This is a genomic window from Pseudomonas tremae (assembly GCF_001401155.1).
GTDB lineage: Bacteria > Pseudomonadota > Gammaproteobacteria > Pseudomonadales > Pseudomonadaceae > Aquipseudomonas > Aquipseudomonas tremae.
Genome location: NZ_LJRO01000181.1, coordinates 1 through 111130 on the forward strand (window position 1 = coordinate 1; position 111130 = coordinate 111130).

Sequence of the window (111130 nt, forward strand, 5' to 3'; positions counted from 1 at the left end):
AGGGCGTGGGAGCGGACTTGTCCGCGAACTGTCGGGAACCGACAGTGAAACCGAGCAAGCTCGCCCCCACGCCCTGCGGGCAGAATCAAGAGCGGACTTGCGTACCGCGCACGAAGGTCCTCACGCTGCAGGCGCGCGCCTTGGGTCGGGTTGCTTCCAGGCGTCTGCCGCGCTTTCTTCGATGGCCTGCTGAATCGCACGCTTGCGGTTGTTTTCGGCGCGGCGGGTAAAGAACCAGACCAGAAACGTCGCCAGTGAAACGGCCAATAGGATCAGGCTCGCGACGGCATTTATTTCCGGCTTCACACCCAGACGCACAGCAGAGAACACTTCCATCGGCAGCGTCGTCGAACCAGGCCCGGAGACGAAGCTGGCGAGTACCAGATCGTCCAGCGACAGGGCAAAGGACATCATGCCCCCGGCTGCCAGCGACGGCGCGATCATCGGGATAGTGATCAGCAAGAACACCTTCCACGGACGCGCGCCCAGGTCCATCGCCGCTTCTTCGATCGACAGGTCCAGCTCACGCAACCGCGCCGAGACCACAACAGCCACGTAGGCCGCGCAGAACGTCGTGTGGGCGATCCAGATGGTCATGATGCCGCGCTCCTGCGGCCAGCCGATCATCTGCGCCATCGCCACGAACAACAGCAGCAGCGACAGACCAGTGATCACTTCCGGCATCACCAATGGCGCGGTAACCAGCCCGCCGAAGAATGTACGGCCCTTGAAGCGGCTGATCCGGGTCAGAACAAACGCAGCCATCGTCCCCAGCGCCACCGCTGCAACAGCTGTGTAACAGGCGATTTCCAGCGAGCGCATCACTGAACCCATCAGTTGCGAGTTGTCCAGCAGGCCGACGTACCATTTCACCGACCAGCCACCCCAGACCGTCACCAGTTGCGAGGCGTTGAACGAGTAGATGACCAGAATCACCATCGGCGCATAGATAAACAGCAAACCCAGGACCAGCATCAGGTTCGAGAATCGAAAGCGGTTCATGCCTTGCCCTCCAGTTCTTTGGCCTGACTGCGGTTGAACAGGATAATCGGCACGATGAGCACCAGCAGCATGATGACCGCCAGCGCCGAAGCCACCGGCCAGTCGCGGTTGTTGAAGAATTCCTGCCACAGCACACGGCCGATCATCAGGGTTTCCGGGCCACCCAGCAGCTCGGGAATCACGAATTCGCCCACCACCGGAATGAACACCAGCATGCAGCCAGCAATCACACCGTTCTTGGACAGCGGCACGGTGATTTTCCAGAAGCTGTTGAAAGTGCTGGAACCCAGGTCGGACGCAGCCTCCAGCAGGCTGGTGTCATGCTTCACGAGGTTGGCATACAGCGGCAAAATCATGAACGGCAGGTAGGAATAGACCACGCCGATGTACACCGCCAGGTTGGTGTTGAGAATCTGCAACGGCGAGTCGATCAGGCCCAGCCACATCAGGAAGGCATTGAGCAGGCCGTTGTTGCTGAGAATACCCATCCAGGCATAGACGCGAATCAGGATCGCCGTCCAGGTCGGCATCATGATCAGCAGCAACAGCACGGTTTGCAGGTCCTTGCGGGCGCTGGCAATGGCATAGGCCATCGGGTAACCGATCAGCAGGCACAGCAAGGTGCTGATGAAGGCCATTTTCAGCGAGCCAAGGTACGCTGAAACGTACAGGTCATCGCCACTGAGCAAGGTGTAGTTGGCGAAATTAAGGACCATCTGCAGCTTTTCGTCGGCGTAGCTGAAAATCTCGGTATACGGCGGGATCGCAACGTCTGCTTCGGCGAAGCTGATCTTCAGCACGATCAGGAACGGCAGCGCGAAGAACAGGAACAGCCAGAGGAACGGCACGCCGATGACCATCTGCCGCCCGTTGGGCTTTATGCGCTCGAAAGCGCGCTTGATCTTGCGGATTTTCATGAGCGCAGTACCACGCCGCTGTCGTCTTCCCACCAGACGTAGACTTCATCGCCCCAGGTAGGTCGCGCGCCCTGACGTTCGGCGTTGGCGACAAACGACTGCACCAGCTTGCCGCCCGGCAGCTCGACGTAGAAAACCGAATGGCCGCCCAGGTACGCGATGTCGTGAACCTTGCCGCGTGACCAGTTGTATTCGAAACCCGGCTGTTCCGTGGTGATCAGCAGTTTCTCCGGGCGTAGCGCGTAGGTGATGTGCTTGTCTTCCACCGACGTACTGACGCCGTGGCCGACATAGATATTGCGCTCCAGCTCGGGGCTGCGGATCAGCGCGTGTGCTTCCATGTCCTCGATCACGTCACCTTCGAACAGGTTGACGCTGCCGATGAATTCGCAGACCAGGCGGCTGGTCGGGGTTTCATAGATGTCGATCGGGCTGCCGATCTGCGCGATCCAGCCCAGGTGCATGATGGCGATGCGCTCGGCCATGGTCATGGCCTCTTCCTGATCGTGAGTCACCATCACGCAGGTCACGCCCACGCGCTCGATGATTTCCACCAGCTCCAGCTGCATCTGCGAGCGCAGTTTCTTGTCCAGCGCGCCCATCGGTTCGTCGAGCAGCAACAGCTTGGGCTTTTTGGCCAGCGAGCGGGCCAGAGCGACACGCTGGCGCTGCCCGCCCGAGAGCTGATGCGGCTTGCGCTTGGCGTACTGGGTCATCTGCACCAGCTTGAGCATCTCGGCCACGCGCGCATCGATTTCCGACTTGCCCAGTTTGTCCTGCTTGAGGCCGAAGGCAATGTTGTCCGCCACGGTCATGTGCGGGAACAGCGCGTAGGACTGGAACATCATGTTGATCGGGCGTTCATACGGCGGCATGTCGGTGATGTCGACGCCATCGAGGTAGATACGCCCCTCGGTCGGACGCTCGAAACCGGCCAGCATGCGCAGCAGCGTGGACTTGCCGGAGCCCGAGCCGCCGAGCAGGGCGAAGATTTCGCCCTTGTTGATCTGCAGGGACACGTCGTCCACTGCGATCGTCTCGTCGAACTTCTTGGTGACCCGATCGATCCGGACCAGCACCTCTTTGGGTTGCTGACCGCCTTCGATGGCTTTCTTGTAGGCGCCGGAGGCAACTGCCATGGGTGAAACTCCCAACAGGTAGGCAACCCGGCCAAAACGACCGGGTGCTGAATAGTTATTTGCCCGACTTGACCTTGGTCCAGCTGCGGGTCATGAGACGTTGCACCTTGGGCGGCAACTCGCTGTTCACGAACAGCCGGTCCAGCACTTCCTGAGGTGGATAGACCGCTTCGTCAGTACGGATACTCTGATCCATGAACTCGCCGGCGGCAGGATTGGGGTTGGCATAGCCGACTTCATCGCTGACCTTGGCGATCACCTTGGGGTCGAGCATGTAGTTGATGAAGGCACTGGCCGCCTTGACGTTCTGCGAGTCCGCGGGGATAGCGAGCATGTCGAACCACAGGTTGCCGCCTTCCTTCGGAATGCTGTAGGCGAGTTTCACGCCCTTGCCTGCCTCTTCGGCCCGCGCCTTGGCCTGGAACACATCCCCCGAGAAACCGGCTGCAACGCAGATATCGCCGTTGGCCAGGTCGGTGATGTATTTGGACGAGTGGAAATAGGTCACGTAAGGACGAATCGCCATCAGCTTGGCTTCGGCCTTCTTATAGTCGGCTTCCTTGGTGCTGTTGGGGTCCAGCCCGAGGTAATTGAGCATGGCTGGCAGCATCTCATCGGCGGAGTCGAGAAACGCTACGCCGCAGCTGGACAGCTTCTTGATGTTCTCGGGCTCGAACAGCACGGACCAGGAGTCGATCTTGTCGACGCCGAGCACTGCCTTGACCTTGTCGACGTTGTAACCGATGCCGTTGGTGCCCCACAGGTACGGCACAGCGTACTGGTTACCCGGATCGTTCTTCTCCAGACGCTTGAGCAAAGCAGGGTCGAGGTTTTTGTAGTTGGGCAACAGCGACTTGTCGAGCTTCTGGAACGCACCCGCCTTGATCTGCTTGCCGAGGAAGTGATTGGACGGCACGACCACGTCATAGCCGGTACGCCCTGCCAACAGCTTGGCTTCGAGGGTTTCATTGGAGTCGAACACGTCGTACATCGGCTTGATGCCGGTGGCGGCTTCGAAGTCCGCCAGGGTGGTCTTGCCGATGTAATCGGACCAGTTATAAATATGCACAGTGGATTCAGCCTGAGCACTGACCGTCAGTGTCAGCCCGACAGCCACCAGCAAGGCTTTGGACAAGATAGAAATAGACAAAGAACGCATCCTTTTAAACAGAGGTGCCTGAGCGCCGGAGGGCGATCGGAAAACAAAACCGGCGCGCAACTTACCGTCTATGAGCCAAACCAGCAAAGTGTCAGACAATATTCCTGTCTGCTGGATGCTGCGCAGCCAAAGCTACGCAGCATCCACAGGTTTCATGACAGGCTTATTTACCTGACTTTATCTTGGTCCAGCTGCGGGTCATGATGCGCTGGGTAGCCGCTGGCAAGTCGGCAATGGCATACAGCTTGGCCTGTACGTCGGCTGGCGGGTAAACGCCAGGATCGCTGGTGATTTCCTTGTCGACCAGCGCCGTGGCCGCCGCGTTACCGTTCGGGAAGCGCACCGCATTGGTGATTTCAGCCATGATTTCCGGCTTCATCAGGAAGGTCATGAACTTGTAGGCACCCTCGACGTTTTCGGCATCCTTGGGGATGGCGACCATATCATAGAAGCTGCCAGCGCCTTCTTTGGGAATGTTGTAAGCCACTTTGACCTTGCCACCGGCCTCGGCAGCGCGCGACTTGGCCTGATAGATATCACCCGAGTAGCCGACCGCGACGCATATGTTGCCGTTGGCCAGGTCCGAGATGTACTTGGACGAGTGGAAATAACCAATCGACGGACGAATCTTCATGAACAACGCTTCGGCTTCGGCGAGCTGCTTCTTGTCCTGAGAATCGGTCGGGTAACCGAGGTAATGCAGCGCAATTGGCAGCATCTCGGTTGGCGAATCGAGGAAGCTGATACCGCACGACTTCAGCTTGGCAGCGTTTTCCGGCTTGAACAGCAAGTCCCACGAGTTGACTGGCGCGTCAGCACCCAGCGCGGCCTTGACCTTGTCCGGGTTGATGCCGATACCGATCGAACCCCACATGTACGGGAAGGCGTGCTTGTTTTCCGGGTCGCTGACCGACACGGCCTTGAGTAGCGATTCGTTCAGGTTCTTCCAGTTCGGCAGTTTGGACTTGTCCAGTTCCTGATAGACGCCAGCCTTGATCTGCTTGGCGAGGAAGTTGTTGGACGGTACGACGATGTCATAACCGGACTTGCCGGCCAGCAATTTGGCTTCCAGCGTCTCGTTGCTGTCAAAAACGTCGTAGACCACCTTGATGCCCGATTCTTTCTCGAACTTGGCAACGGTGTCCGGCGCGATGTAATCGGACCAGTTGTAGACGTGCAGCACTTTGTCATCGGCCTGCGCAGCAGTGGCCACGACGCCCATCAGGGACAGCGCGAGAAGGGTCTTGCCAAATTTTTTCATGCGTAGCTCCAATGTGTTTTTTTATCACTGACCGTCGGTTAGCGGCTTGTAGCCATTAGTCTGGCAAGTTCGAGGGCAGGCTTTCAAGCTACCCTTGTTAAACAACGCACATCCCGCGCTTTTTTGCGGATTCAGCCCTGCAAGGCAGCCAGCGTCAGATCCAGGCATTTGCGAGCCTTGCTCACCAGTTCGTCGATTTCCGCAAAACTGATGACCAGCGGCGGCGCGATGATCATGGTGTCGCCTACAGCACGCATGATCAGGCCATTCTCGAAGCAGAAGGTTCGACAGATCATTCCCGCGCCCTTGTCGGTATAGCGCTCGCGGGTGGTCTTGTCCTTCACCAGTTCAATGGCACCCAGCAGCCCGACACCGCGGACTTCGCCCACCAGAGGATGGTCACTCAGCTCACGCAGACGCTTTTGCAAATACGGTGCCGTTTCCGACCGGACCCGCTCGACGATTCTTTCCTGACGCAGGATACGAATATTCTCCAGCGCGACCGCTGCAGCCACGGGATGCCCGGAATAGGTGAATCCGTGATTGAAATCGCCGCCCTCATTGAGCACAGCGACAATTTCATCACGCACGATCAGGCCACCCATCGGCACGTAACCGGAAGTCAGCCCTTTGGCGATGGTCATCATGTCGGGCTTGAGGCCATAGAAATCGCTACCGAACCACTCACCGGTACGCCCGAAACCACAGATCACCTCATCGGCGGCGAACAGGATGTCGTAGCGCGACAGAATCTCCCTGATTTTCGGCCAGTAGGAATCAGGCGGAACAATCACGCCACCAGCGCCCTGGATCGGCTCGGCAATGAACGCGCCGACGTTCTCGACACCCAGTTCGAGAATCTTCTTTTCCAGTTGCTCGGCAGCCCACACCCCGAATTCGTCGGGCGTCATGTCGCCGCCTTCACCAAACCAGTAAGGCTGCGGGATGTGCGCAATACCCGGAATCGGCAGGTCACCCTGCTCGTGCATATAGGTCATGCCGCCCAGGCTCGCGCCGGCGACAGTGGAGCCGTGATAGCCGTTGATGCGACTGATGATGGTTTTCTTGTTCGGCTGGCCTTTCAGTGCCCAGTAATGACGAACCATGCGCAGCATCGTGTCATTGCCTTCAGAGCCTGAACCGGTGAAGAACACGTGGTTCATGCCTTGGGGAGCGATCTCGGCAATGACCTTGGCCAACTCCAGTACTGGCGGGTGGGCGGTCTGGAAGAACAGGTTGTAGTAAGGCAGCTCGCGCATCTGCTTGCTGGCAGCATCGGCCAGCTCTTCGCGCCCGTAACCAATAGCCACACACCACAGGCCGGACATGCCATCGAGGATTTTATGGCCCTCGCTGTCCCACAGATAAACGCCCTCGGCGCGAGTAATGATGCGCGGGCCGTTTTCCTTGAGTTGCTTGTAGTCGCTGAACGGTGCCAGGTGGTGCTCGCTGCTCAAGGCCTGCCATTCGAGGGTTTGCGGGTTTTTGTCGGCACTCATGCAGCACTTCCTTGATTAAGGTCAGTTATCAGAGCGCCGCGCAACGACCTGCGGCGGCGCTCTGCGTAATCAGACGGCAAAGAGCAGGAATTCCCGCTCCCACGAGCTGATCACGCGCTTGAAGTTTTCATGCTCGGCACGCTTGACCGCGACGTAGCCGATGATGAACTTCTTGCCTAGGTACTTCTCGATGGTCTTGCTGTTTTCCATACGCTCCAGCGCGTCTTCGATGGTCAACGGCAAGCGCAGATTGCGGCGCTCGTAACCGCGTCCTACCACCGGCGCACTCGGGTTGATGCCTTCAACCATACCGATGAAACCGCACAGCAGGCTGGCGGCAATCGCCAGATAAGGGTTGGCATCTGCACCCGGCAGACGGTTTTCCACACGGCGGTTCTGCGGCACTGCATCCGGTACGCGCAGGCCGACGGTGCGGTTTTCTTCGCCCCATTCGACGTTAACGGGTGCCGAGGTGTCGGGCAGAAAACGGCGGAACGAGTTGACGTTGGGCGCGAACAGCGGCAACAGCTCGGGGATGAACTTCTGCAGACCACCAACGTGGTTCAGAAACAGCTCGCTCATGGTCCCGTCGTCGTTGGAGAAGATGTTCTTGCCGGTCTCGATGTCGATGATGCTCTGGTGCAAGTGCATGGCGCTGCCCGGCTCGCCGGTCATCGGTTTGGCCATGAAGGTGGCAGCAACGTCGTGCTTGAGAGCCGCCTCGCGCATGGTGCGCTTGAACACCAGAATCTGATCGGCCAGCGACAGGGCATCGCCGTGACGGAAGTTGATTTCCATCTGTGCCGTGCCGTCTTCGTGAATCAGCGTATCCAGGTCCAGATTCTGCAGTTCGCACCAGTCATAGACGTCTTCGAACAACGGATCGAATTCGTTGGCAGCCTCGATCGAGAACGATTGACGCCCGGTCTCCGGACGCCCGGAGCGACCGACTGGCGGTTGCAGCGGGTAATCCGGGTCGTCGCTGCGCTTGGTCAGGTAAAACTCCATCTCAGGCGCCACGATAGGCTGCCAGCCTTGATCGGCGTAGAGCTTGAGCACCTTCTTCAACACGTTGCGCGGCGACAGCTCGATGGGGTTGCCCTGCTTGTCGTAGGTGTCGTGGATCACCTGCGCAGTTGGCTCGACGGCCCAAGGCACCAGATACACCGCGTTCTGGTCGGGGCGGCAGATCATGTCGATGTCTGCCGGGTCGAGCAGCTCGTAGTAGATGTCATCCTCCACGTAGTCGCCGGTCACTGTCTGCAGCAACACGCTCTCGGGCAGACGCATGCCTTTTTCGGCAATGAACTTGTTGGTCGGCGAGATCTTGCCGCGGGTGATACCAGTGAGGTCGGATACCATGCATTCGACTTCGGTAATCTTGTGTTCTTTCAACCAATCGGTGAGCTGGTCGAGGTTGGTACTCATAAATACCTCAGGGTTTTCTTGTCCTGATCGTGATCAGGCGTTTTTTCGACGCATCCGCGTCATGGTGTACAACTCGTTTCGGCAGGCGCCGATTAGGGGTAAGGTGACACCTGTAGAGCCGGATTTCCAGACGGCGACGGTCACACTGGCGACGTCGTTAAAGTGGTAATGTCCGGCCTTGAGCGTAGGACAGTAGGGCCTTGATGGCCGTCGGAGGATGGCGCAATGTGCGTCAATCCACCACGAACACCGATATCACAGGCATGATGACCACCGTGCAGGCTCACTGACGGACGCCAGGCAAAAAGCGGTGAGGCGTTGAACACCCGCTGCTACTGTTTCCATATGGGTTGCGATCGAGCTTAGCCTCGTTCATTTTTTTATACAACAGCCCGTCATGTATAGAAGAAGGGCCGCTTTAGCCCATATTCGACATTGGCCAGAAACACGATAAAACGCCCTAAATAGCAGCAAAAAAGGCCATCTGGCGCAGTTTTAGGGCAAAAAAGGCTCTATTGACTTCATCATGGCTTTCGGATTGACTGAGATCCGCAATCATTGATGATTGATATTTTTAACAACAAAGGTGTTGCATCATGTCGGTACCCCCGCGTGCCGTTCAGCTTAACGAAGCGAACGCGTTCCTTAAGGAACATCCTGAGGTTCTGTACGTTGACCTTCTGATTGCAGATATGAATGGTGTGGTGCGTGGCAAACGCATCGAACGCACCAGCCTCCATAAGGTTTACGAGAAAGGCATCAACCTGCCGGCCTCTTTATTTGCTCTGGATATCAATGGCTCGACGGTGGAAAGCACCGGCCTGGGCCTGGACATCGGCGATGCTGACCGAATCTGCTATCCCATCCCCGACACCCTGTGCAACGAGCCCTGGCAGAAGCGCCCTACCGCGCAATTGCTGATGACCATGCACGAACTCGAAGGCGACCCGTTTTTCGCCGACCCGCGTGAAGTCCTGCGCCAGGTAGTCGCCAAATTCGATGAAATGGGCCTGACCATCTGCGCCGCATTCGAGCTTGAGTTCTACCTGATCGATCAGGAAAACGTGAACGGTCGGCCGCAACCGCCCCGCTCCCCGATCTCCGGCAAGCGCCCGCATTCGACTCAGGTCTACCTGATTGACGATCTCGACGAATACGTCGACTGCCTTCAGGACATTCTTGAAGGTGCCAAGGAGCAAGGCATTCCTGCTGACGCCATCGTCAAGGAAAGCGCCCCTGCGCAGTTCGAAGTCAACCTGCACCATGTCGCCGATGCCATCAAGGCGTGCGACTACGCCGTTCTGCTCAAGCGTCTGATCAAGAACATCGCCTACGACCATGAGATGGACACCACCTTCATGGCCAAGCCCTATCCGGGTCAGGCAGGTAACGGTCTGCACGTTCACATCTCGATTCTGGATCGCGATGGCAAGAACATCTTCACCAGCGAGGATCCCGAGCAGAACGCCGCATTGCGTCACGCGATCGGCGGTGTGCTCGAGACCCTACCGGCACAAATGGCGTTCCTGTGTCCGAACGTCAACTCGTACCGCCGGTTTGGTGCCCAGTTCTATGTACCCAATTCACCGACCTGGGGCCTTGATAACCGCACGGTCGCGGTTCGCGTCCCGACCGGGTCGGCTGATGCCGTACGTATCGAACACCGCGTTGCCGGTGCCGATGCCAACCCGTATCTGGTGATGGCCTCTGTTCTGGCGGGCGTGCATCACGGCCTGGTCAACAAGGTCGAGCCGGGCGCCCCGGTTGAAGGCAACTCCTACGAACAGCATGAACAGAGCCTGCCGAACAACCTGCGTGACGCCTTGCGCGAGCTGGACGACAACCCGGTCATGGCCAAGTACATCGATCCGAAATACATCGACATCTTTGTCGCCTGTAAAGAGAGCGAGCTGGAAGAATTCGAACACTCCATCTCCGACCTTGAGTACAACTGGTACCTGCATACGGTCTGATTGAGGCTGAGTAATACAAGACGCCGCAAAGCCTGGAGCTTTGCGGCGTTTTTGTTTGGCGTGCATTCCCGAACATCTATCGTTCCTCACTCCAGCGTGGGAGCCGTAAACGTGTGGGCGCACGCTCAAGAGCGACGACAGCGATTCCTCCAGTCAGAATCCCTTACAATGCCGCCAGCCCAATCAAGAGCCACGCCCATGACACGCGCCGCCGCCCCTCGCAAACCTCAAGCACGCAGCCAGGCCAGAATCGATTCGATTCTCGACGCCGCCCGTACGTTGCTTGCCGAACAAGGTGTGGCCAGCCTGTCGATCTATAGCGTTGCGGAGCGCGCTGGCATTCCGCCATCGTCGGTGTATCACTTCTTCGCCAGCGTACCGGCGCTGCTCGAAGCACTGACCGCCGACATCCACGCGACCTTCCGCGCATCGCTGCAAGCGCCCATTGATCACGATCAGCTCACGACCTGGCGCGACCTGTCACGCATCGTCGAACTGCGCATGCTGGCCATCTACAACGCCGACGCCGCCGCCCGCCAGTTGATACTCGCCCAGCATGGCCTGACTGAAATCAACCAGGCCGACCGCCAGCACGACATCGAACTGGGGCAACTGATGCTTGAAGTGTTTGATCGTCACTTCCAACTGCCTGCGCTGCCAGACGATGTAGACGTGTTTGCCTTGGCAATGGAACTGGGCGACCGGGTGTATGCGCGTTCGGTGCAGTTGCATGACGAGATTACACCGCGCATGGCTGAGGAAGGGATGCGAGTGTTTGATGCTTACTTGGGGTTGTATTTGCCGGTATTTTTGGGGAAGAGACTGGTCATCGCCAAAGCGTGATCTATCGTACTTATGTAGCTGACCCCGAATTAGGTGGGTCAGGGTTTCGTATGAAATTGGGATGACTGACATAAAGAGCTTCGCTGTAAGCTTTTAAATCATGCCTCTCGCGCTTTAAAACCTCTTTGAAGCGCTTAAAAATTTTAATGTCAGAGCCGCGGTAATATTCTTTTATTTTTTTAGCATCCGCCACTCTGTTCTGATGAATTGTTAAAGTATTTTTTGCAGTATGCTCACTGTCAGACACACCACCGACCAGACTATATCTCAGTCTAGCCCGAGTTTTCTTCAATTCCTGTTCGGATAATGACGCGCCCCTTGGAGAGCTTGCGCCCGCTCTGTATCTTGAGGTTGAAGCAATAGGAGAGTCAGGGCCTGCTGAGGTATGTGCTGTTGTCGCTGCCAGCTCATTTACTAATGGGCTTGGCGTATTTCGATTGAGCGCCTTGACGTTGCGCATGATCGGAGCGTTCCAAAATCTATAAAGTTCAATACTTCCTCCACGGGCCGTGGAATTGTGTGTCGCGAACTTTCGTAGGTTATTCGAGAGGTCAAACGGCATATGCCCCGTCTCATCTCCAAACCCGACCGGATCCCCACCCACATACCCATACGCATTCAACCCACCCTCACCAAACGGGCTCAAACTGTCCGGGCGGTTAAACCGCATCAACACCGGGTTATAAGCCCGATACCCATTCCCCAGCAGATAATGCCCCGTCACCGGATCGCGTCGCTCGCCATTGAACCCCAGCAAACTGGTCAAGCCGCTTTCAGCCGGATGGTGACCGTAGGGACTGTAAGCAATAGGCTGAGTGCCAGCCTTGTCCACAAGCTGCAAAACAGAACGCTGCTGATCGGTCGCCAGCAGCGTGGTTTCGATCACACCCTCAATACGCCGTTGCTGGGCCAATAACAGGTCGTCATGCTGAAAGACCGTGCGTCGTAACGCGCCCTGAATCTCGATCGTCAGGCGGCTCTTCTGATAGAAACGCAGAATGTCCGCCTGGCCAGTCGGCATGCTGGAAGCCAGTCGGTCCAGTGGGTCGTAGCGATACTTGCAAAATACCGTCTGATTTGAAGGAATCATGATAGAAATTTCAAAAGGAATATTGAGGGTTATTTATAACTTATCAAGATCCACCCACGGGGCCTCTGACAATTAATACGGAGTCCGCTAACGAATCATATTCACGCTGGTACCCATCAGCCAGTCCAGTATATTTGAAAAACTTGTCACGCATGCGCTCATTTTTTTTATAGTTCATCTGATAATGACCCTGCATAGCTCTCGCAGATTCAAATTTTTCCTTGTAAGCATTTTTTATACGTTGCGCTGATACAGGAAGCCCATGCTCATCGAACATATGTATAGGTTTTCCTTGCACATATCGATGGTGAACCAACCCTTTATTACTCAGAAGCTTTGAAGGCGAAGAATCAAGGACCGCGTGCCTTGCCCCAGATGTTGACGCAGTGGTTATTTCACCGCCTGACCAGCCAACAGATCCTGATTTATCAAAAGAGGGCTGTACACGCGTAACGGGGGGCAATGGGCGGGTGTAACTAAGTTCACTAATTGAAGGCATTGATGCGACGAGTTTTGGCGGACCTTTCATTATGGGTGTCCGCTTGATCACACGCTCCAGAGATCTGTTTGAATTACGCCTTGCAATATCAACTATAATGCGTAACTTTATATGCCCCGTCTCATCCCCAAACCCAACCGGATCCCCACCCACATACCCATACGCATTCAACCCACCCTCACCAAACGGGCTCAAACTGTCCGGGCTGTTAAACCGCATCAACACCGGGTTATAAGCCCGATACCCATTCCCCAGCAGATAATGTCCGGTCACCGGATCGCGTCGTTCGCCATTGAACCCCAATAGACTGGTCAGACCACTTTCTGCGGGATGATGGCCATAAGGGCTGTATGTCACGGGCTCGGCTCCAGCCTTATCCACAAGCTGCAGTACAGAGCGCTGCAGGTTGGTTGCCAATAGTGTTGTATCCACCACTCCATCAACCCGACGCTGCTGAGCCAACAACAGGTCTTCATGTTGAAAGACAGAACGTTGTACCGCACCCTGGATCTCGGTCGCCAGACGGTTTCTCTGATAGAAACGTTTAGTACCGTCCTGGCCGGCTGGCGTGCTGGATATCAGTCGGTCCAGTGGGTCATAGCGATAGCGGCACAGCACTGCTTTAGTGGAAGAGGTCATGGCTGGATGCATCAAAAGGAACCAGCGTTCAGCATCCGGCAAAACCGGAAAGCTGCCTACCTCGCAAAACTGCTAGGTAAAAAAGCAAAACACCCCGGAGGGCTGCAACCGTCCGGGGTGTTTTTGTACATTGTTTACAACTTGGCAATGGAGACTTCTGTCGACTTCACGAAAGCAATAACTTCGCTGCCGACGACCAGCTCCAGCTCTTTTACAGAGCGGGTGGTGATGACTGAAGTTACGACGCCCGATGCAGTCTGTACGTCGATTTCCGACAGTACGTCGCCGTGGACAATTTCCTTGATGGTGCCTTTGAACTGGTTGCGAACGTTGATGGCTTTGATAGTCATGGCGTGTCTTCCTTTGGGGATCAGGGTTAATTTGCCCAGCGCAGTTGCGTAGGCAGTGGCGAAAAAGGCTCAGGGTCGGGTGGCGAGCCGGGGATTGCCAGCACGCGGTTGAGGACTTCAGCTTCCAGCGCGGCAAGACGATGCGAGCCGCGGACACGTGGGCGAGGCAGATCGATGAGCAGATCGAGCCCGATCTGCCCCTCTTCGATCAGAATCACCCTGTCAGCAATGGCAACGGCCTCGCTGACATCGTGAGTAACCAGCAGAACCGTAAAGCCATACTGGCCCCACAGTTTCTCGATCAGTTGCTGCATTTCGATCCGGGTCAGGGCATCCAGCGCCCCCAGTGGCTCGTCGAGCAGCAACAGACGCGGCTTGTGAATCAGCGCGCGGGCCAGGGCAACGCGTTGCTTCTGGCCGCCGGACAAAGCAGCCGGCCATTCGTTGGCCCGCTCGGCAAGGCCCACAGCCTCAAGCGCTTCAAGTGCCTGCGCACGCCAGTCGCCACTCAGACCAAGACCGACATTGTCGATGATTTTCTTCCAGGGCAGCAGGCGCGCTTCCTGGAACATCAGTCGTGTATCTTCGCGGGCATCGTCCAGCGATGAAGAGCCCGCCAGAAGCTGGCCTTGCGTCGGCTTGTCGAGACCGGCGAGCAGCCGCAGCAAGGTGCTTTTGCCGCAGCCACTACGGCCGACAATGGCGACAAACTGGCCGGCAGGAACGTGCAGGTCGATGTCCTTGAGCACTTCGCGGGAGCCAAAGGCCTTTTTCAGGCTTTGCACCGCCAGCGGGATACCACGCAGTAAATGGGAAGGCTGCTGTTGTTTGAGACTGGTCATGCGGCACCGCCTTTACTCGTTTGATAGGCCGGATGCCAGCGCAGGCAGACGCGTTCCAGGCCTCGTGCTGCCAGATCGGCCAGCTTGCCGAGGACCGCATACAAGACGATGGCCAGTACCACGATGTCGGTTTGCAAAAACTCCCTTGCATTCATTGCCAGGTAGCCAATACCGGAGCTGGCCGAAATGGTTTCCGCCACGATCAGCGTCAACCACATGAAGCCCAGCGCGAATCGCACGCCGACCAGAATCGAAGGCATGGCGCCCGGCAGAATCACATGACGAAACAGGCTGAAGCCGGACAAGCCGTAGCTGCGGGACATTTCTACGAGTGCCGGATCGATGTTACGGATGCCATGGTAGGTGTTCAGGTAAATCGGGAACAGCGTGCCCAGCGCGACCAAAAATATTTTCGCGGTCTCGTCGATGCCGAACCACAGGATGACCAGTGGAATAAGCGCCAGGTGCGGAACGTTGCGGATCATCTGCACCGAACTGTCCAGCAGGCGCTCGCCCCATTTGCTCAGGCCGGTAATAAAACCCAGTGCCAGGCCAATGCCGCCACCGATGGCAAAGCCGATTCCGGCGCGCCAGCCGCTGATGGCCAGGTGAGTCCATATCTCGCCACTGGCGACCAGATTGATCCCGGCTTCAATGACTGCGCTGGGCGCTGGCAGGATGCGTGTGGACAGCCAGCCGGCGCTGACTGACAGTTGCCAGACCGTCAGCAGCAAAACTGGAAGTGCCCAGGGCGCCAGTCGGTGAACGATGCGTTGGGAAGCACTGAGGCTCATGGAGTGTTCTCCTCGAAGGGCCTGAAGATCACTGTGCTTGAGCAACAGTTGCTGGAGGCGTCCAGACCACATCAGCGATACTGAGCGGCTTGGGAATCAGTTTGAGCTGATAGAAGGTGTCAGCAATTTTTTGCTGCGCCGCAACAACCGGCGGTGTCATGAACAGTGCGCCGTAGCCTTGGCGTTTTACCGAAGTCAGCGTGATGTCGGCAGGCAGACCCAGCAACGGCGCGACCTGCGTGGTCACCTCACCGGGATGGGCCTTGGACCACTCGCCCACCGCACGGACCTCTTCGATCAGAGCCTGAATCACCTTCGGGTTCTTCTGCGCATATGGCTTGGTTGCCAGATAGAACTGGTGATTGTCGACGATACCGGTACCGTCTCTCAGCGTACGTGCCTGCAATTGTTTTTCAGCTGCGGCCTGATAGGGGTCCCAGATAACCCAGGCATCCACACTGCCGCGCTCGAATGCAGCACGTGCATCGGCTGGGGGCAGGAAGACTGTCTGGATATCGGTATATTTCAGGCCCGCATCTTCCAGCGCCTTGACCAGCAGGTAATGGACGTTTGAGCCCTTGTTGAGGACGACTTTTTTACCTTTCAGATCTTTTACAGACGTGATCGGCGAATCCTTGGGCACCAGGATAGCTTCACTGGTCGGTGCTGGCGGCTCGTAAGCCACGTACAACAGATCCGCGCCCGCTGCCTGCGCGAAGACCGGTGGTGTTTCGCCGGTGACGCCAAAGTCGATGGAGCCTACGTTCAAACCTTCAAGCAACTGCGGGCCACCGGGGAACTCAGTCCACTGAACCTTCACGCCCTGCTCGGCCAGACGCTTTTCCAGCGAGCCCTTGGCTTTGAGCAGCACCAGCGTGCCGTATTTCTGGTAACCGATGCGCAGGTCTTCAGCCTGGGCCTGCATGGCGGCACCGAGCGCAACCGCAGCAGCAACCAGCGCAACAAGGCCTCGACGCAAAATGACAGTGCGCATATGCGCTCCTTTACCTATTGGGGTGGCCCCATGCTCGACCGGTGACGATGGAACGAGGTGGGAATAGGCACGACATTAACAGCCCTTTTTTATATCCATAAATCTTATTTATTCATTTAGTTATTCCATAAATGAATATAAGTAAAGATTCGTCGATTGCATGCCACGGACCTGTGACGCCGGAGCGGTTGGCGGAGCAGGTGGCTATGGGCATAAAAAAGGGCCGATAAATCGGCCCGAATAACCCCACGCTTGGTAGATCGAAAATCAGCGGTTTGGCTGTGGTGTCAGGCGTAGATAGGGCGTGACTGCTTTGTAGCCCTTGGGAAAGCGCTCCTTGATTTCGGCTTCATCCTTTATTGACGGCACAATAACTACGTCGTCGCCGTCCACCCAGTTGGCGGGCGTGGCGACCTTGTAGTTGTCGGTCAATTGCAGCGAGTCGATAACACGCAGAATCTCGTGGAAATTACGTCCGGTACTGGCCGGATAGGTAATCGTCAAACGCACCTTCTTGTTCGGATCAATCACGAACAGCGAGCGCACAGTCAATGTGTCGTTGGCATTGGGGTGAATCAGGTCATACAGGTCAGAGACCTTACGATCAGCGTCGGCCAGGATCGGGAAGTTGACCAGCGTGTTTTGCGTCGTATTGATGTCGTCGATCCACTTGATGTGCGAATCAACCGGGTCCACCGACAGCGCAATAGCCTTCACGCCGCGCCTGGCAAACTCGTCTTTCAATTTGGCAGTGAAACCCAGCTCGGTGGTACACACCGGCGTGAAGTCAGCCGGATGAGAAAATAAGACACCCCAGCTGTCGCCGAGCCATTCATGAAAACGGATACGACCCTCGCTGGATTCCTGTTCGAAGTCAGGGGCGATGTCGCCAAGTCGCAGAGTCATGGTGTTACTCCTTGTCTGTATCGGGTAAGCCTTGGTATGGCAGTACTGTGCGCCCTGCCCAGAGAAGTTAAAAAGAATAAATAATATGGCTCATAGACCTGCCAGGAATATCAAAAAACGGGCAAAAGAAACCCCGCACAGGGCGGGGTTCCTTTAAGCTTCAGTACACTTACATGAAGTTGTAGGTGTAGTTAAAGATCACGCGAGCCTGGTCGGCGTTCGAAGAGTTGTTCAGACCGTCATCAGCACGGTAAGTACCGTAGCGGACGCTGGTACCGAAACCTTTCAACACACCGCTTTGAACGACGTAGTCAACACGCATGTCGCGTTCCCACTCGGAATACTCTTTACCGAACGAGGTGGTTCCACGTGCGCCTTTGATATCGTCAGCATGCAGGTAGGCAATAGCTGTTTTCAGGCCTGGAACGCCAAGCTTGGCGAAGTCATATGAATACTGACCGAACGTGGTGTTCTCGCCCGCACGGTTGAAGCTGTTGATCATCGAGTCAGTGAACAAGTAGAAGCTGGCGCCGCCGTTGCCTTCTGGACGATTGTTACCGTTACGCAAGGAGCCTTGGTTCAAGTTCACGAAACCACCGTCATCACCAACTTGCTGATGACCGACCATGAAGGCGTGACTGCCCAGAGAGTAGGTGAACATGGCAGACCAGGTTTGGTTGTCAACTTCACCAGGCGTCTTGGCATAGCCGCTGTTGTTGTTGAAGGCATAACCTGAAGCGCCGCTGCTGTTCTTGCCGTCAGAGCTGCTGTTGAAGTAACGCAGGTCAGTCTTGAAGGACTGGTTAGCGTCAATCTGATAAACGTGGACCAGACCAAGGAAGTGCTGCTTGTAGAAATCTTCCAGATTGGCGTAGTAGTACTGCAAGGTCAGGTCTTTGGTGACTTTCCAGTCAGCACCACCAAAGCGGAATTGATCACTGCCTTCGGTTGCGCCATTGACCGAGAGATCGCCCCAGTCCGACGACGCACGGCCGATAGATTTGTTCAATTGACCCGCGGTAAAGGTAACGTTATCCAGTTCCTTCGAGGTCACGATGCCGCCTGCAAACGCCTGAGGCAGCAAACGACCATCGTTGCTGACCAAAATCGGAAGGTTCGGGGCCAACGCGTTACCGAGTTTCAATTCGGTTTTGGAGAAGCGCACCTTTGCGTTGGCTCCGATACGGGACCAGTCGCTGACGGAAGAGCCATCGGTGTCGGTCGGAACAACGGTGTTAGCTGTGTTGGCATTATGGTGATCAATGCCGCCACCCAAGTGCAAGCCGATCAGGGCTTGTGCATCAAGACCGAAACCGACGGTGCCCTGAGTAAAGCCAGAGAGGTAGTCGAATTTCAGACCGGTAGCGGTTTCACGCTGGTCGGAAGCGCGAACGCCTTCACGAAGATCGTTGTTGAAATACAGAGTACGAGAACTAACGGACGCTTTGCTGTCTTCAAGGAAACCAGCTGCACCGGCCTGCTGGGCCAATACACCGACGGTTACGGCCAAGGCCAGGGTGGACTTCTTCATTAACTACGCTCCTCGTGAATCTAATTTTTTATGTCCTTGGTGCCGAGCGTTGCTCTGACCCAAGGATTTCGCGAAAGGCGACAGTCCCGACCTGGAGGTCAATGGATTCTGTCTACCCCGACTTTGACTAGACCGCGCATGTCGTAGGCCGCACCCGTGTGAAACCTTAATATCCATAAAGCCCGATGCGGCAGCTTTTTCAGAACATTCAGGTATATGTCACAACTCGTGTCAGCCCGGACGTCACGGAGTGTATCGACCTCACTGAGCATTTCCCAAAATTTATTTTGGTACCGTTCGTCAGATCTGTTGTTTTAATGCCTCAGATCGATCAAATGTCCCTCAACCGATCACAGTCACCCGCGACAGCGCGCAATTAGCCTGCCAGCAAAAGCCTTGTAAAACGGGCACTTCGGGGAGATTAGTGACTAAATGTGACAGTTGTCACCACTTTGACGCCAACCACTCCCTGGTCGTGAAAAAAATTCGGAATATCGCCTTTCAGACTGCTTTAAGGGCCTTTTTCAAGGGTTATAACGCCTCGTTGACTGTAGTCCATATGAACAAAAGTGCAATTCGGGTGTCGCCCTCGTTCTGCACAGGCGGATAACGCCTACAAGAAAGCTACCGACTCAAACAGTGCTGGCGCAAATTTCGACAATGGGGCCGACGTCATAACCACACCGTTGCGCTGGCACGGGCAGCCCATTAAATGCATCAGTATGGGTTTTGCATCGCCGCTGTGCGCAAATTGAGTGCACACACCAAGGCTGCGAGATCGGGAGAACACTGCCCTCCCCGAGAGGAGGCGGTGTGACAGCAGAAGTGCCGGGGGGACGTTGAAAAAGGCGAGCAAAGATAGTCTAGAAAAATAAAATCATATTAATCAAAAGCTTATGAAGCACAAGCCGACCGAACACAGGCAGTATTTAATCCGACATGGCTCAATACACGCGTTCTTTTTTCTTAATTGTCAAAACTGGCATGCCCTCTGCAATAGGTATTACATCACCAGTTTTGGGGACCTTGGTACAGGCAGGCCGGGGATTCCCCTCTTTTATTCCTCCCGGAGACTGACCTCCAGTCTCCAGCGCCCGTCCACTTTCTCAGTGCGCCAGTCGCCATGAAGCGGACGGGCTGCCAGGAGAGTCAGCACCAAGCCCCTCTCCCCTCGCTCCACCTTCCAGCGCGCCACCTTGTTGTCGAACCTCAGCTGACCGTTCCATGGTCGTCCGGACGCTGCGACGTTAAGCACCACCGTCCCATCGACTGTTGCGCCCTGATACATAGGTTCTTCGTTGAACCAGAGCGCAAGGCCCGCAGGCAACTCTTCAATCTGTTCGAGCTCGACAGGGTCCGGTTGCTGCAAGCGACCGATTATTGTGCCCACGGTAAAGCCGACAATCGCCATCGAACCCAGAACACGCGGCCATAGCTTCGGTCTCGGGTCCTCTTCGGGGGTAGAATGCCTCCCGTCCTTTCGTTCGGAGCCGTGCATGTTTCACGTCATCCTTTTTCAACCAGAAATTCCGCCGAATACCGGCAACGTCATCAGGTTATGCGCCAACAGTGGCTGCACCCTGCACTTGATCGAACCCTTGGGTTTCGAGCTGGACGACAAGCGCCTGCGGCGTGCCGGCCTCGATTACCACGAGTATGCCACGCTGCAGACGCACGCTGACCTGGCAACCTGCCTGGAGAAGATCAGCAACCCCAGGCTATTCGCGTTTACCACTAAAGGCTCGCGCCCTTTTCACGATGCGAGCTTCGAGCCGGGTGATGCGTTTTTGTTCGGCCCTGAAAGCCGTGGCCTGCCCGCCGATATTCTCGACTCGCTGAGCAGCGACCAGCGCCTGCGACTGCCCATGCGCGAAGGCTGCCGCAGCCTTAACCTGTCCAACACCGTTGCCGTCGCTGTTTACGAAGCCTGGCGCCAGCATGGGTTTGCCTGATAACGATCGCGCCTGCATCGGGTGATTTGGCAAACACAAAAAAGCGCCCCGAAAGGCGCTTTTTGCTTGCTGCGATAACGCTTACTGAACGGTCGGCGTTTCGCCAGCTTCCTGCATACGCTGAAGCTCTTGCGCATACAGTGCATCGAAGTTCACCGGAGCAAGCATCAACGCAGGGAACGAGCCACGTACCACGAGGTTATCGATGGCTTCGCGCGCATACGGGAACAGGATGTTCGGGCAGAACGCGCCCAGCGTGTGGCTCATCGCGCCGTCGTCCAGGCCCTTGATCAGGAAGATACCGGCCTGTTGCACTTCAACGATGAACGCAACTTCGTCGCCGTTGTTGACGGTCACGGACAGGGTCAGCACGACTTCGTAGAAATCGCCTTCCAGCTGCTTTTGACGGGTGTTGAGGTCAAGGCTGACGGTCGGGGTCCATTCCTGGCGGAAGATGGCCGGGCTTTTTGGCGCTTCGAACGACAGGTCGCGGACGTAGATACGCTGCAGAGAAAATTGTGGGCCGTTTTCTTCGTTTTCAACAGCGCCGGTGTTCGGTTGATCGGTCATCTCGGATCCTTGTCAGATAGGGCTGAAAGATTAAAGGGAATCAGGCCAGCAGCGCATCAAGCTTGCCGGCACGCTCCAGAGCAAACAGTTCATCGCAGCCGCCCACGTGGGTCGAACCGATCCAGATCTGCGGAACAGATGTGCGACCGGCCTTCTTCGTCATCTCGGCGCGAAGCTGCGGCTTGCCGTCGACCCTGATTTCCTCGAAGGCCACGCTTTTGCTCTGCAACAGCTGTTTGGCACGTATGCAATAGGGGCAGTAGTCGCTGGAATAGACGATGACTTGAGCCATTTTTACTTCACCAAAGGAAGGTTTTCGCCGCGCCAGCTGGAAATGCCGCCGGACAGTTTGGCGGCCTTGAAGCCGGATTTGAGCAGCTCACGGGCGGTAGTGCCCGCATGCTGCCCCATTGCATCAACGATGATCAACGTCTTGTCCTTGTATTTCTGCAGTTCAACGGTGCGCGTCAGCACCTTGTCCTGCGGAAAATTCAGGGAACCAACGATGTGGCCTGCAGTGAAGTCCTTTTTCGAGCGCACGTCGATGACCACAGCCTCATCGCGGTTGACCATCGCAGTCAGCTCGCGCGTACTCAGGCTGGCACCGCCTTTGCTCAGTTCGTAGGCAATCAGCAGTGCCAGCAGAATGACGAAGGCGCCGGTGATCAAATAGTGGTTAGTGGCGAATTCAAGCAGGTGAGCAACCATCAGTAGGTTCCAGGGCGTTAAAAAGTCGGCCAGTATACACAGCAGCCAAGGTCGGCCAAAGTCCGTACGGCAGTGACGCCGTTTGAACTTGTCCTTAAAATGCCGTTCCCTTGTACTTTATCCAACCAGCATCGAGTGGGTTCTATGACTGCCACGCCAAAACCTCTGGTTCTTATCATCCTGGATGGCTTCGGACACAGCGAAAGCCACGAAGGCAATGCCATCCTGGCGGCGAAGATGCCCGTCATGGATCGCCTCTACCAGACCATGCCCAACGGCCTGATTTCAGGGTCTGGCATGGATGTCGGTCTGCCGGACGGGCAAATGGGCAATTCCGAAGTCGGGCACATGAACCTCGGCGCTGGCCGTGTGGTGTATCAGGACTTCACTCGCGTGACCAAAGCGATTCGAGACGGCGAGTTTTTCGAGAACCCGACCATCTGCGCTGCGGTAGATAAAGCCGTGAGCGCCGGCAAGGCTGTTCATATCATGGGCCTGCTGTCGGATGGCGGCGTTCACAGCCACCAGGACCATCTGGTCGCCATGGCCGAACTGGCCGTCAAACGCGGCGCCGAAAAAATATACCTGCATGCGTTTCTCGACGGTCGCGACACGCCACCACGCAGTGCGAAAAAATCCCTAGAGCTGATGGATCAGACCTTTGCCCGCCTCGGCAAGGGCCGCACCGCCACGATCATCGGCCGCTATTTCGCCATGGACCGTGACAACCGTTGGGACCGGGTCTCCTCTGCCTATAACCTGATCGTCGACAGCACCGCTCAATTCCACGCAGACAGCGGCGTTGCCGGCCTTGAAGCGGCCTATGCACGCGACGAGAACGACGAGTTCGTCAAAGCCACGCGTCTTGGCGAACCTGCCCGGGTGGAAGATGGCGACGCTGTGGTGTTCATGAACTTCCGCGCCGACCGCGCCCGTGAACTGACCCGCGTATTCGTCGAAGATGACTTCAAGGACTTCGAGCGCGCTCGTCAGCCCAAGGTCAATTACGTCATGCTGACTCAGTACGCAGCGAGCATTCCGGCGCCCTCGGCATTTGCCGCTGGCAGTCTGAAAAACGTGCTGGGTGAGTACCTGGCAGACAATGGCAAGACGCAATTGCGCATTGCCGAAACCGAAAAATATGCGCACGTGACCTTCTTCTTCTCCGGTGGTCGTGAAGAACCGTTCCCGGGTGAGGAGCGCATTCTGATTCCATCGCCAAAAGTCGCCACCTACGACCTGCAGCCTGAAATGAGCGCGCCGGAAGTTACCGACAGGATCGTGGATGCCATCGAGCACCAGCGTTATGACATGATCGTCGTCAATTACGCCAACGGTGACATGGTCGGCCACAGCGGGATCATGGAAGCGGCGATCAAGGCTGTGGAATGCCTGGATGTCTGCGTTGGCCGTATTACCGCAGCGCTGGAAAAAGTCGGCGGCGAAGCACTGATAACGGCCGACCACGGCAACGTCGAGCAGATGACTGATGACTCCACAGGCCAGGCACATACCGCTCACACATCCGAGCCGGTGCCTTTTGTGTACGTTGGCAAACGTCCGCTGAAGGTCCGCGAAGGTGGCGTTCTGGCTGATGTGGCACCGACCATGCTGCACCTGCTGGGCATGGAGAAACCGCAAGAGATGACTGGCCACTCGATACTTGTGGCAGAGTAAACCGCTAAAAACCGGCCTATAGCCATCAGGCCAGGCCGGTTTTTTATGTTTCAAGCCCTAAAGCAATGGCTGCGGGGCGTTTTTTTTGCAGCGCATGGCGGGCATACTAGGCCTGACATTTTTTCTCACAATTCCTCGGTATCGCCCACCCACATGCTCCGCGCCTTGATTGCCCTTGCTCTGATCTGCCTGCTCAATCCGGCGTTTGCCGAAGATGAGCGTGTGCAAACCCAAAAACAGATAGATGCTGCGCGTCAGGATGTGACGGAGCTGCAAAAAGTCCTGGGCAAGCTTCAGGAAGAACGTACAGGCGTCCAGAAGGACCTGCGCACCACTGAAACCGAAATGGGCAAGTTGGAAAAGCAGGTCGAGGTCCTGCAAAAGGAACTAAAAAAGACGGAAACCGAGCTGCAAAAGCTCGACGGTGAGAAAAAAAAATTAAACAGCGCCCGCGTTGAACAGCAACGCCTGATTGCTATCCAGGCCCGCGCCGCCTACCAGAGTGGCCGCCAGGAATACCTAAAGCTGCTGCTCAATCAGCAGCACCCCGAGAAGTTCGCCCGCACCCTCACCTATTACGATTACCTGAGCCAGGCGCGTCTGGCGCAGTTACGCAACTTCAATGAAACCCTGCGCCAACTGGCCAATGTCGAAAAAGACATCGACCTGCAACAAGCCCAACTGCTGGTGCAGAAGAGCACTCTGGACAGCCAGAGCGAAGAACTGGCCAAGGTCCGTCAGGAACGCCAGCAAGCGCTGGCCAAGCTCAATCAGGATTACAAGGCCCGCGATCAAAAGCTTCAGGCCCGCCAGCAGGATCAAGCCGACCTCGCCAAAGTCCTCAAGACCATCGAAGAAACCCTTGCACGTCAGGCCCGCGAAGCCGAAGAAGCCCGCCAGAAGGCACTGGTCGCCGCTCGCGAGGCCGAAGAAAAACGTCAGCGCGAAGCGCAAGCCGTCGCCCGCAATAACAGCAAAAGCAATGACAGCACCAAAAGCGATGATGAACCCGCGCCGCGCCGCCCGGTCAAAGCCCCCGGCGCAGTCGTTTCCAGTGCAGGTGTTTCTTACGGCGGCCCGTTTGCCGAAGCCCGTGGAAAACTTCCATGGCCTGTCAATGGTCGACTGCTGGCACGCTTCGGTGAAGCCCGCGGTGATGACGAACGGACCAAATGGGACGGCGTCATGATCAGCGCAACAGCCGGAAGCCAGGTGCATGCAGTACACGGCGGACGAGTGGTGTTCGCTGACTGGTTGCGCGGCGCAGGGCTTCTGGTCATTCTCGATCATGGCAATGGCTATTTGACCCTATACGGGCACAACCAGAGCCTGCTCAAGTCGGCAGGTGACATTGTAAAAGCCGGTGAAGCGATTTCCACGGTCGGCAATAGTGGCGGTCAGGACACGGCAGCGTTGTACTTTGCTATTCGTCAGCAGGGTCGCCCCAGCGATCCGGCCCAATGGTGCCGCACTCAAGGATAAGTCGGCGTCAATATCTGTAGGAGTTCGTTAGACATGCTGCATTTGTCCCGCCTCACCTCGCTGGCCCTGGCGATTGCCATCGTTATCGGCGCGCCTCTGGCGCAAGCTGCCGAAAAGACCGCGCCAGCCACGCCTGCAGCAGTCACGCCCGCCAAAACCAATGCCACTGCCAAGCCGCCGCTGCCGCTGGACGAGCTGCGTACCTTTGCGGAGGTCATGGACAGGGTCAAGGCGGCCTATGTCGAGCCGGTGGACGACAAGACACTGCTGGAAAACGCTATCAAGGGCATGCTCAGCAACCTTGATCCGCACTCTGCCTACCTCGGCCCGGAAGATTTCCAGGAGCTGCAGGAAAGCACCAGCGGCGAATTCGGCGGCCTGGGCATCGAAGTGGGCGTCGAGGACGGTCTCGTCAAAGTGGTCTCGCCCATCGACGATACCCCTGCTTCCAAGGCTGGCATCGAGGCAGGCGACCTGATCGTGAAGATCAATGGCACGCCGACCCAAGGCCAGAACATGCAAGAAGCGGTAGACAAGATGCGCGGCAAGATCGGCGAAAAGATCACCCTGACGCTGGTGCGCGACGGCGGCACGCCGTTTGACGTGACGCTGGCGCGGGCGACCATTCAGGTCAAGAGCGTCAAGGCGCAGATGCTGGAGAACGGCTACGGGTACATCCGCATCACTCAGTTCCAGGTCAAGACCGGTGACGAAGTCGGCAAGGCGCTGGCCAAATTCCGCAAGGACAATGGCAAGAAGATGAGCGGCCTGATTCTCGACCTGCGCAATAACCCGGGCGGCGTGCTGCAGTCGGCGGTGCAAGTGGCGGATCACTTCCTCACCAAAGGTCTGATCGTCTACACCAAAGGCCGCATCGCCAACTCTGAGCTGCGTTTCTCGGCAGACCCGGCAGACGCCAGCGAAGGCGTGCCACTGGTGGTGCTGATCAACGGCGGCAGCGCCTCTGCATCGGAAATCGTCGCCGGCGCCCTGCAAGACCAGAAACGCGGCATCCTGATGGGCACCGACACGTTCGGCAAAGGCTCGGTGCAAACCGTGCTGCCGCTGAACAACGACCGCGCCTTGAAAATCACCACGGCGCTGTATTACACGCCGAACGGCCGCTCGATTCAGGCTCAAGGTATCAACCCGGACATCGTGGTACGTCGGGCCAAGGTCACCAGCGAAGCGGACGGCGAGAACTACAAGGAAGCCGACCTGCTGGGTCACCTGGGCAACGGCAATGGCGGTGCCGACAAGCCGACCGTTAAAGGCAGTGCAGCAGCCAAGGCGCGTCCGCAGGATGACGACTTCCAGCTCAGCCAGGCGCTCAGCCTGCTGAAGGGGCTGAGCATCACCCGCGGCAATTGACGGATGCGCTTACTCTGCTCTTTGTTGTTGGCACTCTCGATCACTGGCGCTGCCCACGCAGCGTCAGTCGCGCAGGCTGACAAACCCTCAAAAGCTTACCTCAGCCTGATCATCGATGACCTGGGGCAAAATGCAGATCGCGACAGCAGGACGCTGGCGCTTCCCGGCCCGGTAACGCTGGCGATCATGCCTGATACGCCGCACGCCACTGACTTTGCCCGCCAGGTACATCGCGCAGGCAAGACGGTGATGCTGCACATGCCGATGGACCCGGCCACCGGGCCATATGCCTGGCACCCGGAACTGCCATTGCCCGAACTGGAAAGCCGTCTCAATGCGGCGCTGCTGAAGGTGCCTTATGCTGCCGGCATCAATAACCACATGGGCAGCCGCATGACCGCCGAACCAGTCGCCATGGCCTGGTTGATGGCCGAGTTGCAGCGGCGTCATCTGTTTTTTGTGGACAGCCGCACCAGCGCAAAAACAGTAGCCGCCGCCGAAGCGCAGCGTATCGGTCTGGCCAGCGTGTCTCGCGACGTATTTCTGGACGATGAGCGCACGGCCGAAGCCATTACCCGGCAATTACAGACGGCAATCGAACTGGCTCACAAACAGGGCTCGGTCGTTGTGATTGGTCACCCCTACCCGGTCACGCTGGACGTACTCGAGCGCGAGCTGCCCAAACTCAAGGCCCAAGGCGTGGAATGGATCGATCTGCGCAGCATGATCGGCGAACGGGGCAATCACGCAAGTGCGGGGCATGGCAAGAACGGGGTGTATCGCTGATTCTGCGAATCATGAAACGCGTCTGTGCGTTTTCCTGATTGTCGTGAGCGTCAGGGCTAGGGGCTAAAAGACCCAACTAAGCAATCTGACGTTCCGCGCAAAGTCGCTGCCGATGAAAATATGCACCTACGCCCACGGCATCAACAGACAGCCTTCCGCTTTACGTGAAGATCTGGTGCCTGCCGCAGGCTGAGCGGTTACTGATAGCGCGCCTTGACGGCATTAACCCAGCCTTCGGCGCGCATCTGATCGAGGGCCTTTTGCAGCCGAGTGACGATTTCGTCAGGCGTGCTTTTGTTCACGGCCAGGTACAACTCGGCGCTGTTGAAACGCAACGCCGTCTTGAACCCGGTAACGCCTTCGAGCTTCGCCAGATAGCGCCCTACAGGATCGCCCACCGCCCACAGGTCGATTTGCCCGTTGGCCAGCTTCTTGACGTTGTCCCGGTCACGCAGCATAAGGATCGGATTCAGGCCCATGGCGTTCAGACGCTCGCCAATGGCGTCGCCCTTGTAGGCACCCACTTTGTAATCGCGGACCTGCTCCAGTGAAGTCAGGGTGATGGGGCTGTCGCCACGCGCAAGCATTATCCAGTCGTAGGAGCCCACCGGGCCGACCCATTTGAACAGCTTCTCCCGCTCGGGCAGGCGAGTGGTGGAAAATACGCCGTAGCCCGGCTTATCGCGAGCAAGCTTGTAAACGCGATCCCAGGGGAAGCGCAGGGTCATGCTGTAACCGATGTTCGCGCGCTTGAACATCTCGCGCACCACTTCGGCGGCGATACCGTCGATGTTGTTTTCCTGCGCGAAATTCTTGCCATCGATCGCCATGTTGAATGGCGGAAAGTTCTCGGTCAGCAGCACCATTGAATAAGGTGGTGACGGGTCGGCCCGAGCCCCCTCACTCAGCAAGGCGCCGACCCCGATCAGGGCAAGAAATAGACGTTTGAACATGTTCCGGCACTCGATCGTGAACGACGCATGCAGAGTGCCGGTAACCCGGCGCACTGTCTAGCCCGGTACTCTGCGATGTCGCTTGCAAGCAATAACCCGCGCCGCAAAGGACCGAAATGAAACGAGCGCCGAATCTTTCAAACAAGGTCTGAAACACGCGACGCTCGCTTTATGGCCGCAATTGCCTACCGCACGACGATACCGCGGCTGGCCATATAAGCCTTGGCCTCGGGAACGGTGTATTCGCCGAAGTGAAAAATACTGGCAGCCAGTACTGCACTGGCATGGCCTTCGATCACACCGGCAGCCAGATGCTCCAGGTTGCCGACACCGCCCGAAGCGATGACCGGTATCCCCAGCGCGTCGCTGATGGCGCGGGTAACACCCAGGTCGAAGCCGTTTTTCATGCCGTCCTGATCCATGCTGGTCAGCAGAATTTCGCCGGCGCCCAGCTCTTCCATCTTTTTCGCCCAAAGCACGGCATCGAGCCCGGTAGGCTTGCGTCCGCCGTGGGTGAAGATTTCCCAGCGCGGAGTTTCGCCCGGGCCGGAGACCTTCTTGGCATCGATGGCAACCACGATGCACTGCGAGCCGAAACGCGCGGCGGCCTCACCGACAAATTCGGGCGTGAACACGGCAGCGGTATTGATGGAGACTTTGTCCGCGCCTGCATTGAGCAGGTTGCGAATGTCCTGCACAGTACGCACGCCACCGCCCACGGTCAGCGGAATGAACACCTGACTGGCCATGCGCTCGACCGTATGCAGCGTGGTGTCACGACCATCGACGCTGGCAGTGATGTCGAGAAAGGTGATTTCGTCAGCACCCTGCTCGTCATAACGGCGAGCAATTTCCACCGGGTCACCAGCGTCGCGAATGTTCTCGAACTTGACGCCCTTGACCACTCGACCGTTGTCGACGTCCAGGCAAGGAATGATGCGTTTGGCTAGGGCCACAGGGTCAATCTCCAGCTATTCAGCGTTGTTCGCGGTCACAGAGCGCTTGCGCTTCGGCCACATCCAGCGTGCCTTCGTAAATCGCACGACCGGTGATGGCACCGATGATGCCCGGAGCCTTGGCGTTCAGCAGCGCCTGGATGTCGCCCAGGTTGTGAATGCCGCCCGACGCGATGACCGGGATTCTCGTGGCGGCTGCCAATGCAGCAGTGAACGGGATATTGCAGCCCTGCATCATGCCGTCTTTGGCGATGTCGGTGTACACGATCGCCGCTACACCATTGGCCTCAAAGCGCTTGGCCAGGTCGATGACCTGCACGGTGCTGACTTCAGCCCAGCCGTCGGTGGCGACGAAACCATCCTTGGCATCCAGACCGACAATCACCTTGCCGGGGAACGCACGGCAGGCTTCGGCCACGAACTCGGGCTCTTTGACGGCCTTGGTGCCGATGATGACGTAGCTCACGCCGGCCTTGATGTAATGCTCGATGGTTTCCAGCGAACGAATACCGCCGCCGATCTGGATCGGCAGGTTCGGGTAGCGTCTGGCGATGGCAGTAACCACATCGCCGTTGACCGGCTGACCTTCGAACGCACCGTTCAGGTCGACCAGATGCAGACGGCGGCNNNGCCGCCGTCGACCCACTTGGCAGCCATCGCCACCGGGTCATCGGAGAACACCGTGGAATCTTCCATACGGCCCTGACGCAAACGTACGCAGGCGCCATCTTTGAGGTCGATAGCAGGGATAATCAGCATGCTTTTTCCTTGGTCAAAAAGAGCGGCAAGCTGCAAGCGATTAGCTGCAAGTATGCGCACTCATTGATTCTTGCGGCCTGGGGCGGGAAGCTCGAAGCCGCTTCTATTCAATTTTTTTCGAGTGCCCAGAGATCACTTTCGATGCTCTCGAACCGCTCTTTAAGGTGCTGCTGAACTTCGAAAATGGCGCGATTGTAGTAATGCGGAGCGATCTCGCGCGTGAACAGCTCAAGCACTTCCGCCACTTCAAAAGAGCCGAGTTCCAGCTCGAAGCGATCGGCAAACAGGCGCTTGAGCTTGTCGATTGCCTGCTGCTCATGTTCAGGCGACAGGGTCAGGATCGGCGGCTTGCCCTTTGCTTTGTTCATACGCTTACCAGCGACCATCCCAGGCGGCGAAGTTCTGCAGCAATTGCAGGCCGTGGGTATGGCTCTTCTCAGGGTGGAACTGCACCGCGAAACGCGAACCATCGGCCAGTGCTGCGGCGAAATCGAGACCGTAGTGGCCGCGCCCGACCACTTGACGCTGGTTGGCGGCATCAATGTAAAAACTGTGTACGAAGTAGAAACGCGCCAGGTCCGGGATGTCGTGCCACAGCGGGTGATCCACGGCTTGCGCCACCTGGTTCCAGCCCATGTGCGGCACTTTCAGGTGTTCGCCCTCTTCATGCAGGTCCTTGCCGAAGAACTTCACCTGGCCGGGGAACAGGCCGATGCAGTCCACGCCACCACTCTCTTCGCTTCTGTCGAGCAACGCCTGCATACCTACGCAGATACCGAGAAACGGGCGGTCCTGGCTAACTTCCCTGACCAGAGAATCGAAGCCCAGACGGCGGATCTCGGCCATGCAGTCGCGAATCGCGCCGACTCCCGGAAATACGACACGGTCGGCTTCACGAATCACTTGGGCGTCACTGGTAATCAGCACACGACCGGCACCCACATGCTCCAGCGCCTTGGCGACAGAGTGCAGGTTGCCCATGCCGTAATCGATGACCGCAACCGTCTGCATCAGAGCACACCCTTGGTGGATGGCATTTGTCCGGCCATACGCTCATCCAGCTCGACCGCCATGCGCAGTGCACGGCCAAAGGCCTTGAACACGGTTTCGATCTGGTGATGGGTGTTGGTGCCGCGCAGGTTGTCGATGTGCAGCGTCACGTTGGCATGGTTGACGAAGCCCTGGAAGAACTCCTGAAACAGGTCCACATCAAAGCCGCCAACCGTGGCGCGGGTATACGGCACATGCATTTGCAGGCCCGGACGCCCGGAAAAGTCGATGACCACACGCGATAGCGCTTCATCGAGCGGCACGTAGGCGTGGCCATAACGACGAATGCCCTTCTTGTCGCCGACGGCCTGGCTGAAAGCCTGACCCACGGTGATCCCGACGTCTTCGACCGTGTGATGGTCATCGATTGCCAGGTCACCCTTGCACTCGATGTCCAGGTCGATCAGCCCGTGCCGGGCGATCTGGTCGAGCATGTGCTCAAGAAAAGGCACGCCGATATCGAATCGGGCCTTTCCGGTGCCATCCAGGTTGATCGAGGCTTTAATCTGGGTTTCCAGAGTATTGCGCTCGACGTACGCCTTACGTTCGACCATCACCAGCTCCGCAAAATCATTGGGCGAAAAAAGGCGAGCATTATAGGCCCAGAAGCGCTCGCCATGAAGCAAACAGACGACCAGCAGGGCATTTTAGTGAGTGAACAGGCTCGCGATGGCGTCACACACCTTGTCGACATTGCCTTCATTCAGACCCGCCATGCACACCCGGCCGCTGCGCAGCATGTAAATGCCGTGAACGTCTTTCAGCTCGTCGACCTGCTGCGGTGTCAACCCGGTGTAGCTGAACATCCCGCTCTGCCTGAGGATAAAGCTGAAATCACGCCCGGGGACTTTCTGCACCAGTGCCGAGACCAGCCGCGTGCGCATGTCGATGATACGCAGACGCATGGCTTCGACTTCGCTCAGCCATTGGTCACGCAAATGCGGTGTGTTGAGCACTTTGGAAGCCAGAAATGCGCCATGTGCAGGCGGGCTGGAATAGTTGCGGCGCACAGTCGCCTTGAGCTGGCCGAATACGTTGGCAGCCGACGAGGTGTCTTCGCAGACCACCGACAGCCCGCCGACACGCTCGCCATACAGCGAAAAGATTTTCGAGAACGAGTTGCTGACCAGCGTGGTGACACCCGCATCGGCCATTGCACGGATCGCATAGGCGTCTTCGTCCATGCCCTTGCCGAAGCCCTGATAGGCGATGTCCAGAAACGCGATGAGCTGACGCTCCTTGACTACTTCGATCAACTGATCCCACTGCGCAACCGACAGGTCGGCGCCGGTCGGGTTGTGGCAGCAGGGGTGCAGTAACAGGATGCTCTGCGCGGGCAGGCTTTGCACGGTGTCGAGCATGGCCTCGAACCTGACTCCGCCGGTCTGCGCGTCGAAGTACGGGTAGGTGTTGACCTTGAAGCCCGCCCCGCCGAACAGCGCCAAGTGGTTTTCCCAGGTCGGATCACTGACCCAGACTTGAGAGTTCGGGAACGCATACTTGAGGAAATCAGCCCCCACCTTCAACGCACCCGAACCACCCACGGTCTGGATAGTGGCCACACGGCCAGCCTGCACCAGCGGGTGATCAGCACCAAACAGCAGGGTTTGCACCGCCTGCCGATAAGCGGCCAGGCCTTCCATCGGCAGATACACCGAAGCCACCTGCTCGCCTTGGGCCAGTTGCTGTTGCGCCGCTGCTACACATGCCAACTGCGGGATACGACCCTGGGCGTCGTAATACAGACCGATGCTCAGATTGACCTTGTCCGCACGCGAATCCTTGCCAAAGGTTTCCATCAGCGAAAGGATCGGATCACCGGCGTATGACTCCACGTGGGCTAGCATGCAAACAACTCCTTCAGGCAATAAATCAGGGGTTGCTAATGTAGCAGCGTCTGCAAGGGAACGGGCAGAGCTTCGAGCACATTGAGCCGCAGATGGGTGACGCAGAGCGTCACGCAAGGCATTCCCACGCTGGAACGTGCGGAACGAGAGTCGTCAGTCAGATCACTATCGTGCCCATGCTCCGCGTGGGCATGCCGTTCTGGACGCTCTGCGTCCGCCAAAAAAAAAAGCGCCGGCACCGAGGTGCAAGCGCTTTTCTGTTACCTGCAGGCTTTTAGTGGAACAGCACTGCGGTCTTTTGCAGGGTGATCCAGACGCCCCACGCCAACGGGATACCGACGGCCAGCCAGGCCGCGATGACCAGTGGGTTGCTGCTGTCGGATGCTTTCCACTCCAGCGAAGTGCTGGCGTTGGCGCCCTTGTCGTGGCCGATGGCTTGTTCAACAGCCAGTTCGGCATCGGTCATGAAGTACTTGTCGGCAACCGGACGAATCAGCAGGTTGCAGATAAAGCCTAGCACCAGCAGACCCGAGAGGATGTACAGCGTGATGTCGTAAGCATCGGCACGCGCAACACCGTGGCTGAGTTGGTACTCACGCAGGTAGTTGACCAATACCGGACCCAGTACGCCCGCCGCCGCCCATGCAGTCAGCAGACGCCCGTGGATCGCGCCGACCATCTGCGTACCAAACAGGTCAGCCAGATACGCCGGAACAGTAGCGAAACCGCCGCCGTACATCGACAGCACCACACAGAAAGCCGCAACGAACAGCGCGATGCTGCCCATATGACCCAGGGTCGGAACCGACGCGTAAAGCAGGAAGCCCAGCGCGAAGAACACAAAGTAAGTTGCCTTGCGACCGATGTAGTCCGAGCACGAAGCCCAGAAGAAACGACCGCCAATGTTGAACAGACTCAACAGACCAGTGAAACCCGCAGCAATCGCAGCAATGGCTTTCAGTTGATCGGCATTGAGCTGGCTGAATGTCAGATCGTTGCCCAGCAGCTTACCGGCGAACACTTCCTGCAACAGCGGCGAAGCCATGCCCAGGATGCCGATACCGGCCGATACGTTCAGGCACAGCACCAGCCACACCAGACGGAACTGCGGAGTTTTCCAGGCCACGCTGACATGCACGTGACGGTTGGTGATCATCGAGTTCTTGGCCTTGGCGGCCGGAGCGGTCCAGCCTTCTGGTTTCCAGCCGGTAGGCGGAACGCGGTAGCCCAGAGCGCCACCGATCATGAAGACAAAGTAGATCGCCGCCATCACCACGAAGCTCTGCCAGACGCCCACACTTTCAGCCGATGCAAAGTGGCCCATCAGCGCAGTGGCCAGAGGAGCGCCCACCATCGCGCCACCACCAAAGCCCATGATCGCCATACCGGTAGCCATGCCACGCTTGTCCGGGAACCACTTGATCAGGGTCGATACCGGGGAGATATAACCCAACCCCAGACCAATACCGCCGATTACACCCGACCCCAGCCACATCAGCCAGATCTGGTGCGTGTAAATACCCAACGCAGAAATCAGCAGACCACCACACCAGCACAGTGCCGAAACAACACCGGCCTTGCGTGGACCTGCGTGCTCAAGCCAGCCACCCCAAATGGCAGCCGAGCAACCCAGGAAGATAAAGAACAGCGTGTAGATCCAGCCCAGCATGGATATCTGCCAGTCACAGGTCGACGCAAACATCTGCGCGAAGAAACCCATGTCCGGGGTGCAGGCAACAGGTGCGCTAACACCGACTGCTTTGGACAGCGGCAACCAGAACACCGAGAAGCCATAGGCCATACCGATGCAAAGATGGATTGCCAGTGCTGCTGGTGGAACAAGCCAACGGTTGAACCCGGGCTTGGCGATAATGCGCTCTTTGGACAAGAACGCAGGCTGAACGGCTTCGCCGCCCAAGGCTGTGCTTGTGCTCATTATAATTACCCCAATGTGTGAAGCTCGCAGATGGTCCGCTGGTCCGCCACAGACTCCATGCCGAGCGGCCATGTCTGTTTTATCGGCAGGTTATTCAGATACGTGACAAAAAGACGCACCCAACCCAACAAAAACGGAGACTATCACTCTCTGATGGCAAAAGAGCATCTTCTTACATGCTTTTTATCAACAATATCAGCACCTTAATCCATGCAGTCTATTACCCCATAGATGCCCTCAATTAACCGGTACAGATAGCCTGCTCAAACGTTAGTGGGGCAACTAACTTGCCGATCTGCCCGATACATGAAAAATACCCGGCAGATCCATCACGCGGCACCGCCCTCTTGGTTTTCCCGTACACCCAGTGCGTGCAGCAAGGGTGCGCCATTTTTCGAGCAGGGCGCTGAAGGGCAATAACGGCATCCGGGGCCCGGGATGCTCCCCGGAGCGGTATACTCTCGGGCTAATTTTTGAACATCGACACAAGGACTCGCCCATGAAAGCGTTCGGCAAAATCCTGGGGCTGTTTATTCTCGGGTTGTTGCTGATCATCGTGGCTCTCGGCTTCGCCCTGACCCACCTGTTTGATCCCAACGACTATAAAGACGAGATTCGACAACTGGCACGCGACAAGGCCAACGTCGAGCTGACGCTCAATGGCGATATCGGCTGGAGCCTGTTCCCCTGGCTCGGCCTGGAATTGAACGACGCCCATGTCGCGACCCTGACCGCTCCCGACCAGCCATTTGCCGATGTGCAGATGCTCGGCCTGTCGGTCCGAGTCCTGCCGTTGCTTCGCCGCCAGGTGCAGATGAGCGATATCCGTGTCGAAGGCCTGAACCTGATGCTGCACCGTGATGAAAACGGTCATGGCAACTGGGAAGACATCGGCAAGCCCGCTGTCGCAGCTACCGCAGCATCTGACGACTCGACACCCGCGCCAGCACCAGACGCACCTAAAACGGATCGCCCTGCCCAGCCAATCAGGCTCGACATCGACAGCCTGACGGTCAACAACGCACGCGTGGACTACAGCGATGCCAGAAAAGGCCGCACCTTCACAGCTGAAAGTATCCAACTGAGCACCGGCCCGATTCGTGAAGCCTCTGATATACCGATCAAACTCACCGCGTTCCTCAGCACCAACCAGCCCGTCGTGCGCACCAAGACCGAACTGGTCGGCCAACTGCGCATGGATCGCGTGCTCAAACGTTATCAATTCGAAGACATGCGCCTTTCCGGCGAAGTTGCAGGCGAGCCGCTGCAAGGCAAAACCGTCACCTTCTCTGCCCAAGGCCAGTTGCTGGTAGATCTTGCCGCGAACATTGCCGAATGGAACAGCCTCAAAGTGTCAGCCAACCAGCTGCGCGCGCTGGGCGAACTGCGCGCCCGCGATCTGGATAAAACCCCACAGATCAGTGGTGGCCTGTCCATTGCCCAGCTTGATCTGCGCACCTTCCTCGACAGCATCGGCCAGCCGCTTCCGGCCATGACCGACGGCGCACTGAGCAAGGTCGAGATGGTCACCAGGCTCGCTGGTACGCCTACCAGCCTTGCGCTGGAAAACCTCAACCTGAAAGTAGACGACAGCAGCTTCACCGGGCGCATCGCCGTCGATGACTTCGCCAAGCAGGCGCTGCGCGTCCAGCTCAAGGGCGATACCTTCAATGCCGACCGCTATCGCCCCGCCGAAAGCGAAGAAAGCAAAGGCACCAAGGCCGCCCGCAAAGCCGAAGTCCAGTCGGGCGAAGCTGCCGCCGTAGCTGGCGACTCGCCACTGCCGGAGCAACCGACCAAGACCGCCTGGAGCACCACAAAGCTGCTGCCACTGGAGCGTTTGCGCACGCTGGATGTCGAGGCTGAGCTGAGCTTCGGCAAGCTCACGCTGAACAAGCTGCCCATCGATAACGCCGCTTTCAAGACCCAGGCCAGCGGTGGCGTGATCAAGCTTGATACGTTGAGCGGCGATCTTTACAACGGCAACTTCGAGGTCAAAGGCAACCTGGACGCCCGGCCCGACATTCCCGTCGCCAGTGTGCAGACGCACATTGCCAAAGTGCCGGTCGAGCGGGTACTGGAAAGCCAGGGCCAGACGCCGCCGGTACGCGGCCTGCTGACCCTGGACAGCAACCTGACCGGCACGGGCAACAGTGAAAAAGCCCTGATCGACAGCCTGAACGGCACCGCCAGCTTTGCCCTCAACAATGGCGTGCTGGTCAATGCCAACCTCGAGCAGCAGCTGTGCAAGGGCATTTCGACCCTGAATCGCAAGCCACTGACCGGCGAACCGCGCGCCAAGGACACGCCCTTCCAGCAGCTCAACGGCAATCTGGTGGTGCGCAACGGCGTGGCCAGCAACCCTGACCTCAAGGTCCGGATTCCCGGCATGACCGTCAACGGCAATGGCGATGTGGACCTGCGCGTGCTGGGCATGAACTACCGCGTCGGCATCATCGTCGAAGGCGACAAGAGCGACATGCCGGACCCGGCTTGCGAGATCAACCCGCGCTTCGTCGGCATCGAATGGCCGGTGCAGTGCCGTGGCCCGCTGGAACTAGGCGCCAAGGCTTGCCGACTGGACAAGGACGGCGTCGGCCAGATCGCCGCAAAACTGGCCGGCGACCGGATCAGCGAAAAGCTTGAAGACAAGCTGAACGAGAAACTGGGCGACAAGGTCAGCCCGGAATTCAAGGACGCGCTCAAAGGATTGTTCAAACGCTGAGCCACAGCCAGCAGTGCAGGAGCGCCATCCTCTGGCGCTCCGCTGCATTGGCAACCCTCTTCACACCCCGACAACGAGAGCCAACCCGGCCATGCAACCCGAACAATTCTCCAGCGCCGTGCTGGACTGGTACGACCGCCATGGCCGGCATGACCTGCCCTGGCAACAAGCCATCACGCCCTATCGGGTATGGGTATCGGAAATCATGCTGCAGCAGACGCAGGTCAGCACCGTCCTGAACTACTTCGACCGTTTCATGGAGGCCTTGCCGACCGTGCAGGCGCTGGCCGAAGCCCCCGAGGACGAAGTACTGCACCTGTGGACCGGGCTGGGCTATTACACCCGCGCCCGTAACCTGCAGAAGACCGCAAAGATCGTGGTTGCCGATCACGAGGGCGAATTCCCCCGTGACGTTGAAAAACTGATCCTGCTTCCGGGTATCGGCCTGTCCACCGCAGGCGCCATCGCCAGCCTGAGCATGGGTATACGCGCGCCGATTCTCGACGGCAACGTGAAACGCGTGCTGGCGCGTTTCACTGCGCAAGAGGGCTACCCCGGCGAACCCAAGGTGGCCAAACAGCTCTGGGCCACCGCCGAACGCTTTACACCTCACAGCCGCGTCAACAACTACACCCAGGCAATGATGGACCTCGGCGCCACGCTGTGTACACGCAGCAAGCCCAGTTGCCTGCTCTGCCCGCTGGAGCGCAGTTGCGAGGCGCACATGCTCGGCCTGGAGACCCGCTACCCGATCCCCAAACCGCGCAAGACCGTCCCGCAGAAACGCACCCTCATGCCGATGCTCGCCAATGGCGACGGCGCGATTCTGCTCTATCGCCGCCCTTCCAGCGGCTTGTGGGGCGGCCTGTGGAGCCTGCCGGAGCTGGATGACTTCGCCGACCTGCAACATCTGGCCACGCAGCACGCCCTGGAGCTGGGAGAACATCACGCACTGCCGGAGCTGATCCACACCTTCAGCCATTTCCAGTTGAGCATCGAACCATGGCTGATCAATGTCCAGGAGTCGGCCCATCACGTGGCCGAGGCCGACTGGCTCTGGTATAACCTCGCCCCCCCGCCACGCCTGGGCCTTGCTGCCCCGGTGAAAAAGCTGCTCAAACGCGCAGCCGACGTATTGAACGCAGGAGAGTCGTCATGACCCGTACCGTAATGTGCCGCAAATACAAAGAAGAACTGCCCGGCCTGGAGCGCGCCCCGTACCCAGGCGCCAAAGGCGAAGATATATTCAACCACGTCTCGCAGAAAGCCTGGGCCGACTGGCAGAAACACCAGACCCTGCTGATCAACGAACGTCGTCTGAACATGATGAACGCCGAAGACCGCAAATTCCTCCAGACCGAGATGGACAAGTTTCTCTCGGGCGAAGAATACGCTCAGGCCGAAGGCTACGTACCCCCCGAAAAATAAAGCGTTTCACCCAGTGAAGGTCGTAAGCGTCGGTAATAATTCAAATTTTTTAAAAAACACGCTTGACGACCTCCTGAAAAACACGTCTAATGCGCCCCGTTGCCCAGATAGCTCAGTCGGTAGAGCAGGGGATTGAAAATCCCCGTGTCGGCGGTTCGATTCCGTCTCTGGGCACCACCTTCCGTTTTCGGGTGATGCCAAGCACACCTGAAAGCACACAAAAAGCCCGCCTCGTGCGGGCTTTTTGCTGTCTGGGGCTAAGCCCTGCAATCTTCTTTGACGCGACTGCCCCCAATCGATAAAGCATTGCCTAACCTTCGGATGTAACGCTCTTCACTTAGTCCACCTACTGGACCAAGATAAGCCCCTACGTAACGGGAGGCTATACCATGCAAACCCATAACATCCATGCAGCCAAAACCCACTTCTCGCAGCTGGTCGACGCAGCAGCGAGTGGCGAAACCATTATTATCGCCAAAGCAGGCATACCGGTTGCCAAGCTGGTGCCCATCTCTGCACCCAAGCGCAGAGGAATGTTAAGCCACGTGACGTTTGACGCAGAAGCCTCGGATGCCATGGACGCAGAAATTACAGAGCTTTTTAAGGGCAAGGAATGAAGCTGCTGCTCGATACGCACATTCTAATATGGGCTGCAACCGGCGATACCAAGCTCTCTGCGGCGGCCGCCCAACTTATTGACGATGAGGCCAACACCTTGTATTTCAGTGCAGCGAGCATATGGGAACTGACGATAAAAGGTGCAGAGCGCACAGGCGTGAACCCCGCGCTGCTGCGCAAAGAACTTATAGACGCAGGTTATCTGGAGCTACCCATCACCTCTACTCACGGGCTGGCCGTTGCCAGCCTGCCAAACCATCATCGCGATCCATTTGACCGAATTATGGTTGCTCAGGCACTTGCAGAGGGTATTACTCTGGTCACGCATGAGAGCGCCATGCACGCCTACCCTCACACCATCATCGTTTGAATCCACATGCTTTCCGAACAGCCATTAGGCCTCTGATCGAGACTAAATTCGGCACCGAGACGCGCCATCCAGAGCTGTGAGCACTTCCATCCCATTGAACTAATTTTCCCCGTCCGCCCTCGAAGCCATACATTTGCTTTCACAAGGAACACGACGTGCTCAAGTTAACTGCCTCTGCCCTCATCATCGCCGCCACTCTGAGTCTGGCTGCCTGCGACAGCAAGTCCGAGCAGAAAGCACAAGACGCTCAGGCCCATCAGGAAAAATCCCAGGAGAAGATGGAATCTGCTCAGGACAAGGTGAACGAGGCTGCCAAAGAGAATACCGAAGCTGCCAAGGACAAAGCTGCGTCCAAGGAAGCTGCCGCCGAAGAGTCGAAGACCTTCGTGCCGACCTCTGAAGTGACCAACACCATTCAGCCGGAAAAAAAGTGAAAACAGTGAAAACTCTTCACAAACTTTTCACAGGCGACAGGTCATTGTAGAGCTGCTCCCAAGTGTGAATCCTTAAGCCCGCTCCCCCATCGCGGGCTTTTCTTTGCCTGGCGTTTGGCAATTGCAGGCCTGCATGGCCATTCGGCAGAGGCCTTCCATCCCTCGTAAAGCGAAGCGTTCACCGCTCGAACGCATCTGTCTTTTTTGACGCCAAAATTTCTCACCATATTTCCCCTGAAGACTCGCCCTGGCTGATTAATGTCGCAACCTTTTGTGTCGATACCCTTTCACGCAAGTCCACAAATACACCAAGGGGCAGGTTATGTTCGGGAACAAGAACAAAGCTGAACTGACAGCCATGAAGGCCGAGGTAGATGGACTCAAAGGACTGACAAACGCGCTGGAAAAATCAATGGCGGTGGTCGAGCTTGGCCTCGACGGCAAGGTGCTGCGTGCCAACGATAAATTTCTGGCGACGATGGGCTATCGGGCTGAAGAGCTGATAACCAAGACACACCGTGACTTCTGCGACCCGACACTGCTCCGCAGCCGCGAATACACTGACCTATGGACGTCTTTGAAGGCCGGCAAGTTTATCTCCGGGACATTCAAACGCCTCAACAAGAACGGCCACAGTGTCTGGCTTGAAGCCAGCTACAACCCGGTTGTCGATGCGCAAGGCAATGTGTTCAAAGTGGTCAAGTACGCTCTGGACGTGACAGAGCGCGTAATGCTCGAGAACGAAACCAACAGCAAGCTCGCAGCGGTAGACCGGGCCATGGCCATCTGCGAATTCGAGCCCAATGGCAACGTCATCACTGCCAACAGCAACTTCCTTAACGTCATGGGTTATGCGCTGGCGGAAATCAAAGGCAAGCACCACAGGTCGTTCTGTGAGCCGACATTGGCCAACAGCCCCGAGTACTCCGAGTTCTGGCGCAAGTTGAACCACGGCGAGTTCATCGGCGACCAGTTCAAGCGCCTCGGAAAACATGGCCGGGTCGTCTGGCTTGAAGCAACTTATAACCCGGTTTTCGATGTAGACGGCAAGCTCTACAAGATCGTCAAGTTTGCCAGTGACATCACGCACCGGGTCGAAAAGCAGGAAGCCGACGCCCACGGTGCTTCGCGCGCTTACCATATCTCGGCAGAAACCGAGAAAGTGGCTGAACAGGGAACTCTGGTCATTCAGGAAACCGCCCGGGAAATGCGCCAGATCGCTGAAAACATCGGCGCGTCGGCCAAGCTGGTGAGCCAGTTGGGGGAACGCTCCGAGCAGATCACCGCCATCGTCAACACCATTCGGGGCATTGCCGATCAGACCAACCTGCTGGCGCTCAACGCAGCAATCGAAGCAGCACGTGCCGGCGATCAGGGTCGCGGCTTTGCCGTAGTCGCCGACGAAGTCAGGCAACTGGCAGGCCGCACCAGCGGCTCCACCGCAGAGATCGCTGAAATGATCGGCAAGATCCTCGCCGAAACGCGCGACGCCGTGGCGAGCATGGACGCTACTCAGGAAGGTGCCATTCGAGGTGTGACACTGGCCGACCAGGCCGGACAGGTCATCGTGCAGATCCGTGACGGCGCGAGCGATGCGGTCGAAGCCGTGAACATGTTCGCCAATCGCATGGACGAGGCTGAAGCGTTCGCCAAGCCGGGCAAACGATGACGCATCGTTAATCGCCAGCCATAAGAAACCCGCGCTCGGCGGGTTTTTTATTGCCTCGCGGCTGCACTGTGTTTGGCCAGCAGCTTGGTTATCGGGCCGGTCTGCGCTTCAATAGCGGCCATTGCACTTAACAGCCAGCCAAAGGAACGTTCATGGCCTCGCCAGACAAACAGCAAAAACGCGCCAAGCGCGCAAAGATCAAGGCCAAGCAGAACCGTTCGGGCAAGGGCACAACCAGCCTCGTCCACCCGGTATTTGCTTCTGCCTTGGTCAATCAGCCGTTCGATGACGTTGAACTCGACCTCAATACCTTCGACTTCAGCGACATCGTCGAGAATGGTTTCGACCCGGCCGACTATGACGACCTGTTTCTGGCGATGAAAGCCGCCGAAGACATCAGCCAACTCGCGCTGTGCGTGGTCTTCCTGCAGTATCCGGTGCTGGCACTGGTCGTCTCCGAAGAGGAAGAAGACCCGGCCACGGACTTCATGATGGGCTTGCTGATTGTGTACCGCGCCATGTACCACGATGAAGACGAGGACACCGCAATCGAATGGATCGAAAGCCCGGCCTTCCAGAAGGACTACACCCTGGCGTCGGACCTGCTGATGAAGAGAGATACCAAAGCTGCACGCTGATCGAGATCGTGCCGACGCATGGCGTCAGCACGACAATCAGCTCGCAAAGCGCCTGATCAGCCCAGCGCAGCGGCGCCCACACGTCCGTCCTTGCGACGGCGCGAGACGAGCAGGCCGGCACCGATCACCAGCAGGCTAAGCACACCGGTGGCGATGATTTCGATGCGGTGTTCTTCCTGGATCAGCATGATCGTCAGCACTGCAACAATGAACGCAATCACCAACCAGGTCAGCCACGGGAACAGCCACATCTTGAAGTCGATGGCCTCACCCGCCGCAATACGCTTCTGACGCATCCGCAGTTGCGAGACGGCGATCACCAGGTACACCAGCAGCGCGATGGCGCCGGAGCTGGCGAGCAGGAAATCGAACACGGCAGCCGGTGCGATGTAGTTGGCGAATACGGTCAGGAACGCCGCCGCCGTCGACATGATCACCGCCCAGTGTGGCGTGCCGCCCTTGCTGGTGCGCTTTGACAATGCCGGAGCATCGCCGCGTTTGCCCAACGAAAACAGCATGCGCGAGGCGGTATACAGCGCCGAGTTCAGGCAACTGGTTACTGCCACCAGTACTACCAGATCGACAATCAGCTTGGCATTCGGAATACCCATTGCATCAAGTACGGTCTGGTACGAACCCACCTCAGCCAGACGCGGATCGTTCCACGGCACCAGCGAAACAACGATGAAGATCGAAACCAGATAGAACAGGAAGATCCGCCAGATCACCGAGTTGGTGGCCTTGGTGATCTGCTTGCCCGGGTTTTTGGACTCAGCCGCTGCGATGGTCACGATCTCGGTGCCCATGAACGAGAACATGGTGGTCAGCATCGCCGCCAGTACCGCGCCCATACCGTTGGGCAGGAAGCCACCGGTGTCGAACAGATGGCTGACGCCACTGACGTTGCTGGTTGGCAACAGGCCGAAGATCGCCGCCACACCCAGCACTACAAACGCGATGATCGCCACGACCTTGATCAGCGCGAACCAGAACTCGAATTCACCGTAGTTTTTCACACTGAACAGGTTGGTTGCGGTCAGCAGCAGGGTAATGACCAGCGTAAACATCCAGATAGCGATGTTCGGGAACCACGCATGCAGAATAGTTGCAGCAGCGTTGGCCTCCAGCGGGATCACCAGCACCCAGAACCACCAGTACAACCAGCCGATGGTAAAACCGGCCCAATGCCCGATGGCACGGTCGGCATAGGTCGAGAACGAACCGGTGTCCGGCGAGGCCACGGCCATTTCGGCCAGCATGCGCATCACCAATACCACCAGCGTACCCGCCGCGGCATACGCCAGCAGCACGGCAGGCCCGGCTTCTGCAATCGCGTGGCCGGAGCCTACGAACAAACCGGCGCCTATCACGCCAGCGATCGACAGCATCGTGATGTGTCGAGGTTTCAGCCCTTGTTCGAGCTCGGAAGAGTTAGCGGTATTGCTCATAAAACCACCTGTGCAAGACGAGCGAGACACACCGAAGCGTTACGTAAAGAGAAACCTACGGTGCCGTTCTTTATATTTGACGCAAGAATTGCGCCAAAATATTTCGAAAACGACGTCGCTCACAGAATATGCGGCCTGTGGCGTGAACCGCCAAGTGAAACCGAAGACGACTTATATACGCCGTGTGTAGGATTTGTTACCGATTGCCTCAGATTCGTCTACATATGCGCACCAAAAGTGCGCCACCCGCTACCGACGGCTCGCATATGGTGCAGCATGCGCGTTGCCGCTAAGCAAAAGCTGCTTCCAACCCCCGGCCAAAGCTGGCAACATCGCGCCTTTTTCGCGCACGACCGCCTGAACCCGGCATCGTGCATGCCGCTTTTCGACAGTCTGCTGCTGCGACGCGACACCCCGGCGAACGCCTTCACCAAGGCAATGACATGCCGATGGTTGCGCTTCAACCGCTGTGCTAGCTTGGCGTTCGCGCGCAGCAAGAGCGCACACTTCAATGAGGTCCCCACATGGCCGAGGCCACGCCCGCCCTGGAAATACGCAACCTGCACAAGCGCTACGATCAGCTTGAGGTGCTTAAAGGCATCTCGCTGACGGCACGCGATGGCGACGTCATTTCGATCCTCGGCTCTTCCGGCTCCGGCAAGTCCACGTTGCTGCGCTGCATCAATCTGCTGGAAAACCCCCATCAGGGCCAGATTCTGGTGGCGGGCGAAGAGCTGAAACTCAAGCCAGCGCGCAATGGCCAACTGGTTGCTGCCGATAACCGGCAGATCAACCGCCTGCGCAGCCAGATCGGTTTTGTGTTTCAGAACTTCAACCTGTGGCCGCACATGAGCGTGCTCGATAACATCATCGAAGCCCCGCGTCGCGTCCTCGGTCAGAGCAAGGCCGAAGCCATCGAGGTGGCAGAAGCGCTGCTGGCCAAGGTCGGGATCGCCGACAAGCGTCACGTCTACCCCGCTCAACTCTCCGGGGGCCAGCAGCAACGGGCTGCCATTGCACGCACACTGGCCATGCAGCCAAAGGTTATCCTGTTCGATGAACCGACCTCGGCACTCGATCCAGAGATGGTTCAGGAAGTGCTCAACGTCATTCGCGCACTGGCTGAAGAAGGCCGGACCATGCTGCTGGTGACCCATGAAATGAATTTTGCGCGTCAGGTATCAAGTGAAGTGGTGTTTTTGCATCAGGGAATGGTCGAAGAACAGGGCACACCACAGCAAGTGTTCGAAAACCCGCTGTCGGCACGGTGCAAACAATTCATGTCGAGTCACTGCTAACGGAGCAACACCCCATGCAGATGTATAAAAAGATCTTGATGATCGCGGCAGCCACTCTTGCCTTCAGCGGCAGTGTACTCGCCGAAAAAATGAAAATGGGCATCGAAGGCGCTTACCCGCCCTTCAACAACAAGGACGCCAGCGGACAAGTTGTCGGCTTTGATCGCGAGATCGGTGACGCCCTGTGCGCCAAGATGAAGGTCGAGTGCGAGGTCGTGACGTCGGATTGGGACGGCATCATTCCGGCCCTCAATGCCCAAAAGTTCGACTTCCTGATCTCGTCGCTGTCGATCACCAAAGAGCGCGAGAAAATGGTTGATTTCACCACCCCGTACTACTCCAACAAGCTGCAGTTCGTGGCCCCCAAGACGTCATCCATTGATGTTTCGTCCATTGAAAAAGCCAAGGAAAGCCTGACCGGCAAATCAGTGGGCGCACAGCGCTCGACACTGGCCAGCACCTGGCTGGAAGACACGCTCGGCATCATGGACGCCAAACTTTACGACACTCAGGAAAACGCGTTCTTTGACCTGGTGGCTGGTCGTATGGACGCCATGCTGGCCGACAAGTACGCCAGCTACGAGTGGCTGAAAAGCGAGGCCGGTCAGAACTTCGAGTTCAAGGGCGAGCCTGTTGTGGAAAACGACAAAATCGGCATCGCCGTGCGCAAGGGCAATGATGAGTTGCGCGAGCGTCTGAATGTTGCCCTGAAAGAAATCATCGCTGACGGCACCTATAAAAAGATCAACGACAAGTATTTCCCTTTCAGCATTCTCTGATTCACCTGACAGCGTCGCCGCCGCTTCAAGCCGAAGCGCGGCGACCGGTCCCGATAAAGCCTGCCCATGAACATTGATCTCCACGGATTCGGCCCGGCCCTTGCGGCTGGCGCGCTGCTGACTGTCCAGCTTGCACTCGCAGCCCTGTGCCTGGGCCTGATACTCGGGCTGCTCGGCGCCCTGGCCAAAACTTCGCCCTCCGCGCCGCTGCGATGGCTGGGCGGTACTTATTCCACGCTAGTACGCGGCGTTCCAGAACTGCTCTGGGTGTTGCTGATTTACTTCGGCACCGTCAACGGCATGCGCGCCTTGGGCGAATTGTTCGGCATACCGGACCTGGCCCTGAACGCTTTCGCTGCCGGGGTAATTGCCCTTGGCATATGCTTTGGCGCCTACGCGACCGAAGTGTTTCGCGGCGCGATTCTGGCGATACCCAAAGGCCACCGTGAAGCCGGACTGGCGCTGGGCATGTCACGCTCGCGCATCCTGTTCAAACTGGTCCTGCCGCAAATGTGGCGCATTGCGCTGCCCGGTCTCGGCAACCTGTTCATGATCCTGATGAAGGACACCGCGCTGGTTTCGGTGATCGGCCTTGAGGAAATCATGCGTCACGCACAGATCGCCGTCGGCTTTACCAGAGAGGCATTCACGTTCTATATGGTTGCCGCCGTCATGTACCTGTGCCTGACCGTACTGGCCATGATCGGTATGTACTTCCTTGAAAAACGCGCCGGGCGCGGCTTTCTTAGGAGTGCGACATGAACTGGGAAGTCATCATCAAGTGGCTGCCACGGCTGGCGCAGGGCGCGACCCTGACCCTGGAGCTCGTGGCCATTGCTGTCATTGCCGGGCTTGTTCTCGCCATCCCGCTGGGCATCGCCCGCGCGTCCCGGCTCTGGTCGGTGCGCGCCCTGCCCTACGCCTATATCTTTTTCTTCCGCGGTACCCCGCTGCTGGTGCAGCTGTTTCTGGTCTATTACGGCCTTGCACAGTTCGATGTGGTACGTCAGGGGCCGCTGTGGCCTTACCTGCGCGACCCGTTCTGGTGTGCCGTGATCACCATGACCCTGCACACCGCCGCCTACATCGCGGAAATCCTGCGCGGTGCCATTCAGGCCGTGCCGGTAGGTGAAGTCGAAGCCGCGCGAGCGCTGGGCATGTCGAAATGGAAGGCGCTGTTCTATATCGTCCTGCCCCGCGCCACCCGCATAGGCCTGCCCGCCTACAGCAACGAAGTGATCCTGATGCTCAAGGCCAGCGCCCTGGCCAGCACCGTTACGCTGCTGGAACTGACCGGTATGGCGCGCACCATCATCGCCCGCACCTACATGCCGGTGGAGATTTTCTTCGCCGCCGGGATGTTCTACCTCGTCATGACCTTCGTGCTGGTGCAAGGCTTTCGCCTGCTGGAAAAGCTATTGCGCGTAGACGCAACCCAGGGACGCTGATATGAAAGGTGCTGGCGTTGACCCAACCAGCACCTTGTCACGCGAAACTATCGATATGCCAGCAACCCCAAGCTTGCAGGATGAACACCTCGGCAGCCACTTCGGTGCGCTGGACAGCTTCCTGTTCGCTCATCAGGCCCTGTGGCGACCCAAGCCGTTCACCCACCTGCGCCTGCCGTGGGAAAGCAAATACCCCGAGCTGGCGCAGTGGCTGCGGCAACGCACACTGGAACAGGCCGACGCCGCACATAATCACCCGGAGCAGCTCGACGCGCCCTTCCCGTTCTCGCAACTGGCTGGCGAAGCTGTTGCGCTTAGCCACGTCGCCGAACTACCGGTTTACCCGCTGGCGCCGGTCGATGCGCGCATGAGCGTCGATGTGCCGGGGCGCAAATGGCAGCAGATCGAAGCCTTCGCCAGCCATCTCGACATGCGCGACAGCGCGACCCATTGGCTGGACTGGTGCGCAGGCAAAGGCCATCTGGGCCGGCGCCTGACTGGGCACGGCCAGAGCCTGACCTGCCTGGAGCAAGACCCGGCGCTGATCAAGGCGGGCCTTGCCCTCAGCGCCCGACAAGGCATCGAGGCGCGTCATGTGTTGCAGGATGTGATGGCCGATGACGCTTGGCGCTGCCTGCAACCGCATCACACGCCAGTCGCGTTGCACGCCTGCGGTGACCTGCACATTCAATTGATGGAGCTGGCCAGCCAGACCGGTTGCCGGCATATCGCAATCGCGCCGTGCTGTTACAACCGCACCCAGCAGGAGCACTATCAGCCGCTGTCCAGCGAGGGCAAGGCGTCAGGGCTGAAACTGTCGCGAGACGAACTGGGCCTGCCCTTGAGTGAAACCGTCACGGCAGGCGCTCGCGTGCGCCGCCAGCGTGATACATCGATGGCCCGTCGCCTGGGCTTCGACCTGCTGCAGCGCAGCTTGCGTGGCGTTGATGAGTACCTGCATACGCCGTCGCTGCCTGCATCATGGCTGGACGAGTCTTACGCTGATTATTGCGTTCATTTGGCCAGGCTCAAGCATGTGCCGGCCCCAGGCAAGCAGGACTGGGCCTGCCTGGAAGCTGCTGGCTGGAAAAGACTGGCCGAAGTGCGCAACCTGGAGCTGCTGCGAAACCTGTTTCGGCGTCCACTGGAAGTCTGGTTGGTGCTGGACAGGGCTATGTATGTGCAAGAACAGGGTTATAGCGTCAGCGTTGGCGCTTTCTGTGACAGCCAGCTTACCCCTCGCAACCTGCTGATTCTGGCAAGAAAATCGTAAGGCAAAACACGCGAGTAACCTGTGGATAAGTCTGTTGATGAAAATGTGGATGAGTGCGTTAAAGCTTGGCGCGCCAGTTAATCAAGCCCCTGATTTTTTCTCGCCATCCTTCTCAATGCCCGCAAAAACAGTGCTTTGCGGCACTTTCAATGCTCTTGCACATATCTGGCCACGCACGCAAATCTTTATAGGCCAATTGTGCATAAAGATTTGGTAAAGGCTCTGGCACAGGCTTGTAGCAGGGCTGAATCGTGTACAGGTTGCAGCCTGCACACGATCATTTTGACGGGATGTGTCAGGCCTCTTCCACGCACTCCAGCGAACGCTCGATCATGACTTTGGCCATTTCCATCATGTGCACGGAGGCGAACGCCAGATCCGCTGCGAGCCTTCCATTTCATCGCCAAGTTCGTGAGCAGTGGCCGACGCACATCGGAGAAAGTCCAGTGCATGAATCAATGTCGCTTCCAGGCTTATAAAGTCAAATTTGCCGTCGTGCGGTTCTTTGGCTGGCCGGGAAGTCGGCAGGTAACATGACATGGCACGCTTGACGACAGCTTTATCCATGACAGGCGCATTACTGAGCGGCCTGTTGGGCGGATCGGGGGTTACTTTGACCATGCTTAGCTCTCTCCTCAATGGAAACTGCCACTTGGTCGCGACTAAACGATTGAGGTGGCAGCTGTACGAAGGTTAGTCGACCGGGAGCTAAGACCGGCGCACCCGAAGGTGCCCTTACGCACAGCCGCCATAGAGTGCAGGAAGAAAACCTGTACGTGACAGCGACGCGATACGCCTTAACTCAAATCCGGGCGACTAAACCCGATCGCTGATGTGCAGCGACGGACGGAGAGTAGAAGCACAGATCGAGAGGCGCAAGCGGTCGGGGATTCTCTCGGAAATGTCCTTCAAAAGAAAGAGACCAAACCTGCAAAAACCCGCCTGAAGCATTGCAAAAGATGATCTCAGACCACGTGCGCAAAACGCTGTGGGAGCGAATTTCTTCACGAAGACTGAGCGGATGACATCAGCACACAACGCCCGGCATCCTGGCTGAAGGCAACAGGAGTGGACTTGTCCACGATCTGTCGGGAACCGACAGTAAGGTAAATAGACACACCACCCCCCGTCCATCAAACACCGAACGGGCAATGCCCTTTAAAACTGATCATCCTTCAAACGCGTAAACGGCACACTGCGGTTCTGCAACTTGCGCAACGTCAGCTTGTAGGCACTGGACTTGATCTGGCTGCCCATCGGCGTTTCCTCCAGCAAAATACGCCCCGACGCAAACGCGCAGCCCGTATTCAGCATCCGGTACTTGAGCAGGTACAGCCCAGGGTCCATCTTGGCGAAACTGAACACCGCCCCGGCAGGCACATACGCATGCCGAAACGCCCTGCGCCCCACCGCATCCGTGACCTTGGCATACACCGCCGACTCCCCGGCCGAGTTATCCACAGTGATCTGCGACCAGCCGTTGTCCTTGAGCAACGGCATACCCTTCAGATACCCCGGTTTGTCCGGCCAAGGCTCGCCCAACGGATCCAGCCGAGGTAACTCACATTCGGAGGCCGCAGGATCAACCGTCTTTACCGGGCTGGCCACAGATGGCTCAACGGCAACAGCAGGCAAAGGCTTGACCCACGTCTGCGCAACCGGCACAGGCTCAGGCGGCGCAAATGACTTGCCCGCATCAGGGTCATACCCCATCCACGCCCCACCTGCGCAAAACACCACGAACAGCAAGGCCCAACGCACCACATGACGGCGACGCTTGCCACTAGGGGGGGATTTAGAAGAAGAAGGAGCAGCCTTGCCAGCCGCCCCAGGCTGAACCGTGCGCTGAGGCGCAACAGAGCCATGCGCAGCCGCCGAACCATAAACATGCACCGTCTGCCCTTTGACTGCCTGCGCCTGCCTGCGACGAGCAGCGTCAGCACGAGCCTTGTACTCATCGGCAGCCAGCTGCGCGTCATACGCCGCACGCTTGCCCGCATCCGATAGCACATCATGGGACGCATTGACGACGCCCATCATGTCCGAGGCATAGGGATCGGAATTCCTGTCCGGGTGCAGCTTCTGCGCCAGCTTGCGATAAGCCTTCTTGATCTGCTCAGGAGAGGCATCGCGAGCAACACTCAGCAGCTCGTAATGCGTGGGCGTTCTCTGCATTGCACTTGCTGTCCATGGCCGACTGCCATTTTTGATACAACTGTATCGGCCACAAAAACCCAAACTCCAGCAAAAATGCCACACCCGCGCCCCACAAAAGAAAGCACCACACAGAAAATGCCCGGATCCACAGGACCCGGGCATTCCCCTGACATTGATGGAGCCTTCGCGAGCATCCAGACGCACATTCATGCGATTCAGACCCCCATCCTCAGCCCCACCTTGCGCACAGCCCGACAGGGCCAGACACCGATACAAATATCCTTCAACAGCCCTTCAGCGAATGACCCGCGTGCGGCAAACAACACCCCAAGCCTGGTTACGATCCATCGCATCACTCATCAGATAATCCTTTATCTGCTGGCTGAAAAGCCAACGACCTACGCTACTGACTCAGTAGCCCGTGCCGTTGAGAACAAGCCTATGCAAAGCCCCCATCCCGCGCAACAGCCTGAAAACGGGCAATCCTGATCATGATCTGTTGATGCGCCAGATAGCCATCAGCGCCGCACGCATCGGTCTGCCCAGCCAGGTTAAAAATCCCCCACCCGTCAGCGCCGAAGTCCTCAATAAAGAGCGACAAAATCGCGCCCAATACCACAGCGCTCACACGCACCAAACAGACCAATCCCCATAAACCAAAGGAAACGTCCTGCGTTGCGCTGCGCCCAAGTCCCACTCAAAGCACCAATGGTCGATTTTTTTCAACTGAATCAGACAGCTAGGGTTTACAAGCGCATCAGAAGCTATATACTCGCAGCCCATTACGCCGGTATAGCTCAGTTGGTAGAGCAACTGACTTGTAATCAGTAGGTCCCGGGTTCGACTCCTGGTGCCGGCACCATATAAATCAAGGGCTTGCAGCGATGCAGGCCTTTTGTTTGTCCGCAATACGTAATGCGCCACGTAACAAAGCTAGCAAGCGAGCCAGCCTTACGTGCGCCCACGTCGAGCTCCAACCGCAGCTACAGACGCTCATGAGCAGTAGAGCGAGACCCTGGCCAACCGCTCGGTACGGGGTGCCTCTCTCAAAATTCGAGGGGGCTCAGAAAAAATGTAATATTAGTAATATGGCTCGGGAAAAATGGCTGCAGCCCTTGTAGGTCGTGGCTTGCAGCGTTTTCAGGCAAAGGTAATATTGAAGCGATACAAAGGCGATATTATTACCTTTACTAAAGCTATATTTTCATTTCCTAAAACCCAATGAATACGGGGGTTTCAGGAAAATATTACCTTCCATATCGCTTCATATTACCTTCCGATGTAATACGCAGAGGCCAGTAAAACCGTGGCCTCCAGCCTGGGTTCACGGGTCATATAGCTAATATCGCTCTTTTTGAAAACGCCCTCCCATACCTGAGATGCAACCTCATCTAAACACCCTTTTTGGAAAACCCGACTGCAAGGGATGAAAGCCTGGAGATCGTCACCAGCGCGTGCAATCGTGTGCAATGCCAAAAGGATCCTGAATGCGGCTACAGCGCATGGCCTGCTTGAGTTGTAGAGGTTGGATATGATCTGACCGCCGCTGCCTTGGTGCGCAGCTTTGAAACCGGTGTCGATTTGGAAAACTCCCCCCTTCCTCGGTTTTCTAATTTTTCACCCAAGCAGGCCGGGCCTCCGAGGTTTGCCCCTACCTGCACCGCTATGTCGCTCGCTGTGCAAGGCGCTGACATTTTTCTGCACAAGCTTGCACGTTGTGCAATTGCACCTCCCCTACGCAACCCCACGGCTGGCTTGGGCTGGAGTATTGCTTTCATCGCATCTGGGTTTGCACAAAAAACAGACGTGGAGCCCGTCGGCGGGAGGGGGATAAGCGATTTTTCGCTAAGTTTTTTTTGGAGCGCGCCAATTTAGACGTGCGATATGCTTTGCGCTCTTGACTAAAGAATGAGGTCGGCCTAATACCTAAACGTCTTTTGGACCTAAAGAGCATCGTTATGCCTGAGCAGTTCAGAACCGAAGTGAAGCGCTTATTGGCTTCCAACACGGTGCTAGCGTTGCTCATGGCTACGCAACCCGCGAAGGAATTTTTACTCCGGTTAGAAACGGCCGGCTTTCATCAGTAGATCACTGAGATGCTTTAAATTGACTTCGATAACCCTATGGCAGATTTAATGGGAAAGAAGCGAGACTAGGAGTAGAGCCTGAAGTCAAGGGCTGCCTGACGACTTACCAGCTAGATAGCCTGCTTTGCGCCTTCCAAAAGGAACGTAATGTCGCTGAAAAATCGGGGTCGGAAATTTGGTCGGTCAACACGACCGCGTGACCTTATGCACCGCCGAACATGGACAGATGAGGTCCGTAATGAGAGCAAAAAAAAATTCGACATTCCGCTGCGACGACCCTTTTTGGGCGAATGCGTGTGTGGGAAATAACGGAAGCCCGAGCTACGTTGAGTATTCCATAGGTTTTTCAACAGCAGCTAACGTTCTAATTGATAAGGTCCTAGAGGGAGAAGGCTTGGGGTTATCGGTAGACTACTTGGTATATCCTGTATGTTTCAACATGCGGCATTCTGTTGAACTAAGACTGAAAGGAGCCATTGACGAACTAATCAAAACAGCGTCTTACAAAGGCCGTAACTTATCTTTTGACTTAGTTGGATCACACGACATAGGCAACATATGGAATTTCTTCCGAAAACAATCTGAGGAACTCGACAACCGCTACACCTTAATAAATAGCTCAATCAACCCTACAATATCTGACATTGCCGAAATAGATCCTACTGGCCAAACGTTTCGCTATGCTTACAGCAATGAAAGCCAGAAACATCTGACAGACGTTTCGTCAATAAACTTTGTCGTACTTAAAGAGAAATTTGGGCAATTAGAGAAGCACTTAGACATCCTTCACGATTTAAGCATATGGCTTAGGGACGAATACGCCGAAGGTACATTCACGCGTAAATTTTCTAGGCCAATGCTATATAGGCTGGCGAATGAGCTTCCCCCAATGTCATCGTGGGCTGATCCCGGATTCGCTGGAGTGAAGAGACAGCTAATGGAAAAGTATGAAGTGGGAAGTAATGAGCTAGGTCGCGCGATAAATAAAATCAAAGATCACTACGTCCTCGCATCAAAAATCGGGGACCCGCTTCCGCTCAAGGGTATTCGCCTAGAGCAACTGTTAATATTCTTTGATCACTGGATCAAACAGAACCCTCAGCTCCCAGAAGAGGACACATCGGACCTTGGGCTAGACTACTTTGCAAACAGGAAGTCAATGCTTGCGGAACTTATTTCGCGGGGCGATGCCAGAAAGTTGTTTTGGGAAGAGCTTGAAGGTATCTTGACTCCTGAAGTATTGGCGGGACTACACGCTCTTTTTTACTTTTCAAACAACAGGCTGTACGTAGAATATTACGACACGGTTTACAGATCCGAGCTAGCGGAAGCCTCCCATCTTTTTCGTTCGTCAAATGATGAGATAAGAAACAGCTTAACGCACATATTTGATAAAACAAATGCAATGACGAGTATTCTTATTTCGCTTTATGCACTAGGCCATCAAGTGGCGGCGGAATATATACTTGAGAGGTATGGCATTGAGTCGTTCCACTGGCTTGAAGCAGCAAGGAGCGGAGAGTTATTTGCATATCCACTCTACGCAGGATATTAGGCAAAAAATACCGCCTCCTCCGTATCATTTAATTCCCTAAAGCCTACTTAGAGTGTAATTGATTTCAAGCGTGTGCCCAACTTCGCTGCGCTAGCTGCGTCAGTTTTGAATGCTACTGCATTACTAGACACGGGGCAGGGTCCATGAGTATGCGCAGCAAGTTGGGCGTTCATATCCTGAACCAAATCAATCAGTTCACAAACCACCTAAAAGATCTTCACGCTGCCCGATCCAACCCAGTTTTTCGGAGCCTGCAAACGCTGGTTTTTACCGGCGATGCTCTCACGCAGACCCTGAATCCGTTCGTGCATGTCGCCACCCACCGTGGCGTGGTGCTTCTGGCCGACCACTAGGTTCAGGTCACGCCCGGTGGCTTGGTGCAAGTCATCCACTGCCGCAAAGCTCGCAGATCCACCCGACAGCAGCTTGAGCGCGCCTAGCGCCTCGATCTTCTTCACGCCATCCACTGACTCGATCGAATGGTCGTCCACCGTCCTGGTATGGCTCTGGAAGCTTTCGGTGTTCGTCATGGCGTCGACTTCGCGCTCGATCGCCTGGTTCTGGATCTTGCCATCGGTCTTGCGAAGCCAGTTACCGTCCGCGTCGACGCGCTGCTGCACCGCGTCACTGTGCTGCCACACCTGGTCGCCCTTGGGCACCTTCGGTACTGTCAGGCCGTGCGGGAGGATCGTTTGGATGTAGGGTTTATTTGGCAAGCCATACTGAAGTCGCACACTGCCTGAGGTTATTACCGATTCCTGTAAGGGCTAGGAGTCAGGGTGGACAAATGATCAGGCCCGTCTGGGTTTATAGTGTGAATGTAACGCTGAGCAGTGTCTACATGAGTGCCCATTTCCTGCTGCACAGCTGCTCGCATTTGATCCCATTCAGATATATAGCTACGCATCAGGGCAGCGTCTTGATGTGCTTGCGATCCTGGATGGACTTGCGACGCCCCTGTCATATATCTATGCTGAATATCCGCCACGTCAAGTGCAATACTCGTACGCCTGTAAAGATTGTTGTAGCTGCTTCTCAGGCGTGGAGTTGCCTGATGAGTAACGAAGTTAAGATGCTCTCTAGGTAGACCAGCAGATTCCGCCAGCTGCTGCCTGACATTCAGCAGTTGGCTGGCTGTCAAGTGATTGGGGTCATCCGAGCTGTTGCTAACCCGGTCTGGTGAGTACACCTGACGTGCACTCGTAGCTCCACCGACGCAATTTCCCACTTGTATATACCCTCTTCAGTGCAGTATTTATGACAGCGGTTGAGTGGCTCTAGGGAGCAAGTCGGTTCCAGACCCGCAAAGCTAATTTTACTTCCATGCGACATCTTTCAGCGGTCGCCCAGGGGAAACAGGACGTCAGTTGCTCGGAGTAGTGGATAACGGCCTTCGCAACGTCGTGTCAAAAGTCCTAGGGAAAGGACGGGGTCGCACTCTGGTCAACAAGACACAGTAATAGGCTCTATCAGAGCGTTACTGGCTTGAGTTTCGCCACCCGTACGCCGCCCGGCCAAAGTAACCACCACACCGATCAGACATTGCATAACTACCTGCAAGCGACTAAAGGTGGCAGCCTATTAATAAGCTGCCTAAGTGAAACTCTTTTCATCTAATGGCCTTACTATCAAAACCTCCGTAGGGTTATTCATGCGACATATGAGTCGCCATTCACCACACGCAACATAGTCGTACTGAATGCTTACCTTCCGCCCTGCAGAGGAAATACTATGAACAGCGTCACAAAAAAATCAGCGTTGAAAGCGCTAGCACTGACAACTTTCGCAGTCATCACCCTTCAAGGCACTGCGTTTGCAACAGAAGCAAAACACGCTGCGCTTTCTACAGCCGTCCAGGGAGCAGACAAGTACCGAGCCGTCAGCTCCAAGGCGCTTCCTTTACAAGCACGAAACAACGGCAAAAGACCCCGTGATTGCACCAGCGATGGCTCTATTTGCTGGTAAAGGACGGGGTCGCACTCTGGGCAACAAAACAGAGCAATAGACCCTTTCAGAGCGTTACTGGCTTGAGCTTCGCTGCCAGTAACGCTGCTTTGGTCGCAACTGCGTTGGCGGTCACAGGCGTTGGTCCATGAGTGTGTGCAGCGAGCTGGGCGAGGCGCTGCAAGTAATAGACGCCAGTGAGTTCAGGGAATTGTCGCTCTACGCTGCGCTTGATTGCGTCGTCCAGTTGATAGCCACTAAAGCTACCCCCACCTCCGTCGATACCCTCCATACAACCCCGCAATCATGGATCGATGAAATGGTTATCTCACTAACCCCCGGCAACAACACCTATCCAGCCGTCACCCTGCCCAACTCTGGCGTGACGCTTACTCCGCAGCCGCTCACTGACGCGCAGAAAGAAGCGCTGAAGAACGCCGCAGCCAATACGCCTGTCACCACGCCTGCTGTTGTTTATCACCCCAGCACTGAAGCTCCGGCTACTGAGCCGATGGTGGCGATCGATACTTGGGTTGGCCGTTCTCAGGCGCCTGATTTCCCGCAGAAGGCGGCGGAACACAGGACTTCGACTGAGGCGCTGAAGACTTCGTATGAAGCGTTCAAATCGACGCTGGCGTCTGTATATCCTGATCTGGCCAGCAAGAAGTTTGGCTTTACGATTGAGGCGAACGGCAACCTGAAAGCGACCAACAGTTCGGGTGAGTTGAGTGAGGCGGACACCAAGCAGTTGAACACACTGCTGAACGCTTCAAGTGGGCTGAAAGCGGCAGCGGCCACTTATCGGCAGACGGCCATTGATATGGTCGATGCCGACTCGCCTTGGAGCGGGAGTTATCTGGGCCGCTATAACCTGACCAAGGAAAACTTCGCAGATTCGCTGGACCTGGGCGCGCTGTTTATTCCCAAGACGTCCACGCCGTCGAAAGAACAGTCGGATGGCATGTTCTTCAATCAACTGGCCTACAAAGGCGTGCTGCACACTCAAGAAACGGAAGCAGCCATGCTTGCTGCGCGTGCAGCTGAAAAGGCTGGAACAGCGGGTTGATCACAACTGCTCAGCGGCTTGGCAGACGTTACGGGCGGACGTAGTAATTGTCGAACTCGCCGCTCCCGACGAGCTGAAAACCGTGGCGGATGTAGAACCGGTTTGAGTCGCTTTCTTTCAGCGCGCCTACCCGTAATGCTGACGCCATTGCGTCTGCTTCAGCGAACACTTGGCGAAGCACCGCTGAGCCTATGCCCTGCCCTTGCGCACCGGGCTTGATGTACAGGTGATCCAGCAACAGGCCGCCGGCGAGCGCCTTGAGGACGACGAAGCCGACCCTGCTCTCGGCGACCTCGATATAGCGGGTATCTGGCGCTGAAAAGCCTTCCCGAAAACGCTCTCGGGCGCGCACCGGATCGAACCGGCCAATGCGCTCCAGGCTGTCGCGCATGGCTTCGATACGCATTGCGACCAGGGCGTCAAAGTCTCCGGGCTGAACCGTTGTCAGGATGATGTCGGGCTCGGTCTTGCGGATCAGCGACATTCGTTTCGCTCCATTCACAGGGTAAATATCACGTAGGCCCAGGGTTTTAAACAACAGGTCCATACACCTCCGATCTTCGGGAAACTGCGGGGCCATGTGTTCAAACGTGCCGGCCTACAGCGCCCGCGCCAGCCACTCATCCCGCGTCATCTCCCAGACCTCCACGTCAAATCGCCCGCCGACGAACTCACCCTCGTGCGTGCTCACCTTGCGCATGCCCTCATTGATCGAAATACGCCGTGAGGCTTCGTTGGGCGCAGCTTTGGGCACCTGCATCAGGGGCATGCCCAATGTGTCGAACCAATGCCGATTGACTGCACAGCAAGCCTCTTTCATGTAGCCGTTGCCTTGCCAGTCCGGGTGTAACCAGAAACCGCGGTTGTTGCTGGCGTGGGTCATGAGGGTAATGCTGCCGATGATCTGGTCGGGCGCGGTCTGCAGGCGGATCATCCAGTGCCACTCGGTGCCGCGCGCAATGGCTGGCAGTGCAACGTCCTGGATGTAACGCAGCGCGCCGTCTTGCGGGTAAGGCCAAGGGACGCGGTTGTTCAGGTATCGCACGATGTCCCATAACGGGAAAAGCTGCTGAACGGCTGACGCATCCGCCAGTTGCAGCGGCGTCAGCAGAAGGCGATCTGTGTGCAGCGTGGGGGTGATTGTCATGACGATGGCCCTTTCCGTTGAGCAGTGTTCACAGGATGAACGGTCCATTATGCAGGGGTTTTAAGTCGAACTGCTTGAGGCCGAAGCAGGTCTACCCATCATCTTTCACACATCGGAAACCCCAGTGCCCAGAATCATTACGGATCAGACACCCCAAAGTGTGGTGGATGAGCAGCAGGTCAAATTATTTGGCTCGCCCAAGGAACGGCTAGACTTTTATCGGCGCGAAATTCATTACGAAACCACCAATCTGTCCAACCGTACCAACGCCTATTTGTCGGCCCAGTCTTTTCTGGTAATCGCTTACGCATCCTCGATGGCAAACATGAACCCCGCCTGGGGTGCGATGTTCACGCTGGTGGTGCCGGCAATGCTGGCCTTGCTGGGTCTGCTCAGCACACTGTTCGCCTGGCCAGGCATTAGGGCGGCTTGCGACATCATCCAGCACTGGCATCACAAGCAGGCGCAACTGCTGCTCAGCGAACCGGTCATCGGGCTGACCTATGACGACTCGCCGCTGTTCAGCGATTGGGAGTCCAGCGAAACCGGGCCGAAAAAGTCCTTGCTATTCTCCAAGCGCAGTCCTTGGCTGTTCAGCTTTTTCTGGATCTTCCTCGGTGGTTTTGCGGTGTTCGTGCAGTTGGTTGCGGACTGAGTCAGGCGCCGCCCTCACATCAGAAAACGTTGATCGGGTAATCCACGAAAATACGCGTTTCATTGCCCTCGCTGTTGTACGCCTGTGCGTCGTCGGAGACACGCAGGAATGAGTTGCGCAGGCGGATCGAGAGGTCTTTGGCCGGGCCGCTCTGTACCACGTAGGTCAACTGACTGAATATCTCGCGCTCGGTGCCGTCGCCGCTGCCCGCGGTGCCGTCGTCAATGTTGTCACCGCGCACGTAGGCAGCCTTGTAGCTAAGGCCGGGCAGGACCAGCCCGGAGAGGTCGACGCCATAGGCTGCTTGCCACGAACGCTCGTCCTTGCCGTTGAAGTCGGACCAGTAGGAGTTGGCGAGGTAGATGGTATTGCCGCCGTCACCAAAACCACCGTCGTTGCGATAACCGCCGTAGGCGTAGCCCATGTCACCGGTGCTGCGCTGGTGCGCGAGGGTGAAGGAGTGGATGCCCACGGCCCAGGTCGCGGCCAGGCTCCAGATCTTGTTGTCACGCGCGTCGCTGGTGGTGAAGTCTTTATCCAGCTTGGTCTTGTAGCCGTTGAAGTCGAAGGTCAGGGACTGATCCTGCGGCAGGGCAAAGACGTAGTTCAGGTTGACGTACTGTTTCTTGAGCACGTCTTCGTTGTCGGAGGCGTAAAACGCAGCACTGAATTCATCGGTGAATTTGTAGCTGGCGCCGTAGACGTTGATGCTTTTCAGATCACCGCTGTCACGAGCTTCGGCGCTCTTGCGCGCTTCCTGAGTGAAACGTCCTGCAACCACTTCAAGCCCGGCGATCTCTTTGGAGGTGATCAGGGTGCCGGTGTAGCTCTCTGGCAGCAGACGGGAATTGTCGTAACTCAGCACCGGCAATTGCGGCATCTGGTCGCCGTATTTGATGACGGTATTGGAGAAGCGTGCTTTGACCGCAGCACCTGCGCGCGACAGGTCATCGGCTGCAGCGCCGCTGTCGCCCTGCTTGAAGAAGTCGATGCCACCATTGCCGCTGCGCCCTTTGCCGCCATCCAAGCGGATGCCGTACAGCGCAAACGCGTCGACGCCCACCCCGACTGTGCCCTGGGTGAAACCGGACGCAAAACTGCCCATGAAAGCCTGGCCCCATTCGGACTTGTCTTCCCGGTCGTTCCTGTAATCGCGGTTGATATAAGCGTTACGCAGGTGGGCGGTCAGCCCGCTGTCTTCGACGAAACCTTTTGAATCTGCCTGCCCTTCGGCCATGGCCTGACTGGCGCTGATGATGCCCAAGGCAAGCACGCCCATACGTTTGGTCAGCATTTTGTCTTCCTTATCTGCGAATTGACACACGCTGTGACGACGCCCGGTGGGCGTCCTGGCTTCCAGCCTCAGAACAAGCAGTATAGAAAGCCGCGCGAGAATCGCAGTGGACTACTGATGCACGTAGAAGGGGTCAAGCCACAGGCAGTGGGGCGCGAATCCTAGTCCCGACGCCTGAAGGTGTCAAACGCGCAGATGGCCGGGCCAGAGCGCTCGTACTGCGTATTGGCTAATCCGTCAGCACGCGGAAAAGTGCTTCAAATTCCGCGTCGTTCAACAGTCCTGCCGGGTAGCGCTGCAACAGCATTGCGCGTACGTCAGGCCTGGCTTTGGCAGGCTTGGTTCTCTTTAACCAATCCGCCAGCAACTGGCGGGCCTCGTTACTCGGGGAAGCAGACAAACCACGTGCGTACTGCGCGTTAATACCTGCGTTCATAACGAAAACCTCTTGATTCGTGAGGGGCTAAAGCTACTGATGCTATGTGACAGTCAAGCTAATAAAACGGTATTTCGCCAGCCGGATTTACTGCCACTGCCGATAAATCTGATGAGCAGCGTTACTAAGTAACGCAAAAAAAAGCCCATCAGATGATGGGCTTAGTAGAGCAATATCGGGACCAGTTGGTTAGTGCCAGATACAACTAGTTACGAAGTATTACCCGTGACGAGGAGCAGGCTGCTGCTGCGTCAGGCAGTGAATATTGCCGCCACCGAGCAGCAATTCCCGGCCCGGCACCATGACTATTTCATGCTCTGGAAACAGCGTTTGCAGGATGTCACGAGCCTTCTTATCCATAGGGTCATCGAAACTCGGCGCGATGATGCCGCCGTTGACGATCAGAAAGTTCACGTAAGACCCGGCCAGACGCACCGATGGGTTGCGCTCCTGACTACCATGCACCTGATCAACGCCAGCACACTCTTCTTCTGTAGCGAACAGTGGACCGGGAATCGGCATTTTATGAACGATAAACGAACGCCCCTGAGCATCCTGAGTGTTTTCAAAAATACTCATCGCTGCGTGACAACGTGAGTAGTTGGGGTCTTCGGGATCATCGGTCCAGGCCAGTAACACCTCACCCGGACGGATGTAGCAGCAGAAGTTATCCACATGCCCATCGGTTTCGTCGTTGAACAGGCCATCGGGCAGCCAGATGGTCTTATCCACAGCCAAGTAATCGCTCAGCACCGCTTCGATCTGTTCACGAGTCAGGTGAGGATTGCGGTTGCGATTGAGCAGGCATTCTTCGGTGGTGATCAGCGTGCCTTCACCATCGACGTGAATCGAACCGCCTTCCAGCACGAAGCCTTCGGTGGCGTAACGTGGGCAGCGCTCGATTTCCAGCACCTTGCTGCCCAGTTGCGAGTCGAGATTCCACGGCGCGTAAAGCCCGCCGTCGAAACCGCCCCAGGCATTGAACTCCCAATTCACGCCACGCACTTCGCCGCGGTCATTGATGACGAAAGTCGGACCGCTGTCGCGCACCCAGGCGTCGTTGCTGCTCATTTCCACGACACGAATGTTCGGCATGTCCAGACGCGCACGGGCATTGTCGTACTGCCCTGCAGACACCGCGACCGTCACCGGCTCGAAGCGGGCGATGGCCTTGGCGACGGCAACGTGTGCAGCCTGGGCGGGCTTGCCGCCCAAGCGCCAGTTGTCCGGGCGCTCGGGCCAGACCATCCATACCTGGGTTTGCGGCGCCCATTCGGCCGGCATGTGGAAACCATCGGCGCGTGGCGTGCTGTTGAGCGTGGTCATGGCGATCAGGACTCCAGCGAACCGTCGAGGGTCTTGACCGCGCCGTACAGGTTCGGACGACGATCACGGAAGGTGCCCCAAGCGCTGCGGATGTGCTCCAGTTCGTCCAGATCGAAACTGTGGACCAAGACGCCCTCTTCGGTTTCGTTGAGCTCGGCGACTTTCTCGCCGAACTGGTTGGCGATGAACGACGAGCCATAGAAGGTGATGTCGTAGCCGTCCTGCTCTTCGTTGCCGATGCGGTTGCTGGCGATCAGCGGCATCAGGTTCGCGCCGGCATGGCCCTGTTGCACACGCTGCCAGTGGTCGCGGGAGCTGATGGTCTTGTCATGCGGCTCGCTGCCGATGGCGGTCGGATAGAAAAGGATTTCCGCACCCTGCAACGCCATGCTGCGCGCGCACTCCGGGAACCACTGGTCCCAGCAGATGCCGACGCCGATTTTCGCGTAGCGGGTCTGCCAGACCTTGAAGCCGGTGTCGCCTGGGTTGAAGTAGTACTTTTCGTGATACCCAGGGCCGTCCGGAATGTGGCTCTTGCGGTAGATGCCCAGATTGGTGCCGTCTGCGTCGATGATCGCAATGCTGTTGAAACGCGCACGCCCCGCCAGTTCGAAAAAGCTGATCGGCAGCACGACTTGCAGTTCTTTGGCGATCTTCTGGAAATGCTTGATCGCGACGTTGGACTCAAGAGTAGTCGCCAACTGCAGGTAGTCCGGGTTCGGCTTCTGGCAGAAGTACGGGGTCTCGAACAGCTCTTGAATCAGGATGATCTGGGCGCCCTTGGCGGCAGCTTCGCGCACCAGCTTTTCAGCGGTCTCGATGTTGGCTTCCAGATCCCAGGAGCAGGCCATCTGGGTAGCAGCGACAGAAACGATACGGCTCATGAAAATATCTCCAGGGGCGGTTGCAAAGGACTTAACACCATAGCAGACGAGCAATGACGATTATGAACGCCTTTATAACGGATACAAATCGGCATTAAAAGCGTAAAATTGGAATATCTTGGATATATTTTTACATTTTGCCGATATTAATCTGCTTACCACTCATAACTACGCTCATTTCCGTGGGCCGGGTGTGACGCGGAGCCTAACCCAAGGCATTCCCACGCTGGAGCGTGCGGAACGATAGCGTCCGGCCAGCTCTATCGTGCCCATGCTCCGCGTGGGCATGCCGTTCTGGACGCTCTGCGTCCTCTATTCGAGCTCGTGCAGCACTTTCGACACGTTATCGACAAAAAAATCCACGCTCTGGCGGGTGGTGCACATCGGGGGTTTGATTTTCAGGATGTTCAGGTAGTCGCCAGTCGGCTGCATGAAGATGCCCAGTTCGCGCAGGCGTTCGCAGAGCTGTGTGGTTTCTTCTGTAGCGGGCTCCAGAGTTTGGCGGTCGCGGACCAGTTCCACGCCCAGATAAAAGCCCATGCCATGCACTGCGCCTACCAGCGGGTGCTGGTCGGCAAGCGCCTGCAACCGCACCTTGAAGTGGTCGCCTACCTCCCGCGCGTTGTCCCAGAGTTGTTCTTCTTCCATGACGTCCAGCACTGCCATGCCGATCCGGCAACTGACCGGGCTGCCGCCGGACGACGAAAAGAAATACCCTTCGGCCTCCAGCGCCTCGGCAACCTCACGGCGGGTGATGACTGCCCCCAGCGGGTGACCGTTGCCCATGCCTTTGGCCATGCTGATGATGTCCGGCACCACGCCCTGCTCTTCGAACCCCCAGAAATAATGACCCAGGCGGCCATACCCCACCTGCACTTCATCGGCAATGCATACGCCACCCGCAGCGCGAACCTTTTGATACACCTGCTGCAGATAACCTGGTGGCAAGGAGATCCCGCCTGCGTTGCCATACACCGGCTCGCAGATAAAGCCTGCCACCTGCCGTTGCTGCTCAGCCAGCGTGGTCAGCGCCTGATCGACGCTGCGCACGTACTCGGGCGCGCTGTCCGCGCCGCGAAACGGCCCGCGGTAGGTGTTGGGTGCAGTCACCGGATGCACCCAGTCCGGTCGCGTACTGAGCGCCTGCGGGTTGTCGGCGATCGACGTTGAAATGGCATCGGTCGCCACCGACCAGCCGTGATACGCCTCCAGCACACTGAGGATGTCGCGCCCGCCACTGTAGGCCCAGGCCAGCCTGATCGCCAGGTCATTGGCCTCGGTGCCGCTGTTGACCAGAAATACGCGGTCCATACCCTTAGGGGCCAGCTTGAGCAGGCGCTCGGAAAACTCGGCGATTGCCGCGTAGTGAAAACGCGAGTTGGTGTTGAGCAGCGACCACTGTCGAGCGGCTTCATGCGCCATACGCGGGTGACCGTGGCCGAGGACGGCGACGTTATTGAGCATGTCCAGATACGAGCGGCCCTGCATGTCGATCAGGTGATTGCGCCAGCCGCGCTCGATCTGGGGCGGTGCCTGATAGTAGTGTTTTTGCGACCGGGCGAAGCTGGCGTCACGGCGCGCCAGCAATGCGGTCGGGTCCTGAAGCGCTGGTGCGTCGCAGTCGAAACCGAGCAAGGCCGAGGGCGATAGACAGAAGCTGCGCCAGGCTGCCGCCCGGGAAGGCTTGGTGAACAGTGGCGGGTTAAGGTCTGCGGCGCTACACAGTTGCACCAGCAGCGAGCCAGCGCCGCGCCCAAGCAATGCGCCAGCCTCAACCCGCTCAGGCAGCGCCGCAGCTGGCAGCACGCCCCACAGTTTCAGATTGATTCCATCCCCGATCAGTAACAACGCAGCGTCGGCGGTCAGACGCAACGTCGCATCGAATGGCGCATGCAGCGCGGTGTCGGCAGGCACGTGCAGTTCGACATGCAGGGCGAAAGTCTCGGGCTCTTTCGCGCAGTCAGGCAGGGTGCGCGACAGCCGGTATTCGCCGAAACGACTGGCGGCCAGGCCATCGTCACCCGCCGCTTGCGAGAGCAGGTATTCATCGATACCGCTCTGCTCCCAGTTGCCTGCGACGAAGTGTTCACTGAGCACGCCCAAGTCGACCACTGTCGGCCTGAGCCCCTGCAGAGCGGGCAGCAGCGGCTGATAAACTGGCTGATCGACAGCGGGGAAATCCATGCCCACTGCCTGCAGAATCGCCGCTTCCATCAGCGCCATCGGCACCGAAGTAGCGACGTCGAAGATGTTCCATTCGCCCGCAAGGTTGGCCTGAATGTACGCATTGCCTGGCTCGACACTGGCCTGTTGCTCGCTGCTGAGCACCAGCACCGCAGAACGCGCGACAATCAACGGCCAGAGCGCCTGCAACTCCTCGGCCTTCAGCGGGTTAAGCGCATGGTAGGCGCGGATTGCCGGCAGGATGTACAACGGATCGCCCTCGGCATGGTGTAGCAGGGCGGCGCAGGTCACCGACAGGTCGGCCACCCGCCAGGTCCTGACCAGATCCCCGAAATCAATCAGCCCCTGCATTTGCCATTGACGATGGCTATTGCGCTGCCAGACGACATTGTGCTCAGTGATGTCCAGGTGCACGGCCTGTATCGGCAGAGCCGGGATCAATGGCAGAAGACGGCGATGGGCCTGATCCCCCGCCTCGGCCACACAGGCGCGGGCGTCGGCATCCTTGATCACCGGCAGCAGGTGCTTGATCAGCGCATGGGCGTGGCGCGGGTCCCATTGCAGAATGCGCTCCAGGCCGGGATGCTCGAAATCAGCCAGCGACAGGTCTACGTGGGCGCACAGCTCGCCTAGCGCCGTCACCACCTCGTGGCTCAAATGACCGACGTGGCCCAGGGACTGCCCGTCGATGAACTCCAGCAGGCGGGCATGCACTGCCTTGCCGTCGATCTCGATGGACAACAACGACTGGCCGTCACTGGTGCGGATCACCCCCGGTACGCTGACTGCACGGTGGCTGGCCAAATGCTCCAGCGCTGCATGCTGAGCGTTCAGCTCTGCCGGAGAATAGGCGCCGTGACAAATTTTCAGCACATAGCGGCGCGTGCCTGTTTCGAGCAGAAAGTTGCGATCCTGCTGGCTGCCCAGCGCCTTCAAGGTGCCGCTCAAAGCGTAATGACGTTCTAGCAATTGAAGCGCCTGATCAAGACTGACCTCGGGGCAAGGCAGGCTGGAACGGCGGATAAGCGTGGCGAGCGGCATCATAACCTCAATGTCTGTAAGAACCTGTGAGTATTGAAGGGCTGTAGGTGCAAGGCTAGCCAGCCCACTATAGGGCATCGGCGCACATCCCCTTCGAACGGCCGCCGCACCCCGAAGAGATGAGCGCCGTTTTGCCCGATTCCCGACTCAAGTCTGATGGCCGGGTCCTGTCTCAGGCGGTGAGACGCTATGCTGCATTACTTCAAAACACACAAGAAGGTCAGTTCATGCGAATTCTGGTTACCGGGGGCGCAGGTTTCATCGGCTCTGCACTGATCCGTCACCTGATAAACAACACCGCACATGACGTGCTTAACTTCGACAAATTGACCTACGCAGGCAATCTCGAATCGTTACAGCCCATTGCCAGCGACACGCGCTATGAGTTCGTGCAAGCGGATATCTGTGATCAGTCCAGAGTCAGCGCGGTGCTGGAGCGGTTTGCGCCCCAGGCAATTATGCACCTGGCGGCCGAGTCGCACGTAGACCGCTCCATCGATGGCCCTGCCGAGTTCGTACAGACCAACATCGTCGGCACTTACAGCCTGCTGGAGGCCACGCGCGCCTACTGGCTGAAGCTGCCGGAAGCCGAGCGTCAGGCGTTCCGCTTTCACCATATCTCCACCGACGAGGTGTACGGCGACCTGCACGGTGTCGATGATCTGTTCACCGAAACCACGCCTTATGCGCCCAGCTCGCCTTATTCGGCGAGCAAGGCCGCGTCCGATCATCTGGTTCGTGCCTGGCATCGCACTTACGGCCTGCCGGTGGTGGTGACCAACTGCTCAAACAACTACGGGCCGTTTCACTTCCCCGAAAAGCTGATCCCGCTGGTCATTCTCAATGCCTTGGCGGGCAAACCGCTGCCGGTGTACGGCAATGGTCTGCAAGTGCGGGACTGGCTGTATGTCGAGGATCACGCGCGGGCGCTGCTCAAGGTCGTGACCGAAGGTAAGGTCGGTGAGACGTACAACATCGGCGGTCACAACGAGCAGAAGAACATCGACGTCGTGCGTGGCATCTGCACCCTGCTGGATGAACTCGCGCCGCAGCATCCGGACGGTGTGCAACAGTACAGCGACCTGATCACCTACGTGACCGACCGGCCGGGCCACGATCAGCGTTACGCAATCGATGCCAGCAAGATCGACAACGAACTGGGCTGGACACCCGAAGAAACCTTCGAGTCCGGGCTACGCAAGACCGTGCAGTGGTATCTGGACAATCTGGACTGGTGCCGCCGGGTTCAGGACGGCAGTTATCAGGGCGAGCGCCTGGGTTTCACTGAACCCAGAGACTTGATTGCCTGAGCCTTACTCTTCTCGACAGGCGCACCGCAGTGCAGATTGTCGAGCCGCCACCATTTATTGAACATCGCAGGGGAAGCCACGTGAACGTAGTCGCAACAAAATTGCCGGAAGTCGTGATTCTGGAACCCAGAGTATTCGGTGATGAACGAGGCTTCTTCTATGAAAGCTTCAACGCCAAGGCTTTTCAGGAAGCCACCGGCCTGACCCGGCAGTTCGTGCAGGACAACCACTCGCGCTCGCAGCAAGGCGTGCTGCGCGGCCTGCATTACCAGATCGAAAACGCGCAGGGCAAACTGGTGCGAGTCACCGCTGGCAAAGTGCTGGACGTTGCAGTGGACATTCGCCGCAGCTCGCCGAACTTCGGCCAATGGGTCGCCGTCGAGCTGTCTGCCGAAAACGCCTGCCAGCTTTGGGTTCCGGAAGGTTTCGCGCATGGCTTCGTGGTACTCAGCGAGCAGGCCGAGTTCCTCTACAAGACCACCGATTACTACACGCCTTCGGCCGAGCGTTGCATTGCCTGGAACGACCCGGACCTGGCCATTGACTGGCAGTTCGACGGCCAACCCAGCCTGTCGGCCAAGGATCAGCAAGGCAAAAGCCTGAAAGAAGCCGACCTGTTCCCCTGAACCTGTGCCATAAGGCAGCCCGGCCAATTGTCGGGGTGCCTGACAAGTCGGTGGCGGGCATAATACGCGCCTGATGCCCATGTCAGGATCGACCGGGTGTTTCTGTTGCCTGTCGCGGCCATGTTGCCCGCAGGCATCGTCAACCACTCGGCGACGCCCAATCGATGACCATGACCCCTGCTCTGCCGCCCCGCCCTCGCTGGCGCAGCCTTGCCATTCTGGCGATCTGCCTGGCGCCGTTGCTGTGGCCGCTGGAGCATCTGGCCGAGCGCTATTACCGCAATGTACTGGCCAACCAGAACCGCCAGACCCTCGACCTTTATGTCGCCAACCTGCTCGGCACCTTGCACCGCTACGAAACTCTGCCTCAGATTCTCGGCAACCTGCCTGCCTTGCGCGGCGCACTGGCGGATCCGAAAGATGCCGCCACGCTGGAAAAAGCCAACCATCTGCTGAGCGACATTACCCGTCAGACCGGCGCCGACGTGATGTACCTGATGGACGCCAACGGCCTGACCCTGGCCGCCTCCAACTCAGAGCACAAAGACAGTTTCATTGGTCGCAACTTCTCGTTCCGCCCATATTTCATTGACGCACTGGCAGGCAGAACCGGTCGTTTCTTCGGCCTGGGGACCACGTCGGCCAAGCGAGGCTACTTCTTCGCGGGGCCGGTAAGCGATGGCGAGCGAGTCATCGGCGTGCTGGTGGTCAAGGTCGATCTGGACCACACCGAAACCCTGTGGGGCAAGACGCCTGAGCAACTGCTGCTGACCGATCAGAGCGGCGTGGTGATTCTGACGTCCAACCCCGAGTGGCGCTTTCGGGCAACCCGCGACCTGACCGATGACGAGAAAAAGGCCATCGTGTCGATCCAGTCCTACCCGACCCGCGATCCGCGCCCTTTGAGGATTGATGAAAACGCCTGGCTGACCCAGACCCAGGCCATCGACGAGACCGGCTGGAACGTGAATATTCTGGCCCCGCGTGCGCTGCTCGACCGGCAGGTGCGCACAGTGGTAGCGATTGGCGGTGCTGCGCTTCTGGTGTTGATGCTGTTGCTGGGCTTGATGATGCAGCGTCGGCGTCATTACCTGGATCGCATCGCTTTCGAGGCCAAGGCGCGACGCGAACTGGAAATGCGTGTGATCGAGCGCACCAGCGACCTTGAAGGCCTCAACAGCCGCCTGCGTCAGGAAGTGCTGGAGCGCGAACAGGCGCAGCAGGAACTGGTGCAGGCTCAGGACGAACTAGTCCAGACCAGCAAGCTCACGGCACTGGGCACCATGTCGGCGAGCATCAGTCACGAACTGAATCAGCCCTTGGCCGCCATCCGCAGCTACGCGGAAAACGCTGAAGTGCTGCTTGATCACCAGCGCACTGAAGAGGCACGCGGCAACCTCAAGCTGATCAGCGAGCTGACCGGGCGCATGGCCTCGATCATCGCTCACCTGCGCGCCTTCGCCCGACGCGACCGCCACGCACCTGAAAGTGTTGCGCTGCAACCGGCGCTGGATGATGCACTCGCATTGCTGGCCAAACGTCGGCGTGCTATGGAAGTCGAGCTGATCCGCGACCTGCCCGATGCGACACTTTGGGTGCAGGCTGGCGAAACCCGCTTGCGACAAGTGCTGGGCAACCTGCTGGCCAACGCGCTGGACGCACTTACCGAAAAAGGCCCGCCGCGCAGGCTGTGGATAAGTGCCGAGCAAACCGCTCAGGGCGTCAATCTGTACATTCGTGATAACGGCCCCGGCTTTTCCGAGGAAGCGCTGGCGCGCGCGCGCGAGCCATTCTTTACCACCAAGACCCGCACTCAGGGCCTTGGGCTGGGGCTGGCAATTTGCGATACGCTGATGCGCGCGCTGGGCGGAGAGCTGTTGTTCGCCAACCATCCCAGCGGGGGCGCGGTGCTTACCCTGCGCCTGTGTGCCGGCGCTTCCGGGGCTAACCTTCAACCGCCAGAGGACCTTTCCGCATGAGTTCCGACACAGCCATCGACAGCCAGATCCAGGTGGTGCTGATCGACGACGACTCGCACCTGCGTCAGGCCCTGCGCCAGACGCTGGACCTGGCCGGTCTGAATGTTCTGTCGCTGCCCCAGGCTTCGGGCCTTGCCGAGCGCATCGAGCGTGACTGGCCAGGCGTGGTGGTCAGCGACATCCGCATGCAGGGCATGGATGGCCTGGAACTACTCGACCAACTCCACCAGCAGGACCCTGACCTGCCGGTGTTACTCATCACCGGTCATGGCGACGTACCTCTGGCGGTCAAAGCCATGCGCGCCGGGGCTTACGATTTTCTGGAAAAACCCTTCGCCAGTGATGCGATGCTCGACAGCGTGCGCCGCGCTCTGGCGCTGCGTCGGCTAGTGCTGGACAACCGCAGCCTGCGCCTGGCCCTGAGCGACCGTCAGCAATTGAGCACGCGCCTGATTGGCCAGTCACCGCCGATTCTGCGCTTGCGCGAGCAGATAGGCGCACTGGCCGGGACGCGTGCCGACGTGTTGATTCTTGGCGAAACAGGCGCCGGCAAAGAGGTGGTCGCCCGCGCCCTGCACGACCTTTCCAATCGCCGCAGCGGCCCGTTCGTGGCGATCAATGCTGGGGCGCTGGCTGAATCGGTGGTCGAAAGCGAGCTGTTCGGTCATGAATCCGGCGCATTTACCGGCGCGCAAAAGCGACGCATCGGCAAGTTCGAGTTTGCCAACGGCGGTACGCTGTTCCTCGATGAAATCGAAAGCATGAGCCTGGATGTGCAGGTCAAGCTGCTGCGTCTGTTGCAAGAGCGCGTGGTGGAACGGATGGGCAGCAATCAACAGATCCCGCTGGACATCCGCATCATCGCCGCCACCAAGGAAGACCTGCGCCAGGCGGCCGATCAGGGCCGTTTCCGGGCCGACTTGTATTATCGGCTGAACGTGGCCTCGTTGCGGATACCACCGCTGCGCGAACGTGGCGAAGACGCACTGCTGCTGTTCGAGCATTACGCCGACGCGGCCAGCATGCGCCACGGCATTCCCAAGCAGGAGCTCAAGCCGGGGCAGAGAGCATTGCTGCTGCGCCACAACTGGCCGGGTAATGTCCGCGAGCTGCAGAACGCCGCCGAACGCTTCGCGCTTGGGCTGGAACTGGAGCTGGAAGGCGGTGATGCCGATCAGGCGCCCCCGCCGAGCGGTGGCCTGAGTGATCAGGTAGAGAGCTTCGAGCGGGCCCTGATTGCCGCAGAACTGGCCCGCCCACACAGCTCGGTGCGCAGCCTGGCGGAAGCGCTGGGTGTGCCACGCAAGACCCTGCACGACAAACTGCGCAAACACGGCCTGAATTTTGGCGATAACAGCGGAGGCGCCGATGACGCAGATTGAGCCTGAAGAAAGTGCAGCCCGCGAGCTGGAAAAGGTCCTGCACCACGACATTCCGCTGACCCGCGAAATGGGCATGCAGGTGATTGACTGGCAGCATCACACGCTACGCCTGCACCTGCCGCTGGCCCCCAACGTCAATCACAAGAGCACGCTGTTCGGCGGCAGCCTGTATTGCGGTGCAGTGCTGGCCGGCTGGGGCTGGCTGCACCTGCGGTTGCGCGAGGCGGGAATCGGCGACGGGCACATCGTGATTCAGGATGGGCAAATCAGCTACCCATTGCCGGTACGCAACGACGCCATCGCCCGTTGCGACGCGCCAGACGCTGCGCAGTGGGACAGATTCATCGCCACCTACCAACGCCGAGGCCGCGCTCGCCTGACGCTGCACACCTGCATTACAGAGCAGGACAGCGAAGAACAGGCGGTGCGTTTTGTGGGACAGTTTGTGTTGCACAGGTGATGTGTGCGGGAGCTTATCAAAGTCGTCCCCACGCTCCGCATTGGCACGATAGCCAAGCGTCGCTCGGCTCGCTCACACAAGAGCGCGCCGGCTTCAGGACTGCGCCAGCACCAGCAGCTTGTCGCGCCATGCGGCGTTGGCGGGTAGCGCCAGGAAGAACGGGTTGAGCAGCGATTCGCGGGGCGGGTAGCTGAACGACTTGCCGTCCAGCTGCAGCACGGCGCCTCCGGCACCCTCAAGCACGCCTTGCGCCGCAGCGGTGTCCCATTGCGAAGTCGGGGCCAGCCTGGGGTAGCAATCGGCAGCGCCTTCGGCCAGCAGGCAGAATTTCAACGAGCTGCCGATATTGGTCAGTTGCAAAGGTCCAAGCCCGTTGGCCAGACCGGCCAGCAAGTGCTCCTGCTCCGGGCTGGAATGGCGGCGGCTGGCGACCACAGTAAAGGTCTGTCCGTCACCAGGCTGGTTGCGCACGGCAATCGGCTCGCAGTGATCGATGTCATCGCTGCGCCATGCACCGAGCTCGGCGCCACCAAAATAACAGCGGTTGTTGGTGGGCATCGAGACCACACCGAATACCACCTGGCCACGCTCGATCAGTGCGATATTGACGGTGAACTCTTCACTGCCGGAGATGAATTCCTTGGTGCCGTCCAGCGGATCGACCAGCCACCAGCGCTCCCAGTTCGCCCGTTCGCCGAGTGGGATATCGGCGTCCTCTTCGGAGAGCACATGAATGCTCGGATCAAGCGCCTGCAAGCCCTCGACCAGCACCTGATGCGCGGCCATATCGGCGGTCGTCACCGGTGAGTCATCCGCTTTGGTGGTCACGGTGACGTTGGCACGCCAGAACGGCAGGATCACCTCGCCCGCCAGTCGAGCCAGTTCTATTACGGGAGCAAGCAATGGATGGGGCAGCTTTTGCAACGAATCGGTCATGGCTGGAACAGTCCACGCTGGGTCAACAGGTCACGGGTGAGGTACAACGCGGCCAGTGCCCGACCTTCGCTGAACTGCGCGTTCTGCGCCAGGCTCGACAGCTCCCGCAGGTTGATCCGGTCAACCCGGATCGGCTCAGGCTCGTCGCCCTCCAGCCGCTCTTCATAAAGCTCGGTAGCCAGCACCACCTGAATCTTCTGGTTCATGTAACCAGGCGACAACGACAGTTCGGTGAGCAGCTCCAGTTGTCGGGCACCAAACCCGGCTTCTTCCTTGAGCTCGCGGTTGGCAGCCGCCAGCACATCTTCGCCAGGCTCGATCAAACCCTTGGGCAAGGACAGCTCGTATTCATCCGTGCCGCCGCAATACTCTTCGATCAATACGGCGTGGTCGGCATCGAGCATTGCCACGATCATCACCGCGCCAGGGCCTGTGCCCCTGCTGGCCAGACGCTCGTAAGTCCGCTCGACGCCATTGGCAAAGCGCAATTGCAGCTCTTCAACGCGGAACAGACGACTGCTGGCGACGATTGCGCGGGCGAGTACGGTAGGTTTCTGACGCATGACAGGCTCCTTTACATGAACGAGGTACTATACCGAGCTTTTCCCGATGTCTGTGTCGGATATGCTTAACCGATATCAACCCCTGACGAGGCCAGAATGCTTTCCATGCCCTGGAGCGAAATCGATACCGTCCTGCTGGATATGGACGGTACGTTGCTCGACCTGCATTACGACGAACACTTCTGGATGCAGCATTTGCCACAACGTTACGCCGAACTTCACGGTATCAGTTTCGCCATGGCGTGGCTCGAGCTGAAGCCGCTGTTCGAGAATAACGCCGGCACGCTCAACTGGTACTGTCTGGATTTCTGGAGTACTGAACTGAAGCTGTCGGTTCGTGACCTGAAACGGGAAATTGCGCACATGATTGCGCTTCGCCCGGATGCCGAGACTTTTCTGGCGGCCATCAAGCAAGCCGGCAAGCGGGTGATCATGATCACCAACGCACATCGTGATTCGTTGTCATTGAAGATGGAGCGCATCGAACTGGCGCCCTATTTCGAACGCATGATCAGCTCTCATGATTACGGCTTTCCCAAAGAAAACCAGCAATTCTGGGATGCCCTGCAGGCTGAGACCGACTTTGATCCGGCACGCAGCCTGTTCATCGACGACACCCTGCCGGTCCTGCGCAGCGCCCGCCAATTCGGCGTTGCGCAGTTGCTGGCCGTCAGCCAGCCCAATAGCCATAAAGGGCCGAAAGACACTGAGGAATTTGCCGCCGTGGAAGATTATCGGGAGCTGATCAAAGGGTTATAACGCCGACAGCTGCAGCCCTCGTAACTCGCGTGCTGCAGGCTTGCGAACCAGGTTGCTCGACCAACCCTCAGCCTGAGCGAGTAGAATCGACGGCCTGGACTGCCCACCGGAGGGAACATGGACATCAAGCAACTTAAATTTCTGATCGCCCTCGACGAAACAAGGCACTTCGGCCAAGCGGCTGCGCGCTGCAATATCACCCAGCCGACCTTGTCGATGCGCCTGCGCAATCTGGAAGAAGAGCTTGGCTTGCCACTGGTCAACCGGGGCCAGCGTTTTGAAGGTTTCACAGCGCCTGGCGAACGGGTGCTGGCATGGGCGCGCACGGTGCTGGCCGCTTACGATGGCTTGCAGGCCGAAGCCGCTGCCTGTCGAGGGCATCTTGTCGGTACGCTGCGCCTGGGCGTGGTGCCATTATCGAGTTTCGATCCGCTTCCTTTGTTGCACCGATTGCATCAGCTGCATCCCAACCTGCGTTTTGAATTGTCTTCACTCAGCTCCGAACAGGTGCTGGAACAACTGGCAAGCAATCGTATCGATCTGGGCGTCTCCTATCTGGAGCGACTGGACAGTGAACGTTTCGACTCGCTGAGCCTGGACGACACACACATGGGCCTGCTGTATGACCGTCGGCATTTTTCATTCGGTGAAGATCCGCTGAGCTGGGCGGATCTTGTCGAGCTGCCACTGGGCATGCTGACCAGCGGCATGCATTTTCGGCAATCGATCGACCACAACTTCCACAGCCGCAACCTGCAACCTCACCCGCTGATCCAGACCGATGCCGTTCATCAGTTGCTTCAGGCGGTACATGGCGGCTTCTGCTGCGCAATCATGCCGCTGGATGGCGGTCTGGAAACGCTCACCGAGCACCTGCGTCTGCACCCGATTGCCGACGCACGGACATTGGCCCGGCTGGGCCTGATCATGCGCCGCAGTGCGCCGCGCTCGGCGCTGGCAGAAGCCTGTTTTGCACTGGTAGCAGAAATCCCTCGCTGACGTGCTGATCGACGTCATCTATCGGCATATCGGCATTAGCGATTAGACGATAGCCAATAAGACGCCTAGTCTTGCAGATGTCAATCTGCCGGTACTTAAGCCCATGCACGTCACGCGCAAGGCCAGCTCGGCGCCCGTTGCTGCGCCAGCCCCTGAAGCAAGTCAGACCTACAGCTACTCGAACCTCGAGGGGCGGGACGCTGCACGCAATGCGCTCGCCGAAGAAGTGGCATTGGCCATCGCCTACAACGGCATCAGCCAGGCCGTCATGCTGGTCAGCCCGACCGACCTCGAAGACTTCATCGTCGGTTTCAGCCTGGGCAGCGGGATCATTGCCGCGCGTGATGAAATCTACGACTTCAAACTCAGCGGATGCGGCTCGGCGATGCAGGCCGATGTCGAGATATCCAGCCGCGCCTTCTGGGAACTCAAGCAGCAGCGCAGGCAACTGGCTGGCACCAGCGGTTGCGGGCTGTGCGGCGTCGAAGCGGTCGAGCAGGCACTGCCTGAACTGAACGTCTTGCCCGGTGCGCCTCTGCCGCCGATTGAATGGCTGGAAGGCCTGCGCCAGCGTATCGGCGAGTTCCAGCCCCTTGGCCGGCATTGCGGTGCCGTGCATGCGGCAGTGTTCATGGACGGCGCCGGCCAGTTGCTGCTGGGCCGTGAAGACATCGGCCGACACAATGCGCTGGACAAGCTGATCGGCGCACTCATCCGCCAGGACATCCCTGTGCAAGGCGGCGTGGCCATCGTGACCAGCCGCTGCAGCCTGGAACTGATTCAGAAAGTATTGCGCGCCGGCATCCAGACACTGGTCAGCCTGTCGTCGCCCACCGGCCTTGCCCTGCAATGGGCTCGCCGTCACAACCTCAATTTAATTCACCTGCCGCAGCACAGTGCGCCGCGGGTCTATAGCCCTGCGATGGAGATTCAACCGTGAGCACTCATCACCAAGCCGACAAGACTCCTATCCCCCGCTACAAGCCATACAAAGGTGCGGCAGGCGGTTGGGGCGCACTGATCAGCGTGACGCAACACTGGCTGGGCAGTGACAACGCGCTGAAGAACCTGCGCATGATGCTCAAGACCAACCAGAACGGCGGTTTCGACTGCCCGGGCTGCGCGTGGGGCGATTCGCCGGAAAGCGGCATGGTCAAGTTCTGCGAGAACGGCGCCAAGGCCGTCAACTGGGAAGCCACCAAGCGCCGCGTCGATCCGGCCTTCTTCGCCCGTCACAGCGTCAGTTCCCTGATGGAGCAAAGCGACTACTGGCTTGAGTATCAGGGCCGTCTGACCGAGCCGATGGTTTACGACGCAGAAACCGACCGTTACAAGCCTGTCAGCTGGGACAACGCCTTCTCGCTGATCGCCAAACACCTGAATAACCTGCCCAGCCCGAACATGGCCGAGTTCTACACGTCGGGCCGGGCCAGCAACGAAGCCGCGTACCTGTACCAGCTGTTCGTGCGCGCCTTCGGTACCAACAACTTCCCTGACTGCTCGAACATGTGCCACGAAGCCAGTGGCGTTGCGTTGTCGCAAAGCGTGGGTGTGGGTAAAGGCACTGTGACGTTCGAAGACTTCGAACACGCCGACGCCATTTTCGTCCTCGGCCAGAACCCTGGCACCAACCACCCGCGCATGCTTGAACCGCTGCGTGAAGCAGTACAGCGCGGCGCTCAGGTGGTATGTGTCAACCCCCTCAAGGAGCGCGGTCTGGAGCGTTTCCAGCATCCGCAGCACCCGGTCGAGATGCTCACCAACGGTGACCGTCCAACCAACACCGCTTACTTCCGTCCTGCACTGGGTGGCGACATGGCATTGCTGCGCGGCATGGCCAAGTTCCTGCTGAGCTGGGAGCGCGAAGCGCAGCTGGCCAACGAAGCATCGGTGTTTGACCACGCCTTCCTCAACGAACACACCGAAGGTGTGCTGGACTATCTGGCAGCTATTGATGACACGTCATGGGACGAGATCGTCGAGCAGTCCGGCCTGCCTCTGACTGACATCGAACAGTCGGCGCGCATGTACGCCAAAGGCAAGAACGTCATCATGTGCTGGGCGATGGGTATCACCCAGCATCGCCACTCGGTCGCGACCATCCAGGAAATTTCCAACCTGATGCTGCTGCGCGGCAACATTGGCCGTCCGGGTGCCGGTCTGTGCCCGGTTCGTGGCCACAGCAACGTGCAGGGCGACCGCACTATGGGCATCAACGAACGTCCACCGGCGTTCTTCCTTGATGCACTGGAAAAACGCTTCCAGTTCCAGGTACCGCGCGACAACGGCCATAACGTCGTCGAAGCAATTCACGCCATGGCCGAAGGGCGCTCCAAGGTGTTCATCGCGCTGGGCGGCAACTTCGCACAGGCAACCCCGGACAGCCATCGCACCGCCGAAGCACTCAGCAAATGCGACCTGACGGTGCAAATCAGCACGAAGCTCAACCGCAGCCACCTGTTCCACGGCAAGGACGCGCTGATCCTGCCATGCTTCGGTCGAACCGATATCGACATGCAGGGCGAAGGCCCGCAAGCGGTCACAGTGGAAGACTCGTTCAGCATGGTGCATGCGTCCAACGGTCAGTTGCAGCCACTGTCGAAGCAGATGCGTTCGGAGCCAGCGATCATTGCCGGCATCGCCCACGCCACACTCGGCAAAAAGCCGGTGGACTGGCTGTGGCTGGTGCAGGACTACAACCGTATTCGTGATCTGATTGCCGACACCATTCCGGGTTTCAAGGACTTCAACGAGCGCCTCAAGCATCCGGGCGGCTTCTACCTGGGTAACGCCGCCGGTGCGCGCCGCTGGAACACTGCGTCGACCCGCGCCAACTTCAAGCCCAACGCCCTGCCGTTGAAGCTGATCCATGAAGGCATCAGTTCGACCGGCGAGGTTCCGGACCTGATCATGCAGTCGATGCGTTCCCACGATCAGTACAACACTACGATCTACGGCCTTGATGACCGTTATCGCGGTGTAAAAGGTCAGCGTGATGTGCTGTTCGTCAACGAGGCGGACATTATTCGCCTGGGCTTCCAGCCAGGCCAGAAAGCCGACCTGATCTCAATCTGGGGCGACAACCGCGAGCGCCGCGTGAAAGGCTTCACCCTGTTGCCGTTTGACATTCCAGCCGGTCAGGCTGCGGCTTACTACCCAGAGGTCAACCCATTGGTGCCGCTGGAAAGCGTCGGTGAAGGCAGCAGCACGCCGACATCGAAGTTTGTCGCGATACGACTTGAGCGTTCAGCAGAGTCGGCACGGATTATCTAACGCACAGGGTCGTTTGAATCCGCCCACAAAAAAGGCCCGTTTCAATTGAAACGGGCCTTTTGCAAGTAACCTGAGACTGCGTTTTCTGATTTTAGTTCCTTAACTAAAACAGTAACTTAGGCTTATTTGTGGCAAACGTGTTACTCGTCGGATTTGAATTGCTACATTCTTCACTTGACACCAATATCGCGCCGTCATCCCTATGAGATTCCACACATGAAGTATTCCTCGATACTGTTGTTGTCTCTTACCCTGATCGGCGGTGCAGCCTCTGCAGGCAATCTCGAATCAGGCGTAGGCGGAGCATTGGGTGGGGTACTCGGTTCGGCCGTCGGTCAACAGCTCGGCGGCAACACCGGTTCAGCGATTGGCGCTGGCGTTGGCGGTGCAGCCGGTGGCGCAGTCGGCGCAGACCGTCGCAATCGTACAGAAGCCGCTATCGGCGGTGGTCTGGGCGCAGCAGGCGGTAACGTTCTGGGCCGCAGCGTCGGCGGCAGTACCGGCAGCCTGGTCGGTTCAGCGGTAGGTGGCGGTGGCGGTGCCATGGCGGGCAACTACATGGGCAACAAAAGCCGCAGTGACGACCGTCGTGAATACCGTGGTAATGGTCATCGCCCCAAACACCACGGTCATCGTGGTCGCTATCGCGACTGACCTGATCGCCTGAACGTTGGTGCATCAACAACCGGCCGCTCTCGAGCGGCCGGTTGTCGTTCTGGCTGGTCTCAGCTTTCAGCCGTCGTCTGCACCCACGCCCTTACCTGCGCATAAGGGTAATCTTCCAGCACGGCAAAACCTGCAGTCGCGCGGGCTTTCAGCTTAGTGAATAGCGGCACACTGATACCGCAGAGGAAACGCGTCAGGCATTCAGTACTCGGCGGGTGGCCAGTGTAATCCTGGTGCTTGTGGATAAAATCTCCGCACAGTTGCTGAAAATCACGGTTCGGCAACGGCTCCAATGCCGGCGGCTCGGGCAGGTGGGCAACTTCACCGTGGCAGACCGAACAATGCCCACAGCGCTCAGGTGCCTTGTGGTCGCCGAAATAGCGGGCCAGTCGATGGGTCAGGCACTGATCGCTCGAGAACACATCAAGCATTGCGTGAATGCGCGCCACTTCGGTGGCTTCGTGATGGACGAAATAGTCGTGAAGCTCGGTGCTCAGCGCCTGCGGATCGAAATCGCTGCGCAGCAGGCTGTACACCTCGGTCATCTGTTTGCTTTCAAGCTCGATCCAGCCCTTTTCCTGAAAGTAGTCCAATGCCTTGACCACACGCGCGCGCGCTGCGCCGTATTGCTGATACATCGCGTCAAAGTTCACCGTGGCCCAGGTCCGCGCCCTGCTGGATGTGTCGATCAGCGCCTGCACGAACTGTTGCCGCTCCCCTTCGAAGCGCGCCATCAGGTCATTGGGTTGTAGCAGGAACTTGAAACGGTATTCCGCAAAGTACGCGTATCGCGGTGCGATGATCCCGCGCAGCTCAAGTTGTACCAGCAGTGTCTTCAGCGGCAACTGACGAATGTTGCTGAGATCTGCCAGCGGCCCGAGCAGAAATTCCCATTGGCCGTCCTGGCGCGCATTGAGTAGATCCTCCAGCACACGCGCAATACCCTCACGCTCTGGCGTGTCGCCATACACGAAGTTTTCCAGCACGTTGAGGCTGTCGCGATTAGCCAGCACCAGACAATCGGACGCGGCACCGTCGCGCCCTGCCCGGCCGATTTCCTGGCTGTAGTTTTCGATGGATTTGGGCAGATCGAAATGCACCACATTGCGAATGTCGCTTTTGTCGATGCCCATCCCGAACGCGATGGTGGCCACGATGCAGTTGAGGCTGCCGTCCATGAAGCGTTTCTGGATCGATTCGCGCTGATCGTTGGGCAATCCGGCATGGTAGGCGCTGGCGGGTAGCCCGTTCTGCTCAAGATGTGCAGCGATGTGCTCAGCGGTCTTTTGCAGGGTCACGTAAACAATGGTGGGTTGCCCCTGTCGCTCGTTGAGCCATTCGACCAGACGTCGTCTTTTGTCACGCCCGCTGACTGGCTTGACCCACAAATGCAGGTTGGCGCGGTAGAAGCCGGTGGTGACCACGTCGTCCGGGGCAATGGCGAATTTGTCCTGCATATCGATAATGACTTGCGGCGTGGCAGTCGCGGTAAGCAACAAGGTCTGAGGGATATTGAATTCGCGCTGATAGTCCGGCAGTTTCAGGTAGTCGGGCCGGAAGTTATGCCCCCATTCCGATATACAATGCGCCTCGTCGACCACCAGCAAGGAAATCGGCACTTGAGCAATAAAATTCCGGAAGCGCTCATTCTTGAGGCGCTCGACCGAAATCATCAGGATTTTCAGCTCCCCGGAACGCGCCCTTGCCATCACGTCAGCGACATCATCACGACTCTGCGCCGAATCGATACTTGCTGCCGAAATGCCGTGACGATGCAAAAAGGCCAGTTGATCCTGAATAAGCGCCAGCAAAGGCGACACCACAAGCGTCAAATGCGGCAACATCAGCGCGGGCAATTGGTAACATAGCGACTTGCCTGAGCCGGTCGGAAAGATGGCCGCCGCCGAACGCCCCGCCAGCACTGCACTAATGGCTGCCTCCTGCCCCGGTCGGAACTGGGTGTACCCAAAAACCTGTTCAAGACGCTGGCGCATTCGTGGTCCTTTCATCAGTCAACAAAACGGTCACAACCTTAGCGCGCCAGCGCTCGATGCACATAGCGCCAAAACGTTGCAGAAACTCTACCCACCGGCCGATATCATTGTAATATCACGACCGAACATCGCTTGATCAGGAGCAGGAATGGATTCCCTACAACAACCCGAAGACGATGGGATCATCCACATTCAGCGCCTCGTGCCCGGTCAGGTCGATGTGGTGCTGGGCTCCCATCCACGTCGCATGCGCGTCGATACGCCTCGCCGTTCACGCCCCTATGGCCTGTGGTTGGCGTGTTTTATAGCTGCCGCTTGCGTCGCCGGCCTGGTCGCCTCACATACGCGAAGTCCAAAAGCGCTGGCAGTAACGCCTGTGGTGCAGTCCATACCTGAAACCGAGACAGCCGAGGCCGAGACGCAGCCCTTGGCCGCCAATACTGCGCCCTCGCACATTCGAAAAACCGCAGAGCTTGTGCCAATCGCGGCCACTTTGGCGCCCCCCGCCCCTGTGCAACCTCTGGATGACTGCATGAAAAACGGCAACGTCATCGATGAGGCGGTGGCGAACTGTCGATTCGGCCAGCTTCCTCGCCCCGCTCAGGCAGAACCGGCAAAAGGCATGGTGTCTGCAGGCTATATGGCCGATTTCAAGGCAGATGCTTCACGCAATTCCACGCGCTCGTCCAGGCCTTACAACGTAGCGACGGCCTCCATTCGCGAAGCGGACGGCAGAAACCGCTACCGCGCGCAGTGGCGGGTGTACGGCAACACGATAGATGCTGACAGCGTTTGCGAAAACTTCGCCATTCGTTCATTCGAACGACGTGAGTGTCGCAAGGCGGCAGAGGTCAACTTCAGGGAAGAGTGCCGCGAGTGGACCAAGCGCGCCGTCAGAAATCGCGACGAGGACAGTAAAAAAGCCCAGCAGCGCTATTGTGAAGTGACTGCGACTTTCTCACCCTGAAAAACAAGCCTGCGACGCTCTGCCACAGTAGTTTTGCCGGTATTTGCTAATTTCCGGTGGATGGCCGGGCACCTGATAATCTGCAAAAACGTACACATGTATAGCCAAAGGCTTACACGCAATGAAGCGAATGGCTATTTTACACCTGCTGTCAGAACCGTAAGATTGGATCCAACAACTGGTGAACAAGGAGTTCGCCAGGATCAGGGACGATCGACCATCGCCGGGAAGGCAGCCGACAGGGAGTTGGAATGGTCTTGGTACAAACCCGCTTCGGCGGGTTTTTTATTGCCTGCGATTTTTGCCTGCGAACGATCGGCATGTGCAAAGATTTTTCCTGACGTCAAATGCCCTGCCTCTCGTCCCCTCTCTTGAGGCCAACCCGACCAGCTATAGCGGAAGGCTTACACGCGCTGGAGGAAGTTGGCTATTTCCGACCCTTCCCAAGCCTCGTAATATTGGATCCATCAAGTGGTGAACAGGAGTTCACCACGATCAAGGATGATCGACCATCGCCTCGGAGGCAGCCGACAGGGAGTCGGGATGGTCTTGGAAAAACCCGCTTCGGCGGGTTTTTTATTGCCTGCAGAAAAGCCCCCGCGCTTTACGTCACCCCGCTCACAGCTTATCGCTTGCCCTGCTTGAAGCGCTGCTGCAGCAAATGTCGCGCAGTACCCGCGTTGACGTAATCCGCGAGCAGTTTGCCCAGCTCGTCGGGCTTGAGCTTTTTGCCGTCACAGCAGAACTGCGCCAGCATCAGAATGATCTGACGCTTTTTCGAGTGGACTTTCGCATTCGGCATAGAGAACGAACGTGACGCGCGCTCGGGCAAGGGTGCATCGTCTTCCAGATAAAGGGTCAGAATGGTCCCATAGGCGACATGCAGACCGAAATCAGCGATGTGGTGGACCGGGACGGGGGACTTAAGGTTCGCGAACACGAAGTGATCGGGAGTAAGCACCAGGGCGGTCTTGTCGGCTCGCAGGCACAGACGCAGCAAGGCTGGCAGCAGAATGAGCATGAACAGCGTCAAAATGCCCCCGGCAATCAGCATATGATTTCGTTTGTCTGTAATCGTCTCTGGCAATGACAGCGATTTGACCATCAAAAAAATGCCCAGCACCAGCAGAGAACCAAGGAATACGCTGAGTAGCGCACCCCGCAGACGCGCGCCTTCATGCAAAGCAACGTCACCGGTGACAGTGCTCGCTCGGGCACGCAGTTCGGTCACCACCTCAGCATCATTTGCCACATGATGCTTGATGAAGTCCTCGGTAAGACGAGTGCGCAGTGCCTGAGGATTGGTGAAGTAATGGTCCATTGCGGCGCGGGCCTGGGCTGCCACGACAGGCCGGGTGCCGGTGCGGATAGCCTCGTCGGCAGCAACCTGCAGTGCGGCGATACGCTCGCCGTTTGAAGGGTGCGTGTCCGAGGGATGCGGGAGCTGTACGGCCATTTCTTCGTCAGGCAGCGTGAATGCTTTGTCGGCCAGCCCGTGCAGCACGCTGTCTGGCAGATCCTTGGTGAATACTTCACCGCGCCTGGGGTTGGTGGCACGCGCAATGTGCGCGTAGATGCGCTCCTGCAACAGCGGATCAATGGCCGAGATACGCACCAGCGCCGAGGCCGCTGGCGCAGTACCGGCCAGGCTCGCACCCGCAGCATCGGCAGCCAGCTCGCGGACGCGGCTCCAGTGGTTGACGGCGTGATCGAAGCTTTCCATCAAGTAGAGGCCCAGCGTGAATGCCGGCCGCAAAAGCGTGCGCGGCAGTAAATCGCTGACCAGCATGGTTTCTGCAATCACGCCCAGGCTGCGACCGATGCCGTCGTAAATCGGCAGAAAGCGCAGGCTGTACTCGGTGTCCTCGCCAGCAAAGTGTGCCAGCTCATGACCAATCACCGCACTGGTCTCGGCGGCATCGAGCAGCCCCAGGTACATGATTGGCACATACAGGGTTCGCCCCTTGAGCACGACTTCGGACGGAAGAAGGGAGACGTCGCTCGATGTGACGTAAAAGCCTTCAGCCATGCCCAGCACGATGTGATCCGGCGACAACGCGCCGAGCCGCTCAGCCAGTTCGCGAACATAAGTCCAAAGCACCGGCGCCTCGTCGGGCGTGACTTGCCGCCCCAGAACCTGCATCGCGACAGGTTCGAACATGCGCAGCATGACGCGCAGCTGCTTACCCATGTGCCAGATCGAATACAGGCACGCAGCGACCACCATCATTACCACGATGATCAATTTGAGCTCGCCCGCCGACATACGCCCCAAGTGCCACATCCCAAGGGCTTCAAAGCTGAGGATGGCAGAGACTGCCGCGCCCATCGCGACGATTTGCCCCACCAATACAAAAGGCATAACACGACTGACCCGGCTGAAGGTATGCAGCAATCGCTCGCGGGAATGGAGTGCGCGCGAGCCGGCCCATTTAAGCCCTGCCAGCCCGACAGCGCCGACCAGAGCAGCCAGCAGGCCAAGGACAATGACAGCCCGGGCCAGCCAGGTGGTTACGTTGCCCAGCACCAGCACAGTGCCGAGCCCCTCTTGTGCCTCTTCGAGACGAGACAGCGCCATCGAGATACTGAGATTTTCTCCATCTATCTCGATAGTCCGGGTAAGCGCGCTGGGCGATCTGGCAAGTCTTTCGAGAGAGGGACGAGCATGCAACAGGTCAGCCTGGATCTCGGTCAGCCGCTGAGTGTTGTCGAGACTGCGCTGTAACTGCCAGACGCCCACCAGATTCAGGCCTAGGGGCAGCAAAATGAGTACAGCAATAAGCTTGTAGATTTTCATGAGGCAGGCTCAAGAGGTGCGTCGCTGCTGGCTATCCTTGGCGAGCACAGGTCCATGAGACAAAGCGCCACTGGCGCATGCGTACAGGCGCATCTACCTTGCATCACTGCAGAAGGGTATTGCGCTGACGGCGTTATACCGCGATCCACGCGAAGATGTAACAACGTCGCGCAACCGATCAACCGCGCTTCTCACGGCTGTGCACTGAGTCACGCTCGGGACGAAAAAAGACTCGAGGTGCCATCATTTTTCTTCGCGACAATTCATTTCGATTTTCACCGTGTCAGCGTTAAACCCCGAAAAATAATCCTTCGCCGCTTAATCGGTTCATCTTTTTAAGCTTAATTTGACGCCGGAAAAGTATACGAGCACACGGCCTAAACCCTTTTAAATCAAAGCCTGAGCTTATATGCAGGGCGCAATCTAATACCGTGATAGCATATGGGCATCATTGCTTAGTGTAACAAAACCGAGAAAATATCTACCGTCTGTAGGAACTTTCCTACCAAAAGTACTGCCATAGACCACATTGCTGGCTATACGATTCCTATATGCCAGTACAAGATCCTTCCTCATTATGTCCGTGCGTTTTGCAGTGATTCATTTCAAAACCACTTCGTGAGCAGGTGTGCAGTCGAGAAACTCGCAGCCCCTCCCCGTCCCCGGTCTGATCCGGGAAGCGGTCGTGAAGGGTTCAAGGACGATGTACCGATGACTCAGACGTTCGATATAGAAGCATTGATCAAGCTGCGCAAACAGACGCGCGCTATTTCCGACGCGCTCAAGGTGCAGGCGTCCGACTATCTGTCGACCCTGGCGTTGCTGATACGCCCGCAGACATTCTTCGGTGAATACCTGCAGGGCGCACAACGTAGCAGTGGTCGCGAGACACAGCACCACTTCAAAGAGCTCAAGGAGCTCTATGACCGCATTGCATCGGCAGAGCCGTTCAAGCTGGTCAACGAACTGGAAGTGCCACTGAACCTGATCAGCACGACGCCTGAGCTGTTCCCGCTTGAATACGACATGGTGCTGTCACAAAGCGGGCAGACCATTCGCATCACCAGCCCGGTTCGCTGGGTGGTGGGCTTCAACTCGTTCGAGCTGGCGCAGTTTCGCAAAGTGATCAAGGACCCGAATCGCAGCAGCGCAGAGCTGTATCGCTACGTTGTGCATTATCTGGTGCTGTTCTATTGCCTGAGCAAGTCGCCGGGCATGAGCCGCCTGTTCGAAGGGCTGCGCTTTCCGGTCAGTTTCGAGCGTTTGAAAGACTTCGGCGATCTGCCGTTTTGTGTGATCAGTTCACCTGTGCGCTCCGAGCTGCCGGATGAATCGGTCATCCGCAACAGCACGCAGATCGCAGGTAATACAAGCTTCGAAGAGTTGGTCGGGCACGAAAATATTCTGGAAATGAACGATGAAATCCGTCAGCGCCTTTTGCTGACGATTGAAGGACTCTAATCGCGCCTGGCCTGCAGCAGGCCCGGTACGCAAACGACTTGCAGCGAGTTGCTCGCACAGGAGATGACGATGGCGAAGAAGGAAAGTACTCAGCACAAGCTTGACCGCGTTCGCGCGCCTCGGGTCCACATTACCTACGACGTCGATATCGGCGATGCTCAGGAAAAGAAAGAGCTGCCATTCGTCGTAGGCGTTTTGGGGGATTTCTCCGGCAACCCGCTGGAGCCGCTGCCCAAGCTGAAGGATCGCAAGTTCATCTTCATTGATCGAGACAACTTCAACGGCGTTCTCAAGGGCATCAAGCCGCGCCTGGCCTATCGCGTCGACAATACGCTGGCCAAAGACGGTACTCAGCTCGGCGTCGAGTTGAACTTCAATGCGCTTGAAGACTTCGAGCCGCAGAACGTCGTGCGTCAGGTCGAGCCGCTGCGCAAGCTGCTGGAAGTACGCAACAAGCTGGCCGACCTGCGCAACAAGATGGGTGGCAACGACAAGCTTGAAGAGCTGCTGATGGATGTGTTGCAGAACACTGAAAAGCTCAAAACCCTGGGCAAGGAATTCGGTCGCGAAGCAGCCGTTCCAGCCACCGATAGCAAAGAGTAAGGAGGAGCCTGACGATGACCGATAAGCAAACCGCGACTCAGCAGGACGGCGCTCTGGTTGAAGTTGAAAACTTCGCCCCGCAATCTTCCTTGCTCGACAGCATCATTTCCGAAAGCCGCGTTGCACGCTCCGAAACCGAGCGTTCCCGTACCCGCGACCTGATCGGCGAACTCGTGGCCCAGGTGCTGGAAGGCGAGATGACGCCGAGCAAGGACCTGATCGCCGTGCTCGATGCACGCATCGCTGAAATCGATTCGATGCTTTCCGAGCAGATGAACGAGATTATGCATGCTCGTGAGTTCCAACAGCTCGAAGCCTCCTGGCGCGGCCTGAAATACCAGGTTGACCAGACCGAGACCAGCACCACGCTGAAGATTCATCTGCTCAACGCATCGAAAAAAGACCTGGTCCGTGACCTCAAGGCTTCCTCCGAATTCGACCAGAGCGCGCTGTTCAAGAAGATCTACGAAGAAGAGTACGGCACCTTCGGTGGTGCGCCGTTCGGCATGTTGCTGGGTGACTACGAGTTCAACCGCAGCCCGGAAGACATGTATCTGCTGGAAGAAATCTCCCACGTTGCGGCCGCTGCCCACGCGCCGTTCATTTCGGCAGCCTCGGCAGAGCTGTTCGGCTGGGACTCGTTCACCGACATGGCCGGTCCTCGCGACCTGGCGAAAATCTTCGACACCGTTGAATACGCCAAGTGGAAGTCGTTCCGCGCCTCCGAAGACTCCCGTTACGTCGGCCTGACCCTGCCGCACGTGCTCGGTCGCCTGCCGTATGGCCCGGATACCACGCCAGTCGAAGAATTCAACTTTGTCGAAAGCGTCGATGGCCGTGACCACAACAAATACCTGTGGATGAACGCTGCCTACGCACTGGGCACTCGCGTGACCGACGCATTCTCCCGCTACGGCTGGTGCGTGGCGATCCGTGGCGTGGAAGGCGGTGGTCTGGTCGAAGGCCTGCCGACTCACACCTTCAAGACCGATGACGGCGAAATCGCGCTCAAATGCCCGACTGAAATTGCTATCACCGACCGTCGCGAGAAAGAGCTGTCGGACCTGGGGTTCATCCCTCTGGTGCATTGCAAAGGCACTGACTACGCCGCGTTCTTCGGCACTCAGTCGACCCAGAAGCAGAAGCAGTACAACACCGATATCGCCAACGCCAACGCCCGTCTTTCGGCGCAGCTGCAGTACATCTTCGCGACCTCGCGTATCGCTCACTACATGAAAGCGATCATGCGCGACAAGATCGGTAGTTTTGCGTCCCGTAAGGACGTCGAGCTGTTCCTCAACAAGTGGCTGTCGAGCTATGTGTTGCTGGACGATACCGCCAGCCAGGAAGCCAAGGCCAAGTTCCCGTTGCGCGAAGCGCGGGCCGAAGTCTTCGAAGTGCCTGGCAAACCGGGCGTCTACAAGGCTGTGACTTACCTGCGTCCGCATTACCAACTGGATGAACTGACAGCTTCGTTGCGTCTGGTCGCCGAATTGCCGCAATCAACTCGCGGCTAACAACATCCATTACGTGGCCAGGGAGGCAACATGAGTAGCCAACACAAGCTGTTGCCTTCATTGCTGGATCGATTGCTCGACGATCGTCCGCATCAGTCCATGGAAGCATCATCGCAACGTCTTTGCTCGCTGGCCGATTACAAGGCCAGCATCGTTCGGGACCTGGAGATTCTGGTGAACACTCGCCAGTCTCTGGTCGCTGGCGAGCTGGAAGGCTTCGCCAATCTGAGCGGTACCATTCTCGATTACGGTATGCCCGACTTCACCAGTCGGAGCGTGCTCGACCCACAGGATCGTCTGCTGATCCAGCGTCAGCTGGAAAAGGCGATCACCGTGGGCGACCGACGCTTTCGTAGCGTGAAAGTCCAGTTGCTTGCACAACAGACCGGCCAACGCATGCTGACTTTTCGTGTGGACGCAGTACTGCGCCTGCAGGACATTTCGCGTCAGGTTTCTTTTGACGCTGTGCTGCAGGTCAACACTCAGGAATACAAAGTGCAGAACCTCAACTGATGCTCGACGATCTGCTGCCCTACTACGAGAAAGAACTCTCGCACCTGCGCTTTCTGGGCCAGGAATTCGCCGCTCAATATCCGAAGATCGCGTCGCGGCTTCTGATCGAAGGCGACAATTGCGAGGACCCGCACACCGAGCGCCTGATCGAGGCGTTCTCGTTCCTTTCTGCGCGCGTACACAAGAAACTCGATGACGAGTTTCCGGAAATCGTCGAGTCGTTTCTGGAGGTGCTGTACCCGCATTACCTGCGCCCTACCCCCTCGATGTCCATCGTCGAGTTCAACATGGGCAAGCAGGAAAAGGTCACCGAGTCCTATCGAGTGGCCCGCCACACAGAGCTGCACGCCAATGCGGTGGACGGCATCGTGTGCAAGTTTCGTACGTGCTACCCGGTCGAGATGTGGCCGGTTGCAGTGCAAAGCGCTTCTTTCATTGAAATGGAGCGCTCGGCGTTCAACGGCCACAGTGCAGACCTGATTGCACGCCTGCGCATCGGTCTGGCCGCTACTTCCGATGTCCTGTTTGGCAAGATGGAACTGGACCGCCTGCGCTTTTTCCTCGATGGCGAAAGCACGCTCATGCATCAGTTGTACGAGCTGCTGTTCAACAACCTGGCCAAGGCCACATTGTCGTTCGAAGACGAAGGACGGATTCGCGAGGTGGTACTGCCAGCTGGTGCGTTGAAGTCCGTGGGCTATGGCCTGGATGAAGGCCTGGTAGATTACTCGGAGCGCTCGTTTCTGGGTTATCGACTGCTGCACGAGTACTTCACGTTCCCGGACAAGTTCATGTTCTTCGACCTGTCGGGCTTTGCGCGCATCCTGGCGGGCAAAGAGATCGCCAAAGTCGAAATCAATTTCTACTTTTCCGATTACGACCTGACAGATCGCTTGGCACGCCTGACCCAGAACATCGGCCGTAACAATTTCAAGCTCAACTGCACCCCGATAATCAACCTGTTCCGCCAACAGGCCGAGCCGATCAAGCTGACCCACGTGCAGCATGAATACGCCGTAACGCCGGACGTGCGCCTGCAAAGCTCCGCCGAAGTGGTATCGATCGACCGCGTGCGCCGCGTGAAGAAAATCAACGGCAACGACCAGGTCGGCACCTGCCATCCGTTCTTTGAGCCTCGCGGTGATCAAGGCCCTGGGCAAAGTTTTTGGATAGCCCGGCGGCGCCCTACGCAAAGCCGGCAAAGCGATGGCTCGAACATGTTCATCCGGGTTGTGGACCGTGATCTGGAGCTGCTTGACTCCAATAACGACACGCTGAGTATCCGCCTGACGTGCAGCAACCGCGACCTGCCGCTGATGCTGCCATTTGGCGGCGAGCGCGGAGATTTCAATATTCCGTCCAACTCGGTGATCAAAGACATTCGCTGCCTGCGCAAGCCCACCGCGACGGTCCGAGTACCGCTGGGCAACGGGGTCATCTGGCGTTTGATTTCCCACCTGTCGCTCAACCACATGTCGCTGGTTTCGAAGGGGCGCGAAGTGCTGCTCGAGCTGCTGTCGCTTTACAACTACCGCAACGTGTCGGCGATCCGCAAGCAGATCAACGGCATTGTTTCGGTGACCAGCGAACCGGTGGTGGCGCGTATCGGCCATCCACGCCCGAACTTTGTTCGCGGCATCGGCATCACGCTGAAATTCGATGAAAGCCAGTACACCGGCAGCGGCGTATTTCTGTTCGGCATGGTGCTTGACCACTTCTTCGGCCAGTACTGCTCGATGAACAGCTTTACCCAATTAACCCTTCGCACCTTGCAGCGCGAAAAGAGAGTGGTCCAATGGCCCCCGCGAACAGGCGATCAACCCCTGGTCTGATTGACCAGGCAAGGGCTGAGCCGCACCGATTCGAATTTTTTCAGTTGGTGCGTTTGCTTCGCCTGCACTACAGCAGAAACGGGCGCATGGACCTGGAAACCAGGCCGCATGAAGACCCCCTGCGTTTTCGTTCGCAGCTGTCACTCAACTTCCCGGCCAGTGAAGTCAGTGATCTGCAGTTCGAACGCGAGGGCAAGGTATCGGCCGCAGGTTTGCCGCTGTCCGAGGTGCAAGTCACGTTCATGGGGCTGGTCGGGCCGTCTGGCGTATTGCCGCGCCCTTACACCGAGCTGCTTATCGATCGGCACATCCAGTATCGGGATGACGCTGCGCATGCGTTTCTGGATGTTTTTTCGCACCGCATGACCACGCTGTTTTACGAAGCCTGGCAGAAGTACAAGTTTTACATCGAGTACGAGCGCAGCGGCACATCGAACTTTGATCGTTATTTGCTCAACCTTGTGGGCTTCGGTCCTGAGGCGCTGAAACGCAAATTCGACAAGGGCGAGTCGCCACTGCGTCGCGAACTGTTCAGTTATTTCTCGGGAATGTTTACCCAGAAGCCCCGTAATGCCCTGAACCTGGAGGTCATGCTGAGTTTTTATTTCTCGCTGCCGTTCAAGGTCCAGCAGTTTGCCGGACGCTGGCTGAAGCTCGACAGCAGCCAGTGTACGCAACTGGGTCGCAAAAATGCCGTGCTCGGGCAAAGCGCCGTGGCCGGCAATCGCGTCTGGGATTACCAGTCGTGCGTGCGTATCGAAATGGGTCCGCTGGAGCTGGTCGATTACCAGCGTTTCCAGCCGGGCGCTGTGGATTACCAGAAGCTGGTTGAACTGGTGCGTTTTTATATCGGTGCCGAACTGGACTTCCAGATTGCGCCGAAGCTCAAACCCGAAGCTGTACCCGTGGCCCGACTGGGCCGCCAAGGCAACGTATCTCTGGGCTGGCTTGGCTGGCTCAAACGCCCCGGTGTCGACGTGGAGCCTTCACGTTGCGCCCTTTTTCACATTCCTTTTGATGGGGTCTCCCTGTGAACCTGAAGTCCCTGTTCGCCAAGCTGAACGAAACGAGCCGTACCGCCACTGAGAGCGCTGCAGCGCTGTGCCTGTCGGAGAACCATTACGACGTAGAGGTCGAGCATTTGCTTTTGCAATTGCTCGACAGCAACGAGAACGATCTGCCAGTGATCCTGCGTCACTACGATGTGGTGCCTGATCGCCTGCAAGCGCAGCTGGTAACGGCGCTGGGGACCTTCAAGAAGGGCAACACACGTACACCGGCCCTCTCGCCGCACATCACCCGCATGATCGAACAGGCCTGGGTGCTGGCGTCGATCGAGTTCGGTCAGTCGCAGATTCGCACCGGGCACCTGATTCAGGCCCTGCTGGACGACGATGCACTGCGTCGCGTGGTCATCGGTTCGGCCCCGGAACTGGAAAAAATCAACGCCGACGACCTGCGTCTCAACCTGAGCGCGCTGGTCGAGGGCAGCCCCGAGACCAAACTGAGCAAGCCGCTGGCGAACGCTGACGCAAGCACAGGCGCCACCACCAAGGGCAACGGCAAGACTCCGGCGCTGGACCAGTACACCGTCAACCTCACCCAGAGCGCTCGCGACGGTCGTATCGACCCGGTATTGGGACGCGAATTCGAAGTACGGCAGATGGTCGATATCCTGACCCGCCGCCGTCAGAACAACCCGATCCTGACCGGTGAAGCCGGCGTGGGTAAAACAGCGGTCGTGGAAGGTCTGGCGCTGCGTATCGTCCAGGGTGACGTTCCATCGGTGCTCAAAGACGTCGCCATTCACACGTTGGACCTGGGCTTGCTGCAAGCCGGTGCCGGGGTCAAGGGCGAGTTCGAGAACCGCCTCAAGTCAGTCATCGAAGAAACCAAGCGCAGCCTGCACCCGATCATTCTGTTCATCGACGAAGCTCACACGTTGATCGGTTCGGGCGGCCAGGCCGGGCAGAACGATGCCGCCAACCTGCTCAAACCTGCGCTGGCTCGTGGTGAGCTGCGCACTATCGCCGCTACCACTTGGGCGGAGTATAAAAAGTATTTCGAAAAAGATGCCGCGCTGGCGCGTCGCTTCCAGGTCGTGAAAGTCGAAGAGCCTGACGAAGACAAGGCCATCCATATGCTTCGCGGGCTGCTGGCGAAAATGCAGGAACACCACAAGGTCACCGTGATGGACGAAGCGCTGGTGCAGGCCGTGCGACTATCCAACCGCTACATCACGGGTCGCCAGCTGCCGGACAAAGCGGTCAGCGTGCTCGACACCGCTTGCGCCCGCGTCGCGCTGGGTCAATCGGCGCAGCCAGGCGCACTGGAAGACTGCAAGCGTCACATCGATAACCTCAACGCAGAAATCGCTGTGCTAGAGCAGGAAACCGCCAAGGGCAGTGATCACGCACGCCGCCTGACCGCCCTGCACGAAGAGCTAAAAGCCGAACAGGCCACCCGCGAGTCGCTGGAACAACAGTGGAAGCGCGAGCTGGAACTGGTCGAGAAACTCGGCGCACTCAGCGTTCCGGAACGCGGCGAGCCTGATGCCGAGCAAATTGCCGCAGTTCGCGCCGAACTGGCCAGCGTTCAGGGCGAGCAGCCGCTGGTCCATGCATTGGTGGACGGCGGCACGATTGGCGAAGTGATCTCTGGCTGGACCGGCATCCCACTGGGAAAGATGCTGCGCGACGAGATCGACACCGTGCAAAGTCTGCCTGCGCTGCTGGGTGAACGCGTACTGGGTCAGGATCACGCGCTTGAAGAAATCGGCAAGCGCATCAAGATCTCCCGAGCGCGCATGGAAGACCCGAACAAGCCTATCGGTGTATTTCTGCTGCTGGGTCCAAGCGGCGTCGGCAAGACCGAAACCGCGCTGGCGCTGGCTGACACGCTGTATGGCGGCGAGCGTAACGTCATCACCATCAACATGTCCGAATACCAGGAAGCGCACACGGTCTCCAGCCTCAAGGGCTCCCCGCCTGGCTACGTCGGTTACGGCGAAGGCGGCGTGCTGACCGAAGCCGTGCGCCGCAAGCCCTACAGCGTGGTGTTGCTCGACGAGGTGGAGAAAGCCCACCCGGACGTGCTCGAGCTGTTTTTCCAGGTATTCGACAAGGGTGTTCTGGACGACGGCGAAGGTCGCGAGATCAATTTCCGCAATACCGTGATTATCCTCACGTCCAACACAGGCACCGACCGCATCATGCAGTGGTGCCTGAACACCGAGCAGAAGCCGACTCCCGATGACATCGTGGAAGGCCTGCGCGACGAGCTGAACCAAGTGTTCAAGCCTGCGTTCCTGGGTCGTCTGACCATCGTGCCGTACTACCCGGTGCAGGACGCCATCCTGGAGCGCATCGTCGGACTGAAGCTGGAGCGCATTCGCAAGCGTTTCGAGCGCAATCATCAGGCGGTGCTGAGTTACGACCAGGCGCTGATCAAAGCCATCGCCTCGCGCTGCACTGAAGTGGACAGCGGCGCACGTAACATCGACAACATTCTGTCCAAGACCCTCATGCCGGAACTCGCCCAGCGGGTGCTCGAGCGGATGGCGCAGGACAAACCGATTCAAAGTCTGAGCATCGACCTGGGCAGCGACGGCGATTTCGCCTACACCCTGACCTGATCGATCACCCATAGGTAGCACGTGATGAATAAAAGACTTCAAGGCAAAAGTTCCTCGAAGCCAGCCTTGGCAAGGTGCCTGGCTGTTCTGGCAGTGATGATGGCGCTGTCCGCCTGTGGCGTGACAGACCGTGTCGCCAAGCGCATGGATGACACCTGGGCTGGCGACATGATGTTCGGTGACAACGAGAAAGTGATCCTGACGACCGACGGTGGCAACCAGCTCAACCCCGATGAGTACGGCAAGCCGCTCTCGGTGGTGGTGCGCGTTTATCAACTGTCCTCGCTGGAGCGCTTCGAGTCCATCGACGCCGACAGCCTCTGGGATAATCCACAAAAGGCGTTGGGCAACACGCTGGTCGAAAGCAAGGAGCTGATTCTGCTGCCGGGCATGGGCCAGACCGATCAATGGCCGCTGAACCCCAACGCTTCGTACGTGGGCATCGCGGCGTTCTTTCGGACTGACGAGAACAGCCGCTGGAAAGTGGCGTTCGACGCCAATACGTTGCGCAAGGACGGTATCTGGTTCTCGTCCGACGGTGTTCGCGTGCTGGTGGACAACAACTACATCCTCGCCGCCCGCGGTGTGGATGTGCTGAACAGACTCAAGACCGAAGAGCAGTTCAACAAATCCAATGCATTGCCGGTAAAACCTGCAGAAAAGACCTTGACCGATCGTGCGCAGGACGCGGCAGTTCAGCAAGTTCAGGACTCTGCCAGCAGCTCCGCTAAAAAAGCGGCGGACTCACAATTCAATTCTTTGTTGGAAGGCGCCAAATGAGCAAACAAAGCCGCGTGATGTGGTCGGAAGGCATGTTCCTTTTGCCACAACATTTCCAATACCAGGATGAGTTTCATCAGCATCAGCTTGCTGAGTCGACCCTGCGCAACACCCCCTTCCACTGGGGTGTGCAAACCCTTGAGGTCGATGTAGAGGCACTGGCGACCGGCTCGCTGCAGCTGAAGCGCCTGAAGCTGGTGTTCCCGGACGGCAGCCTTTACGACGCCCCACAGCACGATCCGCTGCCTGCTGCACGCGACCTGAAGAACCTCATCAAAGGTGGCGAAATCAAGGTTTACGCAGCGCTTAAACTGCCTGAACCGTTTGGCCTGAACTACGTCGAAGACGGTCAGGAACAGAAGAGTGCCCGGCGTTTCCGCAAACAGTTCGACACGCTGCCGGACCTCAACGAAGGCGATCTGGAAAACGAGATCACCAGCCTGCGGCTGAACGTCGTGATGCTGGTCGATGGCGACAGTCTGGACGGTTACAGCTACTGCCCGATTGCCCGACTGGCGCGCAACAACATCGGTGGCTTCAACCTTGATGCTCACTTTGTGCATCCGACCCTGCACGTGGGCACTCACGAGACACTGATCGGCCTCGGCAGGCGCCTGATCAGCGTGTTGCAAGCCAAGAGCAAAGCGCTTTCCGGTCGCCGTCGCGAACGTGCGGACCAGATCGCCGAGTTTGGTTCCAGCGACGTGACGCTGTTCTGGCTGCTGAACACCGTCAACCGGGCTTATCCGCAACTGGCACACCTACTGGCCCATCCACGCCTGCATCCAGAGCGTCTGTACCTGTTTCTTGCCGAACTGGCAGGCGGTTTGCTGACCTTCTCGCTGGACACCCAGCTCACCGACATTCCGGATTACGATCATCAGGACCCGGCCGCCTCGCTGGTAAAGCTTGACGAACTGGTTCGTCTGTTGCTCGAGAACGTGATCCCGAACCAGTGCATCGTCATCAACCTGAGCCAGGTCAGACCGTCGTACTGGCAAGGCCAGTTGCTGGACCCGCGCCTCACCGAAGCCGACTTCTATATCTCGGTACACGCCGACATGCCTGGCTCCAGCCTACTGGAACTGGTGCCGCGCGCGTTCAAGGTGGGCTCGCCGGAAGACATCGAAGTGGTCGTCAACAGCGCCATGCCTGGTGTCACACTGAACCACTCGACACGTCTGCCGAACGCCATTCCGGTGCGCCTGGACAACCATTATTTCTCCATCGAGCCGCATGGCCGGGTGTATGAGCGAATGATGGAAGCCCAGGCCATTTCCTTCTACGCGCCCAGCGCGTTTACCAATCTCAAGCTTGAACTGTTGGCGGTGCTTAAATGAATGATGCCGTGATGCAAGGTGCCGCTACGGCCGCAACCGAAAAGCCTACGCTCAAAGACCTGGTACGGGACTTCATCACCATGGCGCTGATCGTGCGTCGCGGTCGCCAGTCGACCTCGGTCACTGCGTTCGAAGCCAGCGTCGATACCTTTTTCGCTAACCTCGAGCGCCAGGCGCGCAGCGCCAATTACAGCGTCGAACAGGTCAAGGACGCCCAGTACGCACTGTGCGCATTCCTTGATGAAAGCGTGCTGCGCTCAGGCGATAACGACATGCGTCGCCACTTCGAAATGGAGCCGTTGCAGTTCCGTTATTTCGGGGTTCACCTCGCGGGTGAGGGCTTCTTCGAGAAGATTGAGCTGCTGCGCGCCGACGTGAAGAAAAACCTCGATGTGCTCGAGGTGTACCACCTGTGTCTGGCGCTGGGTTTCGAAGGCAAGTTCGGCCTCGGCCAGAAAGACCAGCTGCGCTATCTGGCCAACACCCTGGGTCAGGACATTGCGCGGCATCGCAAGACGCCCAAGGCACTGTCGCCGGACTGGGCGTTGCCTGATCAGGTTTCACAGATGCTTCGTCATGAAGTGCCGGTCTGGCTCTATCTGGTGCTCATTGCGCTCGTGTGCCTGGCTGTCTATCTGACACTCGACTGGTTGCTGGGCAAAGACGTGGCCGCGTTGGCCGAACAAATCAGCCAACTGTTCAATGCTTGAGCCCCGCTCAGGTAACCGAGTCAGGAAGACATGAAGACATTATTGCGTCTGTTAAAAAGTTTCTGGTTTCTGGTCCCGATACTGTGGCTGGCGAGCCTCGCCGTGTGCTGGTTTTTCGCCCCCAGAATCAGCTGGCTGCAAGGCTACATGCTCGAAGCGATGGCGATCATCAGCGCCTTCTATCTGCTGCTGATCGTGCTGCGTCAATACCGGCGGATCCGTACCGAACACAACCTCGAGAATCTGGTCCAGATCGAAGTTGACCGTTCGCTGAAATCGACCGGCGAGTTCCGCGATCAGCAAGTGCTTCGCGACCGTCTCAAGCATGCCATCGCCATGTTGCGTACCGATCGTTCGGCGGGTGGCGGCGGCTCATCGGCGCTCTACGACCTGCCGTGGTATCTGGTCATCGGCATGTCGGCGGCGGGCAAGACCTCGTTGCTGACGCGCTCGGGCCTGTCGGCCAGTATTGCCAGCAGCGCCAACGACACGGAAAGCGGCACCCAGCACTGCGATTGGTACTTCAGCCCTGAAGCGGTGATGATCGATACCGCTGGCCGTTACCTTCGCGACGACCAGTCGGCCAGCGAGTTCGCTGCGTTCCTGCGCATGCTCAAGAAGCAACGCAGTAAAGCGGCTGTCAACGGCCTGGTGCTGGTGGTCAGCCTGCCGGAACTGTTAGCTGCCTCTGCCGCAGAGCGTAACGAGATGGGCGCGCGCCTGGTATCGCGCATCGAGGAATACACCGATTGCCTGGATGCCAACCCGCCTATCTACTTGATGTTGACCAAGACCGACCAGTTGCCGGGCTTCAATCAGGCATTTGAAGGTCTGGACCTGCACGAGCGCCAACAGCCGCTGGGCATGACCTTCGGTCTGAACGAGATCAACACCCAAAGCCTGCGCTCGGTGCTCAAAACCAAGTTGGCAAATCTGCAGGCGCATGTCAGTCGTCACGTCGACTCGCAGATAACCGCGCTGGGTGCCAACGCCAACAGTGCGCTGCTGAACTTCCCCAGCTACTTTGCTGAACTGTCGACCGTTCTCGAAGAGTTTCTGCAGCACTTTGCGCGCAGTAACGTCAACGGTAACCCGCTGTTGTTGCGCGGCCTGTACTTCACCAGCGCCCTGCAAACCGAAAAACAGCTGACGCCGGTCTATGAAGATGACCTTTCAGAGTCTTTCGCCTTGCTGCCGGCCTCCGAAGCCGCTGCGCTGGAGCAGGAGCAAAACCGCAAAACCGGTGATCGCAGCTATTTCATCACCGACACCTTCCGACGCGTCATCTTCCCTGACCGCGACCTGACGCTGTACCAGTCACGCCACGGCCGGGACAGATCAATCGGCCCGATTGCCATTGGGGTGGCGCTGCTCGCCGGGCTGGCCTTCATCGGCTGGCAAACCCTGTCGTTCCAGAACAACCGGCAGTGGCTGGCTTCTATCAGCCAGCAACTGACCGAGCTGGAACAATCCCCGGACCGCGCGCAACGCCTCGCTTCCGGCCAAGGGCTGGAATTGCTGCGCAATCAGTTGGCGATCATCGAGAAATACCGCACCAAGGGCGTACCGCTGCAACTCAGTGGTGGCCTGTATCGCGGTAGTGATATCTATCTCGCCACACAGACCGCTTACTTGCAGCAGTTGCGTACCCAGGCGCTGGAGCCAATCACACTGAAGCTGCAATTGCAGATGCGCGAATTCAACGAGTTCGCAAAAACCATGGACCCGCAGTATGGCTTCGGCGCTGCAACCGCTGGCTCTGGCACCAAAACAGGCAAGGCACGCGCTCAGGGCCAGAAACTGCTGGACCGCGGCACTCGCAACCTGGCAGCAGGCCGTCCGACCAGCCTGGGCAGTATCCCGCGCAGCACAGGCGATGTTGCCAATCGCCTGACTGGCGCCGCCCGTGGCACAGCCAGCCAGACACGCAGCGAGGCGATTGCCGCTCTGCGCAATCCGGCGACCGCCAACGATGCGGCCGAGCTGTCGGCGACGACAGGCGGTTTGTCGTTGTCGGAAGAAATGCTCGGCCGACTCGATGAACGGCAGGTCGCGTCCATCATCGAGTCATACAACGCCCTCAAGCTTTATCTGATACTGACTCAGCCCACCGCGCATCCGGAAACCGAGTTTGTCGGTGTGGCGCTGCCGGTGGCCTGGACAGGTATTTCCAGCGATGCCAACCCGATCAGCGACAACGTGATCGAGGACAACTCGCCGGTTTACGTGCAACTGCTCAAGAATGGCGACGCGCCGGCCATGCCACGCAATGAACAGTTGATCGATGAAACTCGCAAGAGCCTTAAGTTCTTCATGATTTCCAGCTCGCTGGTGGACCGTGAATACCTGCGCCTGCAACTTGAATCGAGCCGTCAGTTCCCGGCCATCGGCCTGAATGACCTGGTGCCGATGCCCGGCCGCCAGTTGCTGTATGGCTCGGAAGCGGTACCTGCGATTTTCACCCGCCAAGGCTGGGATGAGTTCGTCAAACCCGAGTTGATCAAGCTGGTGTCGGGCAATCTGCGTAACGAGACGGACTGGGTACTTGATGGCGAGGGCGGTGACAGCGTCGTACAGAAAGCCAACTTCGTCCGTGAGTTCATGACCCGTTACAAACGTGACTACACGCAGGTCTGGTACACCATGATCGACAGCATCGGTGTGCGTCGCTTCAGCGATATGGTAAATGCCACGCAACAGTTGTCGTTGCTCAGCGATGTGCGTAACTCACCAGTAAAACTCCTGCTGTCGGCGGTCAACGAGAACACCCAGTGGGACGTACCTGCACCGCGTGAAGCACAGCAGACCGGGGTCAAGCGCGATGACGGTTTCTGGGGCAAGGTCGGCGGTATCTTCGACAACAAGGAAGCTGCAGCCAGTGTGCTGACCTCGCCACTGCCCGCGGTCGACGACGGCAGCCTGGCCAAGCGTTTCGAGCCTGTTTCGCGGGTCTTCGCAGCGCAGAACGCCGAAGGCGCCGACAGCACAATCATGGACCGCTACCTTGCTGCGTTGCGCAAGCTCAAGGTCCGGATGAGCAATATCCAGCGTTCGCAGGATGTCGGTAAAAGCAGCAAGCAGTTGATCAGTGAAACCCTGGAAGGCCAGCCGAGCGAAGTCACCAACGTGCGCAACTACGTTGAAACCACGGTCGATACCAGCCAGGGCGGGCTTTCCACGTCGCTGCAAAGCCTGTTCAGCCTGCCGATCCAGTTCGCCTGGGAAACCCTGCGTGACCCGGCTGGCGAGCAAATCGCTAAAGCCTGGGCCAAACAGGTTGCCAAGCCTTGGGAACAGGTCATGGCGCATCGTTACCCGATCGCTCCCGACAGCCGCAACGAGGCATCGGTGAAAGATCTGCAACGCTTCGTCGATCCGGAATCAGGCCTGCTGCCGAATTTCAAACGCAACGAAATCGGCAACCTGTCCGATGGCGAAGGTCTGGGCATGAGCAGCGGCAGCAAGGCACCGCTGGTCAATCCGAAACTGGTCAGCAATATCGACAAGGCCAGCTCGCTGGGCGAAGTCATCGCCAGCCTGTCGGACCGCGACAATGGCTTCGAGATCATGCTCGAGCCGTCGGCCTACTTCACTGACATCATCTTCACGCTGGATGGCCAGGAACAACATTACCGCAACGGCAAAACCAGCTGGAGCCGCTTCTCCTGGCCAGGCACTACCACCGCACCGGGCGCACGCCTGGACGTAGTGACGCTGTCGGGCGAACGCATTACCGTGTTCGACTACACAGGGCGTTGGGGCCTGCTGCGCATGAACGACAGTGCGCGTGTTGCCGACCTCGACGGCATCCAGCAGCGTTTCAGCTGGAACACCGCCAAAGGTCCGGTCAGCCTCGTGGTTCGCAACTATGGCGGCGTAAAACTGACCGACCTGGCGAACGTCAAGGCGCTGAGTGCCTTGAATGCAACTGATGGACGGACCAAGTGAGGATGAGCATGGCGGATCTGGAGGGCAGCAGATGATTGGCTGCTTCGGAAAAGTGCCCGCGAGCGCAGACTTCGTCAGCCTGCATGGCGCCAGCGAAGAAGCCTGCGAGTTCGACGCCTGGCTGCAGGGCGCGCTCGCCGACATGCAGCACCGCGAAGACTGGCGCACGCTTTTCGACCGGTTGCCAGTGTGTTTCTTCAGCTACCGGGCACGCAACGGCAATTGGCTGGTGGGCGGTTTGATCAGCTCACGGGACTCCAGTGCGCGACGTTATCCGTTCTTCATCTTTCAAACGGTGAAGGCCAGCGATGCCGGCGTGTTTGTGAACCCGTTCACCCTGAGCGAACTGTTCGCCGGGCAGATCAAGCCGTTGTTGCACATGGCGGCGCAGGCGGAAGGCACTGCGGTGCTGTTCGAGCGCATAAGGGCCTTGCGCCCGTTGCAAGGGCAGGACTTCGAGCTGTTCCGGCGTGTGCATGAAAAGTTTCTGGTGAACTTCACGCTGCGTGACATCGCCAAGTCGCTGGAGAGTTCTTACCCCGAGTTCATCAGCAATGCCGTGCTCACCAGGCTGCAAGCGTTGAGCCGACCGTCACACAAGGCGCCGGTCGGGATTTCCCTGCCGCTACCTGCCGAACGGGGCTTGAAGAACCCGACTGCAGATCTTTGGGTCAACTGGTTGTCGCGCCTCAACGCAAACAACGCTGTGCCACAGATCAGCATTCTGGCGGACGACTTCATGCGCCCCAGGCTGTTCTGTTTTCCGTCCCGCAATACCACAGGCGTGTACCGCGTGGTGACGGGCGTGGGTGAGCATTCGGAGAACTATGACGTGCTGGCCCCTTTCGACGCGTTCGACGAACACCACCGAGGCCATGTGTTTCCAGACATAAACCGCCCTCTTTATGACGTTATCGACCGTTTTGTCGATGTGCTGGATTTGAAGTCCGTATGAACAAAATCAAGTATTACTTCCTGCGCTACCAGCCCTACATACTAGGGGTCTGCTTTTTCCTGGCGATATTTATCGTCTGGAGCATCGGTCGAGCCCTTGGCTTCAGCTCGATGAATAGCCTGCTGACCGGTATCGGCCTGTTCCTGTTGCTGTCAGCCGCTTATGTTCTGCTGCTGTATCGCGGTGTGTCTCAGCATCAGAACCTTGAGGGGCTGTTGCGCGACGACGCCGATCAGGCCGTGCTCAACGCAAGCCCGGCAGATCGCGAAGAGGTCAGCATGCTGCGTGAGCGTCTGCTGCAAAGCATCGAGCGCCTGCAGAGCAACAAACCGAACGGCTCCAATGCCAAGGACGCGCTCTATGCCCTGCCCTGGTATCTGGTCGTCGGCCAGCCCGCAGCAGGCAAGAGCACTATGCTGTATCAGTCGGGTCTCAACTTCCCTTACGCCGAACGTGAAGGCGCACGTGTCGCCGGGCTGGGCGGCACGCGCAATTGCGACTGGTTTTTCAGCTCCGAAGCCGTGCTGCTGGACACCGCTGGCCGTTACATGAACGATCAGGAAGAAGCCGGCAAATGGCGGGCGTTTTTGCAGTTGCTGCGTCAGCATCGCCAGCGCAGACCGCTCAATGGCCTGATCGTGACGGTCAGCATCCACGACATCCTGCAAGCTTCGGTCGAGGATCAGGAGCGCATTGCCAAGCGTCTGCGCGAACGAATCCAGGAAACTCACGCCCTGCTGGAAGTACGCCTGCCGGTGTATCTGGTGTTCACCAAGTGCGACCTGGTACCGGGCTTTGTGCCGTTCTACCGTCAGCTAGACGACGTAGCGCGTGGCGAGGTAATGGGCAAGACCTTCCCGCACAAAGGCTACGAACAGGCCGACTGGGGCCAGCGCTTCGGCGTGGCGATGGACGAGCTGATCAGCTACTGGAAAGAGGTGGCGAATCAGCAGTTGGTACTGCAGGACATACAGATCACCCGCCAGGACACGGCGGTGTATCGCTTCCCGCTGGAGCTGGAAGCGCTGAAACCGCGCTTGCGGCTGTTCGTTGATGCCCTGCTGCGCGCCAACCCATATCAGAGCGCCGAGATGCTGCGCGGTTTCTACTTCACCAGCGCACTGGACGCCGATCAGCCGGAAATGGGTGGGCACACTCGCCAGGTCACTGAGCGATTCCAGCTGGAAAGCGAGCAGGATGTGGTGGACGGCAATGCGCAACCGCACCCGCTGTTCATCAACAGCCTGTTCCGTAAAGTGATCATCCCCGACCAGCACCTGGTGGCGCTGTACACCACCAACCACCGCGAGCGGCGTCGCAAGGCCGCCTGGATTGGCGGCGCCAGCCTGGTTGCCCTGTTGATCTGCAGCCTGTGGGGTTGGTCGTACTGGAACAACAAGGACAACATTCAGTCGATTTCCAATGAACTGGCCCAAGCCGTAGCGGATGACAGCAAGGCCACCGGGCAATACACCGAATGGCAAACACTGGATCGCATGCGCTTCTGGACAGCGCTCTATTACGGCCGTCATCACGATGAAGGTGTGCCATTGCGCATGCGTCTGGGACTCTACAGGGGCTATGACATCGAGCCGCTGTTGCGCACGCGCTACTTCAATCGCCTGGAAACGGTGATGCTCAAGCCGACCGCAGACAACCTGACGCGCTCGCTATACCTGCTGACCACCATCAAGGTCTACCAGCGCAATGCCAAGGACCTGATGCCGGTCACTGGCGTAGACAGTGTCGAGCCCAAGGCCCTGCCGCCCGACAACCGTGCGCAGTCCATCGCGGCCTTCGGCAAGGCAACGCTGGACACGTACGTGATGCTGTCGCGAGCACAGCGCGAGAAGGCCGACCCGGCTTTCCTGAAAGCGAAGATGCCTGATTACTGGTACCCGGCCATCGCACGTCAGACCGGCAAGACCATCACGGCAAATGCCGAGGCAGGCTCGAATCAGGATTACGAGTACGCCAGCCGGCAGATCAACTTCTACAGCGATCAGATTCATGAACTGGACGTGCCGAGAATTCTCGACAACGCATTTCTGACATCCAGTTCGCGTAATTACATCAATAGCCTGCTGACGCAGTCTTTGAAGGCCATCGAGACGATTACGCTGGAGTCGGACACGCTGTTCGCCTTCGGTCGTGCGGATTTCCAGAGCCTGAAAACCGAAGGTCAAAACCAGTTGAGCGCGATTGCCGGCAAGCTGCTGAGCACGCCGAACATCGGCAAGATCGTGATCGCAGGTCACGCGGACCAGTTGGGTGACCCGCAGAGCAACATGCAGGTGTCCAAACAGCGGGCGCAGACCATCAAGACTTACCTGGTCGGCAAAGGTGTACCCGCCGAGCTGGTGGACGCGGTGGGTGAAGGCAGCGAGAAGCCTCTGGTCAAATGCGACATGCAGCAGCCCAGGGCTCAGTTGATTCAGTGCCTGGAGCCAAACCGGCGCGTAGAGATCGAAGTACGCGCACTCAACTGAGTGCGTGCCGGCAAGTAAACCGAAGCCCGGGTTGTCCATACGAAACCGGGGCCGTGGCAAGAGAACCTTTCTTGATTGTTTCAGAAAGGTTAATCAAAAGGACCGTGTTCTGTCCGTAGACGTCACGGTTTTAAATGAGAAAGGAGAAGCAGAAAATGGCATTTGACGCATATATCCAAATCGACGGCATCCCGGGCGAAGTTCTGGACGACAAGCACAAGGACTGGATCGAGGTACTAGGTTACGAGTTCGGCGCTACCCAAGCCACCTCGGCTACCGCCAGCTCCTCGGGCGGTGCTTCGTCCGAGCGCGTTGCACTGAGCGACTTCAGCATCCGCAAATCTGTGGACAAGGCTTCTGCCAAGCTGTTCGAAGCGTGCTGCAAAGGCACTCACATCGCCAAGATCCAGCTGAACGTAAACCGTGCAGGCGGCGACAAGCTGACCTACCTGACCATCAACCTGGAAGAAGTGGTCGTGTCTTCCGTCAAGGCTGTTGCAGGTGGCAATCAGAAAGGCGAAGACAACGCCGTCAGCGATCTGCCGATCGAAGAAATCAGCTTCAACTTCGCTCGCATCAAGACCACCTACACCCAACAGAGCCGTTCCGATGGCCAGGGTGGCGGTAACGTAACCGGCGGCTGGGACCGCACTGCGAACAAAGTCTTCGCATAAGTCTGTGACACATCGGGTCGCGCAAGCGGCCCGTCTTCAACACCGTGTCTGTCCAGACGCGGTGTTTTTTTCTCCTCTGATCAGAGTTGACTATGTCTGAATTTCTCAACGACCTTTCGCTTGCCGATCTGACGGCACCCATCAACGGGGGAAGTGGCGAGGACCTGAGCTTTTCCACCCTGTTCGATCAGGTCAAGGAAGCTCGTCGAGCAGACCCCGACTACCTTACCCAAGGTGACTGGCAAACCGATCTCAAGTCCTCTGACTGGGATCAGACCATCACGTTGGCCGCGCAGGGCCTCGCAGAACAAAGCAAGGACCTGATGCTCGTCGCCTGGCTCAGTGAAGCCCTGGCGCACAAATACCACTTTGTCGGCATCACCTTCGGCCTGACCGTGGCCGAACGGATCCTGCAAAATTTCTGGGACGACCTATATCCGTCTCTGGAAGACGGCGTGGAAGAACGCGCCGCCCGTCTGGCCTGGCTGAAAACCACACTCACCGAAGTCGTGGGCGGGTTGCCGATCACGCAGGGGCAGAACTTTGGCCTGCTGCGCTACGACGAGTCACGCCACGTCGAAAACCTCGCCCTGCAAAACCCCAAGGCCATGCACGCAGCTGTTGAAGAAGGCAAGATCAACGCCGAAATCTTCCAGCGCTCGGTCGTGCTGACCGACTCGGACCACCTGCGGCTCAAAGCCAGCGAGATTGCTGCCAGCCTCTATGCCTGCCAGCAGCTCCAGGCCACCGCCGACACCCTGTTCGGCCGCGACGCGCCGAGCCTTGTCACCCTCAGCGACATCCTGCAACGCGCCGGGCAACTGACTGAAAAGCTGCTCAAGGACCGTGGCATAGAACTCAGCCCGGCCCCCGCTGCCGCGACGCAGGCCGCCCCCGAAATCGCCGTCGACCAATCCGCAGGTGCCGCGATGACCCAGCCCACCCAGGAAAGCGCCTCCGCACCACTGCGCACCACCCCGACCACCCGCGACGAAGCCTTCACCATGCTCGCCGGCATCGCGCAGTTCTTCAAAAATACCGAACCGCAAAGCCCTGTTCCGTACCTGATCGAACGCGCCATCAAGTGGGGCAACATGCCACTGGAAGGCTGGCTGAGCGACGTTATTAAAGACAGCAACGTCGTGGACAGCATTCGCGATGTGCTGGGTACGAAAGAGCCGAAGCAGTAAGGGCAGTTCGTAGGATCGGTCTGTATGAACGTGCGTACAGACCTTTCGGAAAGGCGCCACAGGGTGAGTCTGCGTGCATGACTAACATAGCCGTTATTGATCTGGATAATTGGCGGATCGCCGCACGCAGGCCGCCCTGTCTTTTTGATCGCACCAAACGCTCCGCCTTGGGCACGAGCAATATTCGCACACATCACGGATAAGAGAATGAACACATCAGAACCAGAAAAAGCATCAAACCAATACAGCGATAAATGGAAAGAACGCTTCGCCTTTTTTGAAGCGCACGGCGGACCGAATGCTCCGGGGTTCAAGCCCGCGCTTAAGCAACTGCCTTTTCTAAAAAAAGTGAAAATAAATTTCAACTTCTTCGCGTTCTTTTTTGGGCCTATTTATTTATTCATCATGGGTTTGTGGAAGAAGAACCTGTCCTTCATCGCGATTATGGTAGTGGTGTCTATCGCATCAGACATCGTGATGGAAAAGTATGGGTTTCGATACGCCAGGGAGGCCAGCTCTGCACTCGGATTTGTGTTTAACGCGCTTTACGGGCAGCTGACAAACTATGCCTACTACCTCAATGAAGTGAAAGGCAAGCAGAGTTGGAATCCGCTTGAGGGGTTGCGCTGGTAATACGAGCACATGGATTCTATTTCAGGGAGATTTAAATGTTTGAGCCTGTGGCCATTACAGCAGTATTGCTGTTCTTTTTAGCGCTGGGATTTTTTACTGTCTACGCGCCGATTAAAACCATTGCCTCGTTGATTAGGCGTGACAATCCTCTTGACCGTGTTTCACGGTTTTCTTACGCCATGTCGACGTGCTTATCATTAACCGCGGCAGGCTATGCATTCGTCGGTGCCTTCCTTGATTCGGACCAGACCGAAACGTTTTTATGGTTATCAGCCTATCTTTTTTTACAGGCAATAACGATGGCGATACTGATGATTAAAACCAGAGGACGCTCAAGGCTTGATAGGTTTTTGTAGCTGCTTGGCGTTCGCCTCACTCACTTGAAGTCTGCCGTTTTTAAACCCCACCTCTCATTTGGACAGGCATGGAGCCATTACTCACAAGGGAGCCAGTATGCGTCCAATCATCGTTGTCAACGATCCTACCTCAGATGCAGGTCAGGTCCTTGAGGGATCGCCCAGCATGTTCATAAACGGTTTGGCCGTGGCACGGGTCGGGGACCGAGTGTCCTGCCCGCATGGCATCGGGACCATCGTCAGCGGGGATGAAACCCTGCTGGTGGATGGCCGCCCGGTTGCCCGAGAAGGTGATTTTATCTCCTGTGGTGCGCGGCTGATGGCAACGCAGCAGGATACCGTGGACCTCTAAGGAACAGAGATGAACACAACACTCAGCATCCACGCAAAGGGAGCTTGACCATGACCACACCTTCAATCACCACTCCGGTCGCTACCAGCAAGAACATGTCGTGCAACATCAACCTTCCCTGGTTTGTGCAGGGCACCGAGTATTGCCCGGCCGAAGCTACTTTTGAGCCTTTGGTCAACGGAGAGCGCGCATTCGGTGCCGTGTACGACGCGATCATGGCTGCCAAGCACAGCGTTGAAATCGCTTGCTGGGGATTTCAGCCCTCGATGTATTTCAAGCGTGGCGATACCTGCTCATTGTGTATCGGTGAGCTTCTGGCACTTAAAGCCCAAGAAGGGGTTCAGGTCAAAGTCCTCTGCTGGTCTGATTCGACTCACATGGCCCAAGCCTTGGAAAACACAACGCCCGGCGACAACGTCAGCAATTGGATTCCCGGCCTTGATGATTTTTTCCACGCCACCTCTATTTCAAAGGGGTTAGGCTTTGATAGCACGACCAGAAAGCTTGAAGAGTTGCGCGCTAAAGGCGCACAGGATCGCGACAAGGACCAAATCGAGATCGACAAGTTGTGGTATCGCCAGGTTCGCCTCGCCTACACAGGCGCTGAAACCGGCGTTATCGAATTAGGTCAACGCTTTTTTCGCGTGATGGGATGGGGCGACGAAGAATCCATCAAAGACACGAGATTACAGTTCGTCACACGCGACTTCTCTGTCACTGACCGAGTGGAAACTGCATGGCGATTAGCGATGCAAGCGCTTGATCAAGATCGCAGTACAAAAAATAAAGTGATGAGTACAGGGGCTATGTTTCTCGCACCGACTCACCACCAGAAAATGGTGCTGGTGGATTACGAACAGCCTGACCTTGCGGTCGGCTTCGTGATGGGGCACAACACGCTGGATGCGTACTGGGACAAGGACGACCACGCCTATGAGCGCCAGACCGCGCAAAAAGGCCGCAACGGAACGACGCCTCGACAGGATATTTCGAGCCGTGTCACCGGCCCCATTCTTGAATATCTGAATCAGAATTTCTGTGAAGCCTGGGAAAAAGAAACCAAGGTCGATCTGCTCACAGCTCGCAAGCATATTGCAGATAAGCTAAAGGGTCGCCGGGAATATGGCACGCCACTTATGGCGCAGATACTCAGAACCCACAGCCAAAGCAACGTGAGGGATATTGAAAAGCTTTACCTAAAAGCGGTGAACAATACGTCTCAGTTCATCTACATCGAAAATCAGTATTTCCGCTGGCCACCGCTAGCGGAAAAGATCAAAAGCGTTGTGCAAAACCTTCTGGACGGTGGTCGCGACCTCAAAAAACATGGGCCTATCTATCTCTTCGTCGTGACGAACTCTTCTGAAGAGGGAATGGGCGACGGGTCAGTCAACACATTCCGCATGCTCAAGCACTTGGGCCGCCCGGAGCTGCTGCCGGGAGTCGCGCAGGCCGAGCGGCATGACGAACTGATGGATGAATTATATGCCGCTAAGCAGGAAGAGCTATTGGCCACACAGAAAGCTGCGGCTTTCAATCAGATCCACGGGATTGATCATACAGAGCGAGCCGCCCGCATTTACGAACCGTTGAAAACCAAGCTGGCAGAAGCTCGCGCAAAGGTCGAAAGGCTGGAGCAGGAAATGCCTGGAAAAGACGCAGAGCCTATAACGCCTTCAGAAATCCGAGGGCTCAAGATGCACATATGCACGTTAGTAGCACCTGACTCTCCTCCAGACGACTGGATGGATGTCTATATACACAGCAAACTGATGATTATTGATGACGTATTTACAACTATTGGATCGGCTAATATTAATACAAGAAGCATGCAGGTTGATACCGAGCTGAACATTTGCGTTGAAGATCCGACAGTGACTAAGCCGCTGCGCGAACATTTGTTTGACATACACACCGGCGAGACAAAAACGGAGCCTGGCATAGCCAGTATCTATCAGCAATGGCAAGCCATCATAGAAACAAACAAAACGAACAGAATATTAAACAAGCAAAAAAACGACGCAGTGAAACTACAAGGCCCAGTCGCCTCATTAGTTGAGTTTTTACAGGAAACCAAATCCAGAAAAAACTGGGACTGACAATGAAAAAAGCAATAATCAATTTATGTATATTGTTACTATTAACAGCCTGCTCTAAAAAGGACGATGAGATGCCTAGTCAGTCACAGATAGATTTCGCGTATGAGCGGTTAAAATTCCAGTGCGCATACGAAGCTGACGTTCTACAAAAACTAAATGAAGACGCTGATATTCTTTATAAGTACGGGCTTTTTCTTGAGAACCAAGAGAATAAGGAGGCGTACAACCAAGCTGTAATATTTTATCGTATAGCCGCCGCACACGACCATTACAAGGCCGCTACAAACTTACAAAATTTACTTTCAACCAGTCTTGTCAACTCCGTAGGGATTCTCCGAACAAGTCCCAGGTATGCGAAAATCGCCTGACCACCTGATCCGAGCCGCCCATGAGCCAGATGAGCTTTTCCGATTTCGAATACGCCGGTAAACGCAAGCAGACACGCCGCGAACGCTTCCTCGCCGAGATGGATCAGGTCGTGCCCTGGACAGGCCTGCTGGGCCTGATCGAACCGTT

At 57.7% G+C, this 111130-nt stretch carries 95 protein-coding genes, 2 tRNA genes and 5 pseudogenes; 58 read left to right on the forward strand and 44 right to left on the reverse strand.

What is annotated here, in order from left to right; translation table 11 throughout:
• Positions 1-120: 120 nt before the first annotated feature.
• The 7 genes from ALO43_RS12505 to ALO43_RS12535 form a co-directional block, all read right to left on the reverse strand.
• Complete coding sequence (locus ALO43_RS12505; RefSeq protein ID WP_004407356.1) at positions 121-1002, reverse strand: ABC transporter permease subunit; 882 nt, start codon at positions 1000-1002, stop codon at positions 121-123.
• The gene (locus ALO43_RS12510; protein ID WP_005896142.1) at positions 999-1919 is read right to left on the reverse strand and encodes an ABC transporter permease subunit; all 921 of its coding nucleotides are present in this window, start codon (positions 1917-1919) and stop codon (positions 999-1001) included. The genes ALO43_RS12505 and ALO43_RS12510 overlap by 4 nt, the downstream gene beginning before the upstream one ends.
• A complete protein-coding gene (gene potA, locus ALO43_RS12515; RefSeq protein ID WP_024670414.1) occupies positions 1916-3058 on the reverse strand; it encodes a polyamine ABC transporter ATP-binding protein in 1143 nt (380 codons plus the stop codon). The genes ALO43_RS12510 and potA overlap by 4 nt, the downstream gene beginning before the upstream one ends.
• Positions 3059-3113: 55 nt before the next feature.
• Positions 3114-4208, reverse strand: a complete 1095-nt coding sequence (locus ALO43_RS12520) for a polyamine ABC transporter substrate-binding protein (protein ID WP_053479530.1) — start codon at positions 4206-4208, stop codon at positions 3114-3116.
• A gap of 172 nt (positions 4209-4380) precedes the next feature.
• Positions 4381-5478, reverse strand: a complete 1098-nt coding sequence (locus ALO43_RS12525; protein WP_005896135.1) for a polyamine ABC transporter substrate-binding protein — start codon at positions 5476-5478, stop codon at positions 4381-4383.
• Positions 5479-5609: 131 nt separating this feature from the next.
• The gene (locus ALO43_RS12530; RefSeq protein ID WP_053479531.1) at positions 5610-6977 is read right to left on the reverse strand and encodes an aspartate aminotransferase family protein; all 1368 of its coding nucleotides are present in this window, start codon (positions 6975-6977) and stop codon (positions 5610-5612) included.
• 69 nt (positions 6978-7046) lie between these two features.
• Complete coding sequence (locus tag ALO43_RS12535; RefSeq protein WP_024670410.1) at positions 7047-8405, reverse strand: glutamine synthetase family protein; 1359 nt, start codon at positions 8403-8405, stop codon at positions 7047-7049.
• 596 nt (positions 8406-9001) lie between these two features.
• Between ALO43_RS12535 and ALO43_RS12540 the strand changes: the two genes are divergently transcribed.
• Together ALO43_RS12540 and ALO43_RS12545 are read left to right on the forward strand one after the other, a co-directional pair.
• Positions 9002-10378 (forward strand): glutamine synthetase family protein, encoded by a 1377-nt coding sequence (locus tag ALO43_RS12540; protein ID WP_005896129.1) that lies wholly within the window; start codon positions 9002-9004, stop codon positions 10376-10378.
• 198 nt (positions 10379-10576) lie between these two features.
• Positions 10577-11221 (forward strand): TetR/AcrR family transcriptional regulator, encoded by a 645-nt coding sequence (locus ALO43_RS12545; protein WP_054997609.1) that lies wholly within the window; start codon positions 10577-10579, stop codon positions 11219-11221.
• Between the two features lie 10 nt (positions 11222-11231).
• Here the strand turns inward: ALO43_RS12545 and ALO43_RS12550 are convergent, their stop codons facing one another.
• The 9 genes from ALO43_RS12550 to ALO43_RS12590 form a co-directional block, all read right to left on the reverse strand.
• On the reverse strand, positions 11232-12311 hold the full coding sequence (locus tag ALO43_RS12550) for an RHS repeat-associated core domain-containing protein (protein WP_024670408.1): 1080 nt from the start codon (positions 12309-12311) through the stop codon (positions 11232-11234).
• Positions 12312-12354: 43 nt separating this feature from the next.
• Positions 12355-13449 (reverse strand): RHS repeat-associated core domain-containing protein, encoded by a 1095-nt coding sequence (locus ALO43_RS12555; RefSeq protein WP_032619026.1) that lies wholly within the window; start codon positions 13447-13449, stop codon positions 12355-12357.
• A 134-nt stretch (positions 13450-13583) separates the two neighbouring features.
• Entirely contained in the window at positions 13584-13799 is a 216-nt protein-coding gene (locus ALO43_RS12560) for a TOBE domain-containing protein (protein WP_002555770.1), read from the reverse strand.
• Positions 13800-13825: 26 nt separating this feature from the next.
• Positions 13826-14641, reverse strand: coding sequence for an aliphatic sulfonates ABC transporter ATP-binding protein (gene ssuB / locus ALO43_RS12565; protein WP_005896121.1), 816 nt, complete (start codon positions 14639-14641; stop codon positions 13826-13828).
• The gene (gene ssuC / locus ALO43_RS12570) at positions 14638-15435 is read right to left on the reverse strand and encodes an aliphatic sulfonate ABC transporter permease SsuC (RefSeq protein WP_054997610.1); all 798 of its coding nucleotides are present in this window, start codon (positions 15433-15435) and stop codon (positions 14638-14640) included. Before ssuC ends, ssuB begins: the two co-directional genes overlap by 4 nt.
• A gap of 28 nt (positions 15436-15463) precedes the next feature.
• Complete coding sequence (locus ALO43_RS12575) at positions 15464-16429, reverse strand: sulfonate ABC transporter substrate-binding protein (protein WP_054997611.1); 966 nt, start codon at positions 16427-16429, stop codon at positions 15464-15466.
• Positions 16430-16696: 267 nt separating this feature from the next.
• Positions 16697-17335, reverse strand: a complete 639-nt coding sequence (locus ALO43_RS12580; protein ID WP_005896114.1) for a peroxiredoxin — start codon at positions 17333-17335, stop codon at positions 16697-16699.
• A gap of 169 nt (positions 17336-17504) precedes the next feature.
• Complete coding sequence (locus ALO43_RS12585) at positions 17505-18866, reverse strand: OprD family outer membrane porin (protein ID WP_005896112.1); 1362 nt, start codon at positions 18864-18866, stop codon at positions 17505-17507.
• Between the two features lie 1057 nt (positions 18867-19923).
• Entirely contained in the window at positions 19924-20364 is a 441-nt protein-coding gene (locus tag ALO43_RS12590; protein WP_024670405.1) for a hypothetical protein, read from the reverse strand.
• On the opposite strand from ALO43_RS12590, the gene trmL reads away from it, so the two are divergent.
• Entirely contained in the window at positions 20363-20818 is a 456-nt protein-coding gene (gene trmL / locus ALO43_RS12595) for a tRNA (uridine(34)/cytosine(34)/5-carboxymethylaminomethyluridine(34)-2'-O)-methyltransferase TrmL (RefSeq protein WP_054997612.1), read from the forward strand. The two genes, ALO43_RS12590 and trmL, sit on opposite strands and share 2 nt — an antisense overlap.
• 81 nt (positions 20819-20899) lie before the next feature.
• Here trmL and secB read toward each other — a convergent pair whose 3' ends face one another.
• The 3 genes from secB to ALO43_RS12610 are packed head-to-tail and all read right to left on the reverse strand — an operon-like array spanning position 20900 to position 22096.
• Positions 20900-21388 carry a protein-export chaperone SecB gene (gene secB / locus ALO43_RS12600; protein ID WP_005896108.1) on the reverse strand — a complete coding sequence of 163 codons (489 nt, stop codon included), beginning with the start codon at positions 21386-21388 and terminating at the stop codon, positions 20900-20902.
• A 40-nt stretch (positions 21389-21428) separates the two neighbouring features.
• Positions 21429-21680: a glutaredoxin 3 gene (gene grxC, locus ALO43_RS12605; protein ID WP_005896105.1), complete on the reverse strand. Its 252-nt coding sequence runs from the start codon at positions 21678-21680 to the stop codon at positions 21429-21431.
• Positions 21681-21682: 2 nt separating this feature from the next.
• On the reverse strand, positions 21683-22096 hold the full coding sequence (locus ALO43_RS12610; protein WP_024670404.1) for a rhodanese-like domain-containing protein: 414 nt from the start codon (positions 22094-22096) through the stop codon (positions 21683-21685).
• A 144-nt stretch (positions 22097-22240) separates the two neighbouring features.
• On the opposite strand from ALO43_RS12610, the gene gpmI reads away from it, so the two are divergent.
• From gpmI to ALO43_RS32090, 5 genes and pseudogenes are all read left to right on the forward strand, one after another.
• A complete protein-coding gene (gene gpmI, locus ALO43_RS12615; protein WP_054997613.1) occupies positions 22241-23773 on the forward strand; it encodes a 2,3-bisphosphoglycerate-independent phosphoglycerate mutase in 1533 nt (510 codons plus the stop codon).
• A 153-nt stretch (positions 23774-23926) separates the two neighbouring features.
• The gene (locus tag ALO43_RS12620) at positions 23927-25255 is read left to right on the forward strand and encodes a murein hydrolase activator EnvC family protein (RefSeq protein ID WP_024670403.1); all 1329 of its coding nucleotides are present in this window, start codon (positions 23927-23929) and stop codon (positions 25253-25255) included.
• Between the two features lie 33 nt (positions 25256-25288).
• A complete protein-coding gene (locus ALO43_RS12625; RefSeq protein ID WP_024691082.1) occupies positions 25289-26626 on the forward strand; it encodes a S41 family peptidase in 1338 nt (445 codons plus the stop codon).
• A 3-nt stretch (positions 26627-26629) separates the two neighbouring features.
• Positions 26630-27412, forward strand: coding sequence for a divergent polysaccharide deacetylase family protein (locus ALO43_RS12630; protein ID WP_054997614.1), 783 nt, complete (start codon positions 26630-26632; stop codon positions 27410-27412).
• Between the two features lie 67 nt (positions 27413-27479).
• Positions 27480-27605 (forward strand): annotated as a pseudogene (locus ALO43_RS32090) (serine protease); the annotation flags it as partial.
• A 4-nt stretch (positions 27606-27609) separates the two neighbouring features.
• Here the strand turns inward: ALO43_RS32090 and ALO43_RS12635 are convergent.
• The 8 genes and pseudogenes from ALO43_RS12635 to ALO43_RS12670 form a co-directional block, all read right to left on the reverse strand.
• A complete protein-coding gene (locus ALO43_RS12635) occupies positions 27610-28365 on the reverse strand; it encodes a substrate-binding periplasmic protein (protein WP_005896090.1) in 756 nt (251 codons plus the stop codon).
• A gap of 185 nt (positions 28366-28550) precedes the next feature.
• Positions 28551-29321, reverse strand: a complete 771-nt coding sequence (hisF, locus tag ALO43_RS12640) for an imidazole glycerol phosphate synthase subunit HisF (RefSeq protein WP_024670401.1) — start codon at positions 29319-29321, stop codon at positions 28551-28553.
• A gap of 19 nt (positions 29322-29340) precedes the next feature.
• Positions 29341-30080 (reverse strand): annotated as a pseudogene (gene hisA / locus ALO43_RS12645) (1-(5-phosphoribosyl)-5-[(5-phosphoribosylamino)methylideneamino]imidazole-4-carboxamide isomerase).
• 107 nt (positions 30081-30187) lie between these two features.
• A complete protein-coding gene (locus ALO43_RS12650; protein ID WP_024670400.1) occupies positions 30188-30448 on the reverse strand; it encodes a DUF2164 domain-containing protein in 261 nt (86 codons plus the stop codon).
• Positions 30449-30452: 4 nt separating this feature from the next.
• Positions 30453-31091, reverse strand: coding sequence for an imidazole glycerol phosphate synthase subunit HisH (gene hisH / locus ALO43_RS12655; RefSeq protein WP_005896081.1), 639 nt, complete (start codon positions 31089-31091; stop codon positions 30453-30455).
• On the reverse strand, positions 31091-31684 hold the full coding sequence (gene hisB / locus ALO43_RS12660; protein ID WP_053931860.1) for an imidazoleglycerol-phosphate dehydratase HisB: 594 nt from the start codon (positions 31682-31684) through the stop codon (positions 31091-31093). The genes hisH and hisB overlap by 1 nt, the downstream gene beginning before the upstream one ends.
• 93 nt (positions 31685-31777) lie before the next feature.
• Positions 31778-32977, reverse strand: a complete 1200-nt coding sequence (locus ALO43_RS12665) for an amino acid aminotransferase (RefSeq protein WP_053931784.1) — start codon at positions 32975-32977, stop codon at positions 31778-31780.
• A gap of 274 nt (positions 32978-33251) precedes the next feature.
• Positions 33252-34913 carry an OFA family MFS transporter gene (locus tag ALO43_RS12670; protein ID WP_032618893.1) on the reverse strand — a complete coding sequence of 554 codons (1662 nt, stop codon included), beginning with the start codon at positions 34911-34913 and terminating at the stop codon, positions 33252-33254.
• Between the two features lie 499 nt (positions 34914-35412).
• On the opposite strand from ALO43_RS12670, the gene ALO43_RS12675 reads away from it, so the two are divergent.
• The 9 genes from ALO43_RS12675 (at position 35413) to ALO43_RS12715 (ending at position 42795) form a co-directional block, all read left to right on the forward strand.
• Positions 35413-37638 (forward strand): AsmA family protein, encoded by a 2226-nt coding sequence (locus ALO43_RS12675; protein ID WP_053479541.1) that lies wholly within the window; start codon positions 35413-35415, stop codon positions 37636-37638.
• A 91-nt stretch (positions 37639-37729) separates the two neighbouring features.
• Positions 37730-38797, forward strand: a complete 1068-nt coding sequence (gene mutY / locus ALO43_RS12680) for an A/G-specific adenine glycosylase (RefSeq protein ID WP_054997615.1) — start codon at positions 37730-37732, stop codon at positions 38795-38797.
• On the forward strand, positions 38794-39066 hold the full coding sequence (locus ALO43_RS12685) for an oxidative damage protection protein (protein WP_002555777.1): 273 nt from the start codon (positions 38794-38796) through the stop codon (positions 39064-39066). The genes mutY and ALO43_RS12685 overlap by 4 nt, the downstream gene beginning before the upstream one ends.
• Before the next feature lie 101 nt (positions 39067-39167).
• Positions 39168-39243 (forward strand) — tRNA-Phe (locus ALO43_RS12690).
• A 212-nt stretch (positions 39244-39455) separates the two neighbouring features.
• Positions 39456-39683: a type II toxin-antitoxin system Phd/YefM family antitoxin gene (locus tag ALO43_RS12695; RefSeq protein ID WP_005896064.1), complete on the forward strand. Its 228-nt coding sequence runs from the start codon at positions 39456-39458 to the stop codon at positions 39681-39683.
• Entirely contained in the window at positions 39680-40054 is a 375-nt protein-coding gene (locus ALO43_RS12700; RefSeq protein ID WP_024671245.1) for a type II toxin-antitoxin system VapC family toxin, read from the forward strand. Before ALO43_RS12695 ends, ALO43_RS12700 begins: the two co-directional genes overlap by 4 nt.
• Before the next feature lie 155 nt (positions 40055-40209).
• Positions 40210-40488, forward strand: coding sequence for a hypothetical protein (locus tag ALO43_RS12705; protein ID WP_005896060.1), 279 nt, complete (start codon positions 40210-40212; stop codon positions 40486-40488).
• A gap of 322 nt (positions 40489-40810) precedes the next feature.
• Positions 40811-42157 (forward strand): methyl-accepting chemotaxis protein, encoded by a 1347-nt coding sequence (locus ALO43_RS31835; protein ID WP_024690293.1) that lies wholly within the window; start codon positions 40811-40813, stop codon positions 42155-42157.
• A gap of 152 nt (positions 42158-42309) precedes the next feature.
• Positions 42310-42795 (forward strand): hypothetical protein, encoded by a 486-nt coding sequence (locus ALO43_RS12715; protein ID WP_005896058.1) that lies wholly within the window; start codon positions 42310-42312, stop codon positions 42793-42795.
• A 56-nt stretch (positions 42796-42851) separates the two neighbouring features.
• Here the strand turns inward: ALO43_RS12715 and gabP are convergent, their stop codons facing one another.
• Positions 42852-44243, reverse strand: a complete 1392-nt coding sequence (gene gabP / locus ALO43_RS12720) for a GABA permease (RefSeq protein WP_024671243.1) — start codon at positions 44241-44243, stop codon at positions 42852-42854.
• Between the two features lie 524 nt (positions 44244-44767).
• Between gabP and ALO43_RS12725 the strand changes: the two genes are divergently transcribed.
• From ALO43_RS12725 to ALO43_RS12745, 5 genes are all read left to right on the forward strand, one after another.
• Complete coding sequence (locus ALO43_RS12725) at positions 44768-45541, forward strand: ABC transporter ATP-binding protein (protein ID WP_053931972.1); 774 nt, start codon at positions 44768-44770, stop codon at positions 45539-45541.
• A gap of 14 nt (positions 45542-45555) precedes the next feature.
• Positions 45556-46320 carry an ABC transporter substrate-binding protein gene (locus ALO43_RS12730; protein WP_005896051.1) on the forward strand — a complete coding sequence of 255 codons (765 nt, stop codon included), beginning with the start codon at positions 45556-45558 and terminating at the stop codon, positions 46318-46320.
• 66 nt (positions 46321-46386) lie between these two features.
• Entirely contained in the window at positions 46387-47082 is a 696-nt protein-coding gene (locus tag ALO43_RS12735) for an ABC transporter permease (RefSeq protein ID WP_054997616.1), read from the forward strand.
• The gene (locus tag ALO43_RS12740; RefSeq protein WP_005896047.1) at positions 47079-47768 is read left to right on the forward strand and encodes an ABC transporter permease; all 690 of its coding nucleotides are present in this window, start codon (positions 47079-47081) and stop codon (positions 47766-47768) included. Before ALO43_RS12735 ends, ALO43_RS12740 begins: the two co-directional genes overlap by 4 nt.
• 1 nt (position 47769) lies before the next feature.
• Positions 47770-49041: a methyltransferase gene (locus tag ALO43_RS12745; protein WP_054997617.1), complete on the forward strand. Its 1272-nt coding sequence runs from the start codon at positions 47770-47772 to the stop codon at positions 49039-49041.
• 295 nt (positions 49042-49336) lie between these two features.
• On the opposite strand, the pseudogene ALO43_RS12750 reads toward ALO43_RS12745, so the two are convergent.
• From ALO43_RS12750 to ALO43_RS12760, 3 genes and pseudogenes are all read right to left on the reverse strand, one after another.
• Positions 49337-49662 (reverse strand): annotated as a pseudogene (locus ALO43_RS12750) (DUF6124 family protein).
• 537 nt (positions 49663-50199) lie between these two features.
• Positions 50200-51216, reverse strand: coding sequence for a J domain-containing protein (locus ALO43_RS12755; protein ID WP_054997618.1), 1017 nt, complete (start codon positions 51214-51216; stop codon positions 50200-50202).
• A gap of 421 nt (positions 51217-51637) precedes the next feature.
• A complete protein-coding gene (locus ALO43_RS12760; RefSeq protein ID WP_053479548.1) occupies positions 51638-51895 on the reverse strand; it encodes a hypothetical protein in 258 nt (85 codons plus the stop codon).
• Positions 51896-51984: 89 nt separating this feature from the next.
• On the opposite strand from ALO43_RS12760, the gene ALO43_RS12765 reads away from it, so the two are divergent.
• Positions 51985-52060: transfer RNA gene (locus ALO43_RS12765), tRNA-Thr, on the forward strand.
• 1463 nt (positions 52061-53523) lie between these two features.
• Entirely contained in the window at positions 53524-54840 is a 1317-nt protein-coding gene (locus ALO43_RS12775) for a hypothetical protein (protein ID WP_054997619.1), read from the forward strand.
• A gap of 47 nt (positions 54841-54887) precedes the next feature.
• Here the strand turns inward: ALO43_RS12775 and ALO43_RS12780 are convergent.
• Both ALO43_RS12780 and ALO43_RS28810 read right to left on the reverse strand, forming a co-directional pair.
• Positions 54888-55586: pseudogene (locus ALO43_RS12780) on the reverse strand (hypothetical protein); the annotation flags it as partial.
• Positions 55587-55588: 2 nt separating this feature from the next.
• Positions 55589-56068 (reverse strand): type III effector, encoded by a 480-nt coding sequence (locus ALO43_RS28810; protein ID WP_081004319.1) that lies wholly within the window; start codon positions 56066-56068, stop codon positions 55589-55591.
• 503 nt (positions 56069-56571) lie between these two features.
• Between ALO43_RS28810 and ALO43_RS28815 the strand changes: the two genes are divergently transcribed.
• Positions 56572-56805, forward strand: coding sequence for a hypothetical protein (locus ALO43_RS28815; RefSeq protein ID WP_080268066.1), 234 nt, complete (start codon positions 56572-56574; stop codon positions 56803-56805).
• Positions 56806-57103: 298 nt separating this feature from the next.
• On the forward strand, positions 57104-57850 hold the full coding sequence (locus ALO43_RS12790; protein WP_024691701.1) for a hypothetical protein: 747 nt from the start codon (positions 57104-57106) through the stop codon (positions 57848-57850).
• Between the two features lie 28 nt (positions 57851-57878).
• Here ALO43_RS12790 and ALO43_RS12795 read toward each other — a convergent pair whose 3' ends face one another.
• Positions 57879-58334, reverse strand: a complete 456-nt coding sequence (locus ALO43_RS12795) for a GNAT family N-acetyltransferase (RefSeq protein ID WP_024670254.1) — start codon at positions 58332-58334, stop codon at positions 57879-57881.
• 114 nt (positions 58335-58448) lie between these two features.
• Positions 58449-58997: a GNAT family N-acetyltransferase gene (locus ALO43_RS12800; protein WP_024670253.1), complete on the reverse strand. Its 549-nt coding sequence runs from the start codon at positions 58995-58997 to the stop codon at positions 58449-58451.
• A gap of 160 nt (positions 58998-59157) precedes the next feature.
• Here ALO43_RS12800 and ALO43_RS12805 point away from each other — a divergent pair, with 160 nt between their 5' ends.
• Entirely contained in the window at positions 59158-59652 is a 495-nt protein-coding gene (locus ALO43_RS12805) for a hypothetical protein (RefSeq protein WP_024670252.1), read from the forward strand.
• A gap of 19 nt (positions 59653-59671) precedes the next feature.
• On the opposite strand, the gene ALO43_RS12810 is transcribed toward ALO43_RS12805, so the two are convergent.
• The 5 genes from ALO43_RS12810 to ALO43_RS12830 all read right to left on the reverse strand — a co-directional run bounded on the left by ALO43_RS12810 (position 59672) and on the right by ALO43_RS12830 (position 66817).
• Positions 59672-60946 (reverse strand): OprD family porin, encoded by a 1275-nt coding sequence (locus tag ALO43_RS12810; RefSeq protein WP_054997620.1) that lies wholly within the window; start codon positions 60944-60946, stop codon positions 59672-59674.
• 229 nt (positions 60947-61175) lie between these two features.
• Entirely contained in the window at positions 61176-61382 is a 207-nt protein-coding gene (locus ALO43_RS12815; protein ID WP_005896013.1) for a hypothetical protein, read from the reverse strand.
• Between the two features lie 219 nt (positions 61383-61601).
• Entirely contained in the window at positions 61602-62708 is a 1107-nt protein-coding gene (aguA, locus tag ALO43_RS12820) for an agmatine deiminase (RefSeq protein ID WP_053931980.1), read from the reverse strand.
• Between the two features lie 5 nt (positions 62709-62713).
• A complete protein-coding gene (gene aguB, locus ALO43_RS12825) occupies positions 62714-63592 on the reverse strand; it encodes an N-carbamoylputrescine amidase (protein WP_024691695.1) in 879 nt (292 codons plus the stop codon).
• A gap of 312 nt (positions 63593-63904) precedes the next feature.
• Entirely contained in the window at positions 63905-66817 is a 2913-nt protein-coding gene (locus tag ALO43_RS12830; protein ID WP_054997621.1) for an aminotransferase, read from the reverse strand.
• 227 nt (positions 66818-67044) lie between these two features.
• Here ALO43_RS12830 and rfbB point away from each other — a divergent pair, with 227 nt between their 5' ends.
• The 5 genes from rfbB (at position 67045) to ALO43_RS12855 (ending at position 72574) form a co-directional block, all read left to right on the forward strand.
• Complete coding sequence (gene rfbB / locus ALO43_RS12835; protein WP_024691541.1) at positions 67045-68127, forward strand: dTDP-glucose 4,6-dehydratase; 1083 nt, start codon at positions 67045-67047, stop codon at positions 68125-68127.
• An 80-nt stretch (positions 68128-68207) separates the two neighbouring features.
• The gene (rfbC, locus tag ALO43_RS12840) at positions 68208-68753 is read left to right on the forward strand and encodes a dTDP-4-dehydrorhamnose 3,5-epimerase (RefSeq protein WP_024691540.1); all 546 of its coding nucleotides are present in this window, start codon (positions 68208-68210) and stop codon (positions 68751-68753) included.
• 170 nt (positions 68754-68923) lie between these two features.
• Positions 68924-70732, forward strand: a complete 1809-nt coding sequence (locus tag ALO43_RS12845) for a sensor histidine kinase (RefSeq protein ID WP_053932005.1) — start codon at positions 68924-68926, stop codon at positions 70730-70732.
• Complete coding sequence (locus tag ALO43_RS12850; protein ID WP_005895997.1) at positions 70729-72114, forward strand: sigma-54-dependent transcriptional regulator; 1386 nt, start codon at positions 70729-70731, stop codon at positions 72112-72114. The genes ALO43_RS12845 and ALO43_RS12850 overlap by 4 nt, the downstream gene beginning before the upstream one ends.
• The gene (locus ALO43_RS12855) at positions 72101-72574 is read left to right on the forward strand and encodes a YiiD C-terminal domain-containing protein (protein ID WP_005895995.1); all 474 of its coding nucleotides are present in this window, start codon (positions 72101-72103) and stop codon (positions 72572-72574) included. The genes ALO43_RS12850 and ALO43_RS12855 overlap by 14 nt, the downstream gene beginning before the upstream one ends.
• A gap of 93 nt (positions 72575-72667) precedes the next feature.
• On the opposite strand, the gene cysQ is transcribed toward ALO43_RS12855, so the two are convergent.
• Together cysQ and nudE are read right to left on the reverse strand one after the other, a co-directional pair.
• A complete protein-coding gene (cysQ, locus tag ALO43_RS12860) occupies positions 72668-73510 on the reverse strand; it encodes a 3'(2'),5'-bisphosphate nucleotidase CysQ (protein WP_054997622.1) in 843 nt (280 codons plus the stop codon).
• Complete coding sequence (nudE, locus tag ALO43_RS12865) at positions 73507-74073, reverse strand: ADP compounds hydrolase NudE (protein WP_024691538.1); 567 nt, start codon at positions 74071-74073, stop codon at positions 73507-73509. Before nudE ends, cysQ begins: the two co-directional genes overlap by 4 nt.
• Positions 74074-74169: 96 nt before the next feature.
• Between nudE and yrfG the strand changes: the two genes are divergently transcribed.
• From yrfG to ALO43_RS12890, 5 genes are all read left to right on the forward strand, one after another.
• Positions 74170-74832, forward strand: a complete 663-nt coding sequence (yrfG, locus tag ALO43_RS12870; protein ID WP_005895989.1) for a GMP/IMP nucleotidase — start codon at positions 74170-74172, stop codon at positions 74830-74832.
• 117 nt (positions 74833-74949) lie between these two features.
• Positions 74950-75831, forward strand: coding sequence for a LysR family transcriptional regulator (locus tag ALO43_RS12875; protein ID WP_024691537.1), 882 nt, complete (start codon positions 74950-74952; stop codon positions 75829-75831).
• 103 nt (positions 75832-75934) lie between these two features.
• Positions 75935-76771: a formate dehydrogenase accessory sulfurtransferase FdhD gene (gene fdhD, locus ALO43_RS12880; protein ID WP_005895988.1), complete on the forward strand. Its 837-nt coding sequence runs from the start codon at positions 75935-75937 to the stop codon at positions 76769-76771.
• Entirely contained in the window at positions 76768-79104 is a 2337-nt protein-coding gene (locus ALO43_RS12885; protein WP_053931984.1) for an FdhF/YdeP family oxidoreductase, read from the forward strand. Before fdhD ends, ALO43_RS12885 begins: the two co-directional genes overlap by 4 nt.
• A gap of 216 nt (positions 79105-79320) precedes the next feature.
• The gene (locus ALO43_RS12890) at positions 79321-79758 is read left to right on the forward strand and encodes a glycine zipper domain-containing protein (protein ID WP_005895984.1); all 438 of its coding nucleotides are present in this window, start codon (positions 79321-79323) and stop codon (positions 79756-79758) included.
• A gap of 71 nt (positions 79759-79829) precedes the next feature.
• On the opposite strand, the gene ALO43_RS12895 is transcribed toward ALO43_RS12890, so the two are convergent.
• Positions 79830-81764 (reverse strand): RecQ family ATP-dependent DNA helicase, encoded by a 1935-nt coding sequence (locus ALO43_RS12895; RefSeq protein ID WP_024670238.1) that lies wholly within the window; start codon positions 81762-81764, stop codon positions 79830-79832.
• A 148-nt stretch (positions 81765-81912) separates the two neighbouring features.
• On the opposite strand from ALO43_RS12895, the gene ALO43_RS12900 reads away from it, so the two are divergent.
• Positions 81913-82731, forward strand: coding sequence for a hypothetical protein (locus ALO43_RS12900; RefSeq protein WP_005895978.1), 819 nt, complete (start codon positions 81913-81915; stop codon positions 82729-82731).
• Positions 82732-83356: 625 nt separating this feature from the next.
• Here ALO43_RS12900 and ALO43_RS12905 read toward each other — a convergent pair.
• Complete coding sequence (locus ALO43_RS12905; protein ID WP_054997623.1) at positions 83357-85528, reverse strand: M48 family metallopeptidase; 2172 nt, start codon at positions 85526-85528, stop codon at positions 83357-83359.
• A gap of 711 nt (positions 85529-86239) precedes the next feature.
• Here ALO43_RS12905 and ALO43_RS12910 point away from each other — a divergent pair.
• The 20 genes and pseudogenes from ALO43_RS12910 to ALO43_RS31445 all read left to right on the forward strand — a co-directional run.
• The gene (locus ALO43_RS12910; protein ID WP_005895970.1) at positions 86240-86989 is read left to right on the forward strand and encodes a hypothetical protein; all 750 of its coding nucleotides are present in this window, start codon (positions 86240-86242) and stop codon (positions 86987-86989) included.
• 69 nt (positions 86990-87058) lie between these two features.
• The gene (gene tssB / locus ALO43_RS12915) at positions 87059-87592 is read left to right on the forward strand and encodes a type VI secretion system contractile sheath small subunit (RefSeq protein WP_003318241.1); all 534 of its coding nucleotides are present in this window, start codon (positions 87059-87061) and stop codon (positions 87590-87592) included.
• A gap of 14 nt (positions 87593-87606) precedes the next feature.
• Positions 87607-89109, forward strand: coding sequence for a type VI secretion system contractile sheath large subunit (tssC, locus tag ALO43_RS12920; RefSeq protein WP_005895961.1), 1503 nt, complete (start codon positions 87607-87609; stop codon positions 89107-89109).
• Between the two features lie 30 nt (positions 89110-89139).
• On the forward strand, positions 89140-89622 hold the full coding sequence (tssE, locus tag ALO43_RS12925; protein ID WP_005895957.1) for a type VI secretion system baseplate subunit TssE: 483 nt from the start codon (positions 89140-89142) through the stop codon (positions 89620-89622).
• A complete protein-coding gene (gene tssF, locus ALO43_RS12930) occupies positions 89622-91454 on the forward strand; it encodes a type VI secretion system baseplate subunit TssF (protein WP_054997624.1) in 1833 nt (610 codons plus the stop codon). The genes tssE and tssF overlap by 1 nt, the downstream gene beginning before the upstream one ends.
• Complete coding sequence (tssG, locus tag ALO43_RS12935; RefSeq protein ID WP_054997625.1) at positions 91418-92488, forward strand: type VI secretion system baseplate subunit TssG; 1071 nt, start codon at positions 91418-91420, stop codon at positions 92486-92488. The genes tssF and tssG overlap by 37 nt, the downstream gene beginning before the upstream one ends.
• Positions 92485-95088, forward strand: coding sequence for a type VI secretion system ATPase TssH (tssH, locus tag ALO43_RS12940; protein ID WP_005895948.1), 2604 nt, complete (start codon positions 92485-92487; stop codon positions 95086-95088). Before tssG ends, tssH begins: the two co-directional genes overlap by 4 nt.
• Positions 95089-95112: 24 nt before the next feature.
• Positions 95113-95868, forward strand: a complete 756-nt coding sequence (tssJ, locus tag ALO43_RS12945; RefSeq protein ID WP_080267969.1) for a type VI secretion system lipoprotein TssJ — start codon at positions 95113-95115, stop codon at positions 95866-95868.
• Entirely contained in the window at positions 95865-97208 is a 1344-nt protein-coding gene (gene tssK, locus ALO43_RS12950) for a type VI secretion system baseplate subunit TssK (protein WP_005895938.1), read from the forward strand. The genes tssJ and tssK overlap by 4 nt, the downstream gene beginning before the upstream one ends.
• A complete protein-coding gene (icmH, locus tag ALO43_RS12955) occupies positions 97205-97918 on the forward strand; it encodes a type IVB secretion system protein IcmH/DotU (RefSeq protein ID WP_005895934.1) in 714 nt (237 codons plus the stop codon). Before tssK ends, icmH begins: the two co-directional genes overlap by 4 nt.
• Before the next feature lie 30 nt (positions 97919-97948).
• Positions 97949-101866, forward strand: a complete 3918-nt coding sequence (locus tag ALO43_RS12960) for a type VI secretion protein IcmF/TssM N-terminal domain-containing protein (protein ID WP_054997626.1) — start codon at positions 97949-97951, stop codon at positions 101864-101866.
• Between the two features lie 31 nt (positions 101867-101897).
• Positions 101898-102821, forward strand: coding sequence for a type VI secretion system-associated protein TagF (gene tagF, locus ALO43_RS12965; RefSeq protein ID WP_005895928.1), 924 nt, complete (start codon positions 101898-101900; stop codon positions 102819-102821).
• Positions 102818-105310, forward strand: a complete 2493-nt coding sequence (gene tssM, locus ALO43_RS12970) for a type VI secretion system membrane subunit TssM (protein ID WP_053931988.1) — start codon at positions 102818-102820, stop codon at positions 105308-105310. Before tagF ends, tssM begins: the two co-directional genes overlap by 4 nt.
• 155 nt (positions 105311-105465) lie before the next feature.
• The gene (locus ALO43_RS12975) at positions 105466-105984 is read left to right on the forward strand and encodes an Hcp family type VI secretion system effector (protein WP_002551414.1); all 519 of its coding nucleotides are present in this window, start codon (positions 105466-105468) and stop codon (positions 105982-105984) included.
• A gap of 92 nt (positions 105985-106076) precedes the next feature.
• The gene (gene tssA / locus ALO43_RS12980; protein WP_054997627.1) at positions 106077-107174 is read left to right on the forward strand and encodes a type VI secretion system protein TssA; all 1098 of its coding nucleotides are present in this window, start codon (positions 106077-106079) and stop codon (positions 107172-107174) included.
• Positions 107175-107381: 207 nt separating this feature from the next.
• A complete protein-coding gene (locus tag ALO43_RS12985) occupies positions 107382-107807 on the forward strand; it encodes a DUF2628 domain-containing protein (RefSeq protein WP_053479499.1) in 426 nt (141 codons plus the stop codon).
• 35 nt (positions 107808-107842) lie between these two features.
• A complete protein-coding gene (locus ALO43_RS12990) occupies positions 107843-108163 on the forward strand; it encodes a hypothetical protein (RefSeq protein ID WP_005895914.1) in 321 nt (106 codons plus the stop codon).
• 97 nt (positions 108164-108260) lie between these two features.
• Positions 108261-108515 carry a PAAR domain-containing protein gene (locus ALO43_RS12995; RefSeq protein ID WP_005895913.1) on the forward strand — a complete coding sequence of 85 codons (255 nt, stop codon included), beginning with the start codon at positions 108261-108263 and terminating at the stop codon, positions 108513-108515.
• A gap of 50 nt (positions 108516-108565) precedes the next feature.
• Positions 108566-110614, forward strand: coding sequence for a phospholipase D-like domain-containing protein (locus tag ALO43_RS13000; protein ID WP_054989434.1), 2049 nt, complete (start codon positions 108566-108568; stop codon positions 110612-110614).
• Between the two features lie 388 nt (positions 110615-111002).
• A pseudogene (locus tag ALO43_RS31445) lies at positions 111003-111130 on the forward strand (IS5/IS1182 family transposase); the annotation flags it as partial.

Excerpts from the sequence above, each read along its gene's own strand:
- ALO43_RS12505 (WP_004407356.1), bottom strand. The coding sequence starts at position 1,002 with ATGAACCGCTTTCGATTCTCGAACCTGATGCTGGTCCTGGGTTTGCTG.
- ALO43_RS12510 (WP_005896142.1), bottom strand. The coding sequence starts at position 1,919 with ATGAAAATCCGCAAGATCAAGCGCGCTTTCGAGCGCATAAAGCCCAAC.
- potA (WP_024670414.1), bottom strand. The coding sequence starts at position 3,058 with ATGGCAGTTGCCTCCGGCGCCTACAAGAAAGCCATCGAAGGCGGTCAG.
- ALO43_RS12525 (WP_005896135.1), bottom strand. The coding sequence starts at position 5,478 with ATGAAAAAATTTGGCAAGACCCTTCTCGCGCTGTCCCTGATGGGCGTC.
- ALO43_RS12530 (WP_053479531.1), bottom strand. The coding sequence starts at position 6,977 with ATGAGTGCCGACAAAAACCCGCAAACCCTCGAATGGCAGGCCTTGAGC.
- ALO43_RS12535 (WP_024670410.1), bottom strand. The coding sequence starts at position 8,405 with ATGAGTACCAACCTCGACCAGCTCACCGATTGGTTGAAAGAACACAAG.
- ALO43_RS12540 (WP_005896129.1), top strand. The coding sequence starts at position 9,002 with ATGTCGGTACCCCCGCGTGCCGTTCAGCTTAACGAAGCGAACGCGTTC.
- ALO43_RS12545 (WP_054997609.1), top strand. The coding sequence starts at position 10,577 with ATGACACGCGCCGCCGCCCCTCGCAAACCTCAAGCACGCAGCCAGGCC.
- ALO43_RS12550 (WP_024670408.1), bottom strand. The coding sequence starts at position 12,311 with ATGATTCCTTCAAATCAGACGGTATTTTGCAAGTATCGCTACGACCCA.
- ALO43_RS12555 (WP_032619026.1), bottom strand. The coding sequence starts at position 13,449 with ATGACCTCTTCCACTAAAGCAGTGCTGTGCCGCTATCGCTATGACCCA.
- ALO43_RS12560 (WP_002555770.1), bottom strand. The coding sequence starts at position 13,799 with ATGACTATCAAAGCCATCAACGTTCGCAACCAGTTCAAAGGCACCATC.
- ssuB (WP_005896121.1), bottom strand. The coding sequence starts at position 14,641 with ATGACCAGTCTCAAACAACAGCAGCCTTCCCATTTACTGCGTGGTATC.
- ssuC (WP_054997610.1), bottom strand. The coding sequence starts at position 15,435 with ATGAGCCTCAGTGCTTCCCAACGCATCGTTCACCGACTGGCGCCCTGG.
- ALO43_RS12575 (WP_054997611.1), bottom strand. The coding sequence starts at position 16,429 with ATGCGCACTGTCATTTTGCGTCGAGGCCTTGTTGCGCTGGTTGCTGCT.
- ALO43_RS12580 (WP_005896114.1), bottom strand. The coding sequence starts at position 17,335 with ATGACTCTGCGACTTGGCGACATCGCCCCTGACTTCGAACAGGAATCC.
- ALO43_RS12585 (WP_005896112.1), bottom strand. The coding sequence starts at position 18,866 with ATGAAGAAGTCCACCCTGGCCTTGGCCGTAACCGTCGGTGTATTGGCC.
- trmL (WP_054997612.1), top strand. The coding sequence starts at position 20,363 with ATGTTTCACGTCATCCTTTTTCAACCAGAAATTCCGCCGAATACCGGC.
- ALO43_RS12590 (WP_024670405.1), bottom strand. The coding sequence starts at position 20,364 with ATGCACGGCTCCGAACGAAAGGACGGGAGGCATTCTACCCCCGAAGAG.
- secB (WP_005896108.1), bottom strand. The coding sequence starts at position 21,388 with ATGACCGATCAACCGAACACCGGCGCTGTTGAAAACGAAGAAAACGGC.
- grxC (WP_005896105.1), bottom strand. The coding sequence starts at position 21,680 with ATGGCTCAAGTCATCGTCTATTCCAGCGACTACTGCCCCTATTGCATA.
- ALO43_RS12610 (WP_024670404.1), bottom strand. The coding sequence starts at position 22,096 with ATGGTTGCTCACCTGCTTGAATTCGCCACTAACCACTATTTGATCACC.
- gpmI (WP_054997613.1), top strand. The coding sequence starts at position 22,241 with ATGACTGCCACGCCAAAACCTCTGGTTCTTATCATCCTGGATGGCTTC.
- ALO43_RS12620 (WP_024670403.1), top strand. The coding sequence starts at position 23,927 with ATGCTCCGCGCCTTGATTGCCCTTGCTCTGATCTGCCTGCTCAATCCG.
- ALO43_RS12625 (WP_024691082.1), top strand. The coding sequence starts at position 25,289 with ATGCTGCATTTGTCCCGCCTCACCTCGCTGGCCCTGGCGATTGCCATC.
- ALO43_RS12630 (WP_054997614.1), top strand. The coding sequence starts at position 26,630 with ATGCGCTTACTCTGCTCTTTGTTGTTGGCACTCTCGATCACTGGCGCT.
- ALO43_RS12635 (WP_005896090.1), bottom strand. The coding sequence starts at position 28,365 with ATGTTCAAACGTCTATTTCTTGCCCTGATCGGGGTCGGCGCCTTGCTG.
- ALO43_RS12650 (WP_024670400.1), bottom strand. The coding sequence starts at position 30,448 with ATGAACAAAGCAAAGGGCAAGCCGCCGATCCTGACCCTGTCGCCTGAA.
- hisH (WP_005896081.1), bottom strand. The coding sequence starts at position 31,091 with ATGCAGACGGTTGCGGTCATCGATTACGGCATGGGCAACCTGCACTCT.
- hisB (WP_053931860.1), bottom strand. The coding sequence starts at position 31,684 with ATGGTCGAACGTAAGGCGTACGTCGAGCGCAATACTCTGGAAACCCAG.
- ALO43_RS12665 (WP_053931784.1), bottom strand. The coding sequence starts at position 32,977 with ATGCTAGCCCACGTGGAGTCATACGCCGGTGATCCGATCCTTTCGCTG.
- ALO43_RS12670 (WP_032618893.1), bottom strand. The coding sequence starts at position 34,913 with ATGAGCACAAGCACAGCCTTGGGCGGCGAAGCCGTTCAGCCTGCGTTC.
- ALO43_RS12675 (WP_053479541.1), top strand. The coding sequence starts at position 35,413 with ATGAAAGCGTTCGGCAAAATCCTGGGGCTGTTTATTCTCGGGTTGTTG.
- mutY (WP_054997615.1), top strand. The coding sequence starts at position 37,730 with ATGCAACCCGAACAATTCTCCAGCGCCGTGCTGGACTGGTACGACCGC.
- ALO43_RS12685 (WP_002555777.1), top strand. The coding sequence starts at position 38,794 with ATGACCCGTACCGTAATGTGCCGCAAATACAAAGAAGAACTGCCCGGC.
- ALO43_RS12695 (WP_005896064.1), top strand. The coding sequence starts at position 39,456 with ATGCAAACCCATAACATCCATGCAGCCAAAACCCACTTCTCGCAGCTG.
- ALO43_RS12700 (WP_024671245.1), top strand. The coding sequence starts at position 39,680 with ATGAAGCTGCTGCTCGATACGCACATTCTAATATGGGCTGCAACCGGC.
- ALO43_RS31835 (WP_024690293.1), top strand. The coding sequence starts at position 40,811 with ATGTTCGGGAACAAGAACAAAGCTGAACTGACAGCCATGAAGGCCGAG.
- ALO43_RS12715 (WP_005896058.1), top strand. The coding sequence starts at position 42,310 with ATGGCCTCGCCAGACAAACAGCAAAAACGCGCCAAGCGCGCAAAGATC.
- gabP (WP_024671243.1), bottom strand. The coding sequence starts at position 44,243 with ATGAGCAATACCGCTAACTCTTCCGAGCTCGAACAAGGGCTGAAACCT.
- ALO43_RS12725 (WP_053931972.1), top strand. The coding sequence starts at position 44,768 with ATGGCCGAGGCCACGCCCGCCCTGGAAATACGCAACCTGCACAAGCGC.
- ALO43_RS12730 (WP_005896051.1), top strand. The coding sequence starts at position 45,556 with ATGCAGATGTATAAAAAGATCTTGATGATCGCGGCAGCCACTCTTGCC.
- ALO43_RS12735 (WP_054997616.1), top strand. The coding sequence starts at position 46,387 with ATGAACATTGATCTCCACGGATTCGGCCCGGCCCTTGCGGCTGGCGCG.
- ALO43_RS12740 (WP_005896047.1), top strand. The coding sequence starts at position 47,079 with ATGAACTGGGAAGTCATCATCAAGTGGCTGCCACGGCTGGCGCAGGGC.
- ALO43_RS12745 (WP_054997617.1), top strand. The coding sequence starts at position 47,770 with ATGAAAGGTGCTGGCGTTGACCCAACCAGCACCTTGTCACGCGAAACT.
- ALO43_RS12755 (WP_054997618.1), bottom strand. The coding sequence starts at position 51,216 with ATGCAGAGAACGCCCACGCATTACGAGCTGCTGAGTGTTGCTCGCGAT.
- ALO43_RS12775 (WP_054997619.1), top strand. The coding sequence starts at position 53,524 with ATGAGAGCAAAAAAAAATTCGACATTCCGCTGCGACGACCCTTTTTGG.
- ALO43_RS28815 (WP_080268066.1), top strand. The coding sequence starts at position 56,572 with ATGAACAGCGTCACAAAAAAATCAGCGTTGAAAGCGCTAGCACTGACA.
- ALO43_RS12790 (WP_024691701.1), top strand. The coding sequence starts at position 57,104 with ATGGTTATCTCACTAACCCCCGGCAACAACACCTATCCAGCCGTCACC.
- ALO43_RS12795 (WP_024670254.1), bottom strand. The coding sequence starts at position 58,334 with ATGTCGCTGATCCGCAAGACCGAGCCCGACATCATCCTGACAACGGTT.
- ALO43_RS12800 (WP_024670253.1), bottom strand. The coding sequence starts at position 58,997 with ATGACAATCACCCCCACGCTGCACACAGATCGCCTTCTGCTGACGCCG.
- ALO43_RS12810 (WP_054997620.1), bottom strand. The coding sequence starts at position 60,946 with ATGCTGACCAAACGTATGGGCGTGCTTGCCTTGGGCATCATCAGCGCC.
- ALO43_RS12815 (WP_005896013.1), bottom strand. The coding sequence starts at position 61,382 with ATGAACGCAGGTATTAACGCGCAGTACGCACGTGGTTTGTCTGCTTCC.
- aguA (WP_053931980.1), bottom strand. The coding sequence starts at position 62,708 with ATGACCACGCTCAACAGCACGCCACGCGCCGATGGTTTCCACATGCCG.
- aguB (WP_024691695.1), bottom strand. The coding sequence starts at position 63,592 with ATGAGCCGTATCGTTTCTGTCGCTGCTACCCAGATGGCCTGCTCCTGG.
- ALO43_RS12830 (WP_054997621.1), bottom strand. The coding sequence starts at position 66,817 with ATGCCGCTCGCCACGCTTATCCGCCGTTCCAGCCTGCCTTGCCCCGAG.
- rfbB (WP_024691541.1), top strand. The coding sequence starts at position 67,045 with ATGCGAATTCTGGTTACCGGGGGCGCAGGTTTCATCGGCTCTGCACTG.
- ALO43_RS12845 (WP_053932005.1), top strand. The coding sequence starts at position 68,924 with ATGACCCCTGCTCTGCCGCCCCGCCCTCGCTGGCGCAGCCTTGCCATT.
- ALO43_RS12850 (WP_005895997.1), top strand. The coding sequence starts at position 70,729 with ATGAGTTCCGACACAGCCATCGACAGCCAGATCCAGGTGGTGCTGATC.
- ALO43_RS12855 (WP_005895995.1), top strand. The coding sequence starts at position 72,101 with ATGACGCAGATTGAGCCTGAAGAAAGTGCAGCCCGCGAGCTGGAAAAG.
- cysQ (WP_054997622.1), bottom strand. The coding sequence starts at position 73,510 with ATGACCGATTCGTTGCAAAAGCTGCCCCATCCATTGCTTGCTCCCGTA.
- nudE (WP_024691538.1), bottom strand. The coding sequence starts at position 74,073 with ATGCGTCAGAAACCTACCGTACTCGCCCGCGCAATCGTCGCCAGCAGT.
- yrfG (WP_005895989.1), top strand. The coding sequence starts at position 74,170 with ATGCTTTCCATGCCCTGGAGCGAAATCGATACCGTCCTGCTGGATATG.
- ALO43_RS12875 (WP_024691537.1), top strand. The coding sequence starts at position 74,950 with ATGGACATCAAGCAACTTAAATTTCTGATCGCCCTCGACGAAACAAGG.
- fdhD (WP_005895988.1), top strand. The coding sequence starts at position 75,935 with ATGCACGTCACGCGCAAGGCCAGCTCGGCGCCCGTTGCTGCGCCAGCC.
- ALO43_RS12890 (WP_005895984.1), top strand. The coding sequence starts at position 79,321 with ATGAAGTATTCCTCGATACTGTTGTTGTCTCTTACCCTGATCGGCGGT.
- ALO43_RS12895 (WP_024670238.1), bottom strand. The coding sequence starts at position 81,764 with ATGCGCCAGCGTCTTGAACAGGTTTTTGGGTACACCCAGTTCCGACCG.
- ALO43_RS12900 (WP_005895978.1), top strand. The coding sequence starts at position 81,913 with ATGGATTCCCTACAACAACCCGAAGACGATGGGATCATCCACATTCAG.
- ALO43_RS12905 (WP_054997623.1), bottom strand. The coding sequence starts at position 85,528 with ATGAAAATCTACAAGCTTATTGCTGTACTCATTTTGCTGCCCCTAGGC.
- ALO43_RS12910 (WP_005895970.1), top strand. The coding sequence starts at position 86,240 with ATGACTCAGACGTTCGATATAGAAGCATTGATCAAGCTGCGCAAACAG.
- tssB (WP_003318241.1), top strand. The coding sequence starts at position 87,059 with ATGGCGAAGAAGGAAAGTACTCAGCACAAGCTTGACCGCGTTCGCGCG.
- tssC (WP_005895961.1), top strand. The coding sequence starts at position 87,607 with ATGACCGATAAGCAAACCGCGACTCAGCAGGACGGCGCTCTGGTTGAA.
- tssE (WP_005895957.1), top strand. The coding sequence starts at position 89,140 with ATGAGTAGCCAACACAAGCTGTTGCCTTCATTGCTGGATCGATTGCTC.
- tssF (WP_054997624.1), top strand. The coding sequence starts at position 89,622 with ATGCTCGACGATCTGCTGCCCTACTACGAGAAAGAACTCTCGCACCTG.
- tssG (WP_054997625.1), top strand. The coding sequence starts at position 91,418 with ATGGCCCCCGCGAACAGGCGATCAACCCCTGGTCTGATTGACCAGGCA.
- tssJ (WP_080267969.1), top strand. The coding sequence starts at position 95,113 with ATGAATAAAAGACTTCAAGGCAAAAGTTCCTCGAAGCCAGCCTTGGCA.
- tssK (WP_005895938.1), top strand. The coding sequence starts at position 95,865 with ATGAGCAAACAAAGCCGCGTGATGTGGTCGGAAGGCATGTTCCTTTTG.
- icmH (WP_005895934.1), top strand. The coding sequence starts at position 97,205 with ATGAATGATGCCGTGATGCAAGGTGCCGCTACGGCCGCAACCGAAAAG.
- ALO43_RS12960 (WP_054997626.1), top strand. The coding sequence starts at position 97,949 with ATGAAGACATTATTGCGTCTGTTAAAAAGTTTCTGGTTTCTGGTCCCG.
- tagF (WP_005895928.1), top strand. The coding sequence starts at position 101,898 with ATGATTGGCTGCTTCGGAAAAGTGCCCGCGAGCGCAGACTTCGTCAGC.
- tssM (WP_053931988.1), top strand. The coding sequence starts at position 102,818 with ATGAACAAAATCAAGTATTACTTCCTGCGCTACCAGCCCTACATACTA.
- ALO43_RS12975 (WP_002551414.1), top strand. The coding sequence starts at position 105,466 with ATGGCATTTGACGCATATATCCAAATCGACGGCATCCCGGGCGAAGTT.
- tssA (WP_054997627.1), top strand. The coding sequence starts at position 106,077 with ATGTCTGAATTTCTCAACGACCTTTCGCTTGCCGATCTGACGGCACCC.
- ALO43_RS12985 (WP_053479499.1), top strand. The coding sequence starts at position 107,382 with ATGAACACATCAGAACCAGAAAAAGCATCAAACCAATACAGCGATAAA.
- ALO43_RS12990 (WP_005895914.1), top strand. The coding sequence starts at position 107,843 with ATGTTTGAGCCTGTGGCCATTACAGCAGTATTGCTGTTCTTTTTAGCG.
- ALO43_RS12995 (WP_005895913.1), top strand. The coding sequence starts at position 108,261 with ATGCGTCCAATCATCGTTGTCAACGATCCTACCTCAGATGCAGGTCAG.
- ALO43_RS13000 (WP_054989434.1), top strand. The coding sequence starts at position 108,566 with ATGACCACACCTTCAATCACCACTCCGGTCGCTACCAGCAAGAACATG.